The organism is Stenotrophomonas sp. STEN240 (assembly GCF_056756175.1).
The window spans coordinates 1-115,343 of record NZ_JBRRBO010000001.1 but is presented as its reverse complement, the minus strand read 5'-3'; the positions used below and the strand labels follow the sequence as shown (position 1 = coordinate 115,343).

General features: G+C 63.1%; 96 protein-coding genes, 5 tRNA genes and 2 pseudogenes (1 of these 103 running past the window's edge). 45 read left to right on the top strand and 58 right to left on the bottom strand.

Translation table 11 applies throughout. The features are described from left to right. A protein-coding gene (locus ACVOKO_RS00515; RefSeq protein ID WP_346496234.1) for a TonB-dependent receptor crosses the window boundary here: on the bottom strand, nt 1–2,784 show its 5' portion. Its footprint begins 351 nt before the window's first position; 2,784 of the gene's 3,135 nt are visible here — the first part of the coding sequence; the start codon lies at nt 2,782–2,784; its stop codon lies off the left edge, out of view. A 446-nt stretch (nt 2,785–3,230) separates the two neighbouring features. Between ACVOKO_RS00515 and ACVOKO_RS00510 the strand changes: the two genes are divergently transcribed. Further along, nucleotides 3,231–4,304 carry a LacI family DNA-binding transcriptional regulator gene (locus tag ACVOKO_RS00510; RefSeq protein WP_346496232.1) on the top strand — a complete coding sequence of 358 codons (1,074 nt, stop codon included), beginning with the start codon at nt 3,231–3,233 and terminating at the stop codon, nt 4,302–4,304. Nucleotides 4,305–4,340: 36 nt separating this feature from the next. On the opposite strand, the gene ACVOKO_RS00505 is transcribed toward ACVOKO_RS00510, so the two are convergent. Then, entirely contained in the window at nt 4,341–5,021 is a 681-nt protein-coding gene (locus ACVOKO_RS00505) for a ChrR family anti-sigma-E factor (RefSeq protein ID WP_346496230.1), read from the bottom strand. Next, on the bottom strand, nt 5,018–5,641 hold the full coding sequence (locus ACVOKO_RS00500; RefSeq protein WP_346496228.1) for a sigma-70 family RNA polymerase sigma factor: 624 nt from the start codon (nt 5,639–5,641) through the stop codon (nt 5,018–5,020). The genes ACVOKO_RS00505 and ACVOKO_RS00500 overlap by 4 nt, the downstream gene beginning before the upstream one ends. 131 nt (nt 5,642–5,772) lie before the next feature. Between ACVOKO_RS00500 and ACVOKO_RS00495 the strand changes: the two genes are divergently transcribed. The 10 genes from ACVOKO_RS00495 to ACVOKO_RS00450 all read left to right on the top strand — a co-directional run bounded on the left by ACVOKO_RS00495 (nt 5,773) and on the right by ACVOKO_RS00450 (nt 15,916). Further along, nucleotides 5,773–6,540 carry a hypothetical protein gene (locus tag ACVOKO_RS00495; RefSeq protein WP_346496226.1) on the top strand — a complete coding sequence of 256 codons (768 nt, stop codon included), beginning with the start codon at nt 5,773–5,775 and terminating at the stop codon, nt 6,538–6,540. Between the two features lie 82 nt (nt 6,541–6,622). Next, entirely contained in the window at nt 6,623–7,573 is a 951-nt protein-coding gene (locus ACVOKO_RS00490) for an acyl-CoA desaturase (protein ID WP_346496224.1), read from the top strand. Between the two features lies 1 nt (nt 7,574). Beyond that, a complete protein-coding gene (locus tag ACVOKO_RS00485) occupies nt 7,575–8,852 on the top strand; it encodes an NAD(P)/FAD-dependent oxidoreductase (RefSeq protein ID WP_346496222.1) in 1,278 nt (425 codons plus the stop codon). Next, complete coding sequence (locus tag ACVOKO_RS00480) at nt 8,849–9,616, top strand: DUF1365 domain-containing protein (RefSeq protein ID WP_346496220.1); 768 nt, start codon at nt 8,849–8,851, stop codon at nt 9,614–9,616. Before ACVOKO_RS00485 ends, ACVOKO_RS00480 begins: the two co-directional genes overlap by 4 nt. Further along, nucleotides 9,613–10,869, top strand: coding sequence for a class I SAM-dependent methyltransferase (locus ACVOKO_RS00475; RefSeq protein WP_346496218.1), 1,257 nt, complete (start codon nt 9,613–9,615; stop codon nt 10,867–10,869). Before ACVOKO_RS00480 ends, ACVOKO_RS00475 begins: the two co-directional genes overlap by 4 nt. Before the next feature lies 1 nt (nt 10,870). After that, a complete protein-coding gene (locus ACVOKO_RS00470) occupies nt 10,871–11,416 on the top strand; it encodes a DUF2878 domain-containing protein (protein WP_346496216.1) in 546 nt (181 codons plus the stop codon). Then, complete coding sequence (locus tag ACVOKO_RS00465) at nt 11,413–12,198, top strand: DUF1295 domain-containing protein (protein ID WP_346496214.1); 786 nt, start codon at nt 11,413–11,415, stop codon at nt 12,196–12,198. The genes ACVOKO_RS00470 and ACVOKO_RS00465 overlap by 4 nt, the downstream gene beginning before the upstream one ends. Next, the gene (locus tag ACVOKO_RS00460; RefSeq protein WP_346496212.1) at nt 12,195–13,268 is read left to right on the top strand and encodes an SAM-dependent methyltransferase; all 1,074 of its coding nucleotides are present in this window, start codon (nt 12,195–12,197) and stop codon (nt 13,266–13,268) included. Before ACVOKO_RS00465 ends, ACVOKO_RS00460 begins: the two co-directional genes overlap by 4 nt. An 8-nt stretch (nt 13,269–13,276) precedes the next feature. Then, entirely contained in the window at nt 13,277–13,819 is a 543-nt protein-coding gene (locus ACVOKO_RS00455; RefSeq protein WP_346496210.1) for a lipocalin family protein, read from the top strand. Nucleotides 13,820–14,341: 522 nt separating this feature from the next. Beyond that, nucleotides 14,342–15,916: an SDR family NAD(P)-dependent oxidoreductase gene (locus ACVOKO_RS00450; protein WP_346496208.1), complete on the top strand. Its 1,575-nt coding sequence runs from the start codon at nt 14,342–14,344 to the stop codon at nt 15,914–15,916. 472 nt (nt 15,917–16,388) lie between these two features. Here ACVOKO_RS00450 and ACVOKO_RS00445 read toward each other — a convergent pair whose 3' ends face one another. The 5 genes from ACVOKO_RS00445 to ACVOKO_RS00425 all read right to left on the bottom strand — a co-directional run bounded on the left by ACVOKO_RS00445 (nt 16,389) and on the right by ACVOKO_RS00425 (nt 31,522). Next, nucleotides 16,389–17,732 carry a DUF1254 domain-containing protein gene (locus ACVOKO_RS00445; RefSeq protein WP_346496206.1) on the bottom strand — a complete coding sequence of 448 codons (1,344 nt, stop codon included), beginning with the start codon at nt 17,730–17,732 and terminating at the stop codon, nt 16,389–16,391. Between the two features lie 312 nt (nt 17,733–18,044). After that, nucleotides 18,045–20,252 carry a DUF6923 family protein gene (locus tag ACVOKO_RS00440; protein WP_346496204.1) on the bottom strand — a complete coding sequence of 736 codons (2,208 nt, stop codon included), beginning with the start codon at nt 20,250–20,252 and terminating at the stop codon, nt 18,045–18,047. A 28-nt stretch (nt 20,253–20,280) separates the two neighbouring features. Continuing rightward, nucleotides 20,281–23,973: a TonB-dependent receptor gene (locus tag ACVOKO_RS00435; RefSeq protein WP_346496202.1), complete on the bottom strand. Its 3,693-nt coding sequence runs from the start codon at nt 23,971–23,973 to the stop codon at nt 20,281–20,283. Continuing rightward, nucleotides 23,970–28,772, bottom strand: a complete 4,803-nt coding sequence (locus tag ACVOKO_RS00430) for an OmpA family protein (protein ID WP_346496200.1) — start codon at nt 28,770–28,772, stop codon at nt 23,970–23,972. Before ACVOKO_RS00430 ends, ACVOKO_RS00435 begins: the two co-directional genes overlap by 4 nt. 431 nt (nt 28,773–29,203) lie before the next feature. Then, complete coding sequence (locus tag ACVOKO_RS00425; protein ID WP_346496198.1) at nt 29,204–31,522, bottom strand: arylsulfatase; 2,319 nt, start codon at nt 31,520–31,522, stop codon at nt 29,204–29,206. Nucleotides 31,523–31,819: 297 nt separating this feature from the next. Between ACVOKO_RS00425 and ACVOKO_RS00420 the strand changes: the two genes are divergently transcribed. Next, a complete protein-coding gene (locus ACVOKO_RS00420) occupies nt 31,820–32,785 on the top strand; it encodes a SphA family protein (RefSeq protein WP_346496196.1) in 966 nt (321 codons plus the stop codon). 50 nt (nt 32,786–32,835) lie between these two features. On the opposite strand, the gene ACVOKO_RS00415 is transcribed toward ACVOKO_RS00420, so the two are convergent. From ACVOKO_RS00415 to ACVOKO_RS00355, 13 genes and pseudogenes are all read right to left on the bottom strand, one after another. Continuing rightward, on the bottom strand, nt 32,836–33,225 hold the full coding sequence (locus ACVOKO_RS00415; protein ID WP_346496194.1) for a hypothetical protein: 390 nt from the start codon (nt 33,223–33,225) through the stop codon (nt 32,836–32,838). 21 nt (nt 33,226–33,246) lie between these two features. Continuing rightward, nucleotides 33,247–34,044 carry a hypothetical protein gene (locus ACVOKO_RS00410; protein ID WP_346496192.1) on the bottom strand — a complete coding sequence of 266 codons (798 nt, stop codon included), beginning with the start codon at nt 34,042–34,044 and terminating at the stop codon, nt 33,247–33,249. Between the two features lie 88 nt (nt 34,045–34,132). Next, complete coding sequence (locus ACVOKO_RS00405; RefSeq protein ID WP_346496190.1) at nt 34,133–35,119, bottom strand: HAD family hydrolase; 987 nt, start codon at nt 35,117–35,119, stop codon at nt 34,133–34,135. A gap of 16 nt (nt 35,120–35,135) precedes the next feature. Then, nucleotides 35,136–35,555: a hypothetical protein gene (locus ACVOKO_RS00400; RefSeq protein ID WP_346496188.1), complete on the bottom strand. Its 420-nt coding sequence runs from the start codon at nt 35,553–35,555 to the stop codon at nt 35,136–35,138. Between the two features lie 28 nt (nt 35,556–35,583). Then, nucleotides 35,584–35,733 (bottom strand): annotated as a pseudogene (locus ACVOKO_RS00395) (BamA/TamA family outer membrane protein); the annotation flags it as partial. A gap of 635 nt (nt 35,734–36,368) precedes the next feature. Further along, complete coding sequence (locus ACVOKO_RS00390; protein ID WP_346496186.1) at nt 36,369–38,921, bottom strand: hypothetical protein; 2,553 nt, start codon at nt 38,919–38,921, stop codon at nt 36,369–36,371. 114 nt (nt 38,922–39,035) lie between these two features. Further along, the gene (locus ACVOKO_RS00385; RefSeq protein ID WP_346496184.1) at nt 39,036–39,581 is read right to left on the bottom strand and encodes a DUF4136 domain-containing protein; all 546 of its coding nucleotides are present in this window, start codon (nt 39,579–39,581) and stop codon (nt 39,036–39,038) included. Between the two features lie 58 nt (nt 39,582–39,639). Further along, a complete protein-coding gene (locus ACVOKO_RS00380; protein WP_346496182.1) occupies nt 39,640–40,185 on the bottom strand; it encodes a hypothetical protein in 546 nt (181 codons plus the stop codon). Between the two features lie 2 nt (nt 40,186–40,187). Continuing rightward, a complete protein-coding gene (locus tag ACVOKO_RS00375; RefSeq protein ID WP_346496180.1) occupies nt 40,188–40,991 on the bottom strand; it encodes a DUF2092 domain-containing protein in 804 nt (267 codons plus the stop codon). A gap of 87 nt (nt 40,992–41,078) precedes the next feature. After that, nucleotides 41,079–41,444 (bottom strand): DUF1622 domain-containing protein, encoded by a 366-nt coding sequence (locus ACVOKO_RS00370; RefSeq protein WP_346496178.1) that lies wholly within the window; start codon nt 41,442–41,444, stop codon nt 41,079–41,081. 50 nt (nt 41,445–41,494) lie between these two features. Then, nucleotides 41,495–42,421: a formylglycine-generating enzyme family protein gene (locus ACVOKO_RS00365; protein ID WP_346496176.1), complete on the bottom strand. Its 927-nt coding sequence runs from the start codon at nt 42,419–42,421 to the stop codon at nt 41,495–41,497. A gap of 149 nt (nt 42,422–42,570) precedes the next feature. Next, a complete protein-coding gene (locus ACVOKO_RS00360) occupies nt 42,571–43,251 on the bottom strand; it encodes a YidH family protein (protein WP_346496174.1) in 681 nt (226 codons plus the stop codon). Next, entirely contained in the window at nt 43,212–43,634 is a 423-nt protein-coding gene (locus tag ACVOKO_RS00355; RefSeq protein WP_346496172.1) for a hypothetical protein, read from the bottom strand. The genes ACVOKO_RS00360 and ACVOKO_RS00355 overlap by 40 nt, the downstream gene beginning before the upstream one ends. A gap of 163 nt (nt 43,635–43,797) precedes the next feature. Here ACVOKO_RS00355 and ACVOKO_RS00350 point away from each other — a divergent pair, with 163 nt between their 5' ends. Next, the gene (locus ACVOKO_RS00350) at nt 43,798–44,964 is read left to right on the top strand and encodes a hypothetical protein (RefSeq protein WP_346496170.1); all 1,167 of its coding nucleotides are present in this window, start codon (nt 43,798–43,800) and stop codon (nt 44,962–44,964) included. An 18-nt stretch (nt 44,965–44,982) separates the two neighbouring features. On the opposite strand, the gene ACVOKO_RS00345 is transcribed toward ACVOKO_RS00350, so the two are convergent. The 3 genes from ACVOKO_RS00345 to ACVOKO_RS00335 all read right to left on the bottom strand — a co-directional run bounded on the left by ACVOKO_RS00345 (nt 44,983) and on the right by ACVOKO_RS00335 (nt 47,301). Beyond that, on the bottom strand, nt 44,983–45,411 hold the full coding sequence (locus ACVOKO_RS00345) for a response regulator (protein ID WP_346496169.1): 429 nt from the start codon (nt 45,409–45,411) through the stop codon (nt 44,983–44,985). Between the two features lie 104 nt (nt 45,412–45,515). Next, on the bottom strand, nt 45,516–46,193 hold the full coding sequence (locus ACVOKO_RS00340) for a response regulator transcription factor (protein WP_346496168.1): 678 nt from the start codon (nt 46,191–46,193) through the stop codon (nt 45,516–45,518). A 103-nt stretch (nt 46,194–46,296) separates the two neighbouring features. Next, entirely contained in the window at nt 46,297–47,301 is a 1,005-nt protein-coding gene (locus ACVOKO_RS00335; RefSeq protein WP_346496167.1) for a helix-turn-helix domain-containing protein, read from the bottom strand. Nucleotides 47,302–47,474: 173 nt separating this feature from the next. Between ACVOKO_RS00335 and ACVOKO_RS00330 the strand changes: the two genes are divergently transcribed. The 8 genes from ACVOKO_RS00330 to ACVOKO_RS00295 all read left to right on the top strand — a co-directional run bounded on the left by ACVOKO_RS00330 (nt 47,475) and on the right by ACVOKO_RS00295 (nt 57,855). Further along, nucleotides 47,475–49,091: a sensor histidine kinase gene (locus tag ACVOKO_RS00330; RefSeq protein WP_346496166.1), complete on the top strand. Its 1,617-nt coding sequence runs from the start codon at nt 47,475–47,477 to the stop codon at nt 49,089–49,091. 98 nt (nt 49,092–49,189) lie between these two features. Continuing rightward, entirely contained in the window at nt 49,190–51,511 is a 2,322-nt protein-coding gene (locus ACVOKO_RS00325; protein WP_346496165.1) for a patatin-like phospholipase family protein, read from the top strand. 128 nt (nt 51,512–51,639) lie between these two features. Then, the gene (locus tag ACVOKO_RS00320) at nt 51,640–53,160 is read left to right on the top strand and encodes an arylsulfatase (protein ID WP_346496163.1); all 1,521 of its coding nucleotides are present in this window, start codon (nt 51,640–51,642) and stop codon (nt 53,158–53,160) included. A gap of 127 nt (nt 53,161–53,287) precedes the next feature. Continuing rightward, entirely contained in the window at nt 53,288–54,796 is a 1,509-nt protein-coding gene (locus ACVOKO_RS00315; RefSeq protein WP_346496162.1) for an arylsulfatase, read from the top strand. A 209-nt stretch (nt 54,797–55,005) separates the two neighbouring features. Further along, nucleotides 55,006–55,182, top strand: a complete 177-nt coding sequence (locus ACVOKO_RS00310; RefSeq protein WP_346496160.1) for a hypothetical protein — start codon at nt 55,006–55,008, stop codon at nt 55,180–55,182. A gap of 150 nt (nt 55,183–55,332) precedes the next feature. Continuing rightward, a complete protein-coding gene (locus ACVOKO_RS00305; protein WP_346496158.1) occupies nt 55,333–56,370 on the top strand; it encodes an AraC family transcriptional regulator in 1,038 nt (345 codons plus the stop codon). A 70-nt stretch (nt 56,371–56,440) separates the two neighbouring features. Further along, nucleotides 56,441–57,337: a type 1 glutamine amidotransferase domain-containing protein gene (locus tag ACVOKO_RS00300; RefSeq protein WP_346496156.1), complete on the top strand. Its 897-nt coding sequence runs from the start codon at nt 56,441–56,443 to the stop codon at nt 57,335–57,337. A 131-nt stretch (nt 57,338–57,468) separates the two neighbouring features. Next, complete coding sequence (locus ACVOKO_RS00295; protein WP_346496154.1) at nt 57,469–57,855, top strand: nuclear transport factor 2 family protein; 387 nt, start codon at nt 57,469–57,471, stop codon at nt 57,853–57,855. A 167-nt stretch (nt 57,856–58,022) separates the two neighbouring features. On the opposite strand, the gene ACVOKO_RS00290 is transcribed toward ACVOKO_RS00295, so the two are convergent. Further along, entirely contained in the window at nt 58,023–58,922 is a 900-nt protein-coding gene (locus ACVOKO_RS00290) for a LysR substrate-binding domain-containing protein (RefSeq protein ID WP_346496152.1), read from the bottom strand. A 75-nt stretch (nt 58,923–58,997) separates the two neighbouring features. Between ACVOKO_RS00290 and ACVOKO_RS00285 the strand changes: the two genes are divergently transcribed. The 5 genes and pseudogenes from ACVOKO_RS00285 (at nt 58,998) to ACVOKO_RS00265 (ending at nt 65,817) form a co-directional block, all read left to right on the top strand. Next, nucleotides 58,998–59,573: a methylated-DNA--[protein]-cysteine S-methyltransferase gene (locus tag ACVOKO_RS00285; protein ID WP_346496150.1), complete on the top strand. Its 576-nt coding sequence runs from the start codon at nt 58,998–59,000 to the stop codon at nt 59,571–59,573. 142 nt (nt 59,574–59,715) lie between these two features. After that, nucleotides 59,716–60,855 carry an efflux RND transporter periplasmic adaptor subunit gene (locus ACVOKO_RS00280; RefSeq protein WP_346496148.1) on the top strand — a complete coding sequence of 380 codons (1,140 nt, stop codon included), beginning with the start codon at nt 59,716–59,718 and terminating at the stop codon, nt 60,853–60,855. 2 nt (nt 60,856–60,857) lie between these two features. Next, nucleotides 60,858–63,913: pseudogene (locus ACVOKO_RS00275) on the top strand (efflux RND transporter permease subunit). Between the two features lie 207 nt (nt 63,914–64,120). After that, nucleotides 64,121–64,756 carry a glutathione S-transferase family protein gene (locus tag ACVOKO_RS00270; protein WP_346496144.1) on the top strand — a complete coding sequence of 212 codons (636 nt, stop codon included), beginning with the start codon at nt 64,121–64,123 and terminating at the stop codon, nt 64,754–64,756. 11 nt (nt 64,757–64,767) lie between these two features. Further along, nucleotides 64,768–65,817, top strand: a complete 1,050-nt coding sequence (locus ACVOKO_RS00265; protein WP_346496142.1) for an LLM class oxidoreductase — start codon at nt 64,768–64,770, stop codon at nt 65,815–65,817. 211 nt (nt 65,818–66,028) lie between these two features. Here the strand turns inward: ACVOKO_RS00265 and ACVOKO_RS00260 are convergent, their stop codons facing one another. After that, nucleotides 66,029–67,078, bottom strand: a complete 1,050-nt coding sequence (locus ACVOKO_RS00260) for an NAD(P)-dependent alcohol dehydrogenase (RefSeq protein WP_346496140.1) — start codon at nt 67,076–67,078, stop codon at nt 66,029–66,031. A 124-nt stretch (nt 67,079–67,202) separates the two neighbouring features. Here ACVOKO_RS00260 and ACVOKO_RS00255 point away from each other — a divergent pair, with 124 nt between their 5' ends. Further along, complete coding sequence (locus ACVOKO_RS00255; protein ID WP_346496138.1) at nt 67,203–68,090, top strand: LysR family transcriptional regulator; 888 nt, start codon at nt 67,203–67,205, stop codon at nt 68,088–68,090. 100 nt (nt 68,091–68,190) lie between these two features. On the opposite strand, the gene ACVOKO_RS00250 is transcribed toward ACVOKO_RS00255, so the two are convergent. The 3 genes from ACVOKO_RS00250 to ACVOKO_RS00240 all read right to left on the bottom strand — a co-directional run bounded on the left by ACVOKO_RS00250 (nt 68,191) and on the right by ACVOKO_RS00240 (nt 71,539). Beyond that, nucleotides 68,191–69,495 (bottom strand): NAD(P)/FAD-dependent oxidoreductase, encoded by a 1,305-nt coding sequence (locus ACVOKO_RS00250; RefSeq protein ID WP_346496136.1) that lies wholly within the window; start codon nt 69,493–69,495, stop codon nt 68,191–68,193. A gap of 453 nt (nt 69,496–69,948) precedes the next feature. Further along, a complete protein-coding gene (locus ACVOKO_RS00245) occupies nt 69,949–70,857 on the bottom strand; it encodes an AraC family transcriptional regulator (RefSeq protein WP_346496134.1) in 909 nt (302 codons plus the stop codon). A gap of 382 nt (nt 70,858–71,239) precedes the next feature. Then, entirely contained in the window at nt 71,240–71,539 is a 300-nt protein-coding gene (locus ACVOKO_RS00240; protein ID WP_346496132.1) for a hypothetical protein, read from the bottom strand. 496 nt (nt 71,540–72,035) lie between these two features. Between ACVOKO_RS00240 and ACVOKO_RS00235 the strand changes: the two genes are divergently transcribed. Together ACVOKO_RS00235 and ACVOKO_RS00230 are read left to right on the top strand one after the other, a co-directional pair. Then, on the top strand, nt 72,036–72,710 hold the full coding sequence (locus tag ACVOKO_RS00235; protein ID WP_346496130.1) for a response regulator: 675 nt from the start codon (nt 72,036–72,038) through the stop codon (nt 72,708–72,710). 271 nt (nt 72,711–72,981) lie between these two features. Further along, nucleotides 72,982–73,158: a hypothetical protein gene (locus tag ACVOKO_RS00230; RefSeq protein ID WP_156455709.1), complete on the top strand. Its 177-nt coding sequence runs from the start codon at nt 72,982–72,984 to the stop codon at nt 73,156–73,158. Between the two features lie 48 nt (nt 73,159–73,206). Here the strand turns inward: ACVOKO_RS00230 and ACVOKO_RS00225 are convergent, their stop codons facing one another. The 5 genes from ACVOKO_RS00225 to ACVOKO_RS00205 all read right to left on the bottom strand — a co-directional run bounded on the left by ACVOKO_RS00225 (nt 73,207) and on the right by ACVOKO_RS00205 (nt 80,057). Beyond that, nucleotides 73,207–73,902, bottom strand: coding sequence for a response regulator (locus ACVOKO_RS00225; RefSeq protein ID WP_346496127.1), 696 nt, complete (start codon nt 73,900–73,902; stop codon nt 73,207–73,209). A 219-nt stretch (nt 73,903–74,121) separates the two neighbouring features. After that, the gene (locus ACVOKO_RS00220) at nt 74,122–76,695 is read right to left on the bottom strand and encodes a fimbria/pilus outer membrane usher protein (RefSeq protein WP_346496125.1); all 2,574 of its coding nucleotides are present in this window, start codon (nt 76,693–76,695) and stop codon (nt 74,122–74,124) included. 164 nt (nt 76,696–76,859) lie between these two features. Beyond that, complete coding sequence (locus tag ACVOKO_RS00215) at nt 76,860–77,663, bottom strand: fimbrial biogenesis chaperone (RefSeq protein WP_346496123.1); 804 nt, start codon at nt 77,661–77,663, stop codon at nt 76,860–76,862. Between the two features lie 41 nt (nt 77,664–77,704). After that, nucleotides 77,705–78,244, bottom strand: coding sequence for a fimbrial protein (locus tag ACVOKO_RS00210; protein WP_346496121.1), 540 nt, complete (start codon nt 78,242–78,244; stop codon nt 77,705–77,707). A gap of 589 nt (nt 78,245–78,833) precedes the next feature. After that, nucleotides 78,834–80,057 (bottom strand): EAL domain-containing response regulator, encoded by a 1,224-nt coding sequence (locus tag ACVOKO_RS00205; protein ID WP_346496119.1) that lies wholly within the window; start codon nt 80,055–80,057, stop codon nt 78,834–78,836. A 180-nt stretch (nt 80,058–80,237) separates the two neighbouring features. Between ACVOKO_RS00205 and ACVOKO_RS00200 the strand changes: the two genes are divergently transcribed. Then, complete coding sequence (locus ACVOKO_RS00200; RefSeq protein WP_346496117.1) at nt 80,238–83,279, top strand: ATP-binding protein; 3,042 nt, start codon at nt 80,238–80,240, stop codon at nt 83,277–83,279. A gap of 33 nt (nt 83,280–83,312) precedes the next feature. On the opposite strand, the gene ACVOKO_RS00195 is transcribed toward ACVOKO_RS00200, so the two are convergent. Together ACVOKO_RS00195 and ACVOKO_RS00190 are read right to left on the bottom strand one after the other, a co-directional pair. Beyond that, nucleotides 83,313–84,314, bottom strand: a complete 1,002-nt coding sequence (locus ACVOKO_RS00195; protein ID WP_346496115.1) for a fimbrial protein — start codon at nt 84,312–84,314, stop codon at nt 83,313–83,315. A 439-nt stretch (nt 84,315–84,753) separates the two neighbouring features. After that, nucleotides 84,754–85,218, bottom strand: coding sequence for a hypothetical protein (locus ACVOKO_RS00190; protein ID WP_346496113.1), 465 nt, complete (start codon nt 85,216–85,218; stop codon nt 84,754–84,756). Nucleotides 85,219–85,378: 160 nt separating this feature from the next. Between ACVOKO_RS00190 and ACVOKO_RS00185 the strand changes: the two genes are divergently transcribed. From ACVOKO_RS00185 to ACVOKO_RS00170, 4 genes are all read left to right on the top strand, one after another. Beyond that, nucleotides 85,379–85,454 (top strand) — tRNA-Ala (locus ACVOKO_RS00185). A 51-nt stretch (nt 85,455–85,505) separates the two neighbouring features. After that, nucleotides 85,506–85,581: transfer RNA gene (locus tag ACVOKO_RS00180), tRNA-Glu, on the top strand. 134 nt (nt 85,582–85,715) lie between these two features. Continuing rightward, a tRNA-Ala gene (locus ACVOKO_RS00175) sits at nt 85,716–85,791 on the top strand. 51 nt (nt 85,792–85,842) lie between these two features. Next, nucleotides 85,843–85,918 (top strand) — tRNA-Glu (locus ACVOKO_RS00170). 108 nt (nt 85,919–86,026) lie between these two features. Here the strand turns inward: ACVOKO_RS00170 and ACVOKO_RS00165 are convergent. After that, nucleotides 86,027–86,371, bottom strand: coding sequence for a hypothetical protein (locus tag ACVOKO_RS00165; RefSeq protein WP_346496111.1), 345 nt, complete (start codon nt 86,369–86,371; stop codon nt 86,027–86,029). Between ACVOKO_RS00165 and ACVOKO_RS00160 the strand changes: the two genes are divergently transcribed. Then, entirely contained in the window at nt 86,364–86,636 is a 273-nt protein-coding gene (locus tag ACVOKO_RS00160; protein WP_346496109.1) for a hypothetical protein, read from the top strand. The two genes, ACVOKO_RS00165 and ACVOKO_RS00160, sit on opposite strands and share 8 nt — an antisense overlap. 281 nt (nt 86,637–86,917) lie before the next feature. Here ACVOKO_RS00160 and ACVOKO_RS00155 read toward each other — a convergent pair. After that, nucleotides 86,918–87,004, bottom strand: a tRNA-Leu gene (locus tag ACVOKO_RS00155). 122 nt (nt 87,005–87,126) lie between these two features. On the opposite strand from ACVOKO_RS00155, the gene ACVOKO_RS00150 reads away from it, so the two are divergent. Further along, nucleotides 87,127–87,495: a response regulator gene (locus ACVOKO_RS00150; RefSeq protein ID WP_346496107.1), complete on the top strand. Its 369-nt coding sequence runs from the start codon at nt 87,127–87,129 to the stop codon at nt 87,493–87,495. Nucleotides 87,496–87,612: 117 nt separating this feature from the next. Here the strand turns inward: ACVOKO_RS00150 and ACVOKO_RS00145 are convergent, their stop codons facing one another. From ACVOKO_RS00145 to ppsR, 10 genes are all read right to left on the bottom strand, one after another. Next, on the bottom strand, nt 87,613–89,988 hold the full coding sequence (locus ACVOKO_RS00145) for a Tex family protein (protein WP_346496443.1): 2,376 nt from the start codon (nt 89,986–89,988) through the stop codon (nt 87,613–87,615). 113 nt (nt 89,989–90,101) lie between these two features. Next, nucleotides 90,102–90,317 (bottom strand): hypothetical protein, encoded by a 216-nt coding sequence (locus ACVOKO_RS00140; protein ID WP_062166038.1) that lies wholly within the window; start codon nt 90,315–90,317, stop codon nt 90,102–90,104. 132 nt (nt 90,318–90,449) lie between these two features. After that, nucleotides 90,450–90,884, bottom strand: coding sequence for a hypothetical protein (locus tag ACVOKO_RS00135; protein WP_346496105.1), 435 nt, complete (start codon nt 90,882–90,884; stop codon nt 90,450–90,452). A gap of 55 nt (nt 90,885–90,939) precedes the next feature. After that, complete coding sequence (locus tag ACVOKO_RS00130; RefSeq protein WP_346496103.1) at nt 90,940–91,314, bottom strand: YfeK family protein; 375 nt, start codon at nt 91,312–91,314, stop codon at nt 90,940–90,942. Continuing rightward, nucleotides 91,311–92,378, bottom strand: coding sequence for a class III poly(R)-hydroxyalkanoic acid synthase subunit PhaC (locus ACVOKO_RS00125; RefSeq protein WP_346496101.1), 1,068 nt, complete (start codon nt 92,376–92,378; stop codon nt 91,311–91,313). The genes ACVOKO_RS00130 and ACVOKO_RS00125 overlap by 4 nt, the downstream gene beginning before the upstream one ends. Continuing rightward, entirely contained in the window at nt 92,375–93,544 is a 1,170-nt protein-coding gene (phaE, locus tag ACVOKO_RS00120; protein WP_346496099.1) for a class III poly(R)-hydroxyalkanoic acid synthase subunit PhaE, read from the bottom strand. The genes ACVOKO_RS00125 and phaE overlap by 4 nt, the downstream gene beginning before the upstream one ends. A 53-nt stretch (nt 93,545–93,597) precedes the next feature. Then, nucleotides 93,598–94,212, bottom strand: a complete 615-nt coding sequence (locus ACVOKO_RS00115) for a CDP-alcohol phosphatidyltransferase family protein (RefSeq protein WP_057628346.1) — start codon at nt 94,210–94,212, stop codon at nt 93,598–93,600. A gap of 216 nt (nt 94,213–94,428) precedes the next feature. Further along, nucleotides 94,429–94,917 carry an NUDIX hydrolase gene (locus tag ACVOKO_RS00110; protein WP_346496097.1) on the bottom strand — a complete coding sequence of 163 codons (489 nt, stop codon included), beginning with the start codon at nt 94,915–94,917 and terminating at the stop codon, nt 94,429–94,431. A 54-nt stretch (nt 94,918–94,971) separates the two neighbouring features. Continuing rightward, complete coding sequence (locus ACVOKO_RS00105; RefSeq protein ID WP_346496095.1) at nt 94,972–95,478, bottom strand: DUF1249 domain-containing protein; 507 nt, start codon at nt 95,476–95,478, stop codon at nt 94,972–94,974. Nucleotides 95,479–95,982: 504 nt separating this feature from the next. Further along, entirely contained in the window at nt 95,983–96,804 is an 822-nt protein-coding gene (gene ppsR / locus ACVOKO_RS00100; protein WP_346496093.1) for a posphoenolpyruvate synthetase regulatory kinase/phosphorylase PpsR, read from the bottom strand. Nucleotides 96,805–97,001: 197 nt separating this feature from the next. Here ppsR and ppsA point away from each other — a divergent pair, with 197 nt between their 5' ends. Beyond that, nucleotides 97,002–99,377 (top strand): phosphoenolpyruvate synthase, encoded by a 2,376-nt coding sequence (gene ppsA / locus ACVOKO_RS00095; RefSeq protein WP_346496092.1) that lies wholly within the window; start codon nt 97,002–97,004, stop codon nt 99,375–99,377. Nucleotides 99,378–99,716: 339 nt separating this feature from the next. Here ppsA and ACVOKO_RS00090 read toward each other — a convergent pair whose 3' ends face one another. The 4 genes from ACVOKO_RS00090 to ACVOKO_RS00075 form a co-directional block, all read right to left on the bottom strand. Beyond that, nucleotides 99,717–101,987: a thiamine pyrophosphate-dependent enzyme gene (locus ACVOKO_RS00090; RefSeq protein ID WP_346496090.1), complete on the bottom strand. Its 2,271-nt coding sequence runs from the start codon at nt 101,985–101,987 to the stop codon at nt 99,717–99,719. A 59-nt stretch (nt 101,988–102,046) separates the two neighbouring features. Then, complete coding sequence (locus ACVOKO_RS00085) at nt 102,047–102,670, bottom strand: glutathione S-transferase family protein (RefSeq protein WP_346496088.1); 624 nt, start codon at nt 102,668–102,670, stop codon at nt 102,047–102,049. A gap of 95 nt (nt 102,671–102,765) precedes the next feature. After that, entirely contained in the window at nt 102,766–103,302 is a 537-nt protein-coding gene (locus tag ACVOKO_RS00080; protein ID WP_346496086.1) for a GNAT family N-acetyltransferase, read from the bottom strand. A 321-nt stretch (nt 103,303–103,623) separates the two neighbouring features. Further along, nucleotides 103,624–104,457 carry a glycine zipper 2TM domain-containing protein gene (locus tag ACVOKO_RS00075; protein WP_346496084.1) on the bottom strand — a complete coding sequence of 278 codons (834 nt, stop codon included), beginning with the start codon at nt 104,455–104,457 and terminating at the stop codon, nt 103,624–103,626. Nucleotides 104,458–104,634: 177 nt separating this feature from the next. Between ACVOKO_RS00075 and ACVOKO_RS00070 the strand changes: the two genes are divergently transcribed. Further along, on the top strand, nt 104,635–104,856 hold the full coding sequence (locus ACVOKO_RS00070; protein ID WP_346496082.1) for a DUF6116 family protein: 222 nt from the start codon (nt 104,635–104,637) through the stop codon (nt 104,854–104,856). Nucleotides 104,857–104,859: 3 nt separating this feature from the next. Then, complete coding sequence (locus tag ACVOKO_RS00065; protein WP_346496080.1) at nt 104,860–105,624, top strand: TatD family hydrolase; 765 nt, start codon at nt 104,860–104,862, stop codon at nt 105,622–105,624. Between the two features lie 168 nt (nt 105,625–105,792). Here ACVOKO_RS00065 and ACVOKO_RS00060 read toward each other — a convergent pair whose 3' ends face one another. Beyond that, nucleotides 105,793–106,584 (bottom strand): tRNA threonylcarbamoyladenosine dehydratase, encoded by a 792-nt coding sequence (locus ACVOKO_RS00060; RefSeq protein ID WP_346496078.1) that lies wholly within the window; start codon nt 106,582–106,584, stop codon nt 105,793–105,795. 149 nt (nt 106,585–106,733) lie between these two features. Between ACVOKO_RS00060 and ACVOKO_RS00055 the strand changes: the two genes are divergently transcribed. Then, nucleotides 106,734–107,171 (top strand): cytochrome c, encoded by a 438-nt coding sequence (locus tag ACVOKO_RS00055; RefSeq protein WP_346496076.1) that lies wholly within the window; start codon nt 106,734–106,736, stop codon nt 107,169–107,171. Nucleotides 107,172–107,303: 132 nt separating this feature from the next. Continuing rightward, nucleotides 107,304–107,792: a glycine zipper 2TM domain-containing protein gene (locus ACVOKO_RS00050; RefSeq protein ID WP_346496074.1), complete on the top strand. Its 489-nt coding sequence runs from the start codon at nt 107,304–107,306 to the stop codon at nt 107,790–107,792. A gap of 69 nt (nt 107,793–107,861) precedes the next feature. Here the strand turns inward: ACVOKO_RS00050 and ACVOKO_RS00045 are convergent, their stop codons facing one another. Further along, on the bottom strand, nt 107,862–108,071 hold the full coding sequence (locus ACVOKO_RS00045; protein WP_054658958.1) for a cold-shock protein: 210 nt from the start codon (nt 108,069–108,071) through the stop codon (nt 107,862–107,864). Between the two features lie 232 nt (nt 108,072–108,303). Here ACVOKO_RS00045 and ACVOKO_RS00040 point away from each other — a divergent pair, with 232 nt between their 5' ends. The 3 genes from ACVOKO_RS00040 (at nt 108,304) to arsC (ending at nt 110,406) form a co-directional block, all read left to right on the top strand. Beyond that, nucleotides 108,304–108,789, top strand: a complete 486-nt coding sequence (locus ACVOKO_RS00040; RefSeq protein WP_346496071.1) for a DUF456 domain-containing protein — start codon at nt 108,304–108,306, stop codon at nt 108,787–108,789. 123 nt (nt 108,790–108,912) lie between these two features. Beyond that, nucleotides 108,913–110,052 (top strand): phospholipase A, encoded by a 1,140-nt coding sequence (locus ACVOKO_RS00035; protein WP_346496069.1) that lies wholly within the window; start codon nt 108,913–108,915, stop codon nt 110,050–110,052. 3 nt (nt 110,053–110,055) lie between these two features. Next, a complete protein-coding gene (arsC, locus tag ACVOKO_RS00030; protein ID WP_346496067.1) occupies nt 110,056–110,406 on the top strand; it encodes an arsenate reductase (glutaredoxin) in 351 nt (116 codons plus the stop codon). 54 nt (nt 110,407–110,460) lie between these two features. Here arsC and ACVOKO_RS00025 read toward each other — a convergent pair whose 3' ends face one another. Continuing rightward, nucleotides 110,461–110,994: a DsbA family protein gene (locus ACVOKO_RS00025; RefSeq protein ID WP_346496065.1), complete on the bottom strand. Its 534-nt coding sequence runs from the start codon at nt 110,992–110,994 to the stop codon at nt 110,461–110,463. A gap of 169 nt (nt 110,995–111,163) precedes the next feature. On the opposite strand from ACVOKO_RS00025, the gene ACVOKO_RS00020 reads away from it, so the two are divergent. Beyond that, entirely contained in the window at nt 111,164–112,273 is a 1,110-nt protein-coding gene (locus tag ACVOKO_RS00020) for a sterol desaturase family protein (protein WP_346496063.1), read from the top strand. A gap of 79 nt (nt 112,274–112,352) precedes the next feature. Here ACVOKO_RS00020 and ACVOKO_RS00015 read toward each other — a convergent pair whose 3' ends face one another. From ACVOKO_RS00015 to ACVOKO_RS00005, 3 genes are all read right to left on the bottom strand, one after another. After that, nucleotides 112,353–112,988: a glutathione S-transferase family protein gene (locus tag ACVOKO_RS00015; RefSeq protein ID WP_346496061.1), complete on the bottom strand. Its 636-nt coding sequence runs from the start codon at nt 112,986–112,988 to the stop codon at nt 112,353–112,355. Between the two features lie 305 nt (nt 112,989–113,293). Further along, nucleotides 113,294–113,614, bottom strand: coding sequence for a hypothetical protein (locus tag ACVOKO_RS00010; RefSeq protein WP_346496059.1), 321 nt, complete (start codon nt 113,612–113,614; stop codon nt 113,294–113,296). Nucleotides 113,615–113,695: 81 nt separating this feature from the next. Beyond that, a complete protein-coding gene (locus ACVOKO_RS00005; RefSeq protein WP_346496058.1) occupies nt 113,696–115,213 on the bottom strand; it encodes a fumarate hydratase in 1,518 nt (505 codons plus the stop codon). Nucleotides 115,214–115,343: the final 130 nt, after the last annotated feature.

The following is a 115,343-nucleotide window of genomic DNA, read 5'->3' as shown; positions in this document are numbered from 1 at the left end:
GTTGTCGTAGCCGACGTCGCCACGCACGATGGTGTAGTTGGCAAGCACGCCAAAACCGGTGTCGCCGAAGAAGTACTGGCCACCCAGTTCCCAGCCATGCAGCTTGGACTGATTCTGGTTGATCGGCCGATTGACGTTGAACAGGTACAACGGATCATTGGCCTGCCCGTGCAGGTCATACGCCGCTTCGGTGGCCAGCACCTGCGCATCGGTACCGTTGTAGGCACCCAGCCCGGCTGGATTGTTGCGCAGCAGCGCAAGCGCGGTGAACAGCGACGTGTCGTTGGCCGAGCATGCCGCTGCGTTGGCTGCACCAACCTGCGTAGCGCAGGCCGCGCTGGTGAGGAAGGCCAATGCCGCCTGGGCATCCGGCCCGGAGGTCGGATCGGTCAGTCCGTACAAGCTCTCCTGCACGATGGTGTTACCGATGAAGTTGTCTACGGACTTGTTCCAGTACGTCAACGACACATAGCTGGCGTCGGCGAAATACCATTCAACACCCAGGTCCAGATTGTCCGATTCCAGCGGCTTCAAGGCCGGATTCTGTGCGTTGCCACTGGCCCGTGACGATGGATCGATCAACACCGAGCCGAAGGGCTGCTGAGCGCCGGGCCCTGCATAGAGGTTGCCATAAGGTGCACGTGCAATGCTCTTGCCAAATGAAGCGCGGCCCTTGATCTCATCGGTGATATCAATGCTGAAGTCGAGGTTTGGCAGGATGTAGCTGTACTTGGCCTTCTCGCTGAAAGGCTGCTGCTCATCGGACAGCACCACGCGGAAATCGTTGTTGGACTGCCACTCGATCGATTCCGGGATGGCGATGACCGACGTCGATACCACATCCGTGGTTTCGTAGCGCACGCCCAGCCGGGTATTGGTGCGCATGCTACCCAGCTGACCATCCAGTTCAACCTGGAAGTACGCGGATCTGGTCTTTTCTTCCACGCGGTTATCGGCGGCACGCTGCGGGCTTACCCCAAGGCCTACGCCATATTGACTGGCAGCCCATTGCGCGAGAGTGCCGGCATTGCCGCGCCACGCCGACCAGCTGTTGGCGTTGTAGTCGTCGAACAAGCCGACGATGCTGACCGGCTGCAGCAGGTCCATCAGCCCGCCGGCGGTGTCGCCGTCGACATTGGCCACGCCCCAGTCACCCAGGGTGGAATAGGCCTCGGCGGCCTGGATGCGATGAGTCGATGACTTGTTGCTGTCCACGCCAAACTGGAAGCGACCCTGATCGAAACTCCACTCACCGTCCACCCGCGCCTGCTTGATCTCGCTGATCTGGGTCTGCGCGTTGACACGCAGCACCTGTGAGCCGATCTCGCCTGCTGCAAACCCCGGGTTTACCACGCCGTTGGTGCCGGCGACGGCATCGGCCGTGCTGGGGTACCAGGTCTGCGTACCCACCGGCAGGCCGTTGTTGAAATTCAGTTCCTGCACCCACGAACCACCGCAATGTGGACCGCTGGTGCAGTTGTTGGTGCCCGCGATGCTCATGAAGATGGAACCACCGCCGGTGAGCGGATCGTTGGGCCGGCTTTCGTTCTTCGAGTTGTGCGCATCGAAGCTGAGCTTGAACCGGTCGCTGACATCCCATACGCCATTGAAGCCCAACGAGCCCAACTTGTACTTCTGCATGCTGCGCTGCTGCTCAAGGCCGAAGTCCTTGGTGCCGGCGATCTCACGGATGTAGATCGGCGTGGCGACCGCGCCGCTGGTGTCGAACTCGACATTGGTGTAGTTGCTGTTCTGCAGCCACATGCCCTGCTCGCCACGATTCTCGGTGATTTCGTTGGTCGAATAGGTGTAATCCAGGGTCAGGGTCAGGCTATCCATCGGTGCGAACTGCAGCACCGCCTGGCCGTTGACGCGCTCGCGCTCGAACTCGGAGAACGCATAGCGCAGATCATTCGGGCGCCCGTACAACTGGCCGATCGCCGGCGCGTTCACCACGGTTGGATTGCCCGGCATCGTGCCGGTCCACGGCTGCACGTTCCAATAGTTGTCGGTGGCCTGCACCGAGCCACCCTTGCGCTTCTGCTGGCTCGCGCTGAGGCTGACGCCGAACGTCTTTTCCGGGTTGCTGTAGCTGAAGATGCCGGACAGTTCCGGAGTCAGGTCGTTGTCGAACGGCTGGCTCTGGTCCGAGACCACCTTGGCGCCGGCGTTGGCGACGAACCCTTCATGGTCGAACGGACGCGCGGTCAGGATGTTGATGGTGGCGCCGATGCCACCGCTGGGTACCTGCGCCTGGCTGGTCTTGTAGACCTCGATGCCGTTGATGGCCTCGGCCGCCAACTGGGCGAAGTTGAACGCGCGGGTGCCGCCATCGACGCCGCCGATGGCCACCTGGCCCGATGCACCGAACGCATCGGCACCCGGCATCTGGCGGCCGTTGAGCGTGACCATGTTGAACTGCGGGCCAAAGCCGCGTGCGGTTACCTGCGCACCCTCACCATCGCGGCGCTCAATCGAGATGCCAGTGATGCGCTGCAGTGATTCGGCCAGGTTGGTATCGGGAAACTTGCCGATATCCTCGGCACTGATCGCATCGACGACACCCGCCGAGTCGCGCTTGATGTCCATCGCCTGGCTGAGGCTGTTGCGGATGCCGGTTACCTGCACGGCGTCCAACTGCGTGGCTTTCTGCTGGGCCTGTTCCTGCGCTGCAACCGGTGCCGGCGTCGGCGCCTCCTGTCCGAACGCAGGATTGATGACCAGCACACCCCCGACGAAGGTGAACATGGCTCTGGATTTGAACTTCGTCAACTTCCGGCTCATGAACCGATCCTCGGGTCTGGAGTACTACGAAAAGTGCAAGCGCTCATGAATGTCCTCTCTCTGACATACGATCGAATGGATGTACCACCCCCTCCCAGGGGCACGCACGGGCGAGGCCCGTCTTCCAAACCGAACATCGCAATGCCCCCCAAGCGCACTGCGTCTGAAACGTGTTCCAAGCTTGCTGGTATGACCGCGAGTTGCAGAAGGCGAGCCGACAACCGGCCTCACCCGGTACAGTGGTAGCGCTACCATCGCGTCGGAGCGCAGACTAATCACCTGTGTTCTCACTTGTCACCGTGCAGCGCAGCAAAGCGAGTCCACTGGCTTATTCCCAAGCGATGAACAACGATAGGCAGGGGCATGGAATGCACTGCAGCGCTTGGTTTCCCGCAGGTAACGGGCGTTACAGATGGTCCGTAATTGAATCAAATGGAACCAATTGCATGAAGAAGAGCAGCAGATCGGTGCGCCGAAAAGGTGGCGCAATCACGATCGACGAAGTCGCCGCGCATGCGGGCGTATCGGCGATGACGGTATCGCGCGTGATCAACGGTCATGCGGGTGTACGCGATGGCAACCGCGAGCGCGTCATGCGCAGCGTGCGCGAGCTCGGCTACCGGCCGAACCTGGCCGCCAGTGCGCTGGCGGCGGCACAGCACACCTGCATCGCGTTGATCTATACCAACCCCAGCTCCAGCTACCTGCGCGAACTGCTGGTCGGCGCATTGCGCGGATCGACGCGAGCAGCGGCGCAGCTGGTGATCGCCACCTGGGACGAGCTGGACCCCAAGGCACGCAGGGGCGCCGCAAGACAGCTTTCCAACAGTGTGGCCGGGGTGATCCTGCCACCGCCGCTGTGTGAGTCAAAGGCCATCGTCGCCGAGTTCACACAGGCCGGCGTTGCCGTCGTATCCATCGCATCGGGGCATTTCAGCGACAGCATTTCCTGCGTGCGCATCGACGATCACCGCGCCAGCCATGACATGGTCACGCATCTGATCGAGCGCGGCCATACGCGCATCGGCTACATCAAGGGCGACCCGAACCAGACCGCCAGTGCGCATCGCTGGCAGGGTTATCGGGATGCACTGGCTGAAGCTGGCATCGCCTACGATGACAAGCTGGTGCAGCCGGGCTACTTCACCTATCGCTCGGGCCTGGAAGCGGCCGAACGCCTGCTCACCCTGCGCAGCCCACCCACTGCCATCTTCGCAAGCAACGACGACATGGCGTCGGCGGTGGTGTCGGTGGCACATCGACGCGGCCTGGATGTACCGCGCGACCTGTCGGTGGTGGGCTTCGATGATACGTCAGCGTCAACCATGGTATGGCCTGAACTGACCACCATTCACCAACCGGTAGCGGCAATGGCCGACGCTGCCATCGATATCCTGTTGCGCGAAATACGCCGAACGCAGGGCTCCGCGCGCGTCATCGTGAACCATGTTCTTCCGCACCAGCTGATATCCCGTTGGTCGGTTGCCGACAGGACGGACAGCAAGAAAAGCCGCAAGTAGAGCCTCAGATCGCCCTGCCACCAGCGCGACACTCTTTCAGAGTTTGACGAAGCGTTGCAGCTTGCGCGCCAGCCAGCCGCTGAATACCAGCGGCGCATCCAGCGCTGACACACAGATACAGGGAACCCCCGGCGCAGTGACCGGCTGGTGCTCGACATCCTCATCCAGGTCCGCCATGTCTCCTGGCGCAAACAGGCCCAGCGCATCGTTGTAGGAGCCGCGCAGAATCTGCGTCAACTCGCTGCGCCCATGGCTGTGCATCGGCAGGCATTTGCCGGGTGCGATCTTCAGCATGATCAGCGATGGCATCTGCTCGGCACGGATGCAATGCATGCCCGGGCCAATCCAGCGCCAGCGCAGGTTGCGCAGCGAACTGCCGAAATACGGGTGCAACGCAACCGGCAGGTGGTCCGGGTCGGCCTCGGGGCGCTCCCTCGGCAGCTGCCGGCCCACCGTTTCCACGCTGGGGCCGGCCTCGCCCGCCAACTGTGCGAGCATCGCCTCGCGCAGCTGTGCGCGACGCTGCTCTGCAGTGGCCGGGGCTGGCTGCGTCTGCTCCATCAGTACCGAGCCGATCGCTTCGGCCTGGCGCAGTTGCGCCCGGCAGTGCGGGCATTGCTCAAGATGGACACCGGCGACGATGCTCAATGGCGATGGCAGCGCGCCTGCGGCGTAGCTCATCAGGGTGGATTCGTGCAGATGGTGATGCGGATTCATCGTGCGCCCCCCACCTTGAGCTGCAGTTGCAGAAACGCACGCCGCAGATGGGATTTGACCGTGCCCAACGGCATGCCCAGCGCCTGCGCGATCTCGGCGTGGCTCTTGGCTTCGAAATACGACATGCGCACCAGCCTTGCCTGTACCGCCGGCAGGTCGTTGATGCGCTGGCGCAGCCGCGCCTGGTCGGCGTACTGCTCGGCACTGCTGCGCTCGAGCGGGTCGTCGGCAGCGGCTTCCTCCACCGCCGCCTGCACCTGCATCCAGCTGCGCTCGCGACGCACACGGTCGATATGCAGGTTGCGGCCAATCCGGTACAGCCAGGTGCTCAAGGCAGCTTGGGCCGGATTGAAGTCTGCCGCACGCAGCCAGAGCCGCAGCAGGCATTCCTGTGCCAGCTCTTCGGCAATCGATTCCGGGCACCCCAGCCCACGCAGGTAGACGCACAAGCGCGGCATGAAGTGATCGTAGATGCGCATGAAGCAATCGCGGTCACGCCGCAGCGCCACACCGTCCATGTCGCTGGCCCAGTTAGTCGGCTCGCTGCTCGGCTGCTGGGAACTGGACACGATGCGTGCGGTATGGAAGGTGGAAGTGAGGTGGGCAGCGTCAGGGTACATCAGCGTTCGCGGCAGGCGGTGAAGGTCTGTCATCCGTTACGGACGGAGGCGGCGATTGGATGCAGCAACGGCCTGCATCCGTCTGCCGCCACCACACGTACAGGGATTGCCGCCCTTCTGGAAGCAAGCCCATGCGTACGCTCTGGTTGCTGTTATGGCTCCCGCCCGTGGCCGCTGCCGCCCCCTTGCTGCGTAATGAGGGGGTTGCCACGACCGCACAGGGGACGGTGAGCTACCGCGAGGTGCATTGGCTGGGCAGCGGTGGCGAGGGCGCGCAGCGCTGGGTGCAATACCTGTGCCCGGACGGGCGCCCGTTCGCCAGAAAGCAGATGCCGGCCAGCGCACTGCCGGCGGCGCGCGGCTACCAATTGCAGGATCAGCGCAGCGGGCAGGCGGCGCTGGTGCGCATCGCCGATGGCCGGGCCTGGATCGACTGGCAGGAGGATGCCGCTGCGCCGCGCCGCAGCAGTTCGGTGGCGCTGCCAGCGGATGCTGTCGTCGATGCGGGGTTCGACGCGGCGGTGCGCCAGCACTGGCAGGCACTGATGCGCGGTGAGCCGCTCAGTCTTCCGTTCCTGGTCCCCGGCCGCCAGCGTTTCTATCCCATCAAAGTTCTGCACCGGGGGGCCGTGCGTTGGCAGGGCATCGCCGCCCACTCCATCGAGGTCAAGCTGGATGCCTGGTACGGCGGCATGGCACCACGCCTGGCGCTGATCTATGCGGACAGCGACCGCCGGCTGCTGCAGTTCCAGGGCACCAGCAACCTGCGCGATGCACGCGGCGACTATCCCCCGGTGACGGTGCGCTTCAGCGAGCCCGCCTCGCCACGCTCGCTCGAGCAATGGCAGCAGGCCTGGAGCCAGCCGCTGGTCGCCAGCTGTTCCGTTACGCGTGAGTGAAGTCGCAAATCGATCACGGCGGGCGCATCCAACGGGCGCCTTGCTACGTACAGATCAGCAAGCACCTCCAAGAGACACCGCCATGAACGCCGCCGCGCCCCTGCCCCGCCCTCGAGCGCGCCTGATCCGCACGCTGCAGCGTTGGTTCGATACCGGCGCGGGCGAGCCCGCAACGACCGACGCTGCAGTTGGGATCGACTGGCTGCGCGCGATCCCGTTCGTGCTGATGCACGTCGGTTGCCTGGGGGTGATCTGGGTCGGCGTATCCACCACGGCGGTACTCGTGGCTGCCGCGCTGTACGCCGTGCGTATGTTCGCGATAACCGCCTTCTACCACCGCTATTTCTCGCATCGCACTTTCGAGGCGCCACGCGCCGTGCAGTTCGTTTTTGCGGTGATCGGCGCCAGCAGCGTTCAGCGCGGCCCCTTGTGGTGGGCTGCACACCACCGCCACCACCATCGTCACGCCGACCAGCCGCAGGATCCGCATTCACCGCTGCAGGGCGGTTTCTGGCGCAGCCATCTGGGCTGGTTCCTGAGCAGCGGCGCCTTTGCCACCGACCTGAAGCGCGTCCCCGATCTGGCCCGGTTCGCGGAACTGCGCTGGCTGGACCGCTTCGACACCGTCGTTCCGCTGCTGCTGGCCGGCGGCCTGTATGGGCTGGGCGCCGTGCTGGAGCGCGTTGCTCCCGGCCTGCATACATCGGGAATGCAGCTTCTGGTATGGGGGTTCTTCATTTCCACCGTGCTGCTCTTCCACGCCACGGTCACCATCAACTCCCTCGCCCACCGGTTCGGCAGCCGCCGCTTCCAGACGCGCGACGACAGCCGCAACAATTTCTGGCTGGCGCTGCTGACCTTTGGCGAGGGATGGCACAACAACCATCATTTTTTCCCCGGCACAGTCCGCCAGGGTTTCCGCTGGTGGGAGCTGGACATGACCTGGTACGGGCTACGTGTGATGGCCGCACTGGGACTGGTGAAAGGCCTGAAACCCATTCCGGCCTGGGTGCTGGCAAAGGCGGAGCACTGACATGCGCATCGCGATAATCGGCTCGGGCATCGCCGGGCTGGCCAGTGCCTGGTGGCTGGACGGCGAGCATCAGGTAACGCTGTTCGAAGCCAATGACTATTTCGGCGGCCATACGCATACCCACGACGTCCAGGTGGGATCGGTCCGCATGGCCGTGGATACCGGTTTCATCGTCTTCAACGAGCTGCACTATCCCTTGCTGAGCGCATTGTTCGAAGAACTCGGGGTGGCGTCCAAGCCGACCACCATGAGCTTTTCAATGCACAGTGCGCGCAGTGGCGTGGAATACAACGCCACCTCGCTGGATGGCTTGTTCTGCCAGCGCCGCAACCTGGTGTCGCCACGGTTCTGGGGCATGCTTGCCGATCTGCGCAGGTTCTACCGCGAAGCTCCTTCGCTGTTGTCCGAGCCGGAGGGCCCTTCGCTGGGCCAGTACCTGCGGCAGCAACGCTATGGCGAAGCGTTCGTCGAGGAACACCTGCTGCCGATGGCCTCGGCTCTGTGGTCCTCGCCCACCGCGACAATCATGGACTTCCCGGCGCGCTACCTGGTCCAGTTCATGGCCAACCACCAGATGCTGCAGGCAACCGGCCGCGCCCCCTGGCGCGTGGTGGAAGGTGGCTCGGCACGCTATGTGGAGGCGCTGCGCCGGCGCTGGCAGGTCGAAGAACGCCTGCGCTGTGCGGTCAGCAAGGTCGAGCGGCTTGCCGACGGCGTGCGCGTGCACAGCGTCGCCGGCATCGAGGATTTCGACCAGGTGATCCTGGCCTGCCACAGTGATCAGGCGTTGGCCTTGCTTGCCGATGCCGATCGCACCGAACGCGACGTGCTTGGCACCATCCGCTACCAGCAGAACGAGGTGGTACTGCATACCGACGCCAAGCTGTTGCCGCGCAACCGCAAGGCATGGGCGGCCTGGAACGCGCACGTACCCGAAGACCGCACCGCGCCGTGCACCGTCAGCTATTGCATGAACCTGCTGCAGGGCCTGCCCGGCGACACACCGCTGATCGTCACCCTCAATCGCAGCGATGCCATCGACCCGGCCACGGTGCTGCGCCGGCTGCAGTACGCCCATCCGGTGCACGATGGCTCCGCCGTACGCGCGCAGCAACGCTGGGCTGAGCTGCAGGGGCGGCGCAACACCTGGTTTGCCGGCGCGTATTGGGGCTGGGGCTTCCATGAGGACGGCATCCGCAGCGCCAGGCGCGTGGTGGATGCCCTGCGCTGCCACACGCCGCTTCGCGCCCCGCAGCGCCACGCCGAGGTGCTCGCATGAGTGCCAGCGCGCTCTACTTCGGGCAGGTGATCCACCGCCGCCACCTGCCGCAGCCGCATGCCTTCCGCTACCCGGTGGCACAGCTTCTGCTCGATCTGGATGAGCTGGACGAGGTGTTCTCTCGGCGCTGGCTGTGGTCGGTGAACCGACGCAACCTGGCCCAGTTCCGCCGCAGCGACTACTTCGGTGACCCGGCGCAGCCGCTGGCCGACGCCGTGCGCGACCATGCTGCTCCGCAGCTCGGCCATCGCCCTGCGGGCCCCGTGCGGCTGCTGACGCACCTGCGTTTTGGTGGGCACGTCTTCAATCCGGTCAGCTTCTACTACTGCTACCAGGCCGATGGCACCACGCTGGACTGCATCGTGGCCGACATCACCAACACGCCGTGGAAGGAACGCCACGCCTACGTCCTGCCGGTCGCCACAGCCGCACACGAGGGCAATGCGCTGCGCTGGCAGTTCGACAAGTGCTTCCACGTCTCACCTTTCATGCCGATGAACTGCCGCTATGACTGGCGCTTCAGCGCGCCTGGGCAGTTCCTGCATGTGCATATGCAGGTCTGGCAGGACGGCATACGCCAGTTCGACGCCACCCAACACATGCAGCGCCGCCCGCTTGATGGTCGCGGCCTGGCCCGGGTACTGGCGCTGTATCCACTGATGACGATGCAGGTGGCTGCCGCCATCCATTGGCACGCCTTGCGACTGTGGTTGAAGGGCAACCCCGTCTACGACCATCCGTCCCCCGCCGAGAAAACCCGATGAACGAGATGACCCCTTCGATCACACTGCCCCGCCCAACCGCACTCGATCTGTTCCTGCGCCGACGGCTGCTTGCGCAGCTGACGCCGCTGCGCTCGGGCCAGCTGCGCGTGCGCGATGGCATGGGCGAAGTGCTGTTGGGCGAGCCCGGCGCGCTGCAGGCCACGGTCACCATCGACAACCCGGCGTTCTATCGCAAGGTTGCCGCACAAGGCAGCGTCGGCGCCGGCGAGAGCTACATCCACGGTGACTGGCACTGCGACGACCTGGTCGCGCTGGTGCGCCTGCTGGTGCGCAACCGCGACCTGCTGGACGCGATGGAACACGGGCCGGCACGCGTTGCTGGCTGGCTGCTGCGTGGCTGGAACCGTTTGCGCCGCAACAGCCGCGAAGGCAGCAGGCGCAACATCGCCGCCCATTACGATCTGGGCAACGACTTCTTCGCGTTGTTCCTGTCGCCGGACCTGATGTATTCCTCGGCGCTGTTCAGCAACGAAGAAGACACCCTGGAGTCTGCGTCCACCCGCAAATTGGACCGCATCTGCCAGCAGCTGAACCTGCAGCCGGGTGACCGCGTGGTGGAGATCGGCACCGGCTGGGGAGGCTTTGCACTGCACGCCGCCCAGCACTATGGCTGCCATGTCACCACCACCACCATCTCGGCAGAGCAGCATGCATTGGCATCCCAGCGCGTCGCTGCCGCCGGGCTGCAAGACCGCATCACCCTGCTGATGCAGGACTACCGCGACCTGCAGGGGCAGTTCGACAAGCTCGTCTCCATCGAGATGATCGAGGCCATCGGCGCCGAATACCTGGACGTCTACATGGCCACCTTGCAGCGCCTGCTGAAACCCACCGGTGTCGCGCTGCTGCAGGCCATCACCATCGAGGACCATCGCTATGAGCAGGCGCGGTCCAGCGTGGATTACATCAAGCGCTATGTATTCCCCGGCAGTTTCATTCCCTCCATCAACGCAATCATGGCCGCCAAGACCCGCGCCAGCGACCTGCAGCTGATTGCCCAGCAGGACTTCGGCCACTCCTATGCGCTGACCCTGCGCGCCTGGCGCAGGCGCTTCCTGGCCCAGCTGCCCGCAGTGCATGCGCAGGGATTCAGCGCCGGCTTCTGCCGTTCGTGGGAGTTCTACCTGGCGTACTGCGAAGGCGGCTTCCTGGAGCGCTCCATCGGCGTCTCGCACCTGCTGCTGGCGCGCCCTGGCCATCGGCCAGAACACACTGCAACGGACCGGCGCTGACATGCGCATGTGGGCCAACCTGCTCGGCAACCAACTTGTCTGGCTATGCGCCGTGGCCGGCGCCGGGCGCGGCTGGCAGTGGCCGGCACTGCTGGCGGCAACGCTTTATGTGGGCAGCCAGCTGGCCAGCTCGGCACAACCACGGGTGGATCTGCGCCTGCTGGCACTGGCCTTGGTCTGCGCATGGTGGGTGGACGGCCTTGCGGCAGCCACCGGCAGCGTACGCTACGCCGCCGCGCCGCTGGGCTGGGCACCTCCGCCCTGGATATTGTCGCTGTGGGCAGCGTTCGCGATGACGATCACCGGCTCGATGGCGTTCCTGCAGCGCCACGCTGTGCTGCCGGCGGTGTTTGGCCTGCTGCTGGCCCCGCTTGCCTACCTGTCCGCCGCGCGCGGTTTCGACGCGGTGCGGTTTTCGCTGCCGGCATGGCACGGCGTGCTGCTGCTCGGCGTGTGCTGGGGAATCGCCCTGTCGTTGTTGTGTGGCGCGGCGCGCCGTTGGTCGCGTACTGCAACCTACCGCCCTGCCAGTGGAGTTTCGCCATGAAAGATCTGATCTGGGTACTGGCCGGCGCCGTCGTGCTGATGGGATGGGGTTGGCTGTGGCAACGCCGGCACCGCAATATCGGCGTAGTCGATGTGCTGTGGGCCTTGGGCTTGGCCATGGCAGCAGTGTTGTTGGCGCTGCTGGGCAACGGTGCAGCGCTGCCGCGTACCGCGCTGGGCGTACTGGCTGGGCTGTGGGGCAGCCGCTTGGCGTTACATCTGTGGCGCAGGGTGCGCAGCGAGGAGGAAGACGGGCGCTACCGCTACCTGCGCGAACATTGGCAGGGGCATCAAGGCAAGATATTCGGGTTTTTCATGGCCCAGGCGATGCTGATCCTGCTGTTCGCGCTGCCCTTCATCGCGGTGGCAGTGAACCGGAAAACGTATATGTACGGCTGGCTTGCCGCAGCGGCAGCGGTGTGGCTGCTGAGCGTTGCCGGTGAGTCTCTGGCCGACAGGCAACTGGCGCGCTTCCGCGCCGATCCAGCCAACCGTGGCCGCACCTGCCGCGACGGACTGTGGCGCTACTCGCGCCATCCGAACTATTTCTTTGAATGGCTGCACTGGTTCACCTACCCGCTGCTGGCAGTGGGTTCGCCACTGTGGTGGCTGGCCTGGATCGGCCCCGTGCTGATGTATCTGTTCCTGCGCTATCTCAGCGGCATCCCCTTCACCGAGAAGCAGGCACTGCGCAGCCGTGGCGAGGACTACCGCGCCTACCAACGCAGTACGCCAATGTTTTTCCCCTGGTTTCCGCAGCCTTCCAAGGAGCACTCGCCATGACCGACAGCGCATCACTGCACCCCACCACGGATGCCGAGACCGGCATGGTGGTCTGGGCCGAACGTGGGCTTGTGCCCGATGCCGTACTGCGTGCAGGTATCCGCCGCTTGTGCACGCAGCGTTTGCAGGAGGAAACCGAAGGTGGTGTCGAGGCGCAGTCGGAACGTTTCAGCCGGCGCATCGCCGAGCTGTCCAGCAGCCCGCTGGCATTGCATGTGGATGCGGCCAACCGCCAGCACTACGAAGTGCCCGCCGGCTTCTTCCAGGCCTGCCTCGGCAAACAGCTCAAGTACAGCAGCTGCTACTTCCCCACCGGCGAGGAGAGCCTGGACCAGGCCGAAGAGGAAATGCTGACGCTCTATGCGCAACGCGCCGGCCTGAGCGATGGCCAGCATATTCTCGAGCTGGGCTGCGGCTGGGGCTCGTTGACCTTGTGGATGGCCGAGCACTACCGGCATTCACGTATCACCGCCGTGTCCAACTCCCACAGCCAGCGTGAGCACATCCTTGCCCAGTGCGAGTTCCGTGGCCTGCACAACGTGGAGGTGCTGACCTGCGATGTGAACCAGCTGGAGCTACCTGCGGCGCATTTCGACCGCTGCGTGTCGGTGGAGATGTTCGAACACGTGCGCAACTACGAGCGCCTGCTCTCGCGCATCGCACAATGGCTGAAGCCTGATGGCGCGTTGTTCGTGCACATCTTCGCCCACCGGACCCAGATGTATCCGTTCGAGACCGACGGTGGCGACAACTGGATGGGCCGGCACTTCTTCACCGGCGGGCTGATGCCGTCGGTGGATACCTTGCTGCATTTCCAGCGTGACCTGCACCTGGAAAAGCGCTGGCTGCTGGACGGCAGACATTACCAGCGCACTGCCAACCTCTGGCTGGCCAACCAGGATGCGGCACGGGTGGAAGTGATGGCCGTGCTGGAGGCCACCTATGGGCAGGCCGATGCAAAGATCTGGTGGCAACGCTGGCGGATGTTCTGGATGGCCTGCGCGGAACTGTTTGGCTATGCGGATGGCCAGGAATGGCTGGTGGCGCACTATCTTTTTCGGCCCAACTGAGGTGCAGCATGCGCATTGTCTCCCTGCTTTCGGTATTGGCCGTGGCCCTGTTCGGCAGCGGTTGCAGCGCCACGGAAACGCGGCCGCTACCCCGCCCCGATTCGGTCGACGTTCCCCGCTTCATGGGCGACTGGTATGTGATCGCGCACATCCCGTCACGGCCTGAGCGCAAGGCCTTCGATGCAGTGGAGCGTTATGCGCTGCGCCCGGATGGGCGCATCCAGACCACCTTCACCTACCGCAACGGCAGCTTCGATGCGGCGCAGAAGACAATGCATCCTATCGGCACGGTGGAGGCGCACGGCAACGGTGCCATCTGGGGCATGCAGTTCATCTGGCCGATCAAGGCGGAATATGTGATCGCCTGGCTGGACGACAGCTACGCGCAGACCATCGTTGCGCGCAGCAAGCGGGATTACGTCTGGTATATGGCGCGCACCCCGCAGGTCAGCGAAGCCGACTATCAAAGTGCCGTGCAGCGCATCCAGGCAATGGGCTATGAAGTAAGCAAACTACGCCGCGTACCCCAATCCGAGCGCGCCTCGAACTAGCGCGCCAACCGGCGCTTCCTGCCAAGCCATGGGCAGCATTGCCGGCGCTGCCAAGGCTGCGCTGCCGGGGCCAGCGTTTGGATTCCGCGCGCAGGCAGACAGGGAGCGCCTGGCCTGCGCTGAACCTCATCTGCGGCCAAGGGATGCCCTGCTCCAGCCCCCGCTCGTTCATCTACGTACGACGGTGGCCACTCCGCCGCGCTCACACGGCGCCAGCGCGGGCATTCGCTTTCAAATCGGGTTGGCCAGCGCGGGTCAGGGCCAAACGCCGATGGCAGCTGTGTCGCCCATCGTGGCTTCGCGGCTCCCGCTGCGCGCCCAGCCTGAACCGCTGCCGCGCACGAGAGCGAAAAACCAGCCTGCGCTGCCCCTGGCGGCCGCAGATTGGCGCCAACCCCCTGATATCTGGGACAATTGCCCCCGGCCACGCCCTCCCGGCCTGCTACAGCATGGACCCGCATCGAGGCGGTCACCGCTCTGCTGTCCATCCACGGCTTGCCGCCGCTCTTTCCGGATTGTCATTTGAACACCATCGCCACACCTGTTGACCCTGCCCTGCTCCTGTCAGACCGCCTGCGCGAAGCGCTGGATCTGCTGGAGGCGATCGAAGCTGATCGCAGCATGCTCGACACCTTGTCCGAAGCCGACCGCGTGCGCCTGCACCAGGTGGTTGCCAAGGTTTTCCACCCCGAGCCGAAGGCACGCCGGCAGATGCTGAAGAAGCAGGCCCGTGAGCGCCACCAGGAGAAGGTGCGCAAGTCCGAGGCGCTGCTTGAACAGACCGGCATCCGCGCCCTGCGCCGCAAGCCGGTGTTCAGCACCCCGAACTACTTTCCGCCGCATGCCGCTGGTCTGCACGACGCGCACAACGGTGAAGGTGCAGCCGTAGTTGAAGAGCCGGTGCACTCGCCCGAGCAGCGCCATTGCTATGTATGCAAGCAGAAGTTCACCCAGCTGCATCACTTCTATGACCAGATGTGCCCGGTCTGCGCCGATCTGAACTACATCAAGCGCACCGAGACTGCAGACCTGCAGGGCCGCGTCGCCTTGCTGACCGGCGGCCGGGTAAAGATCGGCTATCAGGCGGGCCTGAAGCTGCTGCGTGCCGGTGCCGAGCTGATCGTCACCACACGCTTCCCGCGCGACTCTGCGGCACGTTACGCCGAAGAACCCGACTTCGCAGTGTGGGGCCACCGCCTGCAGGTATACGGGCTGGACCTGCGCCATACGCCCAGCGTGGAAGCCTTCTGCAGTGAGCTGTTGGCCACCCGCACGCGCTTGGATTTCATCATCAACAACGCTTGCCAGACCGTACGCCGGCCGCCGCAGTTCTACGCGCACATGATGGCCGGCGAAACCGCTGCCGTGCAGAGCCTGCCGGATACGATCCGCAAGTTGATCGGCAACTACGAAGGCCTGCGCAGCGCCGATCTGCTGCCGGTGGCAGCCGCCGCTGCGTTGCCCTCGCCGCAGGGCAATGGCGCCGACGGGCTGACCCGCGCCGCCGAGTTGTCGCAGGTACCGCTGTTGGCCGATGAACTGCTGGGCCAGCGTCATCTGTTCCCCGATGGGCGCCTGGACCAGGATCTGCAGCAGGTCGATCTGCGCGACAGCAATTCCTGGCGCCTGCGCATGGCCGAAGTTCCGTCGGTGGAGCTGCTGGAGACACAGCTGGTCAATGCCATCGCACCGTTCATCATCAATGCGCGGCTGAAGCCGCTGATGCTGGCCACGCCCGAGCGCGACAAGCACATCGTCAACGTGTCGGCGATGGAGGGGCAGTTCTACCGCAACTTCAAGACCACCCGTCACCCGCATACCAACATGGCCAAGGCCGCGCTGAACATGATGACGCGCACCTCGGCAGCCGATTACCAGAACGACGGCATCCATATGAACAGCGTGGATACCGGCTGGGTAACCGACGAGGATCCGGCAGGCCTGGCCGCCCGCAAGGTGCAGGAAGAACGCTTCCACCCGCCGCTGGACATCATCGACGGCGCCGCACGCATCGTCGACCCGATCATCCACGGCTTCAATACCGGCGAGCATGTCTGGGGGCAGTTCCTGAAGGACTATGCGCCCACCGATTGGTGAGTCCGTAGATCACCGTTGCGCTAATCCAGCCCGATTGAGCGGGCTGGAGCAGTTTCTCGCCGAGCACCGCGCCCCTTTCTGGCTGTGGGTGATGGTCACCGACTAGGGCGTTGCCCAGCGCGACCGTCTGTTTGCCAATAGCCCACCGCAAGCATTGCGCACTGCAGGTCTTCACATGAGGGCCTGCCATCTCGACATGCTTCTCTAGTGTGCGAGCCCAGATATCCGTCGTCAGCGGCGGTGGCTCAGCCAGCGATGCGCCGACCACCGCTCGGCCTGCTCAGCCGCCCACCGCGAGGAATTACGGCAATGATCAGAGACCGCAAGGACCGCCAGAGCCGTTCGAAGTCCGCGGCGCGCCCGAGCCCACGCGTAAACAACGCAAGGAACATGAGCGCCAGGACCAGGGCGAAGCAATAGGTTTGCGACCAAAGTTTCGATTCTTCTGTGCAACCCGCTGCTGCTCGACAGCTCAGCCTATGCGGGTGACTGCTGGCGGTGCCCAGCGCCCATCCAGAACCTCCGGCTTGGGCCAATAAGCCCGCAGGAACAGCGAAAAATCGGCGTTCGCCGGCGCAGGCAGCCAATTGCTTTCAAGCGCCGCGCCCGGCGAGGTGGCCTGCACGTACAAGATCAGCGCACCATCGCTTGCCAGCTTCAAGGTTTTGTTCTTGGTCCCCAGCGAGTAGCGTTGGATCGGATTGGGAACAAAAAAATGGTTGGCGTCATACAACGTTAGCGACCAGAAGCCATCGACTGGCGGCGTCTGGCCCGGAGAAAACTTCACTTGGTAGCGATGGGTGCCGTTCAATCGCTGCCCTTCGCCGTCCAGGTCCTGGTAGATGTATTTGGTCTCCTCGGCGGTGTTCACCATGATGTTCGATTTGGCTACTGCCGTTCTGGCGAAGTAGTCGGTGCCGAACGCGGCGCCATTGTCTACCGTCGACCAGTGCTCGCTGCGCGGCACGCCCCAATTGCGGAACTGCAGCAAGGGATCAATCACATCGGCATCGGCCTGCGTAATTGCTTCGATAGCCGCGGCCTTGAGCGAAGCATCCTGCTGGATTGCCGCAACCAGCGCCAAGGCCTGCGCATACAGCGCCTGCTCACCGGCAAGTGGACGCGCGTCGGCCAGCACCGAAGGTAGTTGATCGAAGAAGGTTTGCGGCATCACCCACTGCGTCTCGCCGCCGGCATCATTGCTTCCGGCCGGTGCGAAGCTCGGAATCGATTTCCAGTCATGGCGTTTCATCGTCCCGTCGAACTGCGCAAGCGGGTAGAGATCGATCTGTGCGATGACGTCCTGAACTGCCTGCCGGTCCTCGTCGGTGTCATCCTGGAACACACGCGGAATCACCATTCCGGTATCGCTGCCGGCACGAAAGACCTCGTTCACGCCGGCCGGCGTCTCGCCCTGCCAGTCGGGCCCAACCAATAGATAGAACCCGGGCTTGCTGGCATACATCGCCCCAAGATGAGCGAAGCTGTCTGTGCGGATATCCACCATCTGATAGACCCAGAAGCGCTGGCCGAAGTCAGGCACCTGCACGATCACCGGCGACCTGTCCAGGGCGATGACACCGGCGCCGTACACCACGTCCTGATTGGGACAGGCCACCCAGCGCTGTTCGGGTTTTACGTAATCGTGCAGCATCGACAAGGTATTCAGCGGCGCCAACGGCAGTACGCCATTCATCAGGCCCGGCTGTGGCGCCTTGTCGAAGACCAGCCGGCGGTTATGAACATTCACCATCGGCCATGCCCAGAAATAGACATAGGGCGCAGCCATGCGCACATAGCTTTCGGTAATCCGCATCGCATCTGCTGCGCTACTCACAGTGCCACGCTCACCAACGCCGATTTTTTCCACGATAGGTCTCCAGCTGCGATAAGGCACTGACAGGTGCCGATTGCCACACTGCAGGCATTCTGGCCGGTCCCACGGCAACCTCTGGGCCAGCGCCCTGCCTGATTACGACTTGCCCAAGGATCAACGCGTCCGCAATTCCATAGGAAAAAAGCGGTAAAGCTACTGCCGGTGATCTTCTGCTGCCGAAGCTGACGTAACACCGCCACTGTCCTGCGCTTACCCATCTGCTCATCAACCACTAGCGATCCTCCGCCCTGCTCAGGGAATGACCAGGCAGCTGACGGTGACAACTACGGTGCCGTTGTTGGCCGGCAAGCTGGGAATGATCACGCCGGTACCAAACAGCGCGGTTCGGCTCAGCGCGGCCGGACAGGTCGCTGCACCTGTGGCACTGCATGACGGTGGCGTGCTGGGGCTGAGGCAGTCGAGCCGGCCATTGGGCGTATCGCTTAGCACGGCATTGCTGACGTCGGCCGGCCCCAGGTTGCTGGCGGTCAAGCTGTAGTTAATGGTGTCGCCAACACGCACGCTGGCGCTGGGGGTGGCCTTGACCACCGACAGGTCGGCCTGCGGCGCGGGATCGGTATCGGTCGCGGTGTTGTCGTTGGGCGTCGTGTCGCTGTAGTTGCTCGGCGGGGTGATTATCGCGGTGTTGGTCAGCATGGGCTGGCTTTGCGGATAGGCCAGTGGCACCGCCATGGTCAAGGTATAGGTGGCCTGGGAAACGATGCGGTTGGTTTCATCGAATTCGAGATCCAGCTGGTCATCGATTGCGCCGCTGCCACTGCTTTGTCCGCACTCACCAGCGCCCTGGGTTATCTGGCAAGTCCAGCTGGCGGTGGAGATTCCCGGCGGCAGTGCATCCTGCACACGCAGGTTCTGCACGCCGATCGGGCCACGGTTGCTGACCACGATGCTGTAAACGACGTTCGTCCCCGGCAGGTAAGTATCGTTGGGAAGATCGTTGGGGCCTTGTGCCGGGGTATTGGTCTTGGTGACGCCAACATCCACGCCGAGCACGATTTCAGCCGACGCGCAGTGGGCGCCGTCGTTGCTGCCCACCACCGGCGAGCCGGACAAGCGCGTGCCCGCGCCGGTGGCCAGGTCGAACTCGTAGAAGCCACCCGGATCATTGCGCGAACCATACAAGGCGGTAGGTGTGCCGAACAATGCGCCAACGTTTCCCAGCGTGCCATTGGCAACCGGAAGCGTGGTGACCTGGCCGGTGCTGGGATTGATCCAGGCCACCGTGCCGTTCTGGTTGACCGTGTACAGCCGACCATTGATCCACGCCATGTCCGCACCACTGACGGTGCCGCCAATCAGGTTGATGCGGGTTGCCGTGCCTGGCACCGTGGTCAGATCAATGCGATAGATTGCACTGACCACATTTTGTGTTTTGACATAAAGAAACCCATCCGTGCCGATTTCGCCTGCGTTGTAGCTGTTGTTTACCGGCGGGCTGGTCGGCGCCGGCAACCCACTGACTGCTCCAAGTACCTCGGTGGAGCCGTCCGAGTGGATGCGCACCAGACTGGTGGTGCCGATGCGTATGCCATACAGGAAATTGTCCGCTGGCCGGTAGCCAACCGCGTTGTACGGCACGCTGCCGGTACCCAACGGTACGAGGGTGAATGGCACGGAGCTGGTATCGACACGCGACAGAGTGGTGTTGTCCTGCCCGGTCGGAGCCTGGCTGATGAACATGTCCGGGCTGCATTGGGCAAAAGGGCCACCCAGTGCGAGCGCCCGAGGGGCACCCAGCCCTGAACGCAGGCCGCTGGGCGAAGATTGCAGGCCCGCACTAGCGCGCGGAGTGGCGCGATCAGCGGTTGTGCGTGCGCCCGCGCTATCGGTAGCTGACGTTGTTGGAGCGATGGGCGCAGGCAGGCCCGCATCGGCTTGCGCGCGGTCACTGTCACGCACGCTCAAACGCGGCCCGCTGCTGCCTTCGACTGGCTGCAGTGCGGCCTCCAGTTCCAGGGCTTGGTGACTGCCTGGGTAATCGGCTGGAGCCGTTATCGTCAACTGATAGGTCAGGCTGCTGCCTGCCGGAAGATGCGCAAGCGCATCAACGGCACCGCTGCCCTGCACGGCTGGGCAGCGCGCTCCAGCATCAGCTTGGCATGTCCAGCGCGCCTGGGTCATGCCCGCCGGCAGCTTGGTCTGCAAGTGGCCACGGAACGTAGCCGTACCTTTGTTTGCAGCGCGCAACTGATAGCTGACCTCGCCACCGGGAACATAGTAGTCATCGGGTAGATCGACGCCACCGAGCGCAGGGCTGTTGGTGAGGGTCAGCAGCAATCCTTCACTGCTTGCCTCGCCACCTGCGCTGCTCTGTGCGCCTGCAGGTACCGCTGCAACCAAGGCCAACAGCATCCACAACGCTGCCGCAAGCCAATGCTGCGTCGGCACGGCTGGACGACCATTGTGAATAGGAAGCTGCTGCATACGGGTCATGGTCATGGCATCTGTCCTGGAGTGCGCCGCGCCGTCAATACATGCCGGTCATGTTGAGAAACCAGCCGCGATGGTCGTAATCGAAGTCGGTCAGGTCATCGCTGAACTCGGTGAAGTTATAGCCCACGCCCAAACGGAAGTTGCGGCTGATATCGCGGTCCACGCCAACCAGGAAGCCTTGCCGGCTGCCACCATCGGCCACATCCAACCACCGGTACTCAGCCAACGCGTGCCATTGCGTGCGCAGCTCGTAACGCAGCTGCGCGGCGGCGAAGTTGGTGGCCGAATCGAACCAAGGCCCATAGCCGCGCTGCATGCGGACGTCACCATCACGACGCGCCAGCTTCAAGGCGTATTCCCAATGTTGGTCCTGCTTGTAGACACCTTCCAGCGACAAGACCTGGGTACGCTGATCGTACTCGGCACCCCCCACCTGCCCGAGCGTGGCCAGGTCATACAGATAGGTGTAGCGGCCGAACAACGCCCAGCGCGTGCTGTTCCATGGCCGCCAGGCAAAGCCCAGGTTGCTCTCCAGGAAGCGCGCATTGGCCAGCCGATCATAGTCATCATCGGTATCGGAGTAGTTGACGCGTGCAGCGATGCGCCAGCTCTCGTTGATTTTCCAGGTCAACCGGTTGGTGGTGACCCACTGGGTGCGGTTCTCGCCACCTTGATCACGTCGCCACTCCACTTTGCTCTGCCAATCGGCTGCAGGTGAGGTGTGGCCGCCGCTGACGCTGACCGCGCGCCGATCCACATTGGCCCCACCCAGCTTTTCCAGATCGCCCGTCTGCAGGGTGAAACCCATGTTCCAGCCCTGCGCAGGATAGAAATCCATGCCGTAGGTATGAGCTATACCGGACTGCTGCGGCTCCTTGATGAACTGGCTCTCGTTGAACATGTTGCTGCGTTCGGACAGGCGCCAGCGTTGGCCGATGGTCCAGCCGTTCTGGCGGTTGGGCTCAAACAGCGATTCATAGTCGGTACTGTCTGTCGAATACGTGTAGCCGGTATACAGCGAATGCTCGGGCGTGAGCCGGTACTCACCACTCACCATCGCTGAATTTCCGCGATCGCCAACACTACCTTCGGCGGAGACCGAGGACTGATCGCCAAACAGGTATTTGCCGCCTGCCACCAAGGCATTGTTGTCTTCGTACTGACCGCCATCGTCATCCAGCGTGGCCTGTGCCAAGCCATACAGGTTGAGGCTGGTGCCAAACTGATGTGCGTACTTGACTGCGCCCAACACGCCAGTGGCGCTGCTCAACAGTCGCTGCTCTTCAACCCGGCGGATCTCGCCGCTGAGGGTATCGTAGTCACCGATGCGCCATTCCATGCTGGCCTGCGCCTGGGTCAAGGCCTGCCGTCCGATCTCGGCGCGGCTGTACCGTGCATACAGGCTGAGATCGGTGGTCAGCTGTCCCAGCACTTCCGCACCATACTCGGTGACGTCGCGGTTGGTGTCGTAACGTGCCGTTGAATAGCCTGCATCGGTGTCGCGCCACCAGGCGCCAGCGCTCCAGTCCAGCGTGGTCCAGCCGAGCTCCTTGAGGTTGGCGCGCGCTTCAAGCGAACGCGCATCGCCCTTGCGCTGGCCCAGCAGACGGTTGCTCTGCACGAAACTCATGCCGCCGTTGTCCGAGTAGAACACCGGCGCACCAAATGATTCGGTGTGCGCGTACTCGGCCTTCAGGTAAGTGCCTTTGCCGGCCTGCAGGGTGAGGTCGGCGCCGCTGAGTGTGTAGTCTTCGCCGCTGCGGTTTTCCTTGACGTAGGTGACGCCAACGCCGACATGATCACCTAGCCACTGCTTGGCACGTACACCGGCGGTGATGTTGTCATCATCGAAGTCGCTCGGCACCCATTCGTAGTCCACCACCAGGCGCTGCTCGTAGCCGTCCAGCGGGCTGTCGCGGGTCAAAGTAGGCACGTTCTCACGGGTGATCTGGGCCAAAGGCCTGGTCAGCAGCAAGCGTCCCTGCAGCTCGTTGATCTGGTAGTCCACGCCGCGCATCAGTGGCACGCGTTGTTCGACGCGCCCGGTTGCGGGGTCACGGATCTCCAGCACCACGATATCCGAGCCGGGCAGGATGTCGGTGTTGCGCAGGTAGTACAGGCTGCCGCCGGTGCCTGCGAATTCATTGTGGCCCGGCGCGGTTTCGGCCTGCGAGCCGAAGCCGCGCAGTTCCGTACGTGGGTCACCCCAGGCATTGATCGCACGCGAGCGCCAGTTCACCGCTGCACCGTAAAGCGAGCGCACGTACTGCGCGTACTCGGTGCCGGTCAGGCCGGTGGCGTAATTTCCCCACAGCGCCTGGTTCTTGTCCCAGTCCACGCGCAGGTAGAAGCGGCCCATGGTGTCGACATCGCGGTAGGTGCTGGAGTCGTCGCCATAGGTCGGGTAGTACAGATCGGGATCCAGCCGGCGGAAAATGTCCTGCGGCGTTGCACTGGTGAAGCCATCAAACAGATGGCCCAGGTCCTGTTCGGTGGTATCCGCCTGCGCGGTGATCAGGTATTTGGCACGGGCCTTGGCCTTCAGATAGAAGGCCAGCCGCCCGTCACTGATGATGTCATCACGGTAGCGACCATCCACACTCAGTGCCGCGGTCGAGCGGCCGATGTCGTTCTGCGCGATGGTCACATCGGCCATGCCAATGCCAAAGAAGTAGCTGCCGGAGACATCCACCTCCAGCTGCTGATGCTGGGCAACCGCAGCTGCACTGCCCTGCCCCGGCGCCTGTACCGCGATATCAAAACCATGGCGGCCAACGGGCATCAGGAATTCAGCCACGAACTTGCCTTCCAGATCGACCGGGTAAGGCTCGCCATTGATGCTGAGGCTGCGGCCCTGTGGAAGGTTCCGGCCCTGTATGCGCACCCGCGAGCCATATACCGCGATGTTCTGCTGGCGCAGGCCATTGCGCGAAAACACGTCATCGACCAGCCGCTGCTGCTGCGCCTGCTCAACACTCAACGCGCTGCCCAAGGCTTTTTCGGTGGTGTCGCGCAACGACCGGTTGCCGCGTTCCGCTTCCTCCGGTGTCACCAGCTGCATGCGGCTTGGTGCGGTCTCGTCCCAGGCGCCATCGGCAGCATATGCGCGCAGCACGTACACCAGATCATCACCAGCGCGGTAGCGATAGCGGTCTGGCAGCACGCCATCCCATTCGGCCTGGGCCACGCCGGTAGGCGCAACCGCAACGGTGGCGAGCGGCTCGATCAAGTCCAGGTCGGCCGCCCGGTACAAACGTAGCTCCATCCGCTGGATGAACGCCGGGTAGTTGCTGCGTATAGCAAACCGTACCGGTGCAACGATGCGCTGGCCGTCGTAAGCCACGAACGACGGTGCCGACACCGCCAGTTCCGGCTGCCCGAGATTGGGATCTTCTGTTGCCCAGACCACGCCGCCATCGGCCAGCTGCACCGAGAAGCGGCCAACCGCGGTGGCCTGCCCGGGACGTTCGCGGGCAACGGTGACGCGCCGGTCCGGCTGCAACGCCTCTATCGAGGAGCGCGGGCCGGTGCCCGTGGTCACCGGCTGGTCATAGCTGCGCGTACGCAACTGGAACAGCAGTCCCTGATCATTGCTGCAGCCGTTGTCACTGCAATCCAACGCTTGCGCGTCGGCGGCGGGCGAGGCAACGGTGGGCGGCGCCTGCGCAGCGGCAGCGCCACTGGCCAGCAGACCGGCCAGGGTGCAATCGAGCAATCTGCGCTTCATGGCGTTCCCTCCTGCAGCGGCGCGGCCAGCGGTGCCTTGGGGTCCGACTCGGCCTGCACCCTGACCTTGTCACGCAGCGCTGGAGACAACTGCGCAGTGATCGCCTCCTGTACTGCGCGGGCTCTGCGCAGACCAAGCTTGACGTTGTAGTCGTAGCTGCCGTGCACGTCGGTATGGCCGACGATGCCCACCTGGCCACCGCCATCACGTTCGAGCGCAGCGGCCATCTGCGTGATCAATGTCCTGAATTCAGGGCGGATGGTGGATTTGTCGTTGTCGAACAGGATGGTTCCCAGCAGCGCCTCACCGCTGGACCAGCCCACTATCAGCGGCGCCTCCGCAGTCTGGTCGGTGCGTACGTTGATCTGTACCTGCTGCAGATCCTGCGGTTGCAGGCGCGAAGCCAGTGCATCGCGCAGCGCGGTGGCACGGGCGAACGCCAGCTCGGGCGGATCTCCATCCGCGCTCACCAGGACTTCGCCACGGCGGCCGCGGACCTGGTCAGCAATGCGCTCCACCACTGCGTCGAAGCGCGCTGGTATCTCAGCACTGCCTGGCGCGAACAACACCTTGCCCAGCACCAGTTCAACCCGCTCCTCGCCACCGGCAATACGGCCCGGCGGCAGTTTCACGCCCCAATCGAAGCGTACCGGCAACCCGGGGGTGATACGCCGCAGCAGCGGATTGTCGGTGGTGAACTCCGCGCCCGCCGGCAACGTCGCTGGATCGACCTTGAGAATGAAGTTGCGCCCGCGCTCCCACACGCCACCGTTGATACCCACCAAGTGATAGCGGCCGAACTGATCGGTTTCCATCAACAGACCCTCGACCGAGGCGATACGTACGCCGGGGATGCCGCGTTCGTCGACACCATCGTTGCTGACCACATACTCGACCGTCGTGCCGCCAGCGTCTTCGAACACCCGCCGTTGCACCTGCGGCCGGGCGCCGCTCAAGCCCTTGCGTGCGTCACCGGAAAGCTCCATCCGGGTCTGGCCGGCCTGGTCCATGCGCAGGCTGAAGCCTTCGGCGCTGGTCAGCACGAAATCGTCGCTGAAGTTGGCCGCGCGCAGGCGCTGACGGATGACCACCTGGTGGCGCTCTGCCGGGTCGGCATCGGATTGCCGTGCGGGTATCGCGCCAAGCGCCAGACCATGCAGCAGTGGCGCGCTGGCATCAGCCTGCGCAACCTCGGCACCGTCGCGCAGCAACACCGTCGAGCCGGCGACATAATCGCCCGCTGCAAAGCCGCCCTGCACCGTCACCTTGCTTAGATCAGCACGGTCCTGCCAACCATCGCCATCGCGGTCGTCGAATACCGTGCCGATGATCAGGCTTTCATCCAGTAACGGATCCGGGCTGAGCATTACCTCCGCGGTGGCGATATTGGAAATGGGCGTGTCTGCTGGCGACAGCGCCTGGGCTTGATTGACGTGGGTACCCTGGCGCACGCCGGCGCCGACGCGCATCAGGTAGGCCACGGTTATCACGCCACCGGCCGGCAGATTGAGCCCACCTAGCCGCACCGGGCCGGCGCCGCTGACAATCAACGGATCGCCACCGCTCTGCTGCAGTGAACCCGCGACGAAGCTGAAACCTGCCGGGCTGCTGTCGACCACGCTGCCGTTGACCAGATCAACACCGCTGACGTTCTCGATCCGCAGCGTGTACAGCACCAGATCACCAATCTTCACCTCGCGCACACCGGCAGTCTTGGTGATGCGCAGCAGCGGATCATCGACCGGGTGCTGCGTTGTGCAGTTGTCGCAACCCGGCGGCTCCGGCCCGCCGCCGCTGGGCACAACAGTGTTGTTGACCACGCTGCCAGCTTGCTCATTGACAGTGGCGTCATAGCTCAAGGTGTGCACGCCTACGGCGGTACCCACCGGCAATGTGCAGGTCACAGTGTTGCCGCTCTGGCTGCATTGCGCTGGCAGCGCGGACAGGGTCAGTCCGGCATCGGCGGTGTCCACCAGCACCAGGGGCTGGGTGGTCGGCGCGTTGCCGACCACGGCGGTCAGGGTGTAACGCAATACCTGGCCGCGTTCGACCTGGGTGCCGCTGCTGGGATCTGCCGATTTGCTGACATCCACCACCGGCGTCAACACCGGCGTATCGGTGCCGCAGTTGACAGTGCAGCTTGGATTGTCACCGCCGCTGGCAAGCACGGCATTGCGCACCGAACCACTTGCGTCGGTTGTCACCACCGCCGTGTAGGTCAAGGCGTAAGTGCCGATGGCGGTGCCCGCCGGCAGGCTGCAGATCAACGGGGTTCCGCCATTGCACGTGTAGCTGCCGGCGTCACCGATGGCTCTGAACTGCAAGCCTGGCCCCGGCGTATCGGTGAGTGTCACCACGTCGGTCGTCGGCGCAACGGTGATCGTCGTGGTCAGGGTGAACGTCAGGCTGTCACCCGCCCGCACTTCTGTCTGCCCGGCTGGCAGCAGCACGCTCTTGGCATAGGTGACTACCGGTTCGGACAAGGGATTGTCGATCTCGCACACACTGCAGCTGCCGTCACTGGGCACCACGCTGTTGTGCACCGCCGTGGTGGCAGCGGTGTTCACCACAGCGCTGTAGCTGACGCTGTAACTGCCAGCGGCAGTGCCGGCCGGCAGCGTGCACACGACCGGTGTCGCGGCGTTGCAGCTGAAGCTGCCGGCGGCGGTGATGGCGGAGAAATCCAATCCGGGGCCAAAGGTATCGGTCAGCACCAGCGCCTTGCTGAGCGCGCCGCCACTGATCACCGAGGTGACGGTGTAGACCAAGGCCTGGCCGCGCGCGACTGCGGTTCCGGCACCGACGTCGACCGTCTTGCTGGTGGCGATTTCCACCAGTGGATTGATCGTGGTGCACGTGGTGCAGGTTCCCTCGCTGGGCACCACGCTGTTGCCTACCGAGGTGGTGGCATCATCAGTCACCAGCGCCGTATAGCTGAGCGCATACGTGCCGGCCGCTGTACCCACCGGCAACGTGCAGATCACCGGATTGCTGGTATTGCACGAGAATGCAGCGGCGGAAGTGATCGCATTGAAGGCAAGCCCTGCGCCCAGGGTATCGGTCAGGGTGAACGGCTGGCTCAGATCACCGCTGCCGCTGATCACCGTGGTAACCGTATAGGTCAGCAGCTGCCCGCGCTGAACGGCGGTGCCGCTGCCAACATCCACGATCTTGCTGCTGCTGATCTGCAGCAAGGGATTGTCGGTTGAGCAGTCGACGCAGCCGCCCTGGTTGGGCACCACCGTGTTGTTGACAGACGTCGTTGCACCGGCCTGCACCACCGCGGTGTAACTGACCGGGTAGACGCCGGGCCCGGTTCCAGTGGGCAATGTGCAGATCACCGGGTTGCTGCCGGTGCAGCTGAAGCTGCCGGCGTTGGTGATGGCACCAAATGCCAGTCCCGCACTGAGCGTATCGGTCAACACCAGATCGCTGAGCAAGCTGCCGGCGCCGGTGATGTTCGTGGTCAGCGTATAGGTAATGGTGTCGCCAACCTGCACACCGGTGCCATCGCCTATGTCGGAGGCCTTGCGGGTGAGCACGTCGACCAACGGATCAAGTGTCGTGCAGGGGTCACAGGTGCCGGCGCTGGCAACCACCGCGTTTCGCACCGACACCGTCGCCGTGGGTGCAACTGTTGCCGAGTAGCTGACATCATAGGTGCCGGCCGGCGTACCCGCAGGCAGGGTGCAGACCACCGGATTGGCTGCGTTGCAGCTGAAAGCGCCGGCACGGGTGATCAGGTTGAAGGTCAAACCGGCGCCGATGGTGTCGGTCAGGGTCAAGGGCTGTACCAATGCGCCGCCGCTTACCGTCGTGGTCAAGGTGTACACCAAGGTATCGCCAATGGCGACCTGGGCCCCATCGCCGACATTGGAGCTTTTGCGCGTGGTGATCTCGACCAGTGGATTGACCGTGGTGCAATCGGTGCAGGTGCCGCCGCTGGGCACCACGGTATTGCTCACCTCGGTCACCGCGCTGGCGTTGACGACGGCGCTGTAGCTGACCGGATAACTGCCAGCCGCAGTGCCGGTCGGCAAGGTGCAACGGATCGGATTGCCTGCCACGCAGTTGAAGCTGCCTGCCGAGACGATGCTGCCAAAGCTCAACCCGCTGCTCAGCGTGTCGGTAAGCAGCAGCGGCGAGGTCAAGCTGCCATTGCCACTGACCACGGTGGTTACGGTGTAGGTGATGGTCTGGCCGCGCTCGACGGCGTTGCCAGCGCCCACATCGGAGCGCTTGGAGGTGGCCACCGTCACCAGCGGATTGGTGGTGCTGCAGTCGCTGCAGGTACCATCGCTGGGTACAACGGTATTGGTGACCTGGCTGACGGCGGCCTGCGTGACCACTGCGGTATAGGAGACGCTGTAGCTGCCCGCTGCAGTACCGGACGGCAGCGTACATGTCACCGGCGCGGCATTGTTGCAGCTGAAGCTGCCAGCATTGGTCACTGCACCGAAGGCCAGCCCCGCGCTGAAGGTATCAGTCAGCGTCAGCGTGCTGCCCAAAGGGCCGCCCACAACCGTGGTGGTCAGCGTGTAGGTAAGGGTCTGGCCGATGCTGACCGAGACGCCACTGCCTATGTCCGAGCGTTTGACGGTGTCCAACGTGCCAACCAGCGGCGTCACGACCGTCGAGGTGTTGTTGCTGGGATCGGTATCGGTGACGCCGGGCGGCGTTGCGATCCGCGCGGTATTGGACACCTGGGCCGCGGCCTGCAACGGAAACAGGGCGAGCAGCGCCGCAACAGCAACGACCCGCACAGCGTTGGGGAGCCGAAAGTAGGAGTGGTTGCACACGTGGACTATTCCCTGGCTGGCCCGGTGGCGCGGCCTCGCCCACCGCTGTCGGCAGCGAGCGAAGCACCCATACAGGCGAGTAGTTACCGACTAGCTTTCGAGTCAACGCACTCAATGCGCATGGACCAACCCACGACTGCAGGCCGTCGACACTGAATGTAAATCGCCACTGAAACACTGATCCAGCGTAGATACACCGCCATGCAACCAGTAAAAATACGAACCCAACTGCGCAGTGGAATTGCGTGTATGACTTCAGACAGTCGCTGCGAACAAGCTGTCAGCAAGACTCCGCCGTAAGTAGAGGTCTGCCGCCCAGCTGCACTCCGGTCATCAGCAAGACGGTGTCCCAACCCGACCGCACGCGGTTTGCGGCACGCGACGATAAGCCCACGTGCCGCAACTGCAATCAACGCGATCAACCTGGCGCCTCAGTCCCTGGCCAGCTTCGCGGCAAACCTCTGTTCGATGTCTTCGTAGGCGTCGTCGGCCAGATCGAACACCACTTTCAGCACCGAGCCGCCGCTGAACGGATACTGCGGTTTGTACTCCTTGCTTACAGCGTCGCCGCCGTCATAGCCCACGCACAATCCCTCACCGCACAGAATGTATCGCCCGGTCTGCGTGCGGAACCGCCCACTCGCCATTGCCGTGTCATCAAGATGCAGCGTCATCGTGCCGAAGGCCTCGCCTTGTTTGCTGACGCTCTGCTTGACGAACTCGACGCCAACCACATGCCGGCCTTGCCTGGGCGCATCACAGACCAGTTGCTGCTCCGGTGCAATGCCGAGGAAGTTGTAGACATAGAACAGCTTGCCGTCTTTGACGAACAGCGAGTAGCCGCCAAAACGTGAGCCTTGGGCGATGATCACGCCTTTGCTGCCGGGGGTGAAATCAACCTCGGCCAGCATCTTGAACGACACACCCAGAGTCCGTGCCGCGGCGGCCTCGGGAACCTCGGTGGTATTCGGGTAATAGACATAGCGGTCGCGCTGGGGCGCGTGGTATTCAGCGGCATGCATGGCGCGAACGCCCAGATCGATCAGTGGCAGCACGTTGTTGCGGCTTGCCTCACTGAGCCAAAGCTTCTGCAGCTGTTCCAGCCGGTCGGGGTGCTTGGCAGCCAGGTCATGGGCCTCGGCACGATCCGTGTCGGTGTGGAACAGCTGCCAGTTGTCCTTGTCGAAATGCCCTTGATCGGAGGGAATCGGCGCATGATCGGTCGCTGCTTTCCAGCCCTCGCTCCAGATGCTGCGGGTACCGGCCATCTCGTAGTATTGGGTTTTCTTGGTGGTAGCAGCCTGCGCATTGTCGAAGCTGTACAGCATGGATACGCCCGCCAATGGCGCCTGCTTCACGCCATCGACAAACTCCGGCATCGGCACGCCGCAGGCTTCAAGGATGGTTGGCACGATATCGGTGCAGTGATGGTATTGGTGGCGCACCTCACCCTTTGCGCGGATGCCTTTTGGCCAATGCACCACCAGCGGGTCGCAGGTGCCACCAGCATAGGAGGCATAGCGCTTGAACATGCGGTAAGGGGTGGAGAACGCCACCGCCCACCCGGTTGGATAATGGTTGTAGGTATCAGGCGAACCCAGTTTGTCGATCATCGCCAGATTCGATTCGACGTCGTCAGGATAGCCATTGAAGAAGCGGTTCTCGTTGACAGAACCACTGGGTGAGCCTTCACCGGAGGCGCCGTTGTCGGCGCAGTAGAAGATCAGCGTGTTGTCCAGCTGGCCGGATTCTTCCAGGTAGTCGATCATCCGGCCGATCTGCACATCGGTGTACTCGGACATGGCAGCAAACACCTCGGCCATGCGGCTGAAAAGCCGCTTCTCATCGGCGTTGAGCGTGTCCCAGGGGCGCACCCTGTCGTCGGCCGGGGTCCGATCTGCAGGCAACGGATTGATCGGGGTAAGTTCGGTATCTGCCGGCAGCACACCGCGCTCGATCATGCGCTTGAGCACCCACTCGCGGTAGGCCTCGTAGCCGTCATCGAACTGGCCACGGTATTTGTCGATGTAGTCCTGCGGTGCGTGATGCGGCGCATGATTGGCGCCGGGGCAGTACCACATGTACCAGGGCTTGTCCGGATCACACTGAACGCTGTCGCGGATGAACGATATCGCCTTGTCGGCGATGTCCTTGGAGAAGTGATAGCCCTCCTCCGGCTGCGCGGGCTGATCGACGAAATGGTTGTCTTCGATCAACTCCGGGTACCACTGGTTGGTTTCGCCACCAATGAAGCCATAGAAGCGGTCATAGCCAAGTCCCAACGGCCAGCGCTTCTTGGAGGCACTCATGCCGAAACCATCAACCGGCACGTTGTGGTTCTTGCCAACCCAGAACGTGCTCCATCCTGCGTCGCGAAGTATCGACGCCATGGTGCCGTTCTCCAGCGGAATGTGGCCCGCATAGCCCGGGAAGCCGGTGGCTGCCTCGGAGATGCAACCAAACCCATTGGCGTGGTGATTGCGGCCGGTGAGGAAGCACGAGCGGGTTGGCGAGCACACCGCCGTTGTGTGCCACTGCGAGTACATCAGGCCGTTCTTTGCCAGCTTGTCCAGCGTTGGCATCTGAATGCGGCCGCCGTAAGGCGACCATGCCGCCTGGCCGGTATCGTCATACAGGATCACCAGCACGTTTGGCGCTCCGGCCGGCGCGCGTTTATCCAGGAACGCGTCCCAATCCGCCTTGGAGTCACGGATATCGAGTTCAATACGACCGCTGAATTTGCCAGGCATGAGCGTGCTCCTCGGAAGGGATTCACCGTCAAGGCGTTGGCGGCGATCACCGAAGCATTCTGTGGAACGAGGTGAATTGCTTCCAGCCGGAAATCTGCTGGTGTGGGTTAGGTAAAAATACCGACCGCGGCCATCCTGTCGCAGCACATGCTGATCGCAGCGCCTGTCCAATGCCGCCGGCAACAACGTAGTTTTACCGGCGTCGCCTGCGAGTGTTTACGTATTGCTCTGCTCCGGTGCATGCCGAATGCTTGGGGTTAACGTTGCAGACACCTCCCTCCGCGCGGAACGGTGAAAATGAGCACACGAACCTCCCCCGTTGTTGCCGGTGTGCTGGCTGGCCTCGTTTCGCTGCTTGCATTCAGCCCCGATGCGGCTGCGGTGGAAGGCGGCCTGGGCCGCGCGATCACCGGCCTTCAGGTCACCGATTACGCCGGCGTTGTCCCACCCACGCCGGGTTTGAACCTGGCGTTGGGCTACGTCCACTATTCCGGCAAGTTCGATGCCGACCGCGAGCTGCCCATCAGTGGCGTTGCCGCGCTTGGCATGGACGCGACGTTTGACCTGTATTCGCTAAGCGGCTTGTACGTCTGGCCAGCAAAGACCGGGCGCTGGAATTTCGCATCGCTGGTGACGGTCCCTTTCGCCAGCGTCGACCTCAGTGCCGACGTGTCGGCAGGCCCGTTCAACCGCAGGGTCAGCGACAGCTTCAAAGGGGATCTGTACGACATCAGCTTCTCTCCGGTCATCGCCGGTTACCATTTCGATGAAACCCACCATCTTGCGCTCTCGGTCTCGATCTCCGCACCGGCCGGCAGCTACGACCCCGACAGATTGGCCAACCCCAGCCTCAACGCCTGGATCTACACGCCAACCGTTGCCTATACCCAGTTGGCCAGCCACGGTACCGTGGAATGGAGTACCGCCGCCGGTGTCGACTTCTCGACCCGCAACGACGCCACCGACTACCGCAGTGGTGCGGTTTTCCACATCGACTCACAGGTCATGAAACGCTGGGAAAATGGATGGGGACTGGGCGGCGTAGGCGGCTGGCTGCAGCAGGTCGGCGACGACAGCGGTGCACTGGCCGACCGTCTGGATGGCTTTCGTGGGCATGCTTTGGCGGCCGGCGCGATCATCTCCTACGAGCACAAGCATGAGGACATGAGCTTGTCGCTGTCCTTGCGTTGGCTGCATGAATTCGACGTACGGCGCCGGCTTGAGGGCGATCCGCTGATGCTCAGCGGCTCCCTCTCGTTCTAGCGGGCAGGCCAAGTCATTCGCTGCAGGTGCAAGACACCTGTGAGCGCGGCTTATTCGCGGCTCAGATGCAGCTTCAAACCTTCGGCGGTATTGCGCATCAGCACGAGATCGATGTCGGGGTTGCGTCCACGGACCTTGATCAATACATCCTCACCGTCATCCATCTCGGTCTTGTACAGCGAACGCCCATACTGGCGGCGGAGCGCATCGCGAATCAGAAGCGCTGCGTGATTCTCGTGCGTGCCAGCAGGAATCGGCACCACCAGACTCGTCGCTTCAGCGCCCTCGGGTGTCAGCGAGAGCTCGATTTCACCGGCAATATTGGCGGTGTGATCGACTGCGATCCGCCATTTGTTGGATGGCTCGGCACTGGCAACCTGGGCCGAGATCACCAATGGGCAGGCCAGGCCCAGAAGCCAACGACGGGGATTGGATAGCATGAAGGACCTCTCTTTGAGTAATTACTCGGGAAACACCAAGGTGATGGTCACCCGCGCGGTCCAGCGGCTGGCCAGCGCCGGCCGTTCCACGCTGCAGTAATAGCCGCCGCCGATGCTGACCGGCTGCTTGCCGAACCGCAGCACCTTGGCGACCGCACCGCCCAGCGGTACCGTCCAGTGCTCACCACTGCGTGCCTCCCAGTTATACGAAGACTCCGATGAAAGCGTGAACGACCAGCCGTTGCTGAGCGCACGCGATACGAAGGGTTGCATGGCTGTGTTGCTCACATCCTCCCGCGCTTCGTGTCCACCAATCGACCAGACGTGATTGAGCAGCCCGCCCATGGTCCATTTGCCACGTTTATGCACCAATACGAACGCGGGCCCCAGCGAATATTTGCCGGTACCAAGACTGTCATGGTTGGCGGTGTCCAGCATCGCGGCGAAGCCGAAACCCAACTCGGTCGGGCGGTGCTCGCCGGCTTTGGTGGGTATGTAATAGCCCTGCACGAACAGATCACCCAGGCCCTGCTGGTGCTGCGGAAATTCGTTCCACTGGTAAGGCAGGATCGGCCGCAGCAGGAACTTTCCATGCTCACCAACGAACGGAATGACCGGCTGGATCTTTAACTGCTGGTTGTGCTGGCCCGTGCCAACCTCACCGAGGTAGTTGTACTGGAACGGCACCGAGACCAGCGCTGCAGCCGGGTCGGCCAGTTTCTGTGCAACGTCGTCGGTGGAGTGTGTGGCCGGCGCCTGCGCCGAGGCCAGTGCGGGCATCAGCAGCGCCGGTATCAGTGCTGGAAAGCAGATCTTCATGGTCGGTCCTGGATCAGCAGCGTTGTGTTTATCGCAGGTTCCTGTGGTTCTGGGCCAGCGCGTTTCTACCCGGTGCCGGGCAGTAAATCTACCTGTCGGGATAAACCTGCTTCCACTCGCTTTTCATATCCACCACCACCCAGTTACCGGCCGCCGCCGCAGCAAGCGCCTTGTCCAGGGTGCCAATCTTCGACGCGCGGTCGTAGGCCCACTCGCGCTTGCCATCGGTGTGATGAACCAGGCCGACAAAACGCGGCCCCGGCCCTGCTGCGGTCCACTGCAGCATCTCCAGATCACCGTCGGAGTTGCCGAAGGCAAACACCGGCCGGCGACCGATGAAGCGCTGGATGGCGACAGGCTTGCCGGCGTGGTCATCCACCAGGCCCACTTCCGCAAGTTTGATCAATGTTGGTATGCCGTCACGCAAGCGGTATGCAAGCTCGCCGTAGCTGCCGATCACCTGCTGCGGGGGAATGCCATAGGTCTGTGCGGCCCATGGCCGCATGAACTCCTGGCCGCCGCCAGAGACAATGTACGTGGTGTAGCCATGCGCACGCAGGTAGTCCAGCAGCTCGCGCATCGGCTGGTAGGTCATGTCGGTGAAGCGACGCTGGGTGCCTGGATGGCGGGCGTGCTCGCTCCACTCAAGCACCTGGGCGTGGAATTCATCCACGCTCATGCCGCTATGGGTGGCGGCCATCAGTTCCAACAGGCCTTTCTCGCCCGATGCCAGCGCGCCCTGGATGTCACCGGCCATTATCGAGCGGGTCGGGTCGGTGTCCTTCAGCTGCGGACGCTGTGCAGCTGTCGCACGTACCCGATCCATCAGGAAGAACATCTGGAAGTACACCGGCTGCTCGGCCCATAGCGTGCCGTCATTGTCGAAGGTGGCAATGCGCTGCGGCTCGGGCACGAAGTCGGCTGAACCTGCACGTGTGGTGGACTCTACGAATGCAATGATCGCCTTGCGCGACGGACCATCCTGCCAGGATGGCAAGGGCTCTGCAGCCCAGGCGCTGGCCTGCAGCAGCATTGCCGCCAGCACGGCGACACATCGCATCAGAACTGCATTCATCACGCTCTCCTGTTCCTCAGCGCCAGGCGCTGCCCATCTGGATGTAGAAGGTTTCGTCTTCCGGCCCCCACGCATAGTCGAGGCCGGCATACATGCCCAGTTGGCGCACAAGCAGATAGCGGAAGCCGCCGCCTTTGCTCACCTGGCTTGCGCCATCCCTGAAGGTGTTGTGACGGCCCCAGGTACGGCCGGCACCCACAAAGCCGACCAAGGCCCAGCGCTGGCTCAGGTTCCAGCGCAGCTCGGTCTCCACGGTTGCCGCGCGGCGGTCCTGGTAGCGTGCCGAGCCAATGCCACGCATATCGATGTACGGCAGGCGGTAGAACGGTACATGGCCGTCCGCCCAACGCAGGTCCGCACGCAGGCCGAGCACCGTGCTGCTGCCCAGCGGCAGATAGCCATAAGTGGCCCCGATAACTCCGGAAGTCGGTGTCACTGCCCAGCGCCTGCGCATAGGCATTGCCTTCCACCGTCGCCAGCCAGCCGCGCGAAGGTGTGAAGGTGTTGTCGCGGCTATCGTATTCCAAGGACAGGCCAAGCCCTGAGGTCTTGCTGGCCAGTTCCTTGTCGCTGAAGAAATCCCGGTCACTGTCGGTCTTGAAGGACAGATCCATGTCCATGTAGATCCAGGCCAGGCCCAGGTACAGATCGCGTTGACCAAGGCGCCGGAACACTTGCTGGAACGAGGCGATGCCGTCGGTGTTGTAGCTGATCCGGGTTGGCGGCAGCAGCCGATTGCCTGGGCTGTGGAAGTCCAGATTGACCGATGTCTGGCCGATCCCGCCGCGATAGCGCCAGCGGTCCTCATCGAAATGCAGCTGTGCGCCAGCGGCAAACGCCTTGGTCCCGTTGGAGGTGCGCATCGCCATGACGCCATAGATATCCGGTGCCATCATTGCCGGCTTTTCGCCAGCACCCGGCGTAGCTGCTGCGTGTGCATGGGGGCGGAAGAAGACCAGCGCGACACCACCACCGTTGCCCACCGCCGGGTCGGTAATGATCACCGGCACCGGCAGAAAACCGCCCTTGCGCTCCAACAGCCAGCGCGAAGCATCTATCTGCCCGTCCTTCGGGTCATGCATCAACTCCCAGAAGCCGGGCTTCTCAGCACTCACGGCAGCCGCGTTGCCGGCTGTGTCTGCCGCTGCAGGCGTGGGCTGCAGATCCGCGGCTGCCGCCGACACTGCGCAACTACCTGCAAGCACCAGCGCAGCAAGCCGCAGGTGGCACGTTGGTCCGTTTGCGCGCATCAGTGACGGAATCCCCCACCCTGCAGACGGCCGCCGCCCAGCGCCGGGCGGAAGCCACCGACCGGGCGTGCGCCACCACCGCCGCTGCGCGGCATGTTGACCCGCGTGGGTTGGCGGGCGTTGATGCGCTCGTCGCCCCGCTCACGCGCAAAGCGATCACGTTCCAGCGATTGCCGGGTCTGTCCGCTCAGGTTCTTCGAGGTGTCAGGCCGGGTTACCTGGCTCCAATCACCGTCGTTGTAGTGATAGACATGACCGTCGCGACCGGCGTAGATGTTGTCGTTTACATCCACCACGCCGCCGTGATGCAGCGCACCGGTGTCGGCGTTGTAATGGAAACCGCCCGCACCCTTGGCCTCATCACCAGCCCGATCGTGGGTATCGAAGGCAGCACCACCTGCGGCCCCATGCGGCCCCGCCGCGATGCCGCCAGCCTCCTGCGTCACCCGCCCGCTGCGATCATTGATGACCGTACGCGCGCCGCCGGCCGCCGCGCGGTCGGTATAAGGATTCACTGCCGCCGCACCGCCACCTGCCACCACCCGCCCGGTCTGCGGGTTGTAGCGGATGCCTTGTGCAGCGGCGGTGGTGGTGCCGGTATAGGCATTGGTATTGATGCCGGCGCGGCCAACGCCACGGCCACCGGTCACCTCGTTGTAGAAGCCGCCGCGTGCCGCGCGGCCGACATTGCCGGTCCAGGGGTCAGCCCACGCCGCGGCGGTGCCGCGTACGGCGGCATTGCCCCAGTGCCCGTAGACATTCCACGCTGCAGCACCACCCTCCCACCAGCCCCATGGCGTGGCTGGCCCGTACCACGGCCCCCACCACGGGCTGTAGGGACCATACCAACCGTCATACCAGCCCCAACCCCAGCCGAAGGTCCAACCTACCCAGGCGTTCCAGCCGAAGTACACGCCCATGCCATAGGTGAGCGGGCAACCGTACCAATAGCTGCCCACCCACGGGCGGCACGGATAAGCGGTGCCGTACACCACCACGTTGTCAGCCACCACGGTGCCGTAGTAACCCGGCGTGTAGCCGACCTGGACCTCATCATTGTCATGCGCGTAGATACGCACGTAGGTGACGTAATGCAGCGGCGAGCGGGTGGGAATGCTGTAGATCACCGCCGGCACCGACGTCGCCACTGCCCACGGCCCGGTGGCGCTGCTGGCGGCGAACCAGATGCCTTTGTCCACTGCGTAGTACTGGCTGGCGTCCACGCGCAGGACTGGCGTGGCGGTATTGCGTGCGTACTGCAGCTTGGTGCCCTCGACTGGCGCAAAAATCGGCGCACCGTCGTAGGCAACGTCAAGACTGACGCCACCGCGCTGCACACTGGCCGTCTGCGGAATGCTGTTGGCAATGAGTGCTTCACGTGCCTCCGGGGTTCCGGCAATGGATGCCAGCACGCCGCTCTTGGGGTGGTCGGGCGGGATCTTCGCAAACCCGGCCGGCAACTGCCGCGAACCAACATAGGACCACGGCCCGTGACTGCTCTGCGCACTGAACCAACGCCCGGACACCAACACATACCAGCGGTGCCCGGCTGCCGCGTCAACGAATACATCGGCGCCGGTGTTGGTGACATAGCTCAGCTGGGTGCCTTCGATGGCGGCAAATTGGGGGTCGCCCTGTGTCGTAATCAGTTCGGCGGGACCCGTACGCACATGGACGTCCGGCCATTGGCCTGCGTCGAGCATGCTTTTCAACGCTGCCGGCGGCTCGGCCATTGCATCTACCTGACGGCTGTCCACTGCCGCCTTGCCGGCCTGCAACAGGCTGGGATCGGGCGCCGCTTCGGGGCTCCAGGGGCCGCCAAGCGCGGCATCACTGGCCCACTGCCCACCCAGGCCCAGGTAGTAGCGCCCTGCCCGCTGCAACAGCAGTGAACGGGTGTTGATCACCCGTTGCACGCCGCTTTCAGCGGTGGGTTTCAACACCGGCTTGCCGTCCACCAGCACCAGCACTGCAGGTTTGGTGCTGAATATGATGTCGGGTGGATCGTTGCGCACCGGTTGCGAGGGCGTCGGCGCGCTGGCGCCCACAATGGCAAGCGCTGACTCCAGCTGATCCAGCGACACCGTCAAGGTTGGCGTGGTCAGCAGTTGTTTGCGTGCTGCGGACAGATACGCCGCCTGGCGATCGGTCGCAGTCGGGAAGTTGGCATTGCTGATCTCGATGTTTGACAGCACGGTGGCGCGCGCTTGTTTGTCCACCTGGGTGTGTGCGCTGAAGTCAACGGTGCCGTAGTCAGTCGTTGGCTGTGGCTTGCCATCGCTGCCGGTGTGGTTGCCGCTGTCTACCGACATCACCATACGTCCGCGCAGGATATCGCCCTGCCAGGACAGCAGCTGCGGCTGGTGCAGTTTGAAGCTGATGCCCTCAGCCGAATAAGCACGCGGGAACGGGCGCGCATCCACATTGTCGGTGGTGATAGGCCGCGAAGTCGGCGACGCCTGCCCGCCGCTGTTGGCCAAACCACTGACCGCCAGCAGGGCCAGCAGCACGCAGCCTGCTGCGTTTTTTCCACCAAGCCATGCGCTGCGCATATGCCACCCCTTACGGACGTTCCGATGCTGAAAGGCAAAACGGCGCGGGCCCAGAACCGGCCAGGGGCCAGTGGGGAGAGGGCCAGGCCCGCGCCAACACAAACCTGCCGTGCTTCAGGGTGTTGCCGAACCCGGTGGGAACTCGGCAAACATCTTGTTCAAACCGGCTTCAACCGCTTCGTTGACCTTTTCCGGCGAACTGGGAACGGTGCCACTGGCCGTACCGCGCCAGACCGCCTGCTGCGTACGCGCATCGAACATGTCCAGCACCAGTGTGCCCACGTCATAGGTATGGACCGTGGTGGTTGCCGAGCCCATTCCCATTCCTCCACCCCAACCACCACGCCAGCCCCAGCCGCCCATGCCGGTGCCGGAGTAGAAGGTATCCAGGGTCTGCTTCTGCGAGGTGGCCACATGTGCTGCCAGCGCTACATCGCCGCTGCTTTGGCCTTGCTTCCAACCCTTCGCGCGCAGCCGCGCGTCGACGCCGTCGACAATCCGTTGCTGCACCAGCGGCGCGACACCGGACGGCTTCTGCGCCCAGTAATACGAGTGGTAGGACGAAAAGTCTGCATTGCTGGCCTGGTCGGTCTTGACCGTAGGCGTTGACGTGCAGGCTGCCAGCGTGAGTGTGGCCAATGCCATGGCGAGGATCTTCATTGCTGTTCTCCAGTCGGGGTTTTGCCGCTGCCTGCGCTGGCAGGCATGCGGAATGCGATCAGCGCGGAGGGTTGACGACGATGTACTGCACGCTGGTGCCGTAGTACTGCGGCTGGTACCAGGTACTGCCGCATTGCTGGTAGGCAACGCCATTGATGACAGTGGTCACGCAGTTGGGTTGCAGCGAATCGACAATCGAACCGATCACCGCAGAGGTAACCGCAACACCGGCCGTCACTGCAGCAGCAGTAGCGAACGGGTGGTCATCCCAGTCGTTCCAGTGGTCGTGGTGGTCGTCATGCACATTCACATCAACGTTCACGTTGCGGTTGATGTTGCGGTTGACGTCACGATTGCGATTGATGTTGGCATTGCCGTTATGGTTGATGTCGTGGCGTACTGCCGGGCCGTTGGCCTGCCGGTTGTGTACCGGGCTGGTGGCCGGACGGTTGATGCTGGTCCGCGCCGTGGCGCGGGCACCACCCTGATGCCCGCCCGGTCCGCCACCTCGTGCGGCCTGCGCATCCAGCGCCGTGCCCATCGCCATTGCAAGCAACAAAGCCGTCGCCGGCAGCAGGAAGCGCCGTTCAATGATTGCGTGCATGTTCATTTCTCCCCCGGCTGCATGGCCACTGCATCCACCACCAGAATGCCGATCCGGGCGGCGCCCTGCGGCGGTGTGAAGGTGAATGACGCTTGGTTGATGGGAGCACGGACATCCCACTTCAGCCGCGCGGTATACGCAGGCAGTGCTGCGTCATCCTGACTGATGATGACGATCCTGCGTGGCAGGTGATCGTCCTGTCCGATCCACAGCTGCCAGTCCACGTCGGGCTGACGGAAGGCGTATTGATCGACAGCGGCGCCATCGACGCTGGCGGTGCCAACATGCACTGCCGAAGTAAGCACATTGTGCGGTGGCGTGGCGCTGCCCCATTGGAAAAGATCGGCCAACGGCAGGTCGATGCCGTACTCCGTCCATAGCTTCCCGGCCAGTTCGCTCAGTGTCGCATCCACATCATCGACGCTGGCGTAATACTTCAGCCGCGGCGAATACAAGGTCATCGTTTTTCCGTCATAGAACAGCTGACGATGGGTTCGGGCACTGTCCATGTCCACGAACAGGTGCCTGGGTGGCTGCACCTGATAGTTGACCCGGCTGTCGAGCTCGATTTTCTGACCGCTGTCGAGCACAACTTCGGTGGTGGCGTCCGATACCAGTGTGAACTGCTTGAGCGCTCGCAATGCTGCGCCCATTCGCTCCAGCGCAGCGACCGCCCCGGCATCCACTGCGGCAGGTGCAGCCGCTGCAGCGCTCGCTGCCTGCTTGGCGGCCTGCGAGGTCAGCGGTAGCGCTGCAAGCAGCAGCGCACTGCCGGCGACGAAGCCATATCGCTTTATTGTGTTCATCTGTTCTGCTCCGATTGCATGGCTCGATGGAACACGCCGGCTGGCGGCGGCGCGCGTGTCACTTTGCAGGCCACACCCGCACTGGCCCTACTCCGTCTCCAATGCCGGGCCAGGGCGCTTCCGCGCCCTGATCTCGGCGATGTCGCGCTCCAGGAAGTAGTTGAGAAAGGTGCGGATCAGGGCTACCGCGCCCAGCTGCGCAATCGCCTCCCAGGTGGGGACGATTGATGACTCGATGACATCGGCGGCCAACTGGAAGGTGAGCCCCGCGACCAGCCAGCGCCCGTAGTCCAGCCACACCTGACGCGCCTTTTCATGCGTATCCGGCTTGAACACCTGCACGACAACCCGCACGAAGGCAACCACCGTGGCGAAGCAGATGATCAGCGTCGCCATCAGGTCGATGATGTCCACCGCCGGCTCGGACATCAGCATCAGCCATTGCCGGATCATGTCCGTACCCTGCACTGCAGCGCTTGCGATGGATGCATTCGCATGGCCGCTTATCCACGCACCACGCAGCGGAAACCGAGATGCGAGGTCGCTGTGTCGATGCACTGCGCCATTCGCGCTGCGGGCCGGTAGCGCCGGCAATAGCTGGGCGCGCACAGATGTGAGCCGCCCTTGGTAACCCGCCGTGGCACCACGATGGGGTTGTGCGGATCATGGCTGTGCTCGCGCTGCCCGCCGCGCGGGTTGTCGATGGCACAGCAGGGTTTGCCCTGCAGTTGGTGCTGGGCGGTGTACCAGTCGTCGGTCCACTCCCAGACATTGCCGATCATATCCAGCAGCCCGTAGCCGTTGGCAGGAAAGGCACCCACCGGCGAGGTCCACTCGTATCCATCGTTCTTGTCATTGCGCCACGGGAACTCGCCCTGGAAGGTATTGGCCATGTAGCGCCCTGCCGGCACCAGCTCATCGCCCCAGGCAAATTCACCCTCCGTCCGGCCCCCGCGCGCAGCGAACTCCCACTCCGCCTCGCTGGGCAGATGCTTTCCCGCCCAGGCGGCATAGGCGGCAGCGTCTTCGTGCGCGACGTGCACAACCGGATGCAGATCCATCCCATCGATCGAGCTGCCCGGGCCACGCGGGTGGCGCCAGTCCGCGCCTGCGATGTACTGCCACCATTGATAGTGATTGGAATGATCCACCGGCCCCGGTGGCGGCACGAACACCACCGATGAGGGCACCAGCATTGCCGGGTCCGCGCCGGGGTAGTCCTCGGCATTGGCTGGACGTTCGGCCAAGGTGACATGCCCGGTAGCCTCGACGAACTGCCGGAACTGGTAGTTGGTTACCGGGCTGGCATCGATGCGGAACGGCGCAACCCGCACTTTGTGTGCAGGCCGCTCCTCCGGATAGTGATCGTCCGAGCCCATGACGAACAGACCGCCTGGAATCGATACCGGCACCTCATTGGCTTGGCACATCCATATTCTCCCGGTAGGTCGTTGCCATGGTTCCGCTGATGGTGCGGAACCGTGCCTTTGCGTCTGTCAAATACATCCGGCGACTGCCTACCCAACCCGCGCAAAACGCTGCATGCACCGCGTGCCAAGCTGGCCAACGTACGCTTCGCTCAGGCGAACGGCGCCACGTTGAACACCATGCTGACGATGGCGAACATGCCCAGCAGCCACAGCAAACCGGCCGTAATCAACGTGGCGGAGATCGGGTAAGGGCTTTCGCCATGCAACAGCCCCTGCTGCACCATTGTCTTGCGCTCCCGCCGCAGCGCCTTCATGAAATTCAGCTGATAGATGATGCCCAGCGTCAGCGCCAGAATGCCCAGCCCAACCATCGCCACCCCGAAAGTGCGTGGCGCATCGGACGCGATACGCACATCCGGCGCATGTACCAGCTTGCTGAATACCTGGAAGATCGTGAAGCCAAAGCTGATCAGTGACAACGCCGTCCGCATGATGGACATCAGCGTGCGGTCGGCACTCATGCGCGTCCGCTGGAACGACATTCCGGTGCGGCGCATCGACATCTCGGTGCGGTCGTCGGACAGATCAGTTCGGTACTCGGACAGGTCGGTGCGGTGTTCAGACAGCCCGGTGCGGTGATTGGACAGCCCGGTGCGGTAGGCAGAATACGCAACCGAGGCCTGATCGCTGTTTTCGTGATCCACCTCCGGCACCGGTGGTATCGGCTGCGCCACATTGCGGTCCGGGCGCGCATGCTGTTCGGCGTGTGGCGTCGCTTTTTTCCGGTGTTTCATGGATTCCTTCCATCTTCTTTGCGGGCGTTCCACCATTTGGCTACGCGCGCAACCGGCCCGCGCAATACCAGGTACGGAATGAATGCCAGCAAGACCGCCAGCACGAAGGTCTCCAGCGGATACTTGAAAGCGCCGTAGACCTTGAACTGATAGATCACATCCATCACCACGCCCAACAGCAGCACCCGGGTGACGGCGGTCACGCCCTCGCGGAAGGACCTGTTGCGTTCATCGTGCGGTGCGGACAACAGCCCTGCCATATACGGCGAGCGGCCGAGTTTTGCGTCTTTGATGCCGTCATGCAGCGCCGCCAGAAACGCCATGGTCGGCTGCAGGAAGAAGCGGAATGTCATCGGCCCATCGGTTCTTCCGAACAGATCGCTGGCGAATCGATGCAGATACTCCAGAAAGCCATCCACGGCCCGCACTCCTTCGACTGAGTGGCCAGCATGGAGGCGACGGAAAGCGCGCACAATCGCGATTACTACTGATGCTGGCCCAGTATTTTTACTGCTGGCCCGGCAGTGGACGATCACTAAGCTTGTTCTCCCGCACCAGACGGTCGCGAAGAGCTCGCATACGATGACATCCGACGACCTGTCGCTGATGCGTGGCGGCCTGATCTACCGGACCATGCACTGGATCGGCCTGCTGCGCAGTCGCCTGGCGTTGCCGCCGCTGATAGCCGCCGTACTGGTCACCGTGGCGTGCCTGCCCTTGGTACTGGCCTGTGCATGGGAAGGCACCCTGCTACCGGGCAGAGTGACAATGCCGTTGATCGCCGACGCCTCGGTGTATGCCCGCTTTGCACTGGCCCTGCCCTTGCTGGTATTGGCCGCCGCGCCGGCCGACCGCCTGCTGCGCAGCGCGGTACGCCAACTCAACCGTGCCGGATTGGTGCCCGCCAACCAGCATGCTGCCTTCGATACGCTGGTGGCGCGCGCCCGCGCCCTGCGTGACTCGCATATCCCGGAGTGGCTGTGCCTGCTGGTGGCGCTGGCGCCGGCCGTGCTCAGCCCACCAGTGGTAACCGAGCTTACCCATATCAGCGGCTGGCACGCCCAAGCCGACGGCAGTGCGTCGCTGGCTGCGTGGTGGGCCTGGTGGGTATCACTGCCGCTGTTTCACCTGGTCGGCTTGATGTGGATCTGGCGCTTCCTGATCTGGACCGTGCTGCTGTGGAGATTGACCCGGCTCGACCTGGACCTGCGGCCGCCGCACCCGGACGGCGCAGGCGGCATCGGCTTTCTCGGCTTCGCGCAACAGCGATTCTCGGCGTTGTCGCTGGCCGGCGGCATCGTGCTCTCGGGCAGCTGCATCAATCATTTCATCTATGCCGGCCAGACCCTGGCCGACGTGCACTATCTGCTGGCGGCCTATATTGTTGGCTCGGCAACACTGCTGCTTGCCCCGCTCGTCCTGCTTGCCCCGGCATTGATACGTGCCAAGCGCCATGCCCTGCTCAAATACAGCGCACTTGGCCACCGCGCCATCCGCAGTTTCGATCTGTACTGGAAACGCGGACAGCCGGACGAGGATGCGTCCAGCCTGCTGGACAGCCCGCAACCATCTGCTCTGGCCGACTTCGGCAGCGTGTACGCCAGCCTGGCGAAGATGTCATTGGTGCCGATATGCCGCGGCAATATCCTGTGGATGCTGTTGTCGGCAGCGGCTCCGCTGTTGCCACTGGTGTTTTTGGCCATGTCGGTTGACAGCCTGGCAAGCAAGCTGGTCTCGATCCTGTTCTGAGCATTGCGGCACCGCGCCTCAGCCCAGGCCGTTACCATGCTCGGCATTCATCCGTTTGACGATCGAGGCCGACATGAACGATCTGCCGGCAAGCACCTCGCGCACACCCAGCAACAGTTCTTCGCCGGCGTCGGCCTTCAACACATAGCCGCAGTGCCGATGACCCATGGCCCGCTGCACCAGCGCCGGGGCATCGTGCACGGTGATGAACACTACGTGGGCGATCACCCCTTCGGTGAGCAATCGTTCGGCAGCTGCCAGTCCATCAAGGCCAGGCATGGTGATATCGGTCACCACCACCACTGGCTTCAGTTCACGCGCCATGGACAGCAGGGAATGCCCGTCCTGCACCCAGCCAACTACCTCGAACTCGCTGGCAAGCAGCAACTGCAGCGGCCGGGCTACCGCCATGCTGTCTTCTGCCAGCAGTACCCGAATCGACTTCATTGTGTTCACCGACGCAGCCGTCGTCGACGCGATGTTGGCCCTTGCCTGCCATGGCTGCCACAGGAAAAAGACCCGCCACCGGCAAGTAAAACTACTTGCCCGGCTCAGGCCAACTGGCGTTCATCGTCGCGGAAGGCCTTTATCAGGCCAAGCTGATGCGCCCGACGTACCAGCTCCAGGGTTCCATGCACACCCATCTGCTGCATGATCGCGTATTTGTGCGACTCCACGGTACGTACCGACACACCCAGCTCGTAGGCGATCTGCTTGGAACGCAGCCCCTGGGCAACCCAGTCAAGGATGCGCCGCTGCTTGTCGGTGAGCACGAAGCGCTCGCCACGCCCGGACGAGCTCAACGCCATCGCGGCCAGCCCCGCGGTCAGATATACCCGCCCGGCCATGACCTCGTTGATCGCGTGCAGCAACTCCTCGCCGGCGGCGGCTTTCAACACATAACCGCCGGCACCGGTACGCAATGCCTCGGTCACGATCGCGCAGCCGTGATGCATGGACAGGAATACAAAGGGCGTAGTGTTGCCCTCGGCGCGCAGCTGTCGCATAGCCTCGATGCCGGTCATTTCACCCATGCTGATGTCGGTAACGATGATGTCGACACCACCTGCGCGAACCGCGCACAGTAGTTCTTCGCCGGACAGGACCAAGCGCACATCATCGAAACGATCACGCAACAGACGTACCACTCCCTCGCCAACCATCGCGTGATCATCGGCAACCAGCACGCGCAGCGCGGAGTGGGCACCCTGCAGTGAGGATGTTTCCATACATGCACCTCGACCAGGTAGAGGAACGCAGAAAGCCGAAAGCACTGCCCAAGGCAGTGCAATCGCTTCCATGTAAGCCGCACTCTATTAGGACAGTGTGTAGTTAATGTGAAACCCTGCCTTTCCTGCCCACACCGAGGGTTTCGCTGGGGCTTTCACCGAACAGCTGCCGGTATTCACTGGCGAAGCGGCCAAGGTGCGAGAAGCCCGAGCGCAGGGCGATCTCGGTAACGCCAATGCGCGGATGGTCCAACAGCAGCTGCCGGGCCTGGTTCAACCGCGCAACCTGATGCCAGCGCTTGGGCGTCATTCCGTAGACGTCACGGAACACCCGCTCGAGTTGGCGCTCGCTCATCGATAACGCAGATTCCAGTGCACGGCTGCTGAACTGCTGGGCATCAGGGCTGCGCAGATAGGCTTCGGCACGCTGCAGGAAGCGCTCGCGCTGCTGCAGCCTGCCTATCTGCCGACTGCCCTCATCGGCGCCAGCGGCGCGCTCCAAGGCATGCACGAATGCATCCAGCAGCAACTCACCCAACATTCCGGCTTCGGCCACCGAGGTCGCCGGGCCCCACTGCGATGCCCGTTGCAGCGCCAGTTGCACCCGCAACCGCAGCTTCAGGTTCCGGTCCGCAGTAAGCGGGCAAAGCCGCCAGCCACGCTCAGGTAACGGCAGTTCGCGTTGCAGGCGCGAGTACACGGCGGCCTGCAAGGAACTGCGTGGGATTCTCAACACCACCCATTGCCACAGCGGCGAAACCGATCGCACCGCCAGCTCACGGTCTTCGGCAAAGACCATCAACTGCCCTTCCACAACCCGCCGGCCATTGAGCCACATCGGCTCGCCGCAACGGGTGGCAAGCGCCAGGCCCATCATGTCGGGGGCGAACATGCCTTTGGCCAGCACCGGCTGTGTATAGGTGCCGCGGTCCAGGCTGAAATCCGGGAACACCATGCGCTGCGCACGTGCCCGGAAATAACCTGGACCGAGCAGGCGCTGCTCGAACCGGCTGTCCTTGACCACTCCCATCAGCGCTTCCGGATCAAAACCGTCTACCTCCAAGCAGCCGTAGTGCATGCCGTGGACTGCGAGAATCGGGGTTTCCATCGCTCACCTGTCGGAAAGTGGATAGCGGTTTGGATTCATGCGCCTTACAACAACTGCTGAAACGGGGGCGGGATCCGGGCTCCCATCGCCGTTCGCAAAGCATGCCGCTTTTTCAACGGCGGCTTAGCTTGTGCGATGCAGCGGTGGCGCCATGTGAAGATGGAGCTGCTTGCATGGGCGTGCGTAGCGTTTTTGGGCAGTTGTCACAATTGGAGTCGCATCGCGCTACCACCCGTTTCGCGGGCATGGCGGCCATTGCTGCAGCCGCTCAGCTGGTGTCGGTGGAGCCATGGATTTCCTCCAGCGGCTGCCATGCGCTATGGCTGCCAGGTGCTGCCCTGATGTGCGCCCTGCTATGGCGCCCTTACAGCGAATGGCTGGCCTGCTTCGCCGGCACCCTGCTCGGCTGCGTCGGCATACTTGCCCTGCGCGGCGCAACGGCCGCTGAGACCACAACGCTGATGTTTGGGTTGTTGTTGCTGGTCACTACTGCCACCTTGTTGATACGCCAGTTCGGCCTGCTGGACGCGACCAGGGTGGACTTCCCGCAGGTGGCCACATTCTGGGTGATCGCGGTGCTGGCGCTGCCGCTGACCAGCACCGGCTGGACCTTGCTGGTGCTGCGCAGCACCCTGCTGCCCGATTTTTCCGGCACGTGGCAGAACCTGCTGCTCGCCAACGCCTTGCCCTACCTGCTTATCGTGCCGACTTTCATCGCCTTGGTACGCATGCACCGGCGCGGCCGCGCCAACCGCATGTTGTCGCCACCGCGCGCGTTCCTGGCGTTGACGATGTTGCTGTTGCTGTGGGTCGCCTGGATGTTGCCCTGGGCTTCACCGATGGCTGAGCCCTTGCTGATGCTGGCATCCACGCTGATGATGGCGTGGTTATTGCTGGTGCTGGGGCCGGCAGGGGCGTTCCTGGCATTGTCTTGCTCCACCGTGCTGTGCATGGCCATCAGCAACCACGGCTGGGGGCCGTTGGCGCTGGGCGACGGCGCGCGCACCACGCTGGCAGTCCAACTATGGGCGTTCGGTGACGGCATCACCTTGTTGCTGCTGAGCGTACTGGTGGAGCAGCGACAAAGCGCACGCAGCTCGCTGCAGACGGCCAGCACCCGGTTGGCCGACATGACCGCGCAGATGCTGCGGGTGCAGGAGGAGGAACGCACCCGCATCGCGCGTGATCTGCACGACGACATCAATCAATCCCTGGCCGCGATCTCCATCCAGCTCAGCTCGCTGAAACGCGCCGCACCGGCCGTGGCCCGTGAGCAGATGGAAAGGTTGCAGGAGCAGGTGCTCGAGGTGTCCGGTGATGTCCGCCGGCTCTCTCACGATCTGCATCCCAGCCTGCTGCGTTACACCACACTGTCCAGCGCACTGCGCAGCCTGTGCGGCAGTTCTTGTCGGCATGCCAATACCCGCGTCCATTGCGACATCAACGACGAAGACGTTCTGGATGAGCAACAGAAGCTCAATCTGTTCCGCATCACCCAGGAAGCAATCCACAACGTCAACCGTCACGCACATGCACGCAACGCCTGGGTTCGCCTGCAGTTCGCCGGTGGTCAGGGCCTGCTCGAGGTAGAAGACGACGGTGTGGGCATTGACGAGAATGGCCCTGGCCTACGTCGCGGCCTGGGCATGATCAGCATAGAAGAACGCGCGCGTCTGCTCGGCGGCAGTTCGCACCTGCAGCGCGCCGGCGAAAGCGGCACCTTGCTGTCCATTGTGTTCCCCATCCGGCGGCAGGCGCTGGTCGATTCCCCGGCCCACGGAACTACCTGACGCGGTCCAGTAGTTTTACCGCAGCCGGCGGTGTTCGCGCCCCGCACAATGACCGCCAGAGCGTTGCCCCAAGGCAACGACATGCGCGGGAATATCCCATGCCCTACCCCAGGCTCACGCATCGTGTGCTCCCGCCGGCTGGCAACCTGGCCGCTGTATGGGCGCGCGCCTGCCAGTGTGCAGTGCCCTTGCTGCTTGCCCTATGGCTTTGCGGCACCGCCAGGGCGCAGACAACCGCCACCGACAGCGACAACACCAACGCTGCCGCACAGACGCAGGCCGCCACGCCATGCGTTGGCCTGGTGCTGGGCGGCGGCGGCGCGCGCGGTGCGGCGCATATCGGCGTATTGCAGGTGTTGGAACGCGAGCGCATCCCGATCTGCCAGATTGCCGGCACCAGCATGGGCGCAATCGTGGGTGGGCTATACGCCAGTGGCTACACCACCGACGAGTTGCAGCGCCTGATAGAAACCCTGGACTGGGCCGATCTGTTCGTCGATGACGCACCCCGCGTAGATCAACCAATGCGGCGCAAGGACGCAGACTTCCGCTATCTGCTGAACCTGGAAGTAGGCCTGCGCGATGGCAAGGTGGTGATGCCCGGCGGGCTGGTGCAGGGCCAGAAGCTGCTGCTGTTGCTGCGGCGGCTTACCCTGTCCAGCTGGGACCAGGATGATTTCAGCAAGCTGCCCATTCCATTCCGCGCCATCGCCGCCGACATCGGCAATGGGCAGCGGGTTGTGATGCAGCAAGGCGACCTGGCATTGGCAATCCGCTCCAGCATGTCGGTACCCGGGGCTTTTGCGCCACTGCGGGTGGATGGTCACCTGCTGGTGGATGGCGGCATGGTCGACAACGTACCGATAGATGTAGTGCGCGACATGGGCGCACAGCAATTGATCGTGGTTGACGTCGGCTCGCCGCTGCACCCGGAAACGGCACTGACCAACCCGGTCGCGATCATGGACCAGATGATCGGTGCATTGATGATCGAGAAGACCCAGCGACAGCTCGCCACGCTTACGACAGACGACGTACTGATCCGCCCTGAACTCGGCGACCTGACTGCTGCCCAGTTCGATCGCGGCAAGGAAGCCATTGCCGCAGGTGTGGCAGCCGCCGAGGCGGCGCTACCGCAACTGCGGCGGCATGCCGTGGATGAAAGCCGCTACCTCGCCTACCGCGGGCAACAGCGTAGACGTGCATTCGACCCAGGCTTGATCAGCTTCTTGGAAGTAGCACCGAGCCAGTCCACCGCCGCCACCCAACGTGTTCAACGCGCGCTGCGCGAAGAGGTGGGGAAGCCACTGGATGTGGATCGCCTGCAGCACGATCTTGGCGTCGCCTACAGCGCCAACCGCTTCCAGCAACTGGATTACCGGCTGGTGCAACGCGATGGCGAACGGGGGCTGCAGATCGTGCCCACCGACCGCCCCTGGTCGGTGTTCGGAAAATTCGGCTTCCAGCTCAGTGACAATTTTGCCGGCCGCAACAGCTACATGATCTCCAGCGAACTGACCGTCGTCGATATCAACCGCTGGGGCGCCGAGTGGCTGACGGTGCTGCATGCCGGCCATATCAGCGGCCTGTACTCGGAGTTCCACCAGCCACTTGGCGGTGGCATGTTCTACCTGCAACCCAGCCTGCAGGCTGAAGCTGAAACCCTGCCGCTGTGGGCGGGCAGCCAGCAGATTGCCGAATACCGCATCAAGCGGCGCGGCTTGGGCCTGACCGTCGGCTACACGCCCAGCCCGACCTTCGCACTTGACGCCGGGCTTATTCGCGGCCGCGACAGCAGCGATCAACTCGTCGGCAACCCGCTGGACTTCCGCCGCGACAAGCAGGACTTCGCCGCGCTGACGTTGAATGCCACCTGGGACTCGCTGGACAGCATCAACTTCCCGACCCAGGGTTGGCGCTTCAATGCCGACTATGAAATGTACCGGCGACAGCTGGGTGCCGATGTGGAGGGCGACGTAGTGCGCCTGACCGCCGATTGGGCGCATGCATGGGGCCGCTACCACCTGTTGCTCGGTGCGCACCTGAGCAGCGCGGTGGACGATGATCATTTTTTTCGGGCGCAGAGTTTTCTTGGCGGCTTCCTGAACCTGTCCGGTTACGACGAACGCGCCTTGTTCGGCAACCAGAGTGCGCTGCTGCGGGCGGTGGTGTATCGACGCACCGGCGATACCACACGGTTGTTTTCGCTGCCGTTGTATCTGGGCGCGAGCTTGGAGACAGGCAATGTGTGGCTGACCCGCGCCGCGATTGATGCTGACAACCTGGTGCTGGCAGGCAGTCTGTTCGCTGGCGTCGATACCCCCTTGGGCCCGATGTTCCTGGCCTACGGCATCAATGACGATGGCCAGGCGTCGTGGTATCTGACCTTCGGCTCGCTGCTGCGGCCAATGGGTAGATGACACTTCCATGATGAGCGACCCTCGCGATCCGGTACTTTTACTTAGTCAGGCCCAGTAAGTTCTCTACTCCGGACCGGCGCTGCAACCCGGAAGATGGGGAACCCTTCCCATGCAGCCGAGGCAGTGCAATGACTACCAAGCGACCCAATATTCTGGTGATCTGGGGCGATGACATTGGTATCTGGAACCTGTCGGCCTACAGCCGCGGCGCTATGGGCTACCGCACCCCGAACATCGACAGCATCGCCAAAGAGGGCGCGATATTCACCGACCACTACGCCCAACCCAGCTGCACAGCCGGGCGAGCGGCCTTCATCACCGGCCAGTTGCCGATACGCACCGGCTTGACCACCATCGGTCTGCCCGGCGCGCCACTCGGCCTCAAGAAAGAAGACCCCACCTTGGCCGAGGTATTGAAGCCGCTGGGGTATGCCACCGGTCAATTCGGCAAGAACCACCTTGGCGATCGCAACGAACACCTGCCCACCGTGCATGGTTTCGATGAATTCTTCGGCAACCTGTACCACCTCAATGCCGAGGAAGAGACCTCCGACGAAGACTACCCGGACAACCCAGCGTTGAAGAAGGAGCTGGGCCCGCGCGGTGTATTGCACAGCCACGCCAGCACCGATGACGATGCCACAGTTGATCCGCGATTCGGCAAGATCGGCCGCCAACGCATCAAAGACACCGGCCCACTGACACGCAAGCGCATGGAGACGGTGGACCAGGAGTTCATCGACGCATCGTTTACGTTCATGGAGAAGGCGCAGGAAGAAGGCAAGCCATTCTTCATCTGGTTGAATACCACGCGCATGCATGTCTTCACCCATGTACCGGAAGAATACAAACAGCAGGCGAAAGCCTTCACCAGTTACAGCGACCTGCATTGCGCCGGCATGCTCCAGCACGACGAGCAGATCGGGCTGGTGCTGCGCAAGCTGGAGGAAATGGGTATCGCCGACGATACGGTGGTCATCTACTCCACCGACAACGGTCCGGAACATTCGACCTGGCCGCACGGCTCCACCACTCCCTACCGCAGCGAGAAGATGACGACCTGGGAAGGTGGCCTGCGCGTGCCGATGATGGTGCGCTGGCGCGGCCACATACCCGCAGGCCGCGAGCTCAATGGCATCCACTGCGGCGAAGATGTGTTCACCACCTTGGCACACATCGCTGGTGCACCGGATATCCCGGCCAAGCTGGCGGCCGGCGATAAACTCGGCGGCGAGATCAACCACCGCTGCTACATCGACGGCCTGGACCAGCTCGCCTATTGGACCGGGAAAACCGAGACTTCTGCCCGCCACAGCTTCTACTACTATTCCGAATCGCACCTGCAGGCGATGCGCTGGAACCAATGGAAGATCCACTTCACGGTGCGCGATGGCTACTACGGCAGCGCCAAGCAGCTGGAAATACCGTGGTTGTTCAACATCCGCCAGGATCCGTTCGAGTCCTACGAGCAGGCACCGGGCCCTCGTGCGGAGCAGTCGCAGCACAAGAGCGGCATCATGAACATCATGCTGCATGAAATGCATGAGCATCTGCGCACGTTCAAGGATTACCCGCCGCGCCAGGAAGCCAGCAGCCTGAACATCGATGAGATGATCAAGAAGATGGCAGAGAGCAAGCTGGGGCAGTAAGCCGGGGTTGCGATGCAGGCCTGCACAGACGCGGCAGGTAGTTTTACTGCCGCGTTTCTGGTTTTTTTTCGGATTTCCGGCGGCGACGCCGATTGTAGGCTTTGGCTTATTACCCCGGAGCTGTGCTATGGACGCGAACAAGCCCAACATCCTCTTCATCATGGCCGACGACATCGGCTGGTTCAACGCAAGCTGTTACAACGACGGAATAATGGGTTACCGCACGCCAAACATCGACCGCATTGCCAAGGAGGGCGCCAGATTCACCGACTTCTACGGCCAACAGAGCTGTACCGCAGGCCGCGCCGCATTCATCACGGGCCAGTCGCCGATCCGCACTGGCTTGACCAAGGTCGGCATGCCTGGCGCAACGCTTGGTCTGGGGGCTGAGGATCCCACTGTCGCCAATGTACTAAAAAGCTACGGCTACGCGACCGGGCAGTTCGGCAAGAACCACCTGGGCGACCGCAACGAGCACCTGCCTACCGTGCACGGGTTTGATGAATTCTTTGGCAACCTCTATCACCTCAATGCCGAAGAAGAACCCGAATACGAGAATTACCCCAAGGATCCTGCATTCCGCAAACGCTTTGGGCCACGTGGCGTGCTCAAGTGCAAAGCAACAGACAAGGACGATGCCACTGACGATGCGCAGTTCGGCAGGGTCGGCAAGCAGGTCATAGAGAACACCGGCCCGCTCACCCGCAAGCGCATGGAAACCGTGGACGAGGAATTCGTCGGCGCCGCGCTGGATTTCATCGATCGCAACAACAAGGACGGCAAGCCTTGGTTCTGCTACTTCAATCCGACCCGCATGCATGTATTCACCCATCTCAAGCCTGCCTCGCGCGGCAAGACGGGCCTGGGCCTGTACCCGGATGGCATGGTTGAACTCGACGGCTACGTGGGCGAACTGCTGAAGAAGCTCGATGATCTGGGCATCGCCGACAACACCATGGTGGTGTTCACCACCGACAACGGCGCCGAAGTGCTGTCGTGGCCGGACGGCGGTGCAACCCCGTTCCGTGGCGAGAAGGACACCAACTGGGAAGGTGGCTGGCGCATTCCCTGTGTGTGGAAGTGGCCGGGCGTGATTGAGCCAGGACGCGTCGTCAATGACATCGCCTCGCTGCAGGACTTCATACCCACTTTTGCCGCCGCCAACGATGATCCTGACCTGGTGCAGAACCTGAAGAAGGGGCATGCGCTCGGCGCACAGACATTCAAGGTCCACCTGGACGGCGAGAATCTGCTGCCGTTCCTGCATGGCAAAGACGCTGAATCGCCGCGAAAGGCCTTCATCTACTGGAGCGACGATGGCGAATGCATGGCCGTGCGCATGGGCCGCTACAAGGTGGTTTTTCTGGAGCAGACCGAGACGGGAATCGAAGTCTGGCGCACCCATCTGCGGCCAATGCGCATCCCGAAATTCTTCGACCTGCGTTCGGACCCGTTCGAACGCGGCGAGGAAAGCTTCAAGTACAACGATTGGCTGGTGGAACAGAATTTCCTGCTCTATTCCGCACCGCCCTTGCTGATGAAGTGGCTGGAAAGCTTCAAGGAATTCCCGCCAAGGGCCAAGGCCGCAAGTTTCACCATTGATCGTGTAGTGGAATCCTTGATGCCCAAGTCCTGATCGCAACGCCTGCGCTGCAAACCTGCGCAGGGCGACAGCCATCACAAGCCTACAACGCTGCGCAGGCAATGCATGTGCCTGCGCAGCACAGGTTTGAAGCGCGGCCGGTCAAATCAGCGGAGGGATCTGCCGCACGCCGATGGCGGGGCTCCTGCTCGACAACTGTCCAGGCTCGCTTCTCGGTTCCTCCCCCGCGCAAGAGAGCGCTCATGAAAGAACATCCATGGATCTGGGTCCTCAGCTTGTTTATCGTTCCGCTGGTGGCAGCACTGGTGGTCAGCCTGGTGGTGCGCCATCGCGGGCTGTCCGCCAACGCCGTACTGACCTGGTTCGTGCTGGTGTGCTGGTGCGCCGCGGTCGGGATCATCCTGTCCCAAGTCAGCTGAAGCCGTGGCAAGCGGCCGTCGGGTAACAGTTGATGTGCCGGTTCACAGGCTGCCCAGAGTCGAATTCCTGGCCCGCGCGGCTCGGGCTTGCCCCGTCCGGATGCTCGCGTCGCAACTTGACTGAATACGTTTTTCCCCAATACTCCGCTGATGCTGAGCCAACATTTCCTGTTCTTCTTCGCCATGCTCGGCGCCTTCAACGGCCTGGTCGTGGCCTCGGTGCTGTGGTGGCGCGCCAGAGGCGAGCCCAGCCAGCGGTGGTTGGCGTTGTTGATCCTGATGGTCGGGGTGCGCACCGGCAAATCGGTTGCCTTCCATTTCTGGCCGGACATCCCCAGGATCGTTCTGCAGCTGGGCCTGACCGCCTGCTTCCTGATCGGCCCCTGCCTGTTCTTCCTGCTGCGCTCCAGCCTGGCCAACAGCACAGGGCTCAGCCGCATCGACCGCTGGCACGTCGCCGGCGTGCTGGCGATCACCCTGCTGGTGAATATGTTGCTGCCCTACACCGGCCATGTCGAGCTATGGCGATGGACCATTACCCCGGCCATCCAGTACATCTGGCTTGGCTATCTGCTGCTTGCGAGCGCGCAGTTGCTGCGGCACCGCAGCGGGCTCATGGGCACGCCTTCAGGCCGGTTGCTGCTGGGCGCATTGATTGGTGTCTGGCTCATCTGGGCGGCCTATTTCACCTCCGGCTACACCTCCTACATCGTCGGAGCGCTGTCCTTCACCTTTGTGCTGGCTGCAAGTGTGCTTGTGTATCTGCGTCTGCGGGCGGGCCGGGCACCGATCGAGCCCTACCAGGACCGACGCATCTCCGACGCCGAGGCAACGCCGCAGCTGCAGGCACTGGAAGAGCTGATGGACCGTGAGCGGCTGCATCTGGACCCGGCGCTGACCCTGCCCCGCCTCGCCCGCCGCCTCGGCATTCCGCAGACGCGCTTGTCACAACTGCTCAACGACAACAAACGGACCTCGTTCAAAAGTTATTTGGCGCAGCTGCGGGTGGTGGAGGCCAAGGCCTTGCTGCGGCAGCTGCCAGCCAAGCCGCTGGAACGGGTTGCCGAGGAGGCCGGCTTCCAATCGATGTCCACCTTCCACAGCGCCTTCAAAAAGCTCGAAGGGATTACCCCTGCGGCCTTCCGCGCAGCCGGAAACAACTCCGGGAATCGATTTCAGCACTCCTGAATTACACCCCAAGACATTGATCTGAAAGGGATCACCTAGTCTGCTGGCTCCACCTCACGAGCCAGCATCGATGCCCATATCCCGCTTGATCCCCATCCTGTTGTTGCTGCTGCTGGCCTGGCCCAGCGGCTTCCGCAATGCCCATGCCAGCACGGCCCCGACGATGGAGCCAGGGCTGAGCAGCAGCGCAGCCACTGCAATCACCAGCTCAAACCCGGGTGACGCCAACCTGGTCCCGGCGGCCGACGGCCAGCCCGGCCGCATCCTGTTCGTCCTTGCCAGCAGCAAGGTCCACGGCGATTCCACGCTGCCGGCCAGTGTCAGCTTTGGCGAGGTGGTCAACGCCTGGGACACCTTCCAGGCAGCCGGCCATGAGGTGGACTTTGTCTCACCCGATGGTGGCGCGGTGCCGATCCTGGACAGCTATGTCAGCCAGGACATGGAATCGCGGCTGCAGGACAGCCGCATCATGACCGGGCTGGGTAACACCCTGACCCCCGACCAGGTCGACCCCGAGCGCTACCGGGCCGTGTACTACGTCGGTGGCAGCAATGCCATGTATGGCGTGGCCGAGGACCGCCGCCTGCAGGGCATCGCCATGCATGTCTACGAGCGCAACGGCGGGGTGATCTCGGCGGTCTGCCACGGCACCGCCGGCATCGTGAACCTCCGGCTATCCGATGGCCAAAGCCTGCTTGCCGGCAAGCGCATCACCGGTTTCCCGGAGGAGCATGAAGATCAGGCTGCGGCGTACTTCAAGCAGTTCCCGTTTCTCATCCGCAAAACAGTGGGCGAACGCGGCGGCATCTTCCGCGCCGTCGACAGTGAGGCGCCCTACATCGAAGTCGACGGGCGCGTGGTGACGGGCCAGAACTACGCCTCGGCCGCACCGTTGGCACAGGCCGTCGTCGAACTTCTACGTAGCCAGGCAGCCTCGACCACTACCGGCAACACCGCGACCGACTGAGTGGCGGCACAGCGCCGTTCACAGGTTTCCAGATACCCATCCATCCACCAATGACCACCAGGACTAAAATGAAATCCTCCTTACGCTCGCTTGTGCTCGCAGCAGCACTGATTCTCCTCCCCGCATCCGCAATGGCGCAGAACAGCAATCGCGCGGCCGTCGAACAAGTCATGCAACAGCTGATGCGAGGCTTTGAGGCCGGCGATTCCGCACTTATCTTTGAAGCCTTCAGAAAGGACGGCATCGTCGTCGGGCATTCAACGGCCACCGGCAAGATTGTCACGTTGACTGCCGAGGAATGGGCTGAAGGATTTCCGGGCAAACCTGCTGCCGATGAAGACCAGCGCCATCGAACCTACGAGATCCTGGACGTCACCGATGAAATAGCGATGGTCAAAGTGGTGCTGAACTACCCAGGCTGGGATGGCGTGGACTATCTGGCACTGCTGAACATTGACGGCAAGTGGATGATCGCCAGCAAGTCGTGGGGCGGCAAGCGCAAGCCCGCAACTTCATAACGGCTGCCTACGCCTTCAACCTCAGCATCGTAGACACAGCGCGCCCGGTTGCCAGCGGGCGCGCTGTCATGGCAATGAAAGCCTGGTTGCATGGTGGCCCGCGATGGCAGATGTATGCGATGGTAGCTGCCGGCCAATCCGCAAACGTGGCTCATCCTGCTGCTGCGCTAACGCAGCGCCTCCTCGGCCTGGGCTTCGCGCTGCAGCCATGCCAGAAACGCACTGATTGCGGGCTTCTCATCCGCGCCAGGCAAGGTCACAGCATAGTACGCAAACGCGGTTGGCCAAGGCTGATCCAAGGCAACGGCCAGCCGCCCGCTCGCCACTTCGGCCTGCACGTAGACATCACGCACCATGGCGATGCCCTGCCCGGCCTCAGCTGCCCGGATCAGCAACACATCGTCATCGAAAGCGGGCCCGCGCTCGATGCGTGGATCATCCGCCATCCCCAGCGCCTTGAACCACAACCGCCAATCGCTGCGGTCGGAATCCTGCAGCAACGGATATTTCAGGCAGTCCTTTGGCGAGCGTATGCGCGGTCCCTCGGCCAGCAGACCAGGGCAAGCGACCGGCAGGAACACCGGCGATGCCAGATGCCGCGAGACCAACCCAGGGTATTGCCCGAGGCCATGACGAACGGCGACATCGATGCGGTCACGGCGCAGATCAACCAGTGCCGAAGATGCCTCCACCCGTATCTCGATATCCGGATGCTGGCCGGTAAAACGGCCCAAGCGCGGCACCAGCCAGGATGCGGCGAAGCTCGGTACCGTGCTTATCGTCAAGGTCTGACGCCCGTTGATCGCCTCGAGCAGCGCCATGCTGTCCTGGATGGTGTCGAATGCGCGGAGCAATGCCGGGTAAACCTGTGCGCCGGCAGGGCTGAGCGCAACCCCGTTGCGGTTGCGGATGAACAGGCTCACGCCGGTGCGCTCGGTCAACAGTTTCAGCTGCTGACTGATGGCACCGGGGCTGACCCCCATCACTTCGGCGGCGGCTTTGAGACTGCCGTGCCGGCCGGTCTCCACAAACGCACGCAACGCCAACAGCGGAAGGACTGCGCCCATGAGTTTGGATTTCCTGACGTTGTGCTTTAGAAAAAATCGGTATTGGCGCGGCCAATCGGCGCTCAGCATGGGCCATTGGACAAAGTAAGAAAAGCTAAATTTATGGATAGCCGGTTACAGGCCAGGCTCGCGCCGTTGAGTGGCGGCCACATTCACACGCCGCTGGGCCAGATGCTGGCCATCGTCGACCCCGTCGGGGCCTTGCTCCGTCTGGATTTCATTGATGACGAGCGCGCGGCGGGTTGCCAGGAGTGGGCGCTGCCGCTGCAACCGGACCCGCATGCGGTAAGCCGTGTGGCTGCCCAGCTTGACGAATACTTCAATGGCGAACGGAAGGTCTTCACCCTGCCATTGGCACCACGCGGAAGCGAATTTCTACGCCGCGAATGGCTGAAACTGGCTGAGGTTCCGTATGCCTCAACCACCACCTACGGTGCGCTTGCACGACAACTGCAGCCGGCCTCGTCGGCCCGCGCCATCGGCCGCGCCAATGCGCTCAATCCGATCTCCATCATCATCCCCTGCCACCGGATCATCGCTACCAATGGTTCCTTGTCCGGCTACAGCGCTGGCCTTCAACGCAAGGCGGCTCTGCTCACACACGAGGCCTCGGCCCGCCAACATATCCTGTTCAACAGCAAGTATCCGTGACCCCAGTTCACATCAGAAAAACTAACTTCTTACGAGAAGGAAAATCGTTTTTTCCAGCACCCGGTGACACCTAGACTGCGGCCATTCCCAGTCCCAGGACGTCAACTGAAATGAACTTTGCAACAACTGCGGGAGCACAGCGATGAGCGCCAACGCCCGCAATCACCGCACACGCGGCTTCGTCCTGATCGGGATTGCCGTCGGCGTGGTCATCCTGCTTGTTCTGCTCGCACTCTTTGATGCCCATCGCAAACGCAGTGCGGCCAGCGCTGCGGCCACTGCCAGCGCACCGTCAGCGGTAGCGGTTGTCGCCGAAGCCGCAAGACGCGAAACACTGCCCAGACAGATCGAAGCAATCGGCACGGTGGTAGCGGACCAGCAGGTACTGGTAGCGGCCGAGGTAGCCGGCCGAATCACGGCACTGCACTTCACCAGCGGCCAGTCCGTCAAGGCTGGCGCAGCATTGGCGCAGCTCAATGATGCGCCGCTGCAACGCGAGCTTGACCGCCACCGCGCGGCGGCAACGCTGGCGGACGCAAGCCTGGCACGCGCGCACCGCCTGAAAGACCAGATCCTTTCACGTGCCGAGTTCGAGCAGCACCAAGCCAGCCATGCCCAGCAACACGCGCAGGTCGCGGAGGTACAGGCGCAGATCGCACAACGACGCGTACGCGCACCATTCGAGGGTGTGCTGGGCGTGCGCCAGGTCAACCTTGGTCAGTTCGTTGAAGCGGGCACACCAATCGCCACGCTGACCGACCTTCGCCATCTGCATGTCGACTTCCGGGTGCCGGAGCGGTTCCTATCGCTGCTGAGCGAAGGTCTGGCAGTACAGCTGAGCGCTGATGGTGTCGCCGACAGCAGCACCATCGGCCGCATCAGCGCCATTGATCCACGCGTGGATCAGAACGATCGCATGGTCACCGTGCGCGCCACCCTGCCCACCGCTGACAAGGGCAAGTTGTGGCCAGGAACCTTCGCCCGGGTGCTGGTAACGCTGCCGCCCGAGCCACCTGCGGTGACGGTACCTGCCATCGCGATCAGCGCGTCGCTGTCTGGCGATTCGCTCTATGTCGTCCGTGACAACAACGGCAAGCCTCAGGCGCATCTGCTACCGGTACAGACCGGCGTGCGCCACGGGGACCGCGTAGCACTGCATAGCGGCAGCCTGCAGGCAGGTGAGCTGGTGGTCACTTCAGGCCAGATCAATCTGCAGGACGGCGCCCAGGTGAGCATGCCTGCCACTGCAGTCCCACCCGTTGCTGCAAGCAAGGGGCAGTGACGATGGCCTTTACCGACTTCTTCATCCGCCGTCCGGTCCTTACCACTGCCTTCGCCCTGCTGATCGTACTGGTGGGTTTGAGCGCACTGCTGGATCTGCCGTTGCGGCAGTACCCGCGCATCGAAAGCGCCGTGGTCACCGTAACCACGGAGTATCCAGGCGCCCCGGCCGACCTGATGCAGGGTTTCGTCACCACCACGCTGGCACAGGCCGTGGCCACCACGCAGGGCGTTGAATACCTCACTTCTTCATCCGAACAAGGGCGCAGCACCATCACCGCCCATCTGCGCCTGAACGCGGATTCCGATGCCGCATTGACCGAGGTGCTGGCAAAGGTCAACGAGGTTCGTTACCTGCTGCCAGAGGATGCATACGACCCGGTGGTCGTGCGCCAGGCACCAGGTGCGATTGGCGTGGTGTACGCAGGCTTCACTGCCCCCAACGGCCAAGCCGCTACTGCTACCACCGACTACCTCATGCGGGTGGCGCGCCCGCGTCTGACCACCGTGGAAGGCGTCGCTGCGGTGAATGTACTGGGCGGACAGACACTGTCGATGCGGATCTGGCTCGATCCGCTGCGGATGGCAGCCCACGGCGTAACCAGTGCCGATATCGACGCGGCCATCGCCGATAACAACTACCAGGCCGCACCCGGCCAGGTAAAAGGTGTGTTGGTCGTATCCAACGTGCGCACCGATACCCAGCTGGACAGTGTCGAAGGCTTCCGCCAGCTGGTGGTGAAGTCAGGCGCCGGTCTGGTGCGGCTGCAGGATGTGGCATCGGTGGAAATCGGCGCGCAAAGCCGCAACCAGACGGCTGGCATGAATGGTGAGGCAGCGGTGTATCTGGAAGTGATGGCCACGCCGGGCGGCAATCCATTGACCATCTCCCGCGAAGTACGCGCGGTACTGGACGGACTCGAGTTGCCGTCGGGCAGCACCATGGCGATTCCGTATGACGTCACGGTGTTCATTGACGCGGCGGTCGGCAACGTCAAGGCCAAGCTGATCATCGCCAGCCTGGAAGTGGTACTGGTCATCTTTCTCTTCCTGGGCTCGGTACGCGCCGTGGCGGTGCCGATGCTGAGCATTCCGCTGTCGCTGCTGGGTGCGGCCGCGATCATGTTCGCACTGGGATTCAGCCTGAACCTGCTGACGCTGCTGGCAATGGTGTTGGCGATCGGCTTGGTCGTGGACGACGCCATCGTGGTGGGGGAAACGTCCATCGTCGAATCGAGGATGGCGAAGCCCCTCGCGCTGCAGCCATCAACGGCGCGCGCGAGATCGCCGGACCGGTGTTGACCATGGCGGCAACCTTGATCGCGGTGTATGCGCCACTCGGTCTGGTTGGCGGGTTGACCGGCGCGCTGTTCCGCGAGTTTGCGTTCACCCTGGCCGCTGCGGTTGTGGTCTCGGCCATCGTCGCGCTGACGATCTCTCCGATGGTGGCGTCCAAGCTGTTGCGCAAAGAACACCCTGGCCGGTTCGGCCAGATCGTGGAGCGGACCACCACGCGCGTAGTGAGCGCCTATCACGATCTGCTTGCACGGCTGTTGCGCGACACCCGCCCGATCCTGCTGCTCGGTGCAGGGGCGCTGCTGTGCCTGCCGGTGCTGTTCAACGGACTGCAATCCGAACTGGCACCCACCGAAGATCAAGGCGAGATCGTCGTGGACATGAAAGCCCCGCAATCGGCCAACCTGGAGTTTCTCGAAAGCCAGTCGGCACGCGTGGCCGCCGCATTGAACAACATCCCGGAGGCCAGGAACACCTACATGGTGCAAGGCGTCGGCAGTGCCCTCAACCTGGGTTGGGGCGGCGTGATGTTGACGCCCTGGGCCGAGCGCGAGCGCACCTCAAGCGAAATCATGAACACGTTGCAGCAAACCTTGGCAGGCGTCGAAGGCATTGCCGGTTCCGCTTATCTACCTACGCCCCTCCCCGGCTCCGCAGGCGGCTTCCCGGTCCAGATGGTATTGGCATCGGCGGCCGGGCACGAAGCGGTGCATACCGCAATGCAGACGCTGGAAGCGGCTGCCGTGGCCAGCGGCAAGTTTGCTTTCGTTGATTCCAACCTCAGCTTTGCCAGCCCCACCGTCAACGTGCGCATCGATCGTTCACGTGCGCATGACCTGGGCCTGAGCATGAAGGAGATTGGCGACACGCTCGCTCGCCTGGTCGGCGAATCCTACGTCAACCGCTTTGGCGCACAGGGACGCGCCTATGACGTGATTCCGCAATCGCCACGTGATCAGCGCTTGACCCCTGAGGCATTGACGCTCTACCACGTACGCAGCGCCGCAGGCACCCAGGTGCCGTTGTCTTCCGTGGTCAGTCTGGAGCACGGCGTGGAAGCCAATGCACTTACCCAGCACAACCAGTTGAACAGCGCCACGCTGGTGGCGGTGCCGGCGGCGGGCGTCACCCTGGGGCAAGCCGTGGAGGTATTGCAGCTCGCCGCAGACAAACTGCCCGGCAGCTATCAGGTCGACTTCCTCGGCGAATCCCGCCAATACCTGCAGGAGCAAGGCGGCTTTGCGATCACCTTTGCGTTCGCTCTGGTATTTATTTTCCTGGTACTTGCAGCGCAGTTCGAAAGTGTCCGCGACCCGCTGCTGATCCTGACCACCGTGCCGCTGGCCGCGTTCGGTGCCCTGATCGCACTGTTCTTCGGCTTCGGCACGTTGAACATCTACACCCAGATCGGCTTGGTGACATTGATCGGCCTTATCGCCAAGCACGGCATCCTGATCGTCGAATTCGCCAACGCGCAGCAACGCAGTCAGGGACTCGACCGTACTGCGGCAGTCCTTGCAGCAGCACGTACCCGCGTTCGCCCGATCCTGATGACCACCGCTGCGATGGTCGGTGGTCTGCTGCCTTTGCTCTTCGCCACTGGTGCCGGTGCCGGCAGCCAACGCGCCATTGCGGTGGTGCTGGTCTCGGGCTTGATCGTGGGCACCACCTTCACATTGTTCGTGCTTCCGGCTGTGTACGCGCGATTTGCCCGGCAGCTGGCACCAACGGCTGCCGCCAACAGCGCTGCCGAGCCGGCATAGCCACAGCCAGCAACCTTCGTTGGCCTGCTCGCCCCGTCACTCGTCGTGTCGTTGACCAGTGATGGCGGCAGGCCGCTTGAACCCTTCCCGCTGCATGCCTGCCCTGACTCCCATCACGGTCGCTTGTCGACAAACCTTCTTCCCCTTCACCCAACGCGCAGTGTCCATCGCGCACGCAATGCCCCTACCTTTAATAAGGACAACCTCATGTCGAATCCGTCGCTTCGTCTGTACACCGACAGTTCGCCTAACGGCTTCAAGATCTCCATCGCGCTGGAAGAGCTGAGCGTGCCCTACCAGGTCCATCACGTCCGCATCGCAGACGGCGAGCACCAACAGGCCGCATTTCTGAAGCTGCATCCGCATGCACGGATTCCGGTTCTGGTGGACACGTCCGCCGGCATCACCCTCTTTGAATCCGCTGCGATCCTGCTGTATCTGGCCGAACGCAGCGGCCGCCTACTGCCGCAGGCGCCGGCACCGCGCTGGGAAGCGATCAGCTGGCTGATGTTCCATTCCGCCAGCGTCGGTCCGATTCTGGGCCAGCGCGTCCACTTCGAGATGTTTGCCGATACGCCGCTACCCGCAGCCATCGAGCGCTATCGCCGTTTGAGCAATGAGTTCTTTGCCACGCTAGACCAGCGCCTGGCTGATCGCCCCTGGCTGGCCGGCGAGGAGTACTCCATTGCCGACATCGCCGGCTTCGGCTGGACCCATATCGCCAATGTCATCGATATGGACTTCAGCCACTACCCGCACCTGAGCGAGTGGCATGCGCGGATTGCGCGACGTCCGGCGGTACAGCGCGGCGTATTGATCCCCGAACCTGCCACCGGCCCGTGAGCGAGATACCGATGACTTACTTGAACGACACTGCAGCAACGTCTGCAGCACTGGTTGGCGCCTCAGCACCGGCTTTCGCCCGGCATCCGGGCTACCAGCGCATGTTCCGCGAAGATGCCTTGAGTCTTGGAGTCTTCCTGCCGCTGCGCTTCTATCGCGGCGAAATGGGCGTGCTTGCAGGCCAGGCGGAACTCGTCAGCCTGCTTGACCGCGTCGGTTTCGCCGCGGTCTGGGTACGTGATGTCCCTTTGTTCGACCCTCATTTTGGCGACGCTGGCCAGCTGTTCGACCCCTTCACCTACCTGGCATTCCTTGCCGCACAAACCGACCGCATTGCGCTGGCCACAGGCAGTGCGATTTTCTCCTTGCGACACCCCATCGACCTGGCAAAGTCAGCGACAACCATCGATCAGCTCTCCGCTGGGCGCCTGGTAATGGGTATTGCGTCGGGCGACAGGCCGGTCGAGTTTCCGGCCTACGGCTTGGACCACGCGCAGCGCGGCGAGCGTTTTGCAGATGCGGTCAGTTATGTGCGCGAATTGATGCAACCGGGCGCAGCCAACATCAGCTCGCGACTGGGCAGCGCCCGTGGGGTGGAACTGCTGCCCAAGCCGGTGGCCGGAGCGGTACCGCTGCTGGTCACCGGCACTTCCCGGCAAACGCTGCAATGGGTGGCAGAGCACGCCGATGGCTGGCTGACCTACCCGGATGCAACCCACCACGCTGCCGGCCCGAAGCGACTGGCCGAGAAGATCCGCGCGTGGCGCGCACTCATCCCCGATGGTGGCTTCCGTCCGCATGTCACCAACGAATGGCTGGATCTGGTCGACGACCCCAACCATCCGCGCACGCCAATCAACGGTGGCTATACCTTGAGGACGGGCCGCAATGGACTGATCGATCTGCTCGGCGAATGGCAACGGGCAGGCGTCAATCACGCCGCGCTGGGAATCCAGTTCTCCGCGCGGCCCGCCGCCGAGGTACTGCAGGAACTGTCAGAGTACGTACTGCCGCTGTTTCCCTCGCATGCGACACCTGCAGTGGCAACGCCACGCTGGTAGCTGCTGTCCTGCCTGCAGGCACTTTGCTCGCGGGCGTGGCAACCATTGCGGCCCCGGCCCGGGAAGCGGCGCGCAACACGGGCAAGCTGTCCTGCCCTGCATAGCGCCTACAACCGCTTCGAAGCCCAAGCCCCAATGCAAGATGGGCCGGTGCCATCACAGCACCGGCCCATCAACGCAACGCCAGAGGGGCGTCACGCGCCCACCGCACTCAGGCAGACAGGCTGGCGTTGTCGATCACGAAACGATATTTGACGTCACCCTTGAGCATCCGCTCGTAGGCATCGTTGATCTCACTGGCAGTGATCATTTCGATGTCGGCCACGATCTGGTGCTTGGCGCAGAAATCCAGCATCTCCTGGGTTTCCGGAATGCCGCCAATCATCGAACCGGCCAGGGTGCGGCGCTTGGTGATCATGTTGAACACATTCGGCGAGGGATGCGGGGTTGCTGGTGCACCAACCAGCACCATGGCGCCATCACGCTTGAGCAGCGCGAGGAACGCGTCCAGATCATGTGGTGCAGCCACAGTATTGACGATCAGGTCAAAACGCTTGCCCTGCGCGGCCATGGCCGCTGCATCGCGTGACACCACCACTTCATCAGCACCCAAGGCGATCGCTGCTTCGCGCTTGGATTCGGACGTGGTGAACGCAACCACGTGCGCGCCCATCGCGCGGGCCAGCTTGATGCCCATGTGGCCCAGGCCACCGATGCCGACCACACCCACCGTCTTGCCCGGGCCGGCATTCCAATGCCGCAGCGGCGAGTAGGTGGTGATGCCGGCGCACAGCAGCGGGGCCACAGCGGCAAGCTGCGCTTCGGGGTGGCCGATACGCAGCACATAGCGCTCGTGCACCACGATTTCCTGCGAGTAGCCGCCCAGCGTCCAGCCCGGCGCATCTTCGGTTACGCCGTTATAGGTGCCGACCATGCCGTCGCAATAGTTCTCCAGGCCGCTGTCGCAATCCTCGCACTGCTTGCAGCTGTCAACGATGCAACCAATGCCGACCAGGTCGCCGGGCTTGAAGCCGCTTACATGGGCGCCCACCGCCGCTACCTTGCCGACGATTTCATGGCCGGGGACGCAGGGGAACTGGGTGCCAGCCCACTCGGCACGCACCTGGTGCAGGTCCGAGTGGCAGACGCCGCAATAGGCGATATCGATCTGCACGTCGTGCGCTCCCGGCGCGCGGCGGGTGATATCCATCGACTCCAACGGCTTGTCGGCGGCATGCGCGCCGTAGGCTTTGACAGACATGGGGAACTCCAACGTTCTAAGGGGGTGGCGCCATTGTCCACCCGGATCACTGGATTGATAAGGTAATCAATGCTTCTAGCCACTATTAGCTGAACTAATCAATCTGACATGCCACACTGCGCCCATGGCACGCCGCAACCTCAACGATCTACTCGCCTTTGTCTGTGTCGCCCGCGAAGGCAACTTCACCCGCGCCGGTGCGCTGCTCGGTGTCTCACAGTCCGCGCTCAGTCAGGCCATCAAGGCACTGGAAGAACGCCTGCAGATCCGTCTGCTCACCCGCACCACCCGCAGCGTGTCGCCAACCCCCGCCGGTGAGCGCCTGCTGGCCGCTATCGGCACCCGTTTTGACGAGATAGAAGCCGAGCTCGATGCCCTCAGCGCGATGCGCGACACCCCTGCCGGCACCCTGCGACTTACCTGCGGCGACCACTCGCTGCAGACCATCCTGCTGCCCAAGCTGTTGCCGTTGATGCACCGCTACCCGGACATCCACATCGAGTTCGATGTCAGCTATGCGTTGCGCGACATCGTCGCCGATCGCTTCGACGCCGGTGTACGCCTTGGCGAGAGCATTGACAAGGACATGATCGCCCTGCCGATCAGCCCGAAAGTCCGCATGGCCGCGGTCGCCTCGCCCGCCTATCTGGAACAGCATCCAGCGCCCAAGGTTCCCGCCGACCTCACCGGCCACAACTGCATCAACATCCGCCTGTCCAGCTCGGGCGGCCTGTATGTCTGGGAGTTCGAGCGCAATGGCCGGCAGGTCAACGTGCGGGTTGAAAGCCAGGCGGTATTCAACACCTCACCGCCCATCGTGCAGGCCGCGCTGGATGGCCTGGGCATCAGTTTTCTACCGGAAGGCGAGTTCGCGCCGTATATCGAGCAGGGCCGGCTGGTGCGCGTGCTGCAGAGCTGGTGCCCGCCCTTCCCCGGCTACCACCTGTACTACCCCAGCCGCCGCCAACATTCAGCCGCGTTCGCGCTGGTAGTGGATGCACTGCGGATCTGAGTATCGCCGCGCACACAGCGAGCGTGTATCGACTGACGCTGCTCGCAACCAACCCGCAATCAAGCGGTAAACACTGCTGCAGGTGCAGCGGCAGATCGGATCAATCCAGCCGGATCGGTGCCCGCAACCGCGCGTTCAAGCGGTCCACCAGCCACAGCAGGCCGCCGCGCCAGAAGCCGTGGATTCTGGCCTGATGGCTGCGGTACAACATGATGTGACTGAACTGCGCAAGCCGGCCGCGTATGGTGCCGCCCTTGAATATGCCGAATTTCCCCAGTGAACCAAAAGCGTCATAGTCGGCCAGGGACACCAATGCACCGAAGTCCCGATAGGTGAAATCTGTCACTTTTTCGCCGTTCAACTGCCTGCGCAGGTTGCGCACCAGATATTGCGCCTGCTGATGCGCCACCTGTGCGGTGGGCGGCAATGGTCGCTCAGCGTCTGGCAAGGTCAGTGCAGCGCAATCCCCTACCGCGTAGATGGCCGGGTCCTTGGTGGTTTGCAGCGTCGGCAGCACCAGCAGCTGGTTGTTGTGGTTGGTTTCCAGCCCGTCCATCTCGGCCAGGAAATTTGGCGCCTTCACCCCCGCCGCCCACACCCGCAATGCGGCCGGCAGCACACCGCTATCCAGCACCAGGCCCTCGGCATTGGCTGCCTTTACCTGCGTACCCAGCATCACCTTGACGCCCAGGCTCTGCAGCCTTGCGCTGGTTGCAACTGAGATGTCCTGCGGAAATGCAGCAAGCAGCCGCGGACCCGCCTCGATCAGATGGATGCTGATCCTGGCAGCCAGGCCCTTCGCGCCGTAGCCTTCGGCCACATCCACCAGCTGCACCAGTTCCGCCGCCAACTCAACGCCGGTGGCGCCGCCGCCGACTATGGCAATGGACAGCGGCTTGCCGTGCGCAAACGACTGCAGCACGCGGATCCGCAGCTCGCGGTTGAAGGCATCGGCCTGTACGCGCGAGTCGATCTTGAAGCAATGACTGGCCACGCCGGGGGTGCGGAAATCGTTGGCCTGGCTGCCGACAGCAATGACCAAGGCATCGTAGGCCGCGCGCCGTGCAGGCACCAGCACGCGCCCGTCAGCACTGCGCACCTCGGCCAGCAACACCTCGCGACGGCTGCGATCCACACCCCACAGCTCACCGGGTTGGTAGCTGAATCCAGCTTCCCGCGCCTGTGCCAGAAAAGTTGTCTGCTGCTGCGAAATATCCCGGGTGCCCGCCGCGATGGTGTGCAACATGGGCTTCCAGACATGGGCGACATCGCTGTCGATAAGCGTTACGGACGCTGCGCCTGGCCAATCACGACCGCGCCGCGCGAGCGAGGTTGCAATCTCGATCCCGGCAACACCGCCTCCAACCACCACAATACGTTGTTGTGTCTGCATCGCATCACTCATAGGAAATTCGCCTCCCTGCCCAGACGGAACACCTTCACTGCGCTTTCAAAGCATCAGTGTTCGAAGTAGGTAATCACCAAGCGGCAATGAAGCCGTCCCTCAACGCCTCGAAGCCTTGGTCCATCTGCCACAGTGCAATCGGCTTGGGCGTCAAGTACTGCAGCGGATCGGCCGAGCAGCACCATCCGTGCGTAGAACCGAATGTCCCCGCATTGAACAACCTCCACCTGCAACCACGTTGGTTTACAGAGGCAAGCCGACCTGCCGGAGCGGCAGCAGACAGCAACGCATCTGCCCCGATAGATGCAGGAACAGCTTGCCTGTTCACGGCAGACAAAACACCGGACCACGGCTGGAAGACTAGGGCTGTTGCTGCGATTTCCGGTAGATGGATACCGGCAGATCCTTGCCTGATTCTGTCAGGGGCAACGGCGGTGGCAGGTGCGCGGCCGATCAGTCCGTCATCGGGCCGCGCCTTGGCTGCAGCACGCTTTGGCGAAGTTCCAGCGCATCGCGCGACGGCGCGACGCCAAACATCCGCTTGTACTCGCGACTGAACTGGGATGGGCTTTCGTAACCCACTGCAAAGGCGATGCCTGCAGCACTCTGCTGGCGAGCGGTCAGTTGCCGCCGCGCCTCCTGCAACCGCAGCCGCTTTTGATATTGCAGGGGGCTCATCCCGGTCACCGCCTGGAAGTGCCGGTGCAGGGAGGACAGGCTCATGCCTACCGCCTTGGCCAGCACTTCAATCCGCAGCGGCTGGGCGTAGTGGCGCCGGATGTGGCTGATGGCATTGCTGATCTTGGACAGGCGGCTGTCCGACAAGGCGAGCTGGCGCAGCATTGCGCCCGGCTCGCCCAGCAACAGCCGGTAGAGAATCTCCCGCTCGATCATCGGCGCGAGCATGCCGATGTCCACGGGCTGACTCAGCAGGCGGACCAGGCGTGTCAGCGGATCCAGCAGGTCCGTTCCCAGCACGCCAAGCGCCATGCCGGCCGAAGGCGGGAGATCAAGCAGCTGTTCGCCCATGTCCAACAGTACAGAGGCAAGCATGACCGGCTCCAGGCTCAGCGCAAGTGCCAGGAATGGCTGTTGCGTGCTGGCCTCGCACACCTCGCCGGTCAAGGGCAGATCCACCGAGGTCAGCGCATAGCGCTCGGCCGACAACTCGAAGGGCTCATCCCCCAGCTGCATGCGCACGCGGCCCTGCGCCACCACCAGCAACCAGGCCTCATACACAGATTCCGACCCGCCACTGACACTGTCAGCACGGGCCAACGCCATCCGCGGAACAGCGGTCTGGTTGAAACCGGCAACACTGTGCCGCGCAATGGCGTGCTGCAGGTCAATCAACGAGGTCATGCGCGGAGCTTAGACAGCGCCGGCAGAAATGAAATGACCGTAGTGCACATTCGCCGTGGCCAGAGTTCGCTTGTCGCGGATTGATGGCACCGACGTTGCCAAATGCATGCGCTGGACCCGTAACCGATCCCTACAGCGGCCGCTGGCCAACTATGCAAGGGGCGGCAGCGCCCCTTGCACGGGCGGTATGGCGGGACGAACTCCACCGTGCTCAACGCATCATTTGCCGTCTGCGCAGGCGCGTGGCATCGACAACCGACACCCCCAACTGCCCTGCCCCTACTCGCGGTCGGCTGCCAGCTCGCACCTCGGCCCAGCGTTCCAGCAAACGGGCGGACATCACCGGTTGCATCCGCAGCGCATCTACTGGCGCCGCTTCCACTCATTTCAACGCCGACTTTCCTTTGCTGTGATGGCGGCGCACCAGTTCTTCCAGGTAGATGTCCAGCGCGGCCCGAGCGTCTTCCGAGGTTTCCTTGTGCTTCAATGCCCAGCTCAAGCGGTCCATCAACACCGGATCGCGACAGTCATCCAGGCTGCTCTCGTCCCATTGCCGCGCTTTACGGTAGCGCTTGGCCCGCTCGGCCTGCGACAAGGGCGTAGCGTAAAGACGTGGCCTGCCCCTGCGCTTTGGCTCCGCGGCATCCTGTTTTTCGCTGTCGCCCTGATCGGCCATCGTCATTTCCTCACCCGTTGACCGCCAATAATAAAGTGATACATCACTTTACGCTTGCCGATCCGGTGATTGACCTTGAAGGTATGCCGATCTTCCATGATAACCCAGCCATAACGCGTGTAACTTCCAGCACTGCATCGCCTTTCCTCGTCTGGCTTGCCGGCATCGCCGCCCCAGCGGAGGAGCCCTCGCCTACACCTCCGGCGTTGCAGAAACCGTTGGCAGCGGCCCACAGGACGTGGCCTGCAGCACCCTTGTGGCAGCTGAAAAAGGGGCCGCAAGGGGCGCGCATCGGTTCCGTGGATGAAATCACGGGATCGGACCCGTCCTAGAAACGTGGCGCACTGAATAAGACGCCAAGTGCTTACTTTGCTGGCAGTACACAAATAAAGTAATGGAAAGCGCGTACCCACCTTTCGTTTTACCTCCTGCCCCGCACGCTGCAGCGTCAAAGCCTCCTCTCTACTGGCCTCTCCCGTTCAACAACTGAAGCCGATCCGCCATGAAGCCACTCACCCTCCGTGTCGTTCTCGCGGACGATCATTCCGCCGTGCGTGCCGGCCTTCAGTACGTCCTTACCTCAAGCGGCACGGTGTCGGTAATGGGCTCTGCACGCAACTCAACCGAGTTGATGGATGTGCTTGCGCGCAACCCCTGTGACGTGCTGATCTCTGATTACTCTATGCCCGGCGGGCGCTACGGCGATGGCATCGCGCTTTTCAAGTTGGTCAAGAAGCGCTACCCCGCCATTAAGATAGTGGTGCTGACGATGCTGGAGAACCCCGGCATCGTGCATTCACTGCTGAGCCTTGGCATCTCCTGCATCCTGAGCAAATCCGACTCGCTCAATCACCTGTTGCCGGCCGTGCACGGCGCATACGCCAACGGGCGCTACCTTTCCCCCACCATCACCGACATTGCCGGCGCGGTGACCTCGGGCAGCTCCGGGGTGCAGATGCTGACAACCCGCGAACTGGAAGTCATCCGCTTCTTTGTCTCGGGCTTGACCGTCAACGAAATCGCCGAACGCCTGAGCCGCAGCAAGAAGACCATCAGCACCCAGAAAGGTGCGGCGATGTTGAAACTGGGGCTCAAACGCGATGTGGACCTGTTGCGCTACGGCATCGAATCAGGCCTGGCCGACGCCGAGATGGGGCCAAGCGCCGCCCGGGCATGACGGCCCGGGAACGACAGAAACCCGGGCAAGGTTGTTTCCCAACCCCGGTGCGACAACTTTTCCGCCACTGGATTGCAGCAAACCAATAAAAACGCAGAATCAATTCCGAAATGGAGTGCGCCAATAGGGACAGGAAAAGTCCGCCTGATTGGGACGGGTCCTATGGCCGCACCTGTGCGCTTGACACACCATGAGCAAATTCCTTGTGCGGCGCCATCCTGGCGCTCGCATGCGTGCTTTGCTTATGAGCTGCGGCCGAGAACACACAGTGATGGACAAGAAAACCGCAGACGTCAGGCGACTGCTGATAGATTTCGCACGTCTCTCCACCATCCAGAAGAACCAGTTTCTGGAAACCCTCAACCTGTTCATGTATGCCTCGCCGCAACGGCGGCGCAAAATCATGATGCAGTGGGAGTCGGGCAAGCTGGGGCTGGATATCGACTGACAGGACCCAGCGCGGAACCGCGGGCTGGACGGCAGGGATTGCCGTCGCTCAGGTTCCGCCTGGCTCCGATGCCGCCGGCGCACCGCCTGATGAGGTAACCAGGCCGTTCTCCATGGCATAGCGCAGCAGATCCACATCCTTCTCGATGGACAGTTTTTCCATCGCATTGGCTTTCTGCGTGCTGATGGTCTTCTTGCTGCGGTGCAGGCGCTCGGCGATTTCGTTGACGGTCAGGCCCGAGGCATACAGACGCACCACCTCGGACTCTCGGATACTCAGTACCCCCGCCGGGTTGCGGCTGCGCCGGTTGAGCTCGATGCTCTGCACCACTTTCTCGATCGTGGGCGAATAATACTTGCCCCCACCATGCGCGGCGTGCACGGCAGGCACCAGATGGGTCAAGGCATCCGACTTGCTGACGATGCACATGACGCCCTGGGTCAGCAGGGTGTGCAACACCGCCGGGTTGTCCAGCATCGTCAGCACCACCAGCTTCACCTGCGGGTGCCGTCTGGCAATCATTCCAAAAAGGGCGATGCCATCGCCAAAATCGCCCGCCGGCATTGCATAGTCCGAGACCACCACGTCACAGGCGACACCATTGAGCAGCGCCATCAACTCGGTGGAATCGGCAGCGGTGCCGACCAGTTCAATCGTGTCTACAGATGACAGCTCGTATTTGACCCCTGCAATCATGCCCGGGTGATCGTCAGCCAAAATCACCTTGATCTTGAAACCACTCATGGTGACGCTCTCCCTGGAGTGCAACGGCAACTGGCCAATCCCAGCCGAGGAAGCCCCCTATTGCATGCAGATTACTTCAGGACAGAATCCATGTCACATCGGTGTTCGAGATAGCGGTTTGTAGGCCAAGACGGCCATTGCAAGCCCACTTGCGCGGCCTGCCACGCCCTCTGCCCGTCGCACGACCTGTCATTTGGCCGCTGCATCATGCCGTTGCGCTCATTGCGCCGTGCCGCCGGTGCAGGTAGTGGCCACCTGCGCCAGCGCACCAGCCTGCGGGCGCGGCGGCAACGCATAGTCAACCCGGCAGATCGGGTTTCCACCTTCATCCTGTATCACGCTCAGGCTGCCGCTTTCCTGCAGGCCGCGCGCGAATACCCTGCCCGCCTGGCCCACCACCCCTACTTCGGCGCCACTGTCGTCCACCACCGCAGCGCCGAACGGCAGGTTGCCGCCGCCGGGTAGTGCCAGTTGCAGCAGTGCCGAGCGGCCGAATGCGGTGTCGAACTTCAGCAACGTGGCGAGCCCGGCGCGCGGCACCACGTGCTGGCTGCTGGTCTTCAATTCGACGTCGGTGGACAGGCCCTTGGGGTCGATCTCGATCCGGTTCACCCGGTAAGGGGACAAGTAGGGAATCGCTGCATAGCCGCGACGGTCTATCTGCACCCCCGCCGCATTCAGTACCCGCGCGCCCTGCGCATCCGGCACGTGCACCAGACCGAAGGTCTCGGAAACCGGCTGCGAGAAGGTAATGCCACCGGCATGGGCGATGATTGCCCCGCGCGCGCTCAGCGATGCCTGCGTGCCCTGCCCGCCAACGCTGGCGCTGCCCGAAAGCACCGCGGCGCGGCCCTGGTAACCCAGGTTCACGCTGGCGGAACGTTCTGCTGACTGGTCGCCACCCCATGCCGCGCGGGCCGAGATACCGTAGGAAAGCGCGTGATCAGCCCCAATTGCCCCGGTCAAGGTGCTCTGGAACTGGCTGCGTCCGTCCTGCAGCTGCGCCACGTTTGCGGTTGCCGTCACTGGCTGCACCTTGCCCAGCGAGAACGTGGCGTTGGCGTAATAGTGCGTGGCCGGACGGTTCTCGCCCGACTGTTGGCGACGCGCCGACAAGCTGTAGCCAACGCCGCGATAGCTGGCGCTGTAACCCAGCGTATAGCTCAGGTCCGAACCGCGGCGGTTCCAATAGTCGGCCAGTGACGCGGTCGCATTCAGGCGACCACCGCGCGCGCCGACCTTCTGCCCGACTGTAAGCGCGGCACGGTTGCGCTGGCGCTGGATGGAATCGAAATCCCCGTCCGCAGGCAGTTCGAGCGCGGCAAGTGCCTCGTTCAACGCAAGGAACCCGGACGTGGAGTAGCGGTGCGCGGCCAAGGTGATGTTGGTGCCGGTTGCCGGCAGCAAGCGGGCGTAGCTGAGCCGATAGCTGGCGCCGCTGAAGCTGCCGCGTCCGGGCAGACGGGTGCCGGCATGGGTGACATCCGCGCCGATGGCGCCCACCGGTGTATTCAGTGCCACGCCCGCCATGGCGGAACGATAGTCCTGGGCCAGCGTGGTGCCGACATAACCGGTGACCAGACTGGAGATTCCGCGCTGCCAGGTTGCCTGCGCGAATGCCGGATCACCTTCGAACGCAGCGCTGCGCACGGTACCGGCCACAACGCTGTAGCGCGAAACCCCGGCGCGCAGCGACTGCGGCACCGACGCGAACGGTACCGAGAACTGCTGCGTGCTGCCATCGGCTTCCTGCACGCTGACCTCCAGATCACCGCCGTAACCGGTGGCGTACAGATCATCGATCTGGAACTCACCCGGCGCGACGGTGGATTCGTGGATGACGATACCGTTCTGGCGGATGGTGACACGTGCATTGCTATAGGCCACGCCGCTTACCACCGGCGCATAGCCGCGCAGCGATTCCGGCAGCATGCGGTCGTCGCTCTCCAGGCGGATGCCACGGAAGCCGGTGCTGTCGAACAGCTCGCCGCTGGTGTAGTCCTCGCCGATGGTCAGCTGCGCGCCCAGCGCGGCGATATCGCGCTTTGCATACGTGGCAATTGCCTGATACTGCCGCTGGCCTGTGTCGCCGATCCTTGCACTTGCGTCATGGCGCAAGCGCCAGCTGCCCATGTTGATACCCATGCCGAGACCAACGTAGCCCTGCGAGGTACGCCCAAAGCCGTTGTCGGCGGTGTAGCCATCGAGTGCGTAGTTGACGAACCCAGTGGATACGCCAGCGTCCCAGCTATCAGGGCTTACATAGCCACGCGGCACGCGCAGCAATGCCACCTGGGGAATGGACAGGTCCAGACGCTGCGCCGGGAAGTCGAAGACATCCAGCGCGCCGTCCACAACGGCATCAATACCGATACAGGCATTGTCGGCAGCCATCGCGGCCAGAACCTCGGCGGAGACACGGCTGAGATCGGTGTGGGTGCGCTGAAGCAGATCGGATGTGATGCATGCCTGCACACGCCCGCTCTCACCTGCGCTGCGGAAGCTGACATCGGCGCGACCGACGCGTTGGTCGTTGACGTGCAGGTCGACCCGGTAATCGCCGGGAGGCGCCGAATCACCGCGTTCGAAGCGTGATATGTCAGCATTGCTTCCTGCGCTGCCGATCAGAAAAGCGCTGTCGAATTCAACCTGCGCTGGGCCACCGCCAGCGGATGCGACCTCGGCGGCCGCAGAGACGCAACCTGCCGACAGGATCACTCCCATCAACAGCACCAGCGGGCGCTGGTAGAACATGCGTGGGCGACGGGCCGACTTGGACGGCACAATTTTCATGCTGCTGTGCCTCCTGGGAATGGCACTGGCACGCTCCACGCACTCAGTGCGCAGTTCGCCAGCGGATAAGGTAGGTACCGCAAAATGTTGCTGTCGCTCGGAGCCGGGCGCTGCCGGCAAACCGGCATATACGCGAACGAACTTGCCCGGACTTGCTTCGCAGGCTAGTTGCCTGACCCGGTGAGCGTGCTGGTGCCGGCTACACCGCTGCCCCAGTCGTTGATCGCGCTGTAGTTCACGACCGCTGAAGCTGACTTGTCGCCGTTGAAATCTGCCAGGCGGAAGCGAGTGCTGGCACCCGGCAGGACATGGCCGGCACCTGCATCGTGTTTCTGACCACCAGCGCTGAAAGACACGCTGCCGAAATTGACGATGTAGGGCGTGGGATTGCTGGCAACCAATGCATGGCCTTGCCCGGCCTCGTCCCGGACCAGCGACCACAGCACACGCGCGGGCGCCTGCTCAGGCGAGCCTTCCAGACCCGCAGGGCGGTACATCAGCTTGATCCGGGTGCGCAACGCGAGCTGCAGGCGGTTCTCTGCCTCGTCACCGGCTTTCGGCGGCACTTCCAGAACGTTCAACCAATACAGACGCTCAACTTTCGACGACGGCAATGGCCCGGTCTTCATCAAGCGCAAGGTCTGCCCTTTGCCCGGATCGAGACGGAACATCGCAGGGGTCAGCACAAACGGTACATCCACATCTTCCGGCGCCATGCCGGCGTCGCCATCGTCGAGCCAGGCTTGAACCAAGGCGGGCGTGGCGCCGTCATTGCTCAAGCTGATGCTTACTTCATTCTGCTTCTCGGGAAAAATAACCCGCGTGGTTCCAATCACAACCCCGGCATTCGCGCCGGCGCTAACTCCAAGCATTGCAAGTGCCAGTGCAGTCAAGCTGATACGAAGAGATTTCTTCATCGTCCCACCCATTCGAAAGAGTTGTTGATCACCATCGGTGCGGGGCACCATCCGCCGGCAGCGCTCATTTACCCGCTGCCGGCGGCTGAGACTTACTCGTAGCTCATCGTGTACTGGACATGGCTGTTGACTGCACCTGCAGTGGCGCCGCCCAGCGACTGGTACTCGACGAAGTAATTGAGCATGACAACGCCCGGACCGATCTCGACCCACTGGGAGTTCTGCGAAGCCGCTTCGGCACCGGCAAAAATCTTCTCCTGCTTGTCGTTGAGCAGGCTCAGCTCGACGTTCTCGGCGCCGGCACCGCCAATGATCAGATTGCCGGTTTGCGGATTGACGGTCTCGCCCGCTTCAAAGAACGTGGAGACTCGACCCGAAGTCGGATTGCACTCGGTGAGCTCGATGTTGAAACCGGTACGACCCGCGGTAGCACCCGCATCTGCCAAGGTGGTGGTACTCACCGGCGGCAGCGCCACCATGAAACTGCTCGCGCTGCCACCGCCGTTGATCTTGCAGGTGCTGGCGCTGATGTTCCCCGTGAAATGGATGGAGCCGTCCGAGGCATGCGCGCGGCCGCCAAAAGCGAGAGCGGTTGCGGCGACAGCGATGGCGGCTAGAGAGAGGTTCTTCATCGTTACTTTTCCTATGTCTGTGTGTGAATTTACTGACGCGAAAAGAAGTAGAAATCTGATTGCTTTTGTTCGCCCTTCCCGCACGACAATCCTAGGTGCAAGGCCTCGGACAGGTAATCGGACCAATCCTAAAATTTGAGACAGCCTAGTCACCGAGTCAGCCCAGCTCCAGCAGAAGCCCTCTGGCCGTTCTTTTTCAGCTGATTGCAGCCTTCCCCACCGTTCTTCGGCAGCGCTGTCGATAGCGAAGATTCAGCTTTCTGGCAGCGGTTCGTCCCGTGTCGCATGCCTGCCTGGGCGAGCACAAACACCAGCCGACCCATGCGCGTCGGATCTCATGGCATCCGTTGTTGCCAACGCTCTGCGGCTGGCGGAAACGCTGGTTGACGGAAGCACTAGTTTGAACACCTTCGGATCAGTGCAATGCTCGAGCTGCGAGCACTTTTGGACGCCCATAACAAACAGCCCCCGACCATATGGCCGGAGGCTGCGAAAACAATAATCACGAGGAGATCAGCTGGCGCGCACCGCCCGATTGCCAATGCCGCAAGCGCACGCTGAGCTCACGGCATAAGGATCGGCACTACGTTCAGCGCTGCTCGGCAATGTAACGTGCGTAGTCAGCCTTCGGCATCGCCTGCCCGTGCAGGTAACCCTGGGTGGTGTGGCAACCGAGGCTGCGTACCATGTCCAGATCGCGGTAGGTCTCCACGCCTTCAACCACCACCGTCGCCACCATCTGCCGCGCCATTGCAATGGTGCTGGCCAGCAGGCAGCGCGCATGGGCGTGCTCGCGTGCCTCCACCAGCATGCTGCGGTTGATCTTCAATTCATTGAACGGCACCTGCAGCAGCCGGTCCAGTGAGGAATCGCCACTGCCAAAATCATCGATTGCGCAATTGAAACCACGCAGGCGCAGCTGGGTGACCGCACCGGCCAGCGCCGGATTGCAGAGCTCACCGCCGTCTTCGGTGATTTCTATCACCACCCTGCCCGGGTCCACGCCTGCATGGTAGGCATGATCAGCTATGCTCTGCGCCCAATGCACGCCGGCCGCCACCCGGGCCGGCACATTGACGGCAGTCAGCAGCGATGAACCTGGACCTTCGGCAGCAATGCCGTCGAACGCGCAGGACAGCATGTAGTCGGTGAACGGCTCAAGCAGGCCAGCGCGTTCAAACGCCGGCAGGAATTGTGCAGGTGCCAACACCGAGCCATCGGGACGGTGCCAGCGCGCCAGCACCTCGGCGCCGCGCAGCAGCCCGGTAATGGCACAGTGCTGGGGCTGGAAATAAGCTTGGATCTGCTGCTCCAGCAAGGCACCGCGCAGCTCGTCGCTGGAGAACACCGGCTGCAATGACATCGCCGCTGCGCTGCGGGCGTCGGCCACGGTCTCGGTCGAAACGGCGACGATGCTTTTGATCTGCTCCGGCTTCAGGGGCTTGCGCAATGCAGCCACTACGTTCAGGCCGCGATGCGCCGCATAGGCGGACGCAGCATTCAAGATGCGGCTGGGTTGGCTGCTCACCACCGCCAGACGGGCCGATTTGCAGCGTTCGGCCAACAGGTCGATCACCTGCAGGCCAGTGAGGTCGACGATATCCAGATCAAGGATGACCAGATCCCAGCTGCGCTCCCGCAGCGCCGCGACGGCGCGGTCACCATCCAGGGCAGAAACGACTTCAGACACCCCTGATTGACGCAGCACTTTGGCCATCGGAAGATGCTGCAGTTCGTTACCGTCGACCACCAGCGCATTGTTGATCATCCGGGTATCCGGTTGGGGCGATGCAAATTTGGCAATAGCGTTCATGGGGGATGTCTCCACGCCAGGAGCGGCGGTATCTGGGAAGGATGTGTTTTCGATGGGGCCATTGTTCCAGCGCAATGCTCACCGCTACATCAGCCAAGTCCGAATATTCATCCGGCACGCTTCGGACAAGGCCGTGACACAAGGTTTTTCAGTGCAGCAACCGGCAGCAGCCACTACTGAGTGAAATCTCAAATGGTCTCCGATACGGGTACCGCCACAGGCGAAGCAGGGTCCCAATCATCCGGTCGCGCGAATGCACTCAAACTGCTGAGCCGCCATCAGCGTGGCCTGCTCTATGGCGGCGGCATCATCACGACTCTCATCCTGGCCGCCGTCACTGTCGTGGTCATCCATTCGCAGGTTCGCGACTACATCGCCGAACGCCACACCGACCAGACCAGCCGCCGCATCGCCCTGCAGTCCACGCTTGCCGTCCGCGAGGGCGCGTTGCGGATCACCACCGCGCAGGAGGAATACGCCTGGGAGTCGCGGCAGAACCCTGATCCGGATCTGCTGCGCAGGTTCGCGGACAACAACGGCCGCATGACCCTGCAGCGCTCGGCAAATTCGCCGCATGTGCTTGTAGTCGCCGATCTGGAAGGCGATCAAACCGCCAGCTATGGCCCGTATCTCAAGCTTGCCGACGAAGTCAGCCACCAGGCAGGCACCTTCGCCCGCGCGCTGAGCGCATCCATCTACTTCCACAACCCGGAGCAGACCTTCCTCGGCGCCGGCCCTCTGCCGGACGCCAACCTGCCCGCCGCACTGGCGCGGGAAGCCAATTCGGCGCTGATCCAACGCCTGGTGCCTGAGCAGGACGTGACCTTCAAGGCCAGCCGCCCCGCTCCAGCGCAGTCGGCTGGGCCAGCCTGGCTGCCGGTGTCGGTGGATCCACTCAGTGGCAAGCCCTCGCTGCATCTGCGCCAGGTCGCCAGCAGCGACGCCGGCCCGTTCGCGGTATTCATCGCCTCCTACCCGCTGGAACTGGTCACCCCGCTGCTCGACGCCTCGCAGGTAGACGAGTTCTGGATAATCGCCAATGCCGATGGCGAATTGTTTCTTGGCAACAGCCAACCCGGTGCCGCAGAGCTGACGCGTCTGCCCATCGCGCGTTGGGCTGGTGCAGCGCCGCCGGGCAACAAAGGCCGGTTCGAAAACAAGGATGGGCGCTTCGTCGCCACCGAGATGATTTCAAGCGCCAATGCGGGTTGGCAACTGATCCACACCTTCTCCTGGCGGACGATCCTCGCTGCGCTATGGCCCACCCTGCTGGCCTACGTTGCGGCGATGCTGCTCGCTATCACCATTGTGTGGGCCGCGCTTCTGCTGATCGACAGAAAGGTATTCCGCCCCGGCTATGTGCGTTCAGAGCGGATCGTGGAAAGCGAGAACCTGAACCGGACCATGGTGGAAGCAGCGCCGTCCGGCCAGGCCCTGCTCTCCCTGGCCAGCGGCGAGGTGTTGCTGAAGAACGCGGTGATGACCGGCTATGCGCAGCAGCTGCCGACTGTTGCGGTACCGTTGCACCAGCAGTTTCTGGACGCGTTCCATCGCCACGGTGCTGGCACGGTCGCCTCGCCCGGCATTGAACTTGCGGTCCAGACCGAAGACGGCAATGAGTGTGCGCTGCTGGTAAGCATCGTCCCAACCAAGTACCACGGGGAGGATGTGCTGCTATGCAATTTCACCGACATCACCCTGCGCAAGAAGGTGGAGCAGGAACTGCAGAATGCCCGCGCCGCTTCGGAAGCCGCCAACCAGGCCAAGTCGACTTTCCTGGCAATCATGAGCCACGAGATCCGCACGCCGATGAATGCCATCCTCGGCAACCTGGAGCTGCTGGAACGGACCTCATTGGACGCCCCGCAGCGCAGCCGACTGCACGCTGTCACTTCGTCTTCCGCTGCCTTGCTGAACATCATCAACGACATTCTGGACTTCTCCAAAGTGGAGTCCGGGCAGATGACGGTCGAGTCGATACCCATCGACCTGAGGCAAATCGCGCAGCAATCGATTGCGATGTTCACGCCGATGGCGCACGCCAAAGGGCTGGCCGTCGATCTGATCGTTGATGATGCGCTGCACCCGCATTACCTGGGCGACCCCACCCGCCTGCGCCAGATCATGTTCAACCTGATCAGCAACGCCATCAAGTTCACCGAAACCGGCGACGTACTGGTCGAACTCTATCTGCAGGATGACGGCAATCCCGATTCCGCCCTTGTGCTCGGGGTGAGCGACACCGGCATCGGCATGACGGCGGAGCAGCGCGAATCCCTGTTCAGTACCTTTTCCCAGGCCGATTCAACCATCGCCCGGCGCTACGGTGGCACCGGCCTCGGGCTTGCGCTGTGCAAGCGGCTGGCCGAACTGATGGGCGGCACCATCCAGGTCAGGAGCGAACCCGGCAAGGGCAGCACGTTCATGGTGAACCTGCCGCTGCAACCCGCCAGCGGGGAGATGCTGGCAGATGTCGCGCCAGCGGCCGTCGTTGTTCAGACGGGTGCCGCGCTGCATGTGCTCGTGGTCGACGACCACCCCGCCAACCGGAAACTGCTGCAGATGCAGCTGGAGACCCTGGGCTGCAGCGCCGACACCTTCGAAGACTGCGGCGCGGCAATTGCCGCCTTCACCCAACAGCATTACGACCTGATCCTCACCGATCTCAACATGCCCGGCATGGACGGCTACACCTTCGCCAGCTGCCTGCGTAACCGCAAGGTAGCCACGCCGATCATTGCGGTCACCGCGCATGTTTCCGACCGTGACCGGCAGCGCAGCCAGGAAGCCGGCATCAACCGCATCCTCATCAAACCGGTATTGCTGGAAACCCTGCAGAACGCCTTGTCGCAGATTTCGGACAGCGCTCCGTCAGCCGACAGCGGGCGCGGGCGCGTCGATATCAGTCGCGGCCCGCTTCCCGACGAGGTACATGCGCCATTGCTCGCCTCACTGGACGAGTCGCTCGTTGCCATCAGGCACGCACTGCAGCCAGCGCTGGGCGCATCACCGACAATGACCCGCGAACATCGTGCCGACATCATCGGCAAGCATCTTCACTCACTGCGCGGCGCCTTTGCGTTCATCCACGAAGCAGACATCGCCGGCAGATGCGCGGCAATGGAAGCACTGCTGGAACAACAGCGTCTGAGCGAGCTGGAAGTGGCACTCACCGAATTCGATGCCCTGGCCCACGCCGCCTTGGCGCGCAGGCAGCAATGACCTGCCGTTGTCAGCAGAAGCGGATCACCATGCTCACGGGTAGCTGAGTGTGAAGGTCGCCCGTCCATTCGCAGTGCCCGGTTCAATGACTGCCGCCGTCTGCAGGTAACGTGCCGTCAACGGAATGCGGAACAAACCATTGCCAGCATGCCCGGCAGACCATTGATTGATTGCGCCCACCGCAGAAGAGTCCGGCCCGAATTTCAGCACCTGGTCATCCTTGAGCACCTGGATCGCTACACCCTTGGCACTGGACGCCGCGCTCAGCGCCATCCGGTCGCTGCGGTTGAGGGGATTGCCCGCATCGGTGATCGTTGCCGCAACCTGCAGCAAGCCCGCCGCATGGCCGCCACCGCACATCAGATCGATGGAGAACGGCCTTGCGGGCGAGGAACTACCCACACCATCGAATGCACTGACCTGAACATTGCCCAGAAACGCGTCTACGGCCGGTGTCGCCACCTTGCAGGTTGGTTTTTGCGGCGAAATGGTCACCGCGCTCCTTAAACGTACCGACCACCACTTGAATCCATCCGCTGCAGGAACCGAGGCTTTAAGCACCTCGCCCTGCAGCGTGCCGGAACCGGTGATGTCGCCGATCTTGATGATCTCCAGGCTCAGGTAGCTCAGGTTGGGAGGCCAGATATCTCGTCCGTAAAGATACGTGCGCGGATAAAACTGACCCGTTCCGTACCCTATACGTAGGCCTATTCCGGCAATGCCGGTCGTGTGGATGTTCTGGCCAACGTCAACACCGGTAGTTACCTCCCATATCGTCAAGGTACCCTCCGGGGCCACGTTCTCGCAGGTAATGGAGGTGGGCTGTTGCAGCTCGAACCATCCGGATCGCTTTGCCAGAACGGTTCCGTCGGGCACATCCGGATCGATGGTTACAGTGGAAAGGCCGCCAACGTAGGTCAAGGCAGGTTCGCCCGTATCCGACTTGCAGGTGATCGCGGCCCAGGCACTGGATGGCAGTGCCGTCGTCGCCAGCAAAGCGGCGAGCAGAACGGGAAACCAACCTCGGACATTCATATCGAATCTGCTCCTTTCGGGGGTTATTCGGTTGCTGCCGGTGCCTCACGTGGCCCAACAGGCGCAACAAAGAGGGCTCTCCGCTCGACAATGACTGCGCGGACCTGCGCGTGACCAACAAGGCAGGTGTGAACACCACGCAGCACATCACTAGCTGGCGCTGCTCGCCCGACACCTGCCCGCAAAGGCTGCGGATTCGTCCATGACCACGCAACAAAGCGTAGGCGGCGGCCGGATTGACCGACATAAGACAAGTCCCAAACCGAGTTGATAACGCTGCGACCCGTCCGAGCGCCGGCGTGAATTCACGACAGCACTGGCCACGCGTTCCTCCGTAAAAACCGCCACGCAAGGGCTGACAGCGCCATCGCAGCGATGGTGCTCATCGAGCATCCCCGACGCATCGCCACCACTGGCGCATGCAGCGCTGCCAGACCGCCTAGCGACAGGCCTGCTGGACCCGATTGTCCCAGCCGCTGGACATGGCGAAGTCACGCTTCAACCCGGCTTTGGCGTAGGCCTTGTCGCGCGCCACCCGCGTACGCTCACAGACGTCCTGGGGCCGCGGTGCCACCGCTTGCCGTCGCAGGTTGCGCGTAGCGGCCCCGTTTCTGCCCCGCGGCCCCTGCCGCAACTGCTCACGCAGCACTTCAAGACGCGCCAGCGCTGCCGCGTCCACCGCTTCGGGCGTCGCGCGCCATCGCTTCAATTCCCTGCCGATGCAGGGTTCGGACTGGTAGACGACTGCGCCGCCCGTCGCGCACTTGTAGACCGCAGGCCCAGCCGGCGCGGCCACGGCTGCAATCAGCAGCAGACAGGAAAGCGTGTGCACACCGGATGCCTTGTTCAGCCCTCTCAGCACCCAAGCTGACAGGATCGCGGCATCACCGCAGCCAGCGATCACGAAGTTGCTTTGTCAGGCTTCGCCTTTTCATCGGCAACCCGCAGAACCGGCTTCATCAGTCCAGTCTCATTGCATGAAGAAATTTCTTCACAAACTGCTTGCGGGAAAAAAGAAGGCCCGTTATGATTTCGTTCTCGGCAGCAACGCAACAACGCTTCACGGGGCCATAGCTCAGCTGGGAGAGCGCCTGCATGGCATGCAGGAGGTCAGCGGTTCGATCCCGCTTGGCTCCACCAAATCCGGACATTAGGCCGTCTGGATTGTCGACAATTTGATGAGTATAACGCGTCCCCATCGTCTAGAGGCCTAGGACATCACCCTTTCACGGTGGCGACCGGGGTTCGAATCCCCGTGGGGACGCCATTCATCAGGTACAAACGGACCCAGCCGTATCGGGTCTTTTTTTATCGGAGCAATCTTCCCAAAAGATTGCACGGAAGAAGAAAAAGCTTCCAATTCGATAAAAAGCCGCTATAATGGCGGGCTAGCAACAACGCGGGGCCATAGCTCAGCTGGGAGAGCGCCTGCATGGCATGCAGGAGGTCAGCGGTTCGATCCCGCTTGGCTCCACCAATTCAGGCATTAGGCCGTCTGAATATACAATTTGAGTTTTAAAGATTACGCGTCCCCATCGTCTAGAGGCCTAGGACATCACCCTTTCACGGTGGCGACCGGGGTTCGAATCCCCGTGGGGACGCCAACTTTAGAAAGCTCCGAGCAATCGGAGCTTTTTTTTGTCTGTTGTTTGAAGCAGCAATGCCCTGCCCGCTCAACCCGTACCAGGCGATTCGTTATTCGATCCGGTCCTTCAGCGGCGCTGCATCCAATCAAGCCGTTTCGAGCACCTGACCGCCAACACCAACGTGCGGAATGGCCCGCATACGCGAATCATCCATGGCATTGCCGACCACATCTGCTGCCCACCACGAGTCGCCGTTTTACGCTGGATGAGTTCGACTGACCGATTGTCCTGGGCGCGCATCCAGGCATCTCCATGCCGGCCGCAGCCAACCTCAGCAACACAGGGCGAACGGATAAGCCCAGCAGGCAGCAGCGCACACAACTGCCCAACCATCATCGACAGCACACCTGCTGCGCCAACATACTTCCCCCAGCTGCCATCCAGCAGCCACACGGGGAATTCGATGAACAAGAAAGCACTCGCCATCTTGCTGGCTGGAGCGCTGTTGTCTTTTGGCGGCACGACAATGCACGCCCGTCATCTGTTTGCCGAACGCCCGCAAGCACCCGATCCGTCCAGCGGCAAGTCAATCGAGTTCAAGGTCAAAGGATCCGACCGGATTGTTTTCATCACGCGGCGCGACAGGATTCAGCACTGGTCGATCCTGGGCTTGGGCGCAGCGTTGTTCCTGCTGGGCGCCAAAGGCGGTGCGCTGCAACGCAGCCAGGATGCATAGCTGGGAACGCGGTCCATTGGCCATCACCTGGTGCGCACCGCACGTCCTGCGAGAACAGTGAGCTCAAAGGCTGGAGGGCAGTCGAGTGCCCGGTGACAACTTCTCGGTTGAAGAAGTCGCTCTCATCGGTGTGGCATATGGATGCATTGCCGGGAAAGCCCCTGCCGAGCATGGCTCGGCACTACACGCTGCGCGATTGGGCTCCTGGATCCATGCACGCGGGCCGCACCGGCAGGCCAAATTCCAGACAAAGAAAAAGGCACCTAAGTGCCTGTTTTCTCTGGTGCCGAAGGGGGGACTCGAACCCCCACGCTTTTAAGGGCGGCGGATTTTGAATCCGCTGCGTCTACCGATTCCGCCACTTCGGCTGGCAGGAGCGGAATTATAGCGGAGCTTTCATCACTTGGGCATACCTTGGCTGAAAATATTTGTGTAATACCTGTTTCGGCGAGTGGCTATACTTCATCCGGGTTTGATACAGGGGCAAACGATGGGCTCACTCGAAGGTACGAGGGTGCTGGTCGTGGAGAACGACGAGTTGAACGCCATGCTGCTGCAGATGCAGCTGGAGATCGAAGGCATGCAGGTGGACGGCGTCGCCGCCTCGGTCAGTGCTGCGCTGAAGATGATCGATGAGCTGCAGCCACAAGTGGTGTTTCTGGACTATTGGCTGGCAAGCAATGAAAACAGCAGCGCGGTTGCCGAATGCCTGAGGCAACGCGGCACGCCTTTCCTTGTTGCGACCGGGATGGATATCAATCAACTACCCGACGTATTCGACGCCGGGGTAAAGCTGTCCAAGCCCTATACCAGCAGCGACCTCAGCCAGGCACTGCAGCGCGCTCTTGCTCCGGCTTGAGTTTGTGGGAGCGGCATAAGCCGCGAAGCAGACAATGCTGAAACATCGGGCACCATGTGGCCCGATGACGTATCTGCTTCGCGGCTTACGCCGCCCCTACACCCACACTGCTCTGACTCAGCTACCGCGCTTGGCCCGTGCAAACGCATCGGCCAATGCGCTATTGGCCGGTGCCGCAGCTGCGGCCGGTCGGCCGCCACCATTGCCTGCATTGCGCTGGCCGCGCTGATCCCTGTCGCGCCCCGCGCCAGCAGCACGCCCCTGCCCTGCAGCCCGCTCGTCACGCTCGGCTTTTTTCGCCGGCGCAGGCGCATCTTCCAGACGCCGGGTCAGGGCAATGCGCTTGCGCGGCACGTCCACCTCCAGCACTTTGACCTTGACGATATCGCCGGCCTTGACCACATCGCGCGGGTCTTTGACGAAGGTATCCGCCAACGCGGAAATATGGATCAGACCATCCTGGTGCACGCCGATATCAACAAAGGCGCCGAACGCGGCGACGTTGCTGACCACGCCTTCCAGGATCATGCCTTCGCGTAGATCCTTGATGTCCTCGATGCCCTCGGCAAAGCGCGCCGCCTTGAACTCGGGGCGCGGATCGCGGCCGGGCTTTTCCATTTCCTTGAGGATGTCGCGCACGGTCGGCACACCGAACTTGTCGTCGGTGAACTGCTCGGCTTTCAAACCGCGCAGGTAGCTGCCGTCGCCCAGCAATGCCTTGATAGGCCGCGCCGCGGCGGCGACGATGCGCTCAACCACCGGATAGGCTTCCGGGTGCACGGCTGAGGCGTCCAGCGGCTCATCACCATCGGCGATGCGCAGGAAGCCGGCGCATTGCTCGAAGGTCTTCTCTCCCAGCCGCGACACCTTGAGCAGATCCTTGCGGCGCTTGAACGGGCCGTTCTCGTCGCGGTGGCGAACGATGTTCTCGGCCACCGTGGACGACAGACCGGACACACGGGTCAACAAGGCGGCCGATGCGGTGTTGACGAATACACCCACCGCGTTCACGCAGTCCTCCACGCGCGCGTCCAACGCCTTGGCCAGCCGGAACTGATCCACGTCGTGCTGGTACTGGCCCACGCCAATGGCCTTGGGCTCGATCTTGACCAGCTCGGCCAGCGGATCCTGCAGCCGGCGCGCGATGGAAACCGCGCCGCGCAGCGATACGTCCAGGCCCGGAAATTCCTTGGCCGCGAACTCCGAAGCCGAGTACACCGAGGCACCGGCCTCACTGACTACAACCTTCTGCAGCTTGGGATTGGCACAGGCAGCAATAGCCTCGCCCGCCAGCTTGTCGGTTTCGCGGCTGGCAGTGCCGTTGCCGATCGCGATCAGTTCAACGTTGTGCTTGATGCACAGCTGTTTGATCGTCTGCAGCGACTGCTCCCACTGCCGGCGCGGTTCATGCGGATACACCGTATCGGTGGCCAGCAGTTTACCGGTGGCATCGACCACGGCGATCTTGCAGCCCGTGCGGATGCCCGGATCCAGGCCCAGCACCGCCTTCGGTCCAGCGGGCGCGGCCAGCATCAGATCCTTGAGGTTGTCGCCGAATACCGTGATCGCCTCGGCCTCGGCTTTCTCGCGGGCCTGGTTGAACAGGTCCAGCAACAAATGCATATGCAGCTTTGCGCGCCAGGTCAGACGGCAGGCATCCAGCAGCCAGCGGTCGGCCGGCCGTTCCTTGCTGGCGATGCCGGCGCTGCGTGCCACCCGGCCTTCTGCGTATTGATGACCGGCTTCGGCATCACTGCCCGGGTCCAGCTCAAGAAACAGGAACTCCTCGCGGCGCGCGCGGAACAAGGCCAGCAAGCGGTGCGAGGGAATCTTTGCAAGCGACTCGGCATGGTCGAAGTAGTCGCGGTACTTGGCACCTTCTGCTTCCTTGCCCTCGGCAACACGGGCACGGATGATGCCGTTGTCGGCCAGCCAGCTGCGCAGTTCGCCAACCAGCGCAGCGTCCTCGCCCCAGCGCTCCATCAGGATTGCGCGCGCGCCTTCCAGTGCAGCCTTGGTATCAGCGACGCCCTTTTCGGCATCAACGAAGCCGGCCGCGTAGACCTGCGGGTCCAGCATCGGATCGTTGAGCAGGCCATCGGCCAACGGCTCCAATCCTGCCTCGCGCGCAATCTGCGCACGCGTGCGGCGCTTGGGCTTGTAAGGCAGGTAAAGATCTTCCAGCCGCGATTTGGTATCGGCAGCCATGATCTCGCCACGCAGCACGTCATTGAGCTTGCCCTGCTCTTCAATGCTGGCCAGCACCGTGCTGCGGCGGTCTTCCAGCTCGCGCAGGTAGCTGAGCCGGGTTTCAAGATTACGCAACTGGGTATCGTCCAGACCGCCGGTTACTTCCTTGCGGTAGCGGGCAATGAACGGGACGCTGGCGCCTTCATCCAGTAATGCGATGGCGGCCTTGGCCTGGGCGGACTGTGCGCCGATCTCGTCGGCGATTGTCTGCGCGATCTGCTGCGCGAGCTTGATGTCTTGCATTGCCGGTGCGGTAGCCACGTTGACGGGAGCTGCCATTCTGGCAATGCGCGGGGCTGGGGGAAAGCCGTTGACAGCACGCGCCGGACCTGTCGCCGACGCGTGCGCCTGAATACTCAGGCCAAGTGCTGATTCAGCCGCTGGCTGGCGATGTCCTCACGCAGGTCTTCCAGCACCATGACGCGCATCGGCACTCTGCCGCTCACGCTCATCATCCGTTCGACGTAAATTTCCGGGCCATGCTCGGTATCTGCGCGGGTTTTGCTGAAGCCGTAGGGCAACACACCCTTATCGCCATCCTTGCTGCCACCGATATAAAGAACAATTGCCATGGTGGTTCGTACTCCTGTTGGATCTGTTTGGATCTGTAACAGGGGTAACGATACGCGGGGACACGTTACAGAGTTGTACACAAAAGGTTGGCGTTTGATGTCAGCGTTCAGCACAGCGCCATCACAGGTTTTTCAGCTGCGCGTAGGCCACCAGCCACGGCCCAGCATCGCGTAGCGGTCCGCCGCGCGCTCGAACGGATTACGCACGCTCACACCACCGCACAACAGGTACACCGGCAGGAACAAGGGCCCCAGTACCAGGTACTGGAAGACATGCGCACGTTCGTGGTCACCCAACCGCACGCGCGGATGTTGGCAGCGGCCAGCGCGGTGTTCGTAGGTCAGGCACAGGCCGTCCAGATCGTCGCCGGTGTGCAGGATCACCATGCCGAAGGTGATCGCCCCGCCCGGCCCCCAAGGCCAGCGCCGGAATACCAATGCGCACTCGCTGCTGCTCCACCGCGCGCGCGCGCCAGCAACGCATCCCAGCCCGCCGGCGATCAAACCGATCAGGGTATTGGGCGAGGTCCATAGACCGCCCAGAATGCGCAGCCACAGCGGCGGCATTGAAAGCTGCATCCGCTTCAGGCCGGCGAGACAACTTTGGCGGGCACAGCCTGCATCAGCCGGCCGGCGCGCGCAGGCGCCGCAGCTGCTGCAGGAACCAGGCCGAGGCGTCCTGCTCGGGCACGCCCGCACAGGAAACCCGATAGGCCTTGCCGCTCATGCTGCTGCGGCTGGCGGCACGGTCAATGAACTGCTCGCTGTTGTCGACCATGTCGCGCTTGAGCAGATAGTCGTACTTGCGTTGCAGGTGCCCACGCGCGGCCGCACCTTCATACCAGGTGCCATTGCGCTGGAAGCGGCAGCCCGAGCTTTCCAGGGCCTGCATCAAGCCATTGATCTCGCGCTGGGTGGCGGCACTGGGTGCAGCGCTGGCCGGGGCGGCAATGGCAGCCAGTGCAACTGCGAGCAAAAGATTGCAGAGTTTTCTCATGTGCGTTCGCTCAACCAGTCATTGATGGCGCCCGGCACTTCGCGCTGGGCGCGCCCGGAAACATAAATACCGATATGGCCGCCTCGGAAACCCAGCTCGGTGTAATCCGCGCTGCCCACCTGCGCCTGCATCGCCCGCGAAGCAGCCGGCGGCACCAGGTGATCCTGTTCGGCATAGATGTTCAGGATGGGCATCTGCAGTTGCGCCAGATCCACCGGCTCCTCACCAATGCGGATGCTGCCGTGCATCAGCCCATTGCCTTGATAGAACTGCTTGACGAACTGGCGGAACGCCTCGCCGGCAAGATCGGGTGAATCGAAGATCCACTTCTCCATGCGCAGGAAGTCTTCCAGCGCCTGCTTGTCGTCGAGGATGTCCATCAAGCCGACGTACTTCTGCACGTTCAAGCGGAACGGCTTGAGCATCAGGTAGCTGGCATTCATCAGGTCGGCCGGGATATTACCCAGCGTATCGACGAACAGGTCCACATCCACATGCCGTGCCCAGTGCGAGAGCATGTTGTCGGCGGTATGGAAGTCCACCGGCGTCACCATGGTGATCAGGTTCTGCACCTTGTGCTGGCGCAGGGCGGCATAGCAAAGGGCGAACACGCCGCCCTGGCAGATGCCGAGCAGGTTGACCGGCGCACCATCGCGCTGCGCGCGCAGGTGATCAACAGCACCATCGATGTAGCGCAGCAGATAGTCCTCCAAGGTCAGGAAGCGCTCGGAGCGATCCGGGTATCCCCAGTCCAGCACGTAAACGTCCTGGCCCAACGCCAGCAACTTCTGCACCAGCGAGCGGCCGTCCTGCAGGTCAACCATGTAAGGACGATTGACCAACGCGTAGACGATCAACAAAGGCGGCTTGCTGGTGTCGGCCTGGTCATTGACGAAGCGATAAAGCTTGACCTTGCCATCGCTCCACACCTCCTGGCGCTCGGTGAAGCCGTAATCCACGTCTTCCACGCCGGGCAACAGCTTCAGGCCATCAACCAGCTTGCGCTGCCACTGCAGGGTTTCCTGCAGCAGATCGTCATTGCCAAACCCGAGCGGACCCTTCATTTCGCTTTCCCGCGACGCGCCGGTGCCGGCTTGGTTGCAACGGCTGCCTTCCTGGCGACTGGCTTCCTGGCTGCGGCCTTGCTCGCTGCAGCTTTGGGCGGCACGTTCTTCGCAGCCTTCTTGGCGACTGCCTTCAACGGCTTGCCTGGAGCTGGTTTCACTGGCTTCGCAGCCGCCTTGCGGGGAGCGCCCGCCGCAGCTGCTGCGGCCGACTTTGCAGCTGTAGCCTTTGTTGCTTTTTCCGCTTTGCCCGTCGCTGCCGGCTGTGCGGTAGCGCTGACCGGCTGGGTTGCCGCGATCAAGCGCCGAACCTGCCGTTCCAGTTCGGCAATACGACGATGCGCGGCATCCATTTCAGTTCGCGTCGGAACGCCCATGGCGTCGCAGGCACGCTCCAGCTCGCTTTGCGAGGCCGCGCGCAAACGCATCTGCGCGTTGGCCAGCTCGCCATAGATACGCTGGAAATCCTCGGACAGCGCCACCTTGGCATAGGCCTCTTCGGCCGCATCGATCCACAGATCGAACATCGCCCGCGCACTGGTCAGCTGGCTGCCCGGTACTTCGTGCTCGCCCAGCTTGGCTTCGAAACGCTTGAATGCATCTTCCAGAACCTCGCGGATCGTATCCACATAGGCTTCTGCACGGGCTTGGTATTCCTGCTGGGTTTTCAGCAGTGCCTGCCAACGCGCCTGATGCTCGCGGGCCGGCCCGAAGGCAGGCGCGTTCAACCAATCGGCGCCACCAAAGCCACTCTGCGCAGCTTTGGCGAACTCACGCAGCCAGGGCTGATCGTTCAGGGCATTACCGCCGCGTGCGGCACCCAACATCCACTGCAGCAGATCCTCACCCTGCCCTGCCTGCACTGCTTCCCGCCAAGCCCCGGCCACTTCCGCCGCCGAGGTGTCACGGCCGGCAAAGCGCGCGGCAACCTGCTGCATCATGCCCAGCCAATCGCCGGCCTGGTGCTGGAAACGCGCCCCCAGTGCCTGTACTTCGGGGGGAGTGTCGGTGCTTACCAGGCGGGTCCACTGCGCGATGCTCTCGCGCCAGGGGAAGTCCGCGCCTGCTGCCGCAGCCGGGCCTTGCATGGACTGTGACCACGCATCCCAATAGCCGCGCATGCTGGCTTCAAAATCCGCATTGTCGTTGTTGCCTGGCGCCGCCATCGTCTACTCCCCGAATACCCGGCGATGATAGCAATGCGGCCGGCCTGCCGGCGTCAGGGCTTGGGAATGCGCAGGGTCTTGCTGATCATCAGCGAGCCGGACAGCGCAAACAGCAGGACCAGCGGATGCAGCTGCCACGGGCCCAGTTGCCAGCTGCCGCCCCATAGCGCCGGGCCGATCGCGTTGAAATGGGCAGCCAGGGCCAGCACGATCACCAGCGCCAGGCTGGTGGGAATGGGCGTGCCTTCGAAGTACGGCACCTTGTCCGATTCGCCGGCGATCTCTTCGGCGGTCACGTTGTAGCGCGCCAGGCGGCTGACGCCGCAGCACACGAAATAACTCAGGATCAGCCAGTCCCAACCGCCCTGCATGCCACAGGCATACGCCAGCGCCGCCGGCGCCACGCCAAAGGAAATGATGTCGGCCAGCGAATCCAGCTCGCGGCCCAGCGTCGATGAAGATTGCCGCCAGCGCGCAACCCGCCCATCGAGCGCATCGAAAATGAAGGCCAGTGGAATCAGCGCCATGCCAAACATCAAAAAGCCGCGCTGGCCGTCCTGCAGGAAGCGCATCGCCGCGAACACCGCGCCGGTGCCGCAGAACGCGTTGCCGAGGGTGAACCAATCCGCAAGCTGGAACTCACGGAGCATCGAGAAATGGCGTTTCATGGGAACTCACGGTGCATTGACCCGCACAGGGTACCGCGAGCAGCTGAATGCTGGACAGTACAGGCGCCAGGGCCGCCGAAGGCTACCCGCCCGCCCCTGAGGTCACCGGCCGGCTTGGCGGGCGCACCCCCGTTCACACACGATGGCTCCCAACCGCCACTGCGGGGATGCCGCAGCGCGGCAGGCACATAGCCTGCCGCCACCCGCACCCAGGCATTACAGGCGCGTATAGCACCACGATTGCATGCGCCCGTCGCGGTACGGCATCACCCCATGGAACGGCCGTGGATCCTGGTCGAACACCAGCGGCAGGAAGTGCCGGTCGCCTTCCCACAGCGGCAGGGATTCGAGCTGATCCACTGCAACCCATTCCAGCGTGCCTTCCGGGTTGGTTTCCATCGGCGTGCCGGTGTAGTCATCGATGACGAAGATGAAGGCGAACCAGTCCTCGCCGTTCTTGCCGAAGCCCGGCCAGCTGATGCTGCCGCGCAGACGGGTGGTGCCGCACTCGATGCCGGCCTCTTCACGGATCTCGCGATGCATGCAGGCAAGGATGTCCTCGTCGGTTTCCATCTTGCCGCCCAGCCCGTTGTACTTGCCCAGGTGCATATCACCGGGGCGGGTGTTGCGGTGGATCATCAAGGCCTTGCTGCCGTCGGCAGACAGTACGTAGCCGAGCGTGGCCATAATCGGGGTGTACGGCATAGCGACAACCGGAACCAGAGGGGCACGCAGTATGACCGATGCGCGGCGCAGGCCTCAGCCTGGCAGCACGTCCATGCGCCGCATCGGCACCACGGTATCGTCCACCCGTCGCAGCGTGGCCACGCTGTGGCCGCGTTCGGCCAGATATTCCAGCCATTTCCCAAGGAAGGTGTTCATGCGCATGCGATGGCTGATCAGCGCTTCCGGCGGCGGGTACATGCCCATCACGTCCTGCCAGCGCCGGCCCACGTAGCAATGCGTGGTTTCGGCCTGGCGTGCGTCGCGGTACAGGCGCACGAACGCTGAAGGGTCGGGCTCACCGGTGACCGGGTCGCACAGGTCATAGGTCAAACGCAGCTCCACCGTGTAGCGGTGGCATTCGATCACGTCCAGGCGCAGATCCAGGCCATCACCGATGCTGGACAGGTGGCTGCCTACATGCAGCCGGTCCGGTGCGAACAGCCGCATCAGGTGATCGTGGTTTTCCGCATACAAGCCCATCAACCAGCTCAGCCGGCTGAGCCTGGGGATGCGATCGATGCGGGAAAGTGCGCCTGCCATTGGCTGATCGTACACGCCGGGAGGTGTCGGGCGCAGCAACGACGATCCGTTGTAGTGCCGAGCCATGCTCGGCAGGGGCTCTACCAATGACCGTTGTAGTGCCGAGCCATGCTCGGCAAGGCCTCTACCAATGACCCAAGAGCATTGCAGGAGCACCATAAGCCGCGAAGCCTGCGTCAATGAAGCCGCTGGGCCAGCTGCAAATCCCGAGAACCATCAGCTTCGCGGCTTACGCCGCTCCCACAAAGCAAATCCTAAGGCCAACCTGGGTTTGCCGGTAACGCCTCTGCCGAGCATGGCTCGGCACTACCGGTGACCCAAGGTCATTGCAGGAGCGACGTAAGCCGCGAAGCCTGCGTCAGTGAAGCCGCAGGACCAGCTGCAATCCCGTTGAACCATCAGCTTCGCGGCTTACGCCGCTCCCACAAGGAAAATCCAAGGCCAATCTGGGTTTACCGGTAATGCCGCTGCCGAGCATGGCTCGGCACTACCGGTGATCTTTGCTTAGAACATCTCGCGCTGAAGGCTCAAGGTGCTCAGCACCTTGCTGGAAATCTCTTCGATCGAGGTGTGGGTGGTGCTCAGCGTTGGAATGCGCTCCATGCGGAACATGGTTTCGGCCGCGGTGACTTCGCGCTTGCAGGTCTCGAAGCTTGCATAGCGGGAATTGGGGCGCCGCTCCTGGCGGATCTGCTGCAGGCGTTCCGGATCGATGGTCAAGCCGAACAACTTGTTGCGATACGGGCGCAGACGCGGCGGCAGGCGGTCCTGCTCCAGATCCTCCTCGGTCAACGGGTAGTTGGCCGCGCGGATGCCGTAATGCAGCGCCAGATAGATGCAGGTCGGGGTCTTGCCGGCGCGCGATACCGCCACCAGCACCACATCGGCCTCGTCGTAGTTCACCGCGATGCCGTCGTCGTGACTCAGCGCGAAATTCATCGCATTGATGCGCCGGTGGTAGGTTTCGAAGTCGACCATGCCATGCGCCTGGCCCACCTTGGAGTGCCGGGCGGAGCTCAGTTCCTGCTCCAATGGCCCGATGAATGGGGCAAAGACATCCAATACCAGCGCCCCGCTCTCCTCCAGAATCATCCCCAGGCTGGAATCCACGCAGGAACTGACCACGATCGGGCGCACCTGGTAGCGCTCGCCAGCAGCGCGGATACGCGCCGCCGCCTCATGCGCCTTGTCGGCATCGTCCACGAAAGACATGCGATCAGTAACGAAACTGAAGCCATTGAACTGGGTCAACAGGCTGTGACCTACGGTTTCGGCGGTGATGCCGGTACCGTCAGAAACATAGAAAACCGGCCGGATTGCCGTCATGAGAGCTCCCTTCAGAATGTGATCCTGACCACAGGTCAAGCGTGATGGCCTAGCCTGTCCCGGAAAAGACAAGCACAAGACAAAGTATTGTCACAAGCTTGTGCGGCTTCGGTGTGCACTGCATCATATTGGCTTCTTCCTACGGACGTGGCCATCCCAAGCCCGCCACGGGCGATGGCCTCAACGGAGCATCGCGCTTGAACGAGAATATCCTGTGGTTGCATGAGCTGCGCTTGGCCGATCTGGCCCGCGTAGGTGGCAAGAACTCCTCGCTCGGGGAGATGATCGGCAACCTTGCCGGTCTTGGGGTGTCTGTCCCCGGTGGTTATGCAACCACCTCCGAGGCGTTCAAGGACTTCATTGCCCATAACGACCTGTCCAAGCGCATTTTCGACAAGCTGGCCACGCTGGACGTGGAAGATGTCGCCGCCCTGACCGTTGCCGGCAAGGAAATCCGCAACTGGGTGATCGACGCCCCGCTGCAGCCACAGCTGGACCAGGACATCCGCGCCGCTTACGAAAAGCTGAGCGCAGAGAACGGTGGCGGCGATATCGCCGTAGCCGTGCGCTCCTCGGCGACCGCCGAAGATCTGCCGGACGCCTCGTTCGCCGGCCAGCAGGAAACCTTCCTCAATGTCACCGGTGCCGACGACGTCGTGCACAAGGTCAAGGAAGTGTTCGCCTCGTTGTACAACGACCGCGCCATCGCCTACCGCGTGCACCACGGCTTCAAGCACGAAGACGTGTTCCTGTCCGCCGGCGTGCAGCTGATGGTGCGTTCGGGCGTAGGCTCCTCCGGCGTGCTGTTCACCCTGGACACCGAGTCCGGCTTCCGCGACGTGGTGTTCGTCACCTCCTCGGTCGGCCTGGGCGAGATGGTCGTGCAGGGCGCGGTCAATCCTGACGAGTTCTACGTCTACAAGCCCAGCCTGCATGCCGGCAAGCCGGCCATCCTGCGCCGTTCGCTGGGTTCCAAGGCCATCCGCATGGTCTATTCGGACGTCCCGGGCGAGCGCGTCAAGATCGAAGACACCCCGGCCGAGCAGCGCAACACCTTCTCGATCAGCGATGAGGACGTGCAGGAACTGTCCAAGCAGGCGCTGGTCATCGAAAAGCATTACGGCCGCCCGATGGATATCGAGTGGGCCAAGGACGGCGTCAGCGGCAAGCTGTTCATCGTCCAGGCCCGCCCGGAAACCGTGAAGTCGCGCGCCAAGGCCACCCAGATCGAGCGCTATGCGCTGCAGGAAAAGGGTGAAGTGATTGCCGAAGGGCGCGCAGTTGGCGCCAAGATCGGCGCTGGCGTGGCCCGCGTGGTCAAGTCGCTGGAAGACATGGCCCGCGTGCAGCCTGGAGACGTTCTGGTCGCCGACATGACCGACCCCGATTGGGAGCCGGTGATGAAGCGCGCGTCGGCGATCGTCACCAACCGTGGTGGCCGCACCTGCCACGCCGCGATCATCGCGCGTGAGCTGGGCGTGCCGGCCGTGGTCGGCTCGGGCAACGCTACCCAGCTGATCCAGGACGGCCAGGAAGTCACCGTCAGCTGCGCCGAAGGCGACACCGGCTTCATCTACGCCGGCAAGCTGGCCTTCGACCGCACCACCACCGATCTGGGCAACATGCCGCCGGCACCGTTGAAGATCATGATGAACGTGGCCAACCCGGAACGTGCCTTCGACTTCGGCCAGCTGCCGAACGCCGGCATCGGCCTGGCCCGTCTGGAAATGATCATCGCCAGCCACATCGGCATTCACCCGAATGCGCTGCTGGAATACGACCGTCAGGATGCCGCCACCAAGAAGAAGATCGACGAGAAGATTGCCGGCTACAAAGACCCGGTGAGCTTCTACGTGGACCGTCTGGCCGAAGGCATCGCCACCCTGACCGCCTCGGTTGCACCGAACCCGGTGATCGTGCGCCTGTCGGACTTCAAGTCCAACGAGTACGCCAACCTGATCGGCGGCAACAACTACGAGCCGCACGAGGAGAACCCGATGATCGGCTTCCGCGGCGCCAGCCGTTACGTTGACCCGAGCTTCTCCAAGGCGTTCGCACTGGAATGCCAGGCTGTGTTGCGCGTGCGCAACGAAATGGGCCTGGACAACCTGTGGGTGATGATCCCGTTCGTTCGCACCCTGGAAGAAGGCCGCAAGGTCGTCGAGGTGCTCGCTGCCAACGGCCTGAAGCAGGGCGAGAACGGCCTGAAGATCATCATGATGTGCGAAGTGCCGTCCAACGCACTGCTGGCTGATGAGTTCCTGGAAATCTTCGACGGCTTCTCGATCGGCTCCAACGATCTGACCCAGCTGACCCTGGGCCTGGACCGCGATTCCTCGATCGTCGCGCACCTGTTCGACGAGCGGAACCCGGCAGTCAAGAAGCTGCTCTCGATGGCGATCAAGAGCGCGCGTGCCAAGGGCAAGTACGTCGGCATCTGCGGCCAGGGCCCGTCCGATCACCCGGATCTGGCCGAATGGCTGATGCAGGAAGGCATCGAGTCGGTGTCGTTGAACCCGGACACCGTGGTCGACACCTGGCTGCGCCTGGCCAAGCTGAAAGCCAATAGCTGATCGAGCTGTTGATGCATGACGACAAAACCCCGCCTTGGCGGGGTTTTGTTTTTCTGCAAGGCGACGACGATTTTGGCTGCTTTTGTGGGAGCGGCATAAGCCGCGAAGCTGGTAGTGCCTGAAGACCGCAAAAGCCAACCCCTCCCCAACCCTCCCCTTTGCTGCGCAAAAGGGAGGGGGCAGAGCTGTAGGAGCGGCGTAAGCCGCGAAGCCACAGATCAATCAGGTCACAGGCATGCCGGTGATTTCAGCATTGCCAGCTTCGCGGCTCACGCCGCTCCTACAAACAAATGCCGCTGCTGCAAACCAATGCCACCCCTACAATCGGGTGCTAGCTGCTCACACCAGCTCCGCCGCTGCAGCCACCACATCGGCATCACCCGGCAACACCAGCAAGGCTGCACCGGCCAGAGGCGTAAAGGTGTCCACGCCGGTTACCCGCCGCAGCGGCACCTGCGCAAGCCCGGCCTCCACCAATGCAGTGATCACACCCTCGCCCACCCCGGCGCTGTGGCGGCCTTCGTCGAGCACGATGATGCGCTTGGCCCCCTTGGCCTGTGCGGCGATATAGCTGGCATTGAGCGGCACCAGCCAGCGCAGGTCCACCACCCGTACCTTCCAGCCATGCTGCTGCTCGATGGCCTTGGTCGCGCGCAGCGCCATCGGCACGCCATTCCCATAACTGATGATCAGCAGGTCGTCATTACCCTCGCCATAGACCCGGCCTTCGCCCAGCACCAAGGCCTGATCCGGCGCCGGGTACGGGAACAACCACTGCCCATCACCGGCGGTGTAAAGGTCCTTGGTCATGTACAACGCGATCGGCTCAAGGAACACGCTGACCCGCCCATCCACCTTGGCAAGGGCGGCGAGCGTACGCAGCATTGCCGCGGCGTCATCGCCGCGCGACGGGCAGCCGACCACCAACCCGGGAATATCGCGGATGGCGGTGATCGAGTTGTCATTGTGGAAATGCCCGCCAAAGCCCTTCTGGTACCCCAGCCCGGCGATGCGGATCAGCATCGGGTTGCGGTATTGGTCATTGGAGAAGAACTGCAGCGAGCAGGCCTCGCCGCGCACCTGATCGATGGCGTTGTGCAGATAGGCCAGGTACTGGATTTCCGGCAGCGGCAACATGCCCATGTTGGCAAAGCCCTGGGCCATGCCCAGGATCATGGTTTCGTCGAGCAGGGTATTGAACACCCGGCGCGGACCGAAGGCCTTCTGCAGCCCCTTGGTAACCGTGTACACGCCGCCTTTCTGCGCCACATCCTCGCCGAACAGCAGGGTCTCCGGATACTTGGCGAACAGATCGTGCAGCGCCTGGTTGATCTGTACGGCCAGATGTTTGGCCGGTTGATTCTCCGGCAGGCCGGCCTCACTGCCGAACACCTGCAGACGGCGCTCGGCATGGTCCGCACGGGTCGCCTCGGCCTGCACCTTGTCCGGCGTATACGGCGCCAACGGTCCAATCACATCCTGCAACTCGGTCAGACGCGGGCGCTTGTCGGCGTCCTCGGCGGCGGCGAAGCAGCGTTGGCGGGTGTGCTCGTACAAGGCCAGCACCTCGGTTTTGTCCATCAGACCCGACTCGATCGCGATCTGCGCCGAGCGCAGCAGCGGATCGCCCGCTTCCACCGCGCACAGTTCCTCCAGGGCCCGCCATTCGATCTCGAAATCGGTGCCGGCATGGCCCATCAAGCGCGTGGTGCGCAGATGCAGGAAGGTTGGCCGCCGCGTACGCCGGCAATGCTCCACGGCGCGCTGTACGTCGGCGTAGCCCGTGGCCAGATCCAGACCGTCGGCCTGGAAGTAGTCCAGCCCCGGCCGCTGCCGGAAGCTTTCACCAATCCAGCCCGCAGGCGTCTTTACCGAAATACCGATGCCATTGTCCTCGCAGACGAACAGCACCGGCGCCGGCAGCTTCTGGAAGCTGCTCCAGGCTGCGGCATTGAATGCGGTCTGCGCGGTAGCGTGGTTGGCCGAGGCATCGCCGAAGGAACAGATGGTGATGCTGTCATCGGGAATCGGCAGGCCCTGCCCCAGCCGTTTGCCGGCTTCAATGGCCATCGCCGTGCCCAGCGCCTTGGGCAGGTGCGAGGCGATGGTCGAGGTCTGCGGCAGCACCCACAACGGCTTGCTGCCCCATACCTTATGGCGGCCGCCGCTGGCCGGGTCATCCTTGCTGGCCGCAAATGACAGTGCCGAATCCATCACCGGGTCCATGCCCGGCAACTTGCGGAAACGCTCGGCCATGAAGCCGCCAGAACGGTAATGCAGGAAGGCCGGATCGGTGTGCCGCGCAGCCCGCGCCACCATCGCATTGCCTTCGTGGCCGGACGAGCCAATCGTGTAGAAGACCTTGTTCTGCACCCGCAACACGCGCGCCATCAAATCCAGATGTCGGCTTATCAGCTGCGACTCGAACACTTCACGGAAGCCCTGCGCATCCAATGCACTCCCGGGCAGAACCGGCGCCGCCGGCTGCGGGCCCTGGTCCGGGCCCGGCGCCAGCGCACTGACGAATTCAATGAAATTGGTGTCGCAGATCTCGGCGCGGTTCAAGCCCTTCATACGGGCCGGGATGGGATTCGGTACACGAGCAAACATGCAGACAGGCTCCACAGCAAACAAGTGATGGGACGGAATCAGGCGTCAAGCAAGGATGGTCACGCGGCGAGTATCGGCAGGAAGCCGGGCTGGGCCTGCACCGCCTGCAGCCAGCGCTGGATGGCCGGATACGGCGCCAGGCCGATGCCACCGTCTTCGGCGACCGCGGTATAGGCAAACAAGGCGATATCGGCCACGCCATAGTCGGGGCCGGTAAACCAGGGATTGTTCTGCAGGTGGCGTTCCATCACCGCCAGGGCAGCATGGCCACGCTCGCGCAGGCCGGGCAGTTCATCGCGGCGCGCCGAGTCGGCAGGCGTCCAGATGCTGATAAAGCGGGCGACGGCGATATAGGGTTCGTGACTGTATTGTTCGAAGAACATCCATGACAGCGCCTGCGCCCGCTGCCAACCATCGGCCGGCAGGAACGGCGTGCCTTCGGCCAGCCAGAACAGGATGGCATTGGATTCGGCCAGCACCCGCCCGTCGGAGCGCTGCACCAGCGGCACTTTTCCGTTGGGATTGAGTGCGAGGAATTCGGGGGTGCGGGTCTGGCCTTGCGCACTGTTCACCTCGACCCAGTCGTAGCGCGTGCCCAACTGCTCCAGCAGCAACCTGACTTTATGGCAGTTGCCCGACGTGGACATGCCGTACACCCGCAACCCCGCACCCGTAACGCTCACCGATCCACTCCCCGCTACCGACTGGCAGACGACAGCGTCCATCTGAACGGATCACGGGTGCTCCGGTAAAGCTGCGACCGCAGCAAAAACCCCGCTCAGCGGCGCGCCATCCACGCCTGCCGGGATTGCCCCCACACATCCACCTCGATATCGGCCGGTGCCGGCAGCCGCGCCTGGCGCAGCAGCTCCGCACCAAGCTTGCGCGCCACCGCTACCGAGTTGACGTTGGCCGGAACGATCGTATGAATCACTTCCTGCCAACCCAGCGCATCGAATGCCCAATCCATGCTCGCCCGCGCCGCCTCGGGCGCGTAACCGCGCCCCCAGAATTCCGAAGCGATGCCCCAACCCACTTCTGTCCCCGGCCACCCATGCGGCTGCCAGGGCCCGACCCGGCCAACCCAGCGCCCGCTGCTTTTTTCGATCACCGAGAACATCGAATAGCCGAGCAGCTGCCAGCTACCGGTCAGCGCCGCCAGGCTGCGCCACGCCACCGAGGGCACCTGCACGCCGCCCAGATGCTGCATGGTCACCGGGTCGGAACAGAACGTGGCGAACGCGTCGAAATCCGCTGCAGTCGGTGGCCGCAGCAACAGGCGCTCGGTTTCCAGTTGAAGATCAAAAATGCTCATCGGCACTCCAATGGAACAGGATCACGAAGACGCCGAGCTTGCGCTGAGCCGCCGAAAGGGTCAAACCCACGGCCGACGGTAACCGGGGAGGAGCGCTGCATCTTCCTGGGCCAACTCACTGCCACTTGTTTGTGGGAGCGGCGTAAGCCGCGAAGCTGACATTGCCCGCTCACTACCGGGCCACCCGCCGCGCTTGATGGGATGCGTGCTTCGCGGCTTACGCCGCTCCCACAAACAATAAATCCGCCACCAGCCCTGTAGCCCAACAACCCAGAAGGCCGGCTTGCGCCGGCCTTCGTTGAAATCAATCAGCAGCGTGGCTTACTGGCGGTTGTCCGCCGGCGCCATTGCCGCGGTCTGCGTCACCAGCTGACCATTGATCACCGGCAGGCGATCGCTGGCCGGCTTGTCCTGCATGCGCACGGTCTTCTCGGCACCTTCATAACGGTAGGTCACATCGTAACCGACGGTCTGGTTGGCATTGCCCAGCGATACGCGCTCACCCGGACGGCTGTCCATGCGCATCGTGCCGGTGCTGCCATCGGGCTTGCGGTAGCTGACGTTGTAGCCGGTGATGCGGCTGGACTCGGCCGTACGCTGCTCGGTGTGGCACTGGCGCTCGGTTCGGTTGACCACGCGGCCACCGACGTGGCGCTTGTCGACCTGGTTGCCGATCACGCCGCCGGCCACGGCACCGGCAGCAGTTGCGGCCTTCTTGCCATTGCCGCCACCGACTTGGTTGCCGAGCAGGCCGCCGATCAGGGCACCCGCGACGGTGCCGCCAACATTGCCGTCGCGCTCGGGCAGACGCTCCTGCACCACCACGTCCTCGCAGACTTCATGCGGGGTGCTGGTGGTGGAGCTTTCGCGGATCGGGTCACTGCCGGTGACCGTGCCGTAAACGCGCTCCTTCTGCGTCACCGGTGCAACCTTGAGCACGTCGGCGTACTGCAACTGCGGCTCGGCCGGGGTTTCCACCTTGCCGGTGAGGGCAGCGTCGTCCACCTGCGGCGAGGTGTCCAGCATCGGGCGGGCGCTCTCGGCCAATGGCGCAGTGCTGCTCTTGTCGCGGCCCTGCATGAAGGCGGCGGTGGCGATGCCACCAACCAGCAACGCGCCGGCGGCAACCAAAACGGTCGTGGTTGTGCTCTTCATGATCTGTCTCCGTGCGGCTGACCGCGTTTGTCTTGGGTGAATTCCAGCATGAGCTAGCTGAACAGAGGCCAGTATTTCTGTCACCTCCCTATCGAAATCATTCAACTCGTCGCAATATTCGCCCTGCTGGCCCGGATCCTGTGGGGCTGGCTGGTTCCCTCTCCATCTGGATATGCCATGTCGAGCATGATGTTGTCGCCGTTTCTGGTATGGGCCCGCAAGCTGCGCTACCCCACGCTGTTCAAGCTGACCGGTGCGTTGTTCGTCATCAGCATGCTGTTGCCTGACCCGATTCCGTTTGTCGATGAGATCCTGTTTGGCCTCAGCACCTTGCTGCTTGCCAACTGGAAGCGACGCAAAGACCCGGTCGAACCACCGATCCTGCCGGGCAAGCGTTGAGCCGTGCTGCTGGTCGACAGCCATTGCCATCTGGATGCCGCTGAGTTCGACCGCGATCGCGAGGCGGTGATCAGCCGCGCCGGCGCTGCCGGCGTGGGTGTGCAGATCGTACCGGCGGTGACCGCCGCCGGCTGGCCCAAGTTGCGCGAGGTCTGCATGGCGCAGCCTGGCCTGCATCCGGCCTACGGCCTGCACCCGATGTTTCTGCCCGAACACCGTCCCGAACACCTGCAACAGCTGCGCGACTGGGTGCAGCGTGAGACGCCCTGCGCCATCGGCGAATGCGGGCTGGATTTCTTCGTCGACAATCTCGACCCGGCCGAGCAGCGCCTGTACTTCCAGGCCCAGCTTGAACTCGCCCGCGAGATGCAGCTGCCGCTGATCGTGCATGCCCGGCGCGCGCTGGACGAAGTGATCCAACGCATCCGCCGGGTCGGCAAGCTCAGTGGCGTGGTGCACAGCTTCTCCGGCAGCCCCGAGCAGGCCCGGCAGCTGTGGGACCTGGGTTTCATGATCGGCCTGGGCGGCCCGCTCACCTATCCGCGCGCCAACCGGCTGCGCGGCCTGGTCAGCAAGATGCCGCTGGAGTTCCTGCTGCTGGAAACCGACGCCCCGGACCAGCCGGACGCCGGCATCCGCGGCCAGCGCAACGAGCCGGCACGGCTGCGGCAGATTCTCGAAACTGTTGCCGAGTTGCGCCAACAAGCTGCAGCGGAAATCGCCGCGCAGACCACGGCCAATGCGAAGCAGCTGTTCAAGCTGCAGTAGTGTCGCCCGCCGCTTGTAGGAGCGGCGTCAGCCGCGAAGCTCGTAGTGGCTCAGCCCACCGCAGTTATGGAATTGCAGCATCCCTGGGGTTACCGGCCTTCGCTTGGCGGATAGATCGCCGGCTTCGCGGCTGACGCCGCTCCTACAATCCAAACGCAATCACATTTTCTATGCGCGCTTCTTGAGCAGCATCTCCAACGCCTTGCCTACCGCCACGAACGCAAACGCGCCGGTGATGTGGGTGGCTGCGCCCAGGCCGCCGCCGCAATCCAGCTTCAGGGCCTCGTCCGGGCCCAGGTTTGGCCGCAGGCCGCAGACACTGCCATCGGCCTGCGGGTACTTCACATTTTCCAGTGAATAAATCGCCGGCACGCCAAAGTAGCGCTGCGCGTTCTTCGGGAAATTGAAATCACTGCGCAGCTTCTTGCGGATCAACGCCATCATCGCGTCGTGCTCGGTACGCGACACATCACGCACCCGCACCAGGGTCGGATCGGTACGCCCGCCAGCCGCGCCGACGGTGATCAGCGGCAGCTTGCGGCGCCGGCACCAGGCAATGGTTTCCACCTTCACCCGGAAGCTGTCGCAGGCATCGATCACCAGGTCGAAGCCACGGTCCAGCAACTCGGCCATGTTGCCGGTGGTCAGGAAGGCCTCCACCGCCTCGACCTGCACATCCGGGTTGATCGCACGGCAGCGCTCGGTCATCGCCAAGGCCTTGTTGCGCCCGTACTGCCCGGCCATCGCCGGCAACTGGCGGTTGGTATTGGAAACACAGATGTCATCGGCGTCGATCAGGCAGAGCTGGCCGACGGCCGAGCGTACCAATGCCTCCACTACCCACGAGCCCACCCCGCCCATCCCGACCACGGCGACCTTGCAACCGCTCAGGTGGGCAATGCTACCTGCCCCGTAAAGCCGGTCGATGCCGGCAAAGCGCTCACGCAATTCTTCTTTCATCGGCGCATTTTACGGCCTGCCCCGCTCCGCCGCGAGCCGCTGCCAGCGGGCTCAACCGCGTTGCCGCCATCATGACGCGGTTATCGCCTGGGGCCCTGCATAATGGGGGCCAGTCGCCGCCCTTTGCCATGTAGCCCGGAGCCAACGCAATGTCCGACCCCGCACCCGTTCGTAAACCCTCCACCGCTTCGCGCTATCTGTTCGTCCTGATCGCCGGCCTGTTGATCGGTGTGATCGCCACGGTGATGGGCATGCGCGCCCTGCAGGCCCGCCAGGATCATTTCCCGGACAGCCTGATGACGGTGATGGCCAAGCAGGCCCAGCTGCTCGGCGAGAGCCAGAAGCAGAACCGCTGCAGCGTCGCCGACACCACGCCGCGCCTGCAGACCCTGCGCGCCCTGGCCAACGATCTGGAAACCGCCTTCCCCGGCCTGCGTGATGACGAGCGCTTCCAGCAACACGCCAGCCGCTTCCGTGCCACCTTGAATGACGCGCTTGCCAAACCACCGGCAGATTGCGCAGCGCTGGCTGCTGCGGTGCAAAAAATCGGCAGCGACTGCAAGTCCTGCCATCAGGATTTCAAGTAAGTAAGCACTGCTTCAACTAGGTAAGCATGGTCTTCACACCTGATTGGCCCTCCATTCACATGTAAAACCGCACGATCTTCGCCGCAGGTCACGCACGTGTACCCAATTCCCCATCTGGCAAGGAGAGACACCATGAAGATCCAACTGATCGCTGCAGGCGCAATTGCCAGTCTGGCGCTGGCCGGTTGCGCCACGTCGCCCGGTTACGGTGGCAGCTACAACAATGGTGGCAACTACGGCAGCAACAACAACGGTAACTACAACCAGAACCGTTGCACCGATTGCGGCATCGTTACCCGCATCGACACCGTCGCTTCGGGCCGCACCGCACCCAGTGCAACCGGCGCGATTCTGGGTGGCATCGTCGGCGCTGTAGCCGGCCATGAAATCTCCGACAAGACCGGCGGCAGCAAGGGCAACCAGAACATCGCCTCCGTCGCGGGTGCCGTGGGTGGTGCCCTGGCCGGTAACAAGATCCAGCAGAACGTCACCGGCAACTCCTATGACATCCAGGTGCGCATGGACGATGGCCGCGTGATCGTGGTCAACCAGAAGGACCTGGGCGGCATCCGCGAGAACACCTATGTGCGCGTGGTCAATGGCCGCGTGGTGATCCGCTGAGCTGCCAGCGTCATGCTTGAAAAAAGGCCCGCTTGCGCGGGCCTTTTTTTGGCTGGACGGCCGGCCGGATCAGACCGGTTGTACGGCGTCAGCCTGCAGGCCCTTCTGGCCCTGCACGACGGTGAAGGTGACCTGCTGGCCTTCCTTCAGACTTTTGAAGCCCTGGGTCTGGATGGCGCGGAAGTGTACAAACACGTCCTCACCATTTTCACGGCTGATGAAGCCGAAGCCCTTGGCGTCGTTGAACCACTTGACGGTACCGGTTTCGCGATCAGACATCTCGACAACTCCCTGTAACTCTCTCGTTTGATGGTTACGCCCGGTAAGGCGGCTGGTTGCAAGGAGGAAGCGAGGTGCAACGATGTAGCAAATCCTTAGATCTACCCATCAGGCCACGATTCACGGTGACCTTGCCAAGCTCAGCGGCTGCAACTTAACTCGGGCCAAATCAAATTGCAACACCGCGTAACAAGCTAAAGTCAACCCCTATTGGACCCCCTTCAGAATACATATGGACTATTCATTCATCTTCTACCTGGTCGGCGCCCTGCTGGTCCTGGTCGGCATAGCCGGCATCATCCTGCCCGCGCTGCCAGGGGTACCGCTGGTTTTCGTCGGCCTGCTGCTGGCGGCCTGGGGTGACGGCTTCAACCGGGTTGGCTGGCTGCCGCTGGTGGTACTGGGCGTGCTCACGGTCATTTCCATTGTCGTGGACGTGATTTCCACGATTGCCGGCGCCAAGAAGGTCGGCGCCAGCAAGCTGGCCCTGATCGGCTCGGCCATCGGCACCGTTGCGGGCCTGTTCTTCATGCCCATCGGCCTGTTCGTGGGCCCGTTCATTGGCGCGCTGGCCGGCGAATACCTGCACGGCCGCCAGCTTGGCCAGGCCACCAAGGTCGGCTTCGGCACCTGGCTGGGCATCGTCCTGGGCGTTGCACTCAAGCTCGGCCTGGCCATCACCATGGTGGGCGTATTCGCCCTGGCGTGGTTTTTCTGAATGGCGCCTTGACTCCCTCTGGACAGGCGAATCACCGACAATCCAAAGCTTGTCACTGACGCCGATGGGCCACACCCCGTGATTGCCCTGGCCCGGCCACCCCACCGCGACCGGATGGAACCTATGCATACCCGAGCCCTTCCTGCTGCCTTGCTGCTCATCCTGAGCGGCGCCAGCGCCTCCATCTACGCCCAGGAGTCGTTGACGACCCCAGCTTCGCCACAGGCCTGCTTCGCACTGGAGACCGATGTCGCCCGCCTGGCCTGCTATGACAACGCGCTCGGCCGCACCGCGCCGGACACCCGCGCCGCCGATGCCGCCGCCGCTGCAGCCCAGCAGGCGCGCAAGGAGGCCAAGGCCACCGCCAAGGAACTGGACGAGCCCGTGCCACGCCGCAACGAGCTGTTCGCCCATGACGAACTGGCCTCGGCCGCCGCCAATGCCGGCCGTGGCTCGCTGCTGGACAGCCGCTGGGAGCTGGCCAAGGACTCCAAGCTGGGCCTGTACCAGCTGCGCGCCTACAAGCCGGTGTACCTGCTGCCCGCGTTCTGGAGCAGCAAGCCGAATGAAATGCCGCATTCGCCCAACCCCAACAACACGGTCACCGAGTCCGAACAACTGGACAGCACCGAGCTGAAGTTCCAGCTCAGCTTCAAGACCAAGGTGGCCGAGAACCTGTTCGGCGACAACGGCGACATCTGGGTGGGCTATACCCAGAGCTCGCGCTGGCAGTCTTACAACAGTGAGCTGTCGCGCCCCTTCCGCGAGACCAACTACGAGCCGGAAGTGATGCTGACCTTCCGCAACGGCTATTCGCTGTTCGGGTGGAACGGCCGCATGACCGGCGTCAGCCTCAACCATCAGTCCAATGGCCGCAGCGACCCGCTGTCGCGCAGCTGGAACCGGGTGGTGATGAATGTTGGCCTGGACCGCGAAAACTGGGCCATCATGCTGCGGCCCTGGTACCGCATCCCGGAAGGGCGGCGCGACGACAACAATCCCGATATCGAGGATTACATGGGCCGCGGCGACGCCACCCTGGTCTACAACCGCAATGGTCACGAGCTGGCCATCACCGGCCGCCACTCACTGCGCAGCGGCGACCGCGCGCATGGCTCGCTGCAGATGGACTACGGCTTCCCGATCAACAACCTGTTGCGCGGCCATGTGCAGGTATTTGATGGCTACGGCGAGAGCATGATCGACTACAACCACCGTGCCACCTACATCGGCGTCGGCGTCTCGCTGCTGGAGTGGTTCTAAGCCATGCAGGCGACCATCTGGCACAACAACCGCTGTTCCAATTCGCGCGGCGCTCTGGCCTTGTTGCAGGAGGCGGGCGTCGAGACCGAGGTGATCAACTACCTGGACACGCCGCCCTCCCCGGCGCAGCTGCGTGAGCTGCTCGATGCCATGGGCATGCCTGCGCGTGACCTGCTGCGCAGCAAGGAGGCCGCTTACTCGGAACTGGGCCTGGCCAGCAAACTCGATGACGAGGCCGCGCTGATCGAGGCGATGAGCCGGCACCCTGCCCTGATCAACCGCCCCATCGTACGTACCGCAAAAGGCACAGCGTTATGCCGGCCACCGGAAACCGTGCTCGCACTGATCAGCTGAAGCAGCGGGACGCAAACCAGCGCCTTGCCGCAGCACCCGCTGCGGCAGGGCCACTCATTGCTTTCCGGCAATGGCCTGCACGATCGCATCGTAGAGTTCTTCAAAACTCTGCCGCGGCTGGAACAACTGGCCGTTGATGAAGAACGCCGGCGTACCGGTCACCCCACTGCGCACGCCGCTCTCGATATCGCTCTGGATGCGTGCCAGGTTGTGGTTGTCATCCATCGCCGCCGCCAGGCCTTCCTCAGGCAGGCCCAGCTCCCGCATCAACTCGCGGTACACCACCTCGCCCAGCTGCTGCTGGCTGCGGAACAGCGCATCGTGCGCCTCCCAGAACTTGCCGTGGGCAGCGGCGTACTCGGCAGTGATCGCCGCTGGCAGCGCCTGCGGGTGCGACTGCACCAGCGGAAAGTTGCGGAACACCAGGCATAGCTGCTCGCCGAAGCGCTGCTGCAAACGCTGGACCAGCGAGAACGCCTCGCCGCAATAAGGGCATTGGTAGTCGGCGTATTCCACCAACACCACGGCTGCATCCAACCGCCCCTGGACATGGTCATTCGCACTTACCGGAACGCTCAATCCGCTCATCCATCAACTCCAGACAAATCCCGGCATGCCGGCCTGACGCCCAGCGCATGCCCACTGCCTGCAAGCCTAACGCCGGGGCTGCCCAGCCCGCGTGAAGTGCAGCACCGCCCCACTTCCACCATTCAGCGGACGCAGGCAGAATCGGCCGCTATACGACAGGAAGTCCACAATGGCCCGTACCCGCCGCTCATTCTTTGCCTATGGTTCTGCGCTGCTCGGGGTACTGAGCCTGCTTGCGGTTGCCTGCTTCCACTTTCCCGAGCTGCTGACCAGCCGGGAATTCCGCGCGGTCTACAACGAACAGTTTGCCCGCCACCTGCTGCTGATCGGCCTGGCCACCGCCTTCATCATGGGTACGCTGGCGATCCTGCGTGATCGCAACAAACGCATCGCCACCCTCGGGGTTGGCAGCGCCACGCTGGCGGTCCTGCTCGGCGGCAGCAACGTGCAGTTCGATGCCATCGGGCAGACACCTTACTCGCTGGGGCTGGACTGGTTCGTGCTGTCGCTGTTCTTCTCGGCGCTGGTGTTCGTGCCGCTGGAGCGCTACCTCGGCAAACGCGAACTGTCGCCGCTGCGGCCGGGCTGGCGCACCGACGTGGCCTACTTCTTCATGAGCCACGTGCTGGTGCAGTTCATCCTGATCCTGGTCACCGCCTCCACCTCGACGATTGCCGGGTTGGCCGCCTTTCCCTCGCTGAAACAGGCCATCCAATCGCTGCCGGTCTGGGCCCAGTTCCTGATTGCGGTTTTCGTAGCGGATATGGCGCAGGCGCTGCTGCATCGCACTTACCACAACATCCCCTGGCTCTGGCGCTTCCACGCGGTGCATCATTCCAGCCGGCACATGGACTGGCTGGCCGGCTCACGCGTGCATTTCGTCGAGATCGTACTGACCCGCAGCGCGGTGCTGCTGCCCTTGCTGATCCTGGGTTTCTCGACCCCGGCGGTAAACGCCTATGTGATCCTGGTTGGCCTGCAGGCTGTGTTGGCCCACGCCAATCTGGGCATCCGCTTCGGCTGGCTCGAATACCTGCTGGTGCTGCCGCGTTATCACCACTGGCATCATGCGCGGCAGCAGGACTACATCGACGTCAACTACGCCATCCACCTGCCGCTGGTGGACATGCTGATGGGCACCTTCAAGCTACCGCGCGATCAGGCGCAGTGGCCGCAGGAATACGGCGTCATGAAGCTGGAAACCGTGCCCAACGGCATCGTCAAACAACACTTGATGCCATTCCAGGGCGGGCGCAAGTTCGACGATCACGTGGATTGAATCGTCCCGGCTTCCGCTTTTTGAAGGAGCGGCGCACGCCGCGAAGCTCGGCTTGCATGCAGGCAACCGCTGCGCATGCTCACAACCAGTCGTTGATTCCCTCACGCCGGTACACCTCGGCAAACGCGGGCCGCGCCTTCATGCGGGCGGCATGCGCAGCGAGCACCGGCCAGCTGTCGGTCGGGCGTGGCATGTTGCGGCTCCAGCGCATCAACATGGTCAGCATGAAATCCACCACCGACAGTTGTTCACCGAGCATGTAGGGGCCATGCGCCGCGAGGTGGTCGGCCGCCCGCTGCCACGCCGTTTCCAGTTGTACGCGGGCACGCTGCTTGACCTCGGCCGCGCTTGCCGGCCCGGCCGGTTCGTCCGGGTAGAACCAGCTGCGATACGCCGGCATCAGCGTGTACACACAGAAGCAGATCCAGCGGTAGTAATCGCCGCGCGCACGGCTGGCTGTCGCAGGCGCGAAACCGGCTTGCGGGTACAGGTCGGCCAACTGCATGGCAATGGCAGCAGACTCCGTCAACACCTGGCCATCGATGATCAGCGCCGGCACGCGACCGGCCGGATTGATCGCCAGGAACGCCGGCGATTTCTGCTCATCGCGTTCGAAATCCAACTGCCGCAGTTCGTGCTCGATACCGAGTTCGATCAACAACCAATGCACGACCAATGAAGCGGTACTTTGCGATCCATACAGGACAACTGACATGCGCTGATTTCCCGGCGAGTGAAGCGGCATTCTAACCGCGCCGTTTCGGCGGCTGGGAGAACAGGTAGTGCCGAGCCATGCTCGGCAGGGGCCGTATCGACCAAGCTGCAGGAGTTAAGCAAGCCGCAAAGCCAGTGAAGCAACAACAGCAGCTAAGGCCGAAAGCACCCCTCCCCAACCCTCCCCTTGCCTGCGGCAAAGGGAGGGAGCAGGTAGTGCCGAGCCATGCTCGGCAGGGGCCGTATCGACCATGCTGCGGGGGACACAGGCTCTGCTCTACGCAGCAGCGACTTGAATCCTCGGATTCAGTTGCAGCTGGCCATGCAACTGTTCAGACGATCACCGCATACCGACGCGGCCGAGCGGTTCTGGCAGAACGCCTGTGAGGTCTGGCAGGCGCCGCGGAGTTCAGGATTGCTGATCTTGTCGCATTGGTTGTTTTTGTTCGCCTCACCGCAGTCGCCGTAGTTGCCCGGATTCGCCGTGCAGCGCTGGTAGGTGGTCTGGCAATAACTCACGCAGGCGGCGGGGTCATTGCGCGGCGGCTCGCGCCAGCCACCTCCGCTGGAACAGCCAGCCATCGCCAGCAGTACAGCTGCCAAGCCTGCCCACATCCGTGTATGCATGTCCGCTATCCCGAAATGAAAACAGCCCGAGCATACGCCCGGGCTGTCTCATTGCCATCCCTCGTCGAGGAATGTGCTGGCTTATTCCACGATCACCGGAATCTTGCCGATACGCGCCTGCCATTCGCGCGGGCCAGTCTTGTGCACCGACTCGCCGGTGGAATCCACCGCAACGGTCACCGGCATGTCCTGCACGGTGAACTCGTAGATTGCTTCCATGCCGAGGTCAGCGAAGCCAACCACCTTGGAGGCCTTGATCGCCTTGGACACCAGGTAGGCCGAACCACCCACGGCCATCAGATACGCCGACTTGTTGTCACGGATCGCCTCGATCGCAGCCGGGCCGCGTTCGGCCTTGCCGACCATGCCCAGCAGGCCGGTCTGCTCCAGAATCTGGCGGGTGAACTTGTCCATGCGGGTAGCCGTGGTCGGGCCGGCCGGGCCCACCACTTCGTCACGCACCGGATCGACCGGGCCGACGTAGTAGATGAAGCGACCCTTCAGATCCACCGGCAACTGCTCACCGTTGTTGAGCATCTCGACCATGCGCTTGTGCGCGGCGTCGCGACCGGTCAGCAGCTTGCCGTTGAGCAGCAGGGTCTGGCCCGGCTTCCATGCAGCCACTTCTTCCGGGGTGATATTGTCCAGGTCGACGCGGGTGCCCTTGGACGAGTCGTAGGTCAGCTTGGGCCAGTCTTCCAGCGACGGCGGGTCCAGCATCACCGGGCCGCTGCCGTCCAGGGTGAAGTGGGCATGGCGGGTGGCAGCGCAGTTCGGGATCATCGCAACCGGCAGGTTGGCGGCGTGGGTCGGGAAATCCTTGACCTTGATGTCGAGCACCGTGGTCAGGCCACCCAGGCCCTGTGCGCCGATGCCCAAGGCGTTGACCTTTTCGTACAGCTCCAGGCGCAGCTCTTCGGCACGGTTGGAGGCGCCACGGGCCTGCAGATCGGTGATGTCGATCGGCTCCATCAGCGATTCCTTGGCCAGCAGCATCGCCTTCTCGGCGGTGCCGCCGATGCCGATACCGAGCATGCCCGGCGGGCACCAGCCAGCGCCCATGGTCGGCACGGTCTTGAGCACCCAATCAACGATGGAATCGGACGGGTTGAGCATGGCGAACTTGCTCTTGGCCTCGGAACCACCGCCCTTGGCGGCAACAATCACGTCGACCGTATTGCCCGGCACGACCTTGACGTTGACCACGCCCGGGGTGTTGTCCTTGGTATTGGTGCGCTTGCCGGCCGGGTCAGCCAGCACCGAGGCGCGCAGCTTGTTGTCCGGGTAGGCGTAGGCGCGGCGGATGCCTTCATTGGCCATGTCCTCCACGCCCATGGTGGCGTCGTCCCAACGCACGTTCATGCCGATTTCCAGGAACACGGTGACGATGCCGGTGTCCTGGCAGATCGGCCGGTGGCCTTCGGCGCACATGCGCGAGTTGATCAGGATCTGTGCGATGGCCTCTTTGGCCGCCGGCGACTCTTCGCGCTCATAGGCGGCAGAGAGATTCTTGATGTAGTCGGCCGGGTGGTAGTACGAGATGTACTGCAGCGCGTCGGCGACGGACTGGATGAGGTCTTCCTGCTTGATCGATGTCACGGGCTTGCTCGCTTGCTGAAGGCTGGCGGGGGTTCAGCCGCCCATTTTACGCCTTGGCGCGCTGCAGCGCTGCCCGCCCTTGGTTGTAGGAGCGGCGTCAGCCGCGAAGCCAGTGGACGGACAGATGCCC

Bases quoted from the DNA above. Each gene is read 5' to 3' on its own strand.
- ACVOKO_RS00510 (WP_346496232.1), top strand. From the start codon at position 3,231: ATGAAGAAGAGCAGCAGATCGGTGCGCCGAAAAGGTGGCGCAATCACG.
- ACVOKO_RS00505 (WP_346496230.1), bottom strand. From the start codon at position 5,021: ATGAATCCGCATCACCATCTGCACGAATCCACCCTGATGAGCTACGCC.
- ACVOKO_RS00500 (WP_346496228.1), bottom strand. From the start codon at position 5,641: ATGTACCCTGACGCTGCCCACCTCACTTCCACCTTCCATACCGCACGC.
- ACVOKO_RS00495 (WP_346496226.1), top strand. From the start codon at position 5,773: ATGCGTACGCTCTGGTTGCTGTTATGGCTCCCGCCCGTGGCCGCTGCC.
- ACVOKO_RS00490 (WP_346496224.1), top strand. From the start codon at position 6,623: ATGAACGCCGCCGCGCCCCTGCCCCGCCCTCGAGCGCGCCTGATCCGC.
- ACVOKO_RS00485 (WP_346496222.1), top strand. From the start codon at position 7,575: ATGCGCATCGCGATAATCGGCTCGGGCATCGCCGGGCTGGCCAGTGCC.
- ACVOKO_RS00480 (WP_346496220.1), top strand. From the start codon at position 8,849: ATGAGTGCCAGCGCGCTCTACTTCGGGCAGGTGATCCACCGCCGCCAC.
- ACVOKO_RS00475 (WP_346496218.1), top strand. From the start codon at position 9,613: ATGAACGAGATGACCCCTTCGATCACACTGCCCCGCCCAACCGCACTC.
- ACVOKO_RS00470 (WP_346496216.1), top strand. From the start codon at position 10,871: ATGCGCATGTGGGCCAACCTGCTCGGCAACCAACTTGTCTGGCTATGC.
- ACVOKO_RS00465 (WP_346496214.1), top strand. From the start codon at position 11,413: ATGAAAGATCTGATCTGGGTACTGGCCGGCGCCGTCGTGCTGATGGGA.
- ACVOKO_RS00460 (WP_346496212.1), top strand. From the start codon at position 12,195: ATGACCGACAGCGCATCACTGCACCCCACCACGGATGCCGAGACCGGC.
- ACVOKO_RS00455 (WP_346496210.1), top strand. From the start codon at position 13,277: ATGCGCATTGTCTCCCTGCTTTCGGTATTGGCCGTGGCCCTGTTCGGC.
- ACVOKO_RS00445 (WP_346496206.1), bottom strand. From the start codon at position 17,732: ATGCGGATTACCGAAAGCTATGTGCGCATGGCTGCGCCCTATGTCTAT.
- ACVOKO_RS00440 (WP_346496204.1), bottom strand. From the start codon at position 20,252: ATGACCATGACCCGTATGCAGCAGCTTCCTATTCACAATGGTCGTCCA.
- ACVOKO_RS00435 (WP_346496202.1), bottom strand. From the start codon at position 23,973: ATGAAGCGCAGATTGCTCGATTGCACCCTGGCCGGTCTGCTGGCCAGT.
- ACVOKO_RS00425 (WP_346496198.1), bottom strand. From the start codon at position 31,522: ATGCCTGGCAAATTCAGCGGTCGTATTGAACTCGATATCCGTGACTCC.
- ACVOKO_RS00420 (WP_346496196.1), top strand. From the start codon at position 31,820: ATGAGCACACGAACCTCCCCCGTTGTTGCCGGTGTGCTGGCTGGCCTC.
- ACVOKO_RS00415 (WP_346496194.1), bottom strand. From the start codon at position 33,225: ATGCTATCCAATCCCCGTCGTTGGCTTCTGGGCCTGGCCTGCCCATTG.
- ACVOKO_RS00410 (WP_346496192.1), bottom strand. From the start codon at position 34,044: ATGAAGATCTGCTTTCCAGCACTGATACCGGCGCTGCTGATGCCCGCA.
- ACVOKO_RS00405 (WP_346496190.1), bottom strand. From the start codon at position 35,119: ATGAATGCAGTTCTGATGCGATGTGTCGCCGTGCTGGCGGCAATGCTG.
- ACVOKO_RS00390 (WP_346496186.1), bottom strand. From the start codon at position 38,921: ATGCGCAGCGCATGGCTTGGTGGAAAAAACGCAGCAGGCTGCGTGCTG.
- ACVOKO_RS00385 (WP_346496184.1), bottom strand. From the start codon at position 39,581: ATGAAGATCCTCGCCATGGCATTGGCCACACTCACGCTGGCAGCCTGC.
- ACVOKO_RS00380 (WP_346496182.1), bottom strand. From the start codon at position 40,185: ATGCACGCAATCATTGAACGGCGCTTCCTGCTGCCGGCGACGGCTTTG.
- ACVOKO_RS00375 (WP_346496180.1), bottom strand. From the start codon at position 40,991: ATGAACACAATAAAGCGATATGGCTTCGTCGCCGGCAGTGCGCTGCTG.
- ACVOKO_RS00370 (WP_346496178.1), bottom strand. From the start codon at position 41,444: ATGATCCGGCAATGGCTGATGCTGATGTCCGAGCCGGCGGTGGACATC.
- ACVOKO_RS00365 (WP_346496176.1), bottom strand. From the start codon at position 42,421: ATGTGCCAAGCCAATGAGGTGCCGGTATCGATTCCAGGCGGTCTGTTC.
- ACVOKO_RS00360 (WP_346496174.1), bottom strand. From the start codon at position 43,251: ATGGTGGAACGCCCGCAAAGAAGATGGAAGGAATCCATGAAACACCGG.
- ACVOKO_RS00350 (WP_346496170.1), top strand. From the start codon at position 43,798: ATGACATCCGACGACCTGTCGCTGATGCGTGGCGGCCTGATCTACCGG.
- ACVOKO_RS00345 (WP_346496169.1), bottom strand. From the start codon at position 45,411: ATGAAGTCGATTCGGGTACTGCTGGCAGAAGACAGCATGGCGGTAGCC.
- ACVOKO_RS00340 (WP_346496168.1), bottom strand. From the start codon at position 46,193: ATGGAAACATCCTCACTGCAGGGTGCCCACTCCGCGCTGCGCGTGCTG.
- ACVOKO_RS00335 (WP_346496167.1), bottom strand. From the start codon at position 47,301: ATGGAAACCCCGATTCTCGCAGTCCACGGCATGCACTACGGCTGCTTG.
- ACVOKO_RS00330 (WP_346496166.1), top strand. From the start codon at position 47,475: ATGGGCGTGCGTAGCGTTTTTGGGCAGTTGTCACAATTGGAGTCGCAT.
- ACVOKO_RS00325 (WP_346496165.1), top strand. From the start codon at position 49,190: ATGCCCTACCCCAGGCTCACGCATCGTGTGCTCCCGCCGGCTGGCAAC.
- ACVOKO_RS00320 (WP_346496163.1), top strand. From the start codon at position 51,640: ATGACTACCAAGCGACCCAATATTCTGGTGATCTGGGGCGATGACATT.
- ACVOKO_RS00315 (WP_346496162.1), top strand. From the start codon at position 53,288: ATGGACGCGAACAAGCCCAACATCCTCTTCATCATGGCCGACGACATC.
- ACVOKO_RS00310 (WP_346496160.1), top strand. From the start codon at position 55,006: ATGAAAGAACATCCATGGATCTGGGTCCTCAGCTTGTTTATCGTTCCG.
- ACVOKO_RS00305 (WP_346496158.1), top strand. From the start codon at position 55,333: ATGCTGAGCCAACATTTCCTGTTCTTCTTCGCCATGCTCGGCGCCTTC.
- ACVOKO_RS00300 (WP_346496156.1), top strand. From the start codon at position 56,441: ATGCCCATATCCCGCTTGATCCCCATCCTGTTGTTGCTGCTGCTGGCC.
- ACVOKO_RS00295 (WP_346496154.1), top strand. From the start codon at position 57,469: ATGGCGCAGAACAGCAATCGCGCGGCCGTCGAACAAGTCATGCAACAG.
- ACVOKO_RS00290 (WP_346496152.1), bottom strand. From the start codon at position 58,922: ATGGGCGCAGTCCTTCCGCTGTTGGCGTTGCGTGCGTTTGTGGAGACC.
- ACVOKO_RS00280 (WP_346496148.1), top strand. From the start codon at position 59,716: ATGAGCGCCAACGCCCGCAATCACCGCACACGCGGCTTCGTCCTGATC.
- ACVOKO_RS00270 (WP_346496144.1), top strand. From the start codon at position 64,121: ATGTCGAATCCGTCGCTTCGTCTGTACACCGACAGTTCGCCTAACGGC.
- ACVOKO_RS00265 (WP_346496142.1), top strand. From the start codon at position 64,768: ATGACTTACTTGAACGACACTGCAGCAACGTCTGCAGCACTGGTTGGC.
- ACVOKO_RS00260 (WP_346496140.1), bottom strand. From the start codon at position 67,078: ATGTCTGTCAAAGCCTACGGCGCGCATGCCGCCGACAAGCCGTTGGAG.
- ACVOKO_RS00255 (WP_346496138.1), top strand. From the start codon at position 67,203: ATGGCACGCCGCAACCTCAACGATCTACTCGCCTTTGTCTGTGTCGCC.
- ACVOKO_RS00250 (WP_346496136.1), bottom strand. From the start codon at position 69,495: ATGAGTGATGCGATGCAGACACAACAACGTATTGTGGTGGTTGGAGGC.
- ACVOKO_RS00245 (WP_346496134.1), bottom strand. From the start codon at position 70,857: ATGACCTCGTTGATTGACCTGCAGCACGCCATTGCGCGGCACAGTGTT.
- ACVOKO_RS00240 (WP_346496132.1), bottom strand. From the start codon at position 71,539: ATGACGATGGCCGATCAGGGCGACAGCGAAAAACAGGATGCCGCGGAG.
- ACVOKO_RS00235 (WP_346496130.1), top strand. From the start codon at position 72,036: ATGAAGCCACTCACCCTCCGTGTCGTTCTCGCGGACGATCATTCCGCC.
- ACVOKO_RS00230 (WP_156455709.1), top strand. From the start codon at position 72,982: ATGGACAAGAAAACCGCAGACGTCAGGCGACTGCTGATAGATTTCGCA.
- ACVOKO_RS00225 (WP_346496127.1), bottom strand. From the start codon at position 73,902: ATGAGTGGTTTCAAGATCAAGGTGATTTTGGCTGACGATCACCCGGGC.
- ACVOKO_RS00220 (WP_346496125.1), bottom strand. From the start codon at position 76,695: ATGAAAATTGTGCCGTCCAAGTCGGCCCGTCGCCCACGCATGTTCTAC.
- ACVOKO_RS00215 (WP_346496123.1), bottom strand. From the start codon at position 77,663: ATGGTGCCCCGCACCGATGGTGATCAACAACTCTTTCGAATGGGTGGG.
- ACVOKO_RS00210 (WP_346496121.1), bottom strand. From the start codon at position 78,244: ATGAAGAACCTCTCTCTAGCCGCCATCGCTGTCGCCGCAACCGCTCTC.
- ACVOKO_RS00205 (WP_346496119.1), bottom strand. From the start codon at position 80,057: ATGAACGCTATTGCCAAATTTGCATCGCCCCAACCGGATACCCGGATG.
- ACVOKO_RS00195 (WP_346496115.1), bottom strand. From the start codon at position 84,314: ATGAATGTCCGAGGTTGGTTTCCCGTTCTGCTCGCCGCTTTGCTGGCG.
- ACVOKO_RS00160 (WP_346496109.1), top strand. From the start codon at position 86,364: ATGAACAAGAAAGCACTCGCCATCTTGCTGGCTGGAGCGCTGTTGTCT.
- ACVOKO_RS00150 (WP_346496107.1), top strand. From the start codon at position 87,127: ATGGGCTCACTCGAAGGTACGAGGGTGCTGGTCGTGGAGAACGACGAG.
- ACVOKO_RS00145 (WP_346496443.1), bottom strand. From the start codon at position 89,988: ATGCAAGACATCAAGCTCGCGCAGCAGATCGCGCAGACAATCGCCGAC.
- ACVOKO_RS00140 (WP_062166038.1), bottom strand. From the start codon at position 90,317: ATGGCAATTGTTCTTTATATCGGTGGCAGCAAGGATGGCGATAAGGGT.
- ACVOKO_RS00135 (WP_346496105.1), bottom strand. From the start codon at position 90,884: ATGCCGCCGCTGTGGCTGCGCATTCTGGGCGGTCTATGGACCTCGCCC.
- ACVOKO_RS00130 (WP_346496103.1), bottom strand. From the start codon at position 91,314: ATGAGAAAACTCTGCAATCTTTTGCTCGCAGTTGCACTGGCTGCCATT.
- ACVOKO_RS00125 (WP_346496101.1), bottom strand. From the start codon at position 92,378: ATGAAGGGTCCGCTCGGGTTTGGCAATGACGATCTGCTGCAGGAAACC.
- phaE (WP_346496099.1), bottom strand. From the start codon at position 93,544: ATGGCGGCGCCAGGCAACAACGACAATGCGGATTTTGAAGCCAGCATG.
- ACVOKO_RS00115 (WP_057628346.1), bottom strand. From the start codon at position 94,212: ATGAAACGCCATTTCTCGATGCTCCGTGAGTTCCAGCTTGCGGATTGG.
- ACVOKO_RS00110 (WP_346496097.1), bottom strand. From the start codon at position 94,917: ATGCCGTACACCCCGATTATGGCCACGCTCGGCTACGTACTGTCTGCC.
- ACVOKO_RS00105 (WP_346496095.1), bottom strand. From the start codon at position 95,478: ATGGCAGGCGCACTTTCCCGCATCGATCGCATCCCCAGGCTCAGCCGG.
- ppsR (WP_346496093.1), bottom strand. From the start codon at position 96,804: ATGACGGCAATCCGGCCGGTTTTCTATGTTTCTGACGGTACCGGCATC.
- ACVOKO_RS00090 (WP_346496090.1), bottom strand. From the start codon at position 101,987: ATGTTTGCTCGTGTACCGAATCCCATCCCGGCCCGTATGAAGGGCTTG.
- ACVOKO_RS00080 (WP_346496086.1), bottom strand. From the start codon at position 103,302: ATGAGCATTTTTGATCTTCAACTGGAAACCGAGCGCCTGTTGCTGCGG.
- ACVOKO_RS00075 (WP_346496084.1), bottom strand. From the start codon at position 104,457: ATGAAGAGCACAACCACGACCGTTTTGGTTGCCGCCGGCGCGTTGCTG.
- ACVOKO_RS00070 (WP_346496082.1), top strand. From the start codon at position 104,635: ATGTCGAGCATGATGTTGTCGCCGTTTCTGGTATGGGCCCGCAAGCTG.
- ACVOKO_RS00060 (WP_346496078.1), bottom strand. From the start codon at position 106,584: ATGAAAGAAGAATTGCGTGAGCGCTTTGCCGGCATCGACCGGCTTTAC.
- ACVOKO_RS00055 (WP_346496076.1), top strand. From the start codon at position 106,734: ATGTCCGACCCCGCACCCGTTCGTAAACCCTCCACCGCTTCGCGCTAT.
- ACVOKO_RS00050 (WP_346496074.1), top strand. From the start codon at position 107,304: ATGAAGATCCAACTGATCGCTGCAGGCGCAATTGCCAGTCTGGCGCTG.
- ACVOKO_RS00045 (WP_054658958.1), bottom strand. From the start codon at position 108,071: ATGTCTGATCGCGAAACCGGTACCGTCAAGTGGTTCAACGACGCCAAG.
- ACVOKO_RS00040 (WP_346496071.1), top strand. From the start codon at position 108,304: ATGGACTATTCATTCATCTTCTACCTGGTCGGCGCCCTGCTGGTCCTG.
- ACVOKO_RS00035 (WP_346496069.1), top strand. From the start codon at position 108,913: ATGCATACCCGAGCCCTTCCTGCTGCCTTGCTGCTCATCCTGAGCGGC.
- arsC (WP_346496067.1), top strand. From the start codon at position 110,056: ATGCAGGCGACCATCTGGCACAACAACCGCTGTTCCAATTCGCGCGGC.
- ACVOKO_RS00025 (WP_346496065.1), bottom strand. From the start codon at position 110,994: ATGAGCGGATTGAGCGTTCCGGTAAGTGCGAATGACCATGTCCAGGGG.
- ACVOKO_RS00020 (WP_346496063.1), top strand. From the start codon at position 111,164: ATGGCCCGTACCCGCCGCTCATTCTTTGCCTATGGTTCTGCGCTGCTC.
- ACVOKO_RS00015 (WP_346496061.1), bottom strand. From the start codon at position 112,988: ATGTCAGTTGTCCTGTATGGATCGCAAAGTACCGCTTCATTGGTCGTG.
- ACVOKO_RS00010 (WP_346496059.1), bottom strand. From the start codon at position 113,614: ATGCATACACGGATGTGGGCAGGCTTGGCAGCTGTACTGCTGGCGATG.